Genomic DNA, 115,343 nt, shown 5'->3' with positions numbered 1-115,343 from the left:
TACCGTATGAAGCTGCTTGGCGCAACAGTGGTACCGGTCACGGCAGGATCGAAAACCCTGAAGGACGCGCTTAACGAAGCCATGCGTGACTGGGTCAGCCACATTGATAATACCTATTATATCATCGGCACCGTAGCCGGCCCGCATCCTTATCCTCAGATCGTCAGAGATTTTCAATCCGTCATTGGCCGTGAGGCCCGTGAGCAATGTCTGGCAAAAACGGGCAGTCTGCCGGACGCGCTGGTCGCCTGCGTGGGTGGCGGCTCAAATGCGATTGGTCTGTTCCATCCTTTTTTACAGGACGAGGGTGTAGCCATTTATGGTGTAGAAGCCGGCGGTAAAGGTCTGGAAACCGGTCAGCACTCTGCTTCGCTGCTGGCAGGCAAACCAGGCGTACTGCATGGCAACCGCACTTATCTGCTCTGCGACGAATATGGCCAGATCACTGACACACACTCTATTTCTGCGGGTCTCGACTACCCGGGTGTTGGCCCTGAGCATGCCTGGTTGAAGGACAGCGGAAGAGCCACTTATGTCGCCATCAACGATGATGAGGCCCTGGATGCTTTCTTCAGGCTGACGCGGGTGGAGGGCATTATCCCGGCGCTGGAATCGAGCCATGCCATTGCCTATGCGCTGAAACTGGCCAAAACCATGAAGCCAGAACAGCGGATTATTGTGAATTTGTCCGGTCGGGGTGATAAAGACATGCACACCGTGGCCCAGGCCTGTGGATCCTTTTCCGGAGACTCGTATGAACCGAATCGATAAAACCCTGGCTGCGCTGCAGCGCAGTGGTAAAAAAATGCTGAGTCCGTATATCACCGCTGGCGATCCGTCACCGGACTACACCGTCGGATTAATGCACGCACTGGTGCAGGCCGGCGCTGATGTATTGGAGCTGGGCATTCCCTTTTCCGATCCCATGGCCGAAGGCCCTGTTATTCAGGCTGCCATGGAGCGTTCGCTTGCCCATAAGGTGCATTGTGATGATGTGTTTGCCATGGTTGAGCGCTTTCGCGAACAGGATATGGAAACACCCATTATTCTGATGGGCTACGTGAATCCTGTCGAAACCTACGGTTATGAGTGTTTTGCCAGGCGCGCGGCAGAGGCTGGCGTGGATGGCACCATTATGGTAGACATGCCGCCCGAGGAAAGTGCAGATGTTAAACCCATCTGGGATGCGCATGGTCTGTACTCTATCTACCTTTGCTCACCAACCACAACACCCGAACGAATGAAGCTTATTAATCAGTACGGCAAAGGCTACCTTTATTATGTTTCTCTGAAAGGGGTGACGGGTTCGAACGACCTTGATCCCGGCGCAGTGGAAGCAGAATACCAACAGCGCAAAAATCAGTGTAAGCTGCCCTTGATGCTGGGATTTGGAATTAAAACACCCGCCATGGCGGCCAGTGTAACGCGGTTTGCCGATGGCGTGATCGTTGGCGCCGCGCTGGTGTCCGCCATCTTCAAGGCTCACGAAACAAAACAAGATATGTATCAGGCTGCAGACTCTCTGATAAGAGGCATGCGTCTGGCAATTGACAATGGATAAGATTATGACCGAAACCAGTGAAAAAAGAGCGCATTTTATCAGACAGTTAATCACAGACGAGCTGGCCTCCGGCAAGCACAAATCAGTGATTACCCGTTTTCCGCCTGAGCCGAATGGCTATCTGCATGTAGGGCATGCCAAATCGATCTGTCTGAACTTTGGTCTGGCCAATGAGTTTAAAGGGCAATGTCTGTTGCGCTTTGATGACACCAATCCAACGAAGGAAGAAGAAGAGTACGTCAACGCCATCATCGACGACGTGCGCTGGCTTGGTTTTGAATGGTCGGCCATGACCCACTCATCTGATTATTATCAGGAGCTGTATGATTTCGCTGTGCTGCTGATCAAAAACGGTAAAGCCTACGTTGACAGCCTGAGTATGGAAGAAATCCGTGCGCACAGAGGCACCCTGCAGGAGCCGGGTCGCGACAGCCCATACCGGAATCGCTCCATTGAGGAAAATCTGGATTTATTTGCCCGCATGAAGGCTGGCGAATTTCCTGATGGCACGCACGTGTTACGTGCGCGCATTGACATGCAGTCGGGCAACGTCAATATGCGTGATCCCGTGCTGTATCGTATTCGTCACGCGCACCATCAGCGCACCGGCGACGCCTGGTGTATCTATCCGATGTATGACTACGCACATCCTGTATCCGATGCGCTGGAGCACATCACCCATTCGCTGTGTACCCTTGAGTTTCAGGATCATCGACCTCTGTACGACTGGTTCATTGAACACCTGCCTTTGCCGGCAAAGCCTGTGCAGACTGAGTTTGCACGTCTGAATCTGTCGCACACCATCACCAGCAAGCGCAAGCTGCGCGAGCTGGTAGAAAAAGGCGTAGTCACTGGCTGGGACGATCCGCGTCTGCCCACCCTGCGTGGTATGCGTCAACGCGGGTATCCACCTGCCGCTATTCGTGAATTTTGCGAGCAGATTGGCATATCACGCAGCGATTCGGTCATTGACATGAGTATTTTTGAAGCCTGCGTTCGTGATGAGCTGAATAAAAGCGCCAAACGTGCCCTGTGCGTGATGGAGCCGTTGAAGCTGGTTATTGAAAATTACCCTGAGGATCAGATAGAAAACCTTAGCGTGTCCTTCAACCAGCAGGATCCAGACGCGCCTCTGCGTACTATGCCCTTTGCACGGGAAATCTACATCGAGCAAAGCGATTTTATGGAAGAGCCGGTTAAAGGCTATTTTCGTCTGGCACCTGGCACGGAAGTGCGACTGCGTCATGCCTACGTTATTCGTTGTACATCTGTTATTCATGATGAAAATGGCAGGGTAAAGGAGCTGCGCTGCAGCTATGACCCCGAGACCCTCGGTAAAAACCCGGTTGATCGCAAGGTCAAGGGCGTGATTCACTGGGTAGCGGCCAATCAGGCCATACCCATGACAATTTATCAGTATGACCGCCTGTTTAACGATGCCAACCCGGGTCGCGAGGAAGATTTTTTACAGTTTTTGAATCACGAATCCATGTCGATTCAGCAGGCGTTCTGCGAGCCTGCCCTGGCTACACAGCCTCTGCATGAGGTGTTCCAGTTTGAACGCCTGGGTTACTATTGTGTGAATCAGCGCGAAAACGACAGGGTTACGGTGTTTCATCGTATTGTTGGCTTAAAGGATACCTGGGCTAAAATCAGTTAAGAGGCGAACATGCTGCAAATTTATAATTCACTGACGCGAAACAAAGAAGAATTCAAACCGCTCGTACCAGGTAAAATCAGCCTGTATGCCTGTGGTATCACCGTTTACGATCGTTGTCATCTCGGGCATGCGCGTTCCATGGTGGCTTTTGATGTCATCGTTCGATTTCTGCGTAGTCAGGCCTGGGATGTAACCTTCGTGCGTAATATCACCGACATCGACGACAAAATCATTACCCGTGCACACGAGCGGGGCATTTCGATCGAGGAGCTGACAAGCCACTATATTCAGACCATGGACGACGACGCGCGCGCGCTGAATCTGGTCAAGCCTGATATAGAGCCTCGCGCCACCACGCACATACCGCATATTATCAAGCTGATTACGCGCCTGCTGGACAAGCAGGTTGCCTACGTCAGTGACAATGGCGATGTCTGTTTTGAAGTCAGTAAGTTTCAGGACTATGGCAAACTATCCAACCGTGATCTGGACAGCCTCGTTGCCGGCTCGCGTGTTGAGGTGGTGCGCGAAAAGCGATCCCCGCTCGATTTTGTTCTGTGGAAGCGGGCGAAACCAGGCGAGCCAAGCTGGCCTTCGCCCTGGGGTGAAGGACGTCCCGGCTGGCATATCGAATGCTCTGCCATGGCCATGCACGAGCTGGGAGAGCATTTTGATATTCACGGCGGTGGTCTGGATCTGCTTTTTCCTCATCATGAAAATGAAATCGCGCAGAGTGAGGCGGCTACAGGAAGCTGTTTTGCCAATTATTGGATGCACGTAGGTCTGCTGCAGATAAACGGCGAGAAAATGGCCAAATCAACAGGCAATTTTTTCACCATAGATGACGTACTGCAGCAGCATCAGGCCGAAGTGGTGCGCTACTTCCTGCTGAGCAGTCATTATCGCAGCCCGCTGAATTATTCAGAAGAAAACTTTAACAATGCTCACAAGGCATTGACCCGTCTTTACCAGTCAATCAAAGACATCGACTGCTCCGCCGATCAATCACTGGATGAGCACTGGGTAAGCCAGTTTAACGACGCCATGAACGATGACTTCAACACACCGGTAGCCTTATCCGTTTTGTTCCAGCTGAGTCATGAGCTGAATAAGACACGCTCACCGAAGCTGGCTAATACCCTGAAACAGTTATCCGGCATCCTTGGGATACTGGAGCAGGCTCCAGCCGATTTTCTGCAGGGCGGTGTACAGGACAGTAAAAAAGAAGCTATCGAGCGGCTTATCGCAGAGCGGCTGAGCGCGCGGGCTGATAAGCAATGGAGTCGGGCTGACGAGATTCGTCAGGAGCTCTTGACCATGGGGGTCGAGCTGGAAGATACGGCTCAGGGTACAACCTGGCGCCTGCGAGCCGAGTAGCCATGGCTAATCCGTTATCGTCTTACTATCTGCAGCAAATGGGTATCGATGTCTGGGTAGAAAGACAAAGCGCCAGGGAAAAGGAGCTGGCTCATTTAAATCAGAGTACGGCCCTGTCTACCTGCGGGAATCCAGACGCCCAGCTGATGGTTATTGCCCGAAAGCCCATTTTTGATAAGGCTGCCTTGCTGTTATCGCGAATGCTGCAGAGCATTGGTTTTGATGAGCCGGATGTGTTTATTGCCTCGTCCGATAATCCGGAGCTGCTGGCGCGACAGATTGATCTGACTGCTCCCCGCGCTGTATTGAATCTAGCGGGTGTTGAGCTGGATACGTCCTCGTTTGCAGGTACCTGTGTGACCTGTCTGCACCCGGAACATCTGCTTCAACATCCTAAGGATAAAAAAGCGGCGTTTATGAATTTACAAAAGCTCAAGGCTCTGGCCAGGCATGAAGTCTGAACCGGGATTCAGTCTGGTTGAGCTTTTGATTTGCCTGCTCCTGCTGTCTGCTCTGGCCGTGGCGAGTGTTTCATTCGGTCATATCTGGCAAAGAAATCACCTGCAGGTTTTATCCAGTGAACTTCAGGCGGCCCTGCACTACGCTCGCAACAGCGCCATCATGACTGCCCATTCCGTGTTGCTGGTTCCTTCCGGCAAGCCTGCGGACTGGTCAACAGGAATGCTTCTTTGTCTGGATAACCCCGCACACCAGTGTCTGGATGAACAAGCCGTTCTGCACCAGTGGGCATGGGGAAAAACGGGAATAACGGTGCGTTGGCAGGGATTTTCTTCACCAGATTACCTTGTTTTTTCGCCGCAGCCTGCTCACGCACGGGCCAGCGGAAGTTTTCATCTGATAAGCCAGGGGGGCGAGCAGCGAACGATTACGCTTAACCGTATTGGGCGTATTAAAACTGAGAATAACCTATAATCAAAACAAAACAGGATGAATGGGACTGACATGATGTTAACTCACTCGGCGCGCAGACGCATGGGTTTTACCCTGATAGAATTTTTAATCACCATGACGATCGCGGCTGTTTTTCTTGCAGTAGCCGTACCATCCTATTTCGCCATGATTCAGAATAATCGTGTGGTCACGTTCACCAACAGCCTGTCGGCTGCCTTCAGCTATGCCCGGATAGAGGCCATCAGGCGAGGTGTGCGCGTTTCGGTCTGCTCAGCAGCCAGCAGTGCATTAACAGGCTGCGGCACCGCGGCGCAATGGACACAGGGCTGGATCGTATTTGTTGATGCAGATAATAACAATCAGGTTGATACTACAAACAACCTTGTCAAAATCAACGAAGCCGCGCCGACGAATGTGAATATAACGGCCAGCAGTGGTCTGGTCAGCTTTGATGGCTCGGGATTCACCAGTACAGGTACGTTCACCATGACAATTACCGCTGCGGCCTGCACAGGCAATAATGCACGTACGCTGACCTTGTCATCGAGTGGTCGCCTGAGTATTGTCAGAACGGCGTGCTAGTCAGCCTGTCCGGTCTATACAGGAAGACAGATCCTGACCCGAAATCCGCCGCCGGGCAGATTACTCGCCACAATCTCACCCTGATGCAAATGAATCGCCTTTTCAGCAATCGACAATCCCAGCCCATACCCGCCAGTTTTTTTCTCACGTGAAGGATCAACACGATAAAAAGGATTAAAAATAGTTGTCAGCTGGTCCTCAGGTACGCCAGGGCCTTCGTCTTCAATATCAATATTGAGGCGAGAGTGCTCCATATCAGAACTGATGCTAAGGCGCACGGGCTTATCAGGCGGGGAGTAACGCAAGGCATTGCGGACGATGTTTTCTATTGCCCGGTGAATCAATCGTTTATCAGCAAAGACAGGTCTGGCCTGAGTTGGTACCATGGTGACGTGAGGGCTTTCCGTTCCCGATTCGAAATTGGCATCCTCGCAGATATGAAGCAGGAGCTCCGTCAGATCGAAGCTGGTTTTGTTTAATTCGTCTGCTGATTTATCCAGACGCGCAAATTCAAGAATTTCCCCAATCAGTGTATTTAAACGCAGGCATTCGGTTTCCATGCGGTTAAACTCTGTTTCAGCCAGCTTATCTGCCTTCTTGCGTCCCAGCTCCAGAGCGATGTGCAGACGGGCAAGCGGGGAGCGCAGCTCATGAGAAATGTCCTGCAGCAAACGCTCTTTTGAGTGAACCAGCGCCTCCAGCTGCTCGGCCATGCGGTCAAATTCACTGCTCAGATCCGCAATTTCATCGCGGTTATGGCCTTTAAAGGATCCCACCCGCGTGTTCAGTTTTCCGGTAGCGATGGATCTGGCCGCCAGTCTCAGGGAACGCAGGGGCTTGGTCAGGTAGATGGACAGCAGATAACAAATCAAACCACTGATGACGATGGCGATGGTCAACCGGATGGTCAGCCCCGCCCAGGGAATGATAACAAAGTGAGACAGGGGTTTTTCACTGACCGCGGCCAGACGATAGGCTTTGCCGCTGGTGGACAGTATTTCGTGACTGACAACGAGGTTGCCAAACTTCAGCATGCCTACGTCCAGCTCCTCACTGGCAAGGTCAGCCGCAATGCGTTTGACTTCGGTCGGAGCTGGGTGATTACTGATGATTTCACCCGTGCTGCACAGCAGAAACAAGGTCATTTTCTTTGCTTCGCCGGTCTGTTCCAGCCATCTTTTCAATGCGTCGTGCTGTCCGGATTCGAAGGTAGCCACGGCCGCATTGGCATAGCTGTCCATAAATACCTGCTCACGCACCGGGATGGATGATTTCTGCGCTATTTCACTGGTTACCCAGGCGGTGGTAAAGATAATCAGGATAGTAGCCAGCCAGAAGGACAGGAAAATCTTCCAGTACAGGCTACGCATCAATCATGTATCCAAAGCCCCTCACGGTTTTGACCAGCGGTTCACCGTGCTGATTATTACCCAGTTTGTTACGCAGATTGCTGATATGTACGTCAATACTGCGGTCGTAGGCTGTGTATTTTCGTCCCAGTGCGTATTCGGTCAGTTCTTCTTTGGAGTAGGCCTGACCAGGCGATTTAATCAGCATTTCGAGAATATTGAATTCGGCATTGGTCAGATCCATGGCCTTGCCGTTTTGCATGGCGATGCGCTTGGAGCAATCCACCAGGATGTTGTGATGTTCAATGACAGGGCGCTGGGCCGGAATTTTCTGCGTGCGTCTTAAAATGGCGCGTAGACGGGCTACCAGCTCGCGTGGATTGCAGGGCTTGGGCAGGTAATCATCAGCGCCAATTTCCAGACCGACAATCCGGTCGATGTCGTCACCACGGGCGGTCAGCATCAGCACCGGTGTCTGTAAATGTTCGCGGATGGCCTTCAGCACTTCAAAGCCATTCAGCCTGGGCAGCATCACATCGAGCACAATGGCGTCAAATACCTGATTCAGTGCTTTTTTGACAGCGCTTTCACCATCGTGAGCGCAGACCACAACAAAACCTTCTGGTTCGAGGTATTGCGTCAGCAGCTCGGTCAGTTCGGTGTCGTCATCTACAATCAGAATACTGTGGTTCATGGCATCACGTCCCTCTGTCGCGTTTGTCTATACAGCTTAACAGCTTTATGCGCCTGGCATCAGCGTTTATGATTTTAAATTCAAATCCGTTAATCGTGATTACCTCGCCACGTTTTGGTAAATATCCAAAGCCGGCCATCACGATCCCGCCGATGGTGTCGTAGTTGTCGTCAGAAAACGAGGCGTTCAGCTGCTCGTTAAATTCTTCAATAGGGGTATGAGATTTTACAATGTAATGCGAATCAAGATGTTCCTTGATGTAGGCCTCTTCATCGACGTCAAACTCATCTTCAATGTCGCCAATGATCTGTTCAATGATATCTTCGATGGTCACAAATCCGCTGACAGCGCCGTATTCGTCAACTACCAGCGCCATGTGGTTGCGGTTGCTGCGAAACTCGCTGAGCAGTAAATCCAGGCGCTTGCTTTCGGGTACGAACGTGGCAGAGCGCACGATGTCGTCCAGATCAAAGTCATCATCGCGGGCGTCCTGAAAACGCAGCAGATCCTTGGCGTGCAGGATGCCTATCACTTCATCCTTGTTGTTACCGGTCACCGGAAAACGTGAATGACCAGAAGCACTGACCGTTTCAATGACCTGGGCGAGACTGTCATTGACCGAGAGACAGGTCATTTGATTTTTAGGCAGCATGATGTCGCGAACCCGCATTTGCGCAAACTGAATCACGCCTTCAATCATGCCCAGCGTTTCGGAATCAATCAGTGAGCGGGACTGGGCATCCCGTAGCAATGTAATCAGTTCCTCTCTATTCTGTGGTTCCACATGCAGGAAATGTTTCAGGCTCGAAAACCAGGACGAGCCGCCATCGTCGTCTTTACTCACGGTGATTGTCCTCTTGTTGCCAGGGATTGGGGAAGCCGAAGTGGGTCATCAAACGGGTTTCCATGGTCTGCATGTTGGTAATGTCAGGTTCTTCATAATGATCATAGCCAAGCAAATGCAGGGTGCCATGGATGATGATATGGGCCCAGTGCGCATTCAGGGGAATCTGCTGCTCCACCGACTCCGTTGCCAGCACCTCTGGACAAACGATGATATCCCCAAGAAAGGCATGGTCAAGACTGATATGTTCAGGCAGACTGCTCGGGAAGGCCAGCACGTTGGTTGGTCCGTCTTTTTTTCGATAGGTTTTATTCAGCTCGCTGATCTCGTCGCTGTTAACCAGACGCAGCGTCAGTTCGCGTTCGCTGCCGTGTTCATCAAGGACGGCGCTTATCCAGGCACTGAGGTCAGACTCCGATACGGGCGGTGGATTATTACAGGCTATCTGTATATCAATCACATGCTTCATTTGCTCCTCCTGTCCGTGCTCGGGCTGTCGTAGCAATCAACAATCTGCGTGATAAGTGGATGGCGAACCACTTCACGGCTGGTGAAGCTGTGGATGCTGATGCGGTCGAGGCTGGCCAGGATTTTGATGGCGTGCTCAAGGCCGGACTGCGTGCCTCTGGGCAAATCAACCTGGGTCATGTCACCGGTAACAACCACTTTGGAGCCAAAACCCATACGGGTCAGGAACATTTTCATTTGTGGCACGCTGGTGTTTTGCGCTTCATCGAGAATAATGAACGCTTCATTCAGTGTTCGACCGCGCATAAAGGCTAGAGGAAGGATTTCTATCACATCGCTTTGAATCAGTTTTTGTGCTTCTTTAAACCCAACCATTTCATAGAGCGCATCGTAGATTGGCCGCAGGTAAGGGAGCACTTTTTCCACTAGGTCTCCCGGAAGAAAGCCAAGCTTTTCTCCTGCCTCCACCGCAGGTCTGACAAAGACCAGACGCTGTACTTCGCCTTTTTCAAAACATTCCAGAGCCTTGGTAACGGCGAGGTAGGTTTTGCCGGTTCCGGCCGGGCCAACGGCGAACACGATGTCTTTCTCGTCGATGCTTTTTAAATAGTCGGCCTGCCTGCTGTTTCGAGCCTGGATGGTTTTACGGGTTAATTTAATCGGAGACATAAATACTTGATTTTCCTCGATGGGACACTGTGTTGAACATGATTTATATGTGTAAAGGATAGTCGATATTCTGGTTGTTTGGCAAGTTTGTGATGGTCATACTGCCTTGCTTGCGCCTGGCCGCAAAGTCCCGGATTACGGCTTTGCCTAATCCGGGCTAAGGTTCCGGGAAACACCGGAATCAATGTACCGTATTTTTGCCGGTCTGTATCTTTTCCACCTGATTCAACAGGTCATCCATCTGATTCTCAAGACCCGGCAAGGCTTTCATCAGGCGATCTGCGGCTAAATCTGCACTGTGCTCATTGGCCATGATAATCTCCGTTATCGCTGCCAGAAAGCAGTTGCCGCCCATGGCCTTTGATTTCATCAGCCACTGATTCGCCATAGCCGTATTTTTGCGCAGAGCATAAACCAGCGCCATACCAGCCAGTGCTTCCGCCTGCTCAGGATCAGCAGCCATAGCCTGCTGGTATGAATGTTCAGCATCATCCACGTCATTCTGAAACAGCTGACACCAGGCCAGGCTGATCCAGCAATCATAGGCCTGCGGCCATAAGGTTGTCGTCTGCTTAAAGGCAAATGCGGCATTGCTCATGTTCAGATTCTGCATTTCAGCCATACCCAGCGCAAACCACAGACGGCATTCACCAGGTCGTTCATCCAGCATGTCATTAATTTCGCGAACCCCGGCTTCATTTTTCAATACACTCAGTAACAGATTCACCAGGCGGCCTTCGTAATGGCGAGGGTTGGCTTCAAGGCATTTACGGCTGAAGAGTTCTGCCTCATCCATATTATTCTCATCAAAACTCATCAGCGCGAGCAGACCACAGACATCCGCGTGCGACGCATCGCGTCGGAATAAGTCTTCCAGTAGTAAACGGGCTTCATAAGGTCGTTTCAGACAATGGTAAAGCCTCGCTTTTAAGAAGTCCGATTCGTAAAGATTGCTGTTGTTACCCAGACTTTCCAGCAGGGCAAGCGCTGATTCATGCTCCTGATTAAGGAACAGACAAAAAGCCAGCTGATAACGGCTTATGGGGGTATCCTCTTCAGACAGGGCGTTGGTCAGTGCTTCTTTAGCAAGCAGAATATTACCCGCATCCAGGTACAACAGCCCCTGCTCGGTCCAGAAGTCCTTGCCGGCCTGTATTTTGGCACGGGTAAGATACAGCTGGGCCTGTTCTGGTTTGGACAACTGGCGATAGCACAGGCTGATATTTTTGAGCAGAGTCGGGTTGTTTTCGTCCTGAGCCAGAAACTGAAGGTAACGCTGAAGTTTTGCCTCAATCTCAATAAGTGTCATACTTAGTCCTCTTAATGAAAGCTGGTTACCAGTGCCTGTACAACCAGGTCGAAACCATCTATCAGTACAAATAATAAAATTTTTATGGGCAGCGAAATGGTCATGGGTGGCATCATCATCATACCCATGGTCATTAAAATACCCGATACTATCAAATCTACGAGCAAAAAGGGTAGAAAAATCATAAACCCAATCTGAAAGGCCGTTTGCAGTTCGCTGAGTAAAAAGGCCGGCATCAGCTGATAAAATCTGACGTCATCAGCGCGGCTGGGCAGCGGCTCTCTGGCCAGCTGCAATACCAGTTGCAGATCCTTTTCCCGCGTCTGCTTCAGCATAAACTGGCGAAGAGGACCGGCGGCACGCTCAAGGGCCTGTTCACTGCCCATGGTTTTAGCCTGCAACGGTTGCCAGGCTTCAGTGTAGATCTGTTTTGCCACCGGCATCATGGTAAACAGGGTAAGGAAAAGGGCAAGGCTTATGAGCACCGTGTTGGGCGGAGTCTGCTGTAATCCCAGCGCATTCCGCAACATCGACAAAACCACCACAATGCGCGTAAACGACGTAAGCATGATGAGAATACCAGGTGCCAGGCTCAATACTGTTAATAAGGCAAAGGCCTGCAAAGCAGGGGAGACATTGTTCTCGTCAAACTGAATCGCTCCGAACAGGCTGTTATCTGCGGCGAGACTGACGCCTGCAGAGAACAGTAATACGAGCGCAACAATCCCTCTAGTCGTGTTCATTGTGCGGTCCGCCTGTCAGTGGGTAAAGCGTCAGTGCCTGCTGGTTGTCTGCCAGCAAAAACTGTTGATTGTGATAGTTCAGGACGTAAATCACCGTTTTATTGCCCAGGTATTTTTTCTCCACTACCTGGCAGGCGGATTTGCCTGATGCCACGGGTTTCATTTTCCTGGCAATCACGACGGCGCCTATTATCAGCAGCAGCAAGACCACGACGTAGTTCATCCAGCTGATTTTTGGCGCCAGGTTCTGTTTGAACAGCAGCTGATCGCCGGCCATGGCCATGCCGCTTAACGCGGTTATGAAACAGGCAGAAAACCAGCGCTTCATGAGCAAAGTCCGGTAATCTGAATGGCAAATCTGTCATCACAGGTCATCAGATCGCCATGCGCGATAACCTGATCGTTCAGCAGAATTTCAACCGGCTCGCTGCTGCTCTGCTCCAGAGACAGGGTCTGACCCAGCTTCAATTGACGCAGAGCGGCAACAGTAAGGCTCAGAGTGCCGATGCGCACCATGCAGTTTACCGGAACCGAGCCAATCAGGCCGAGGCTGTTTTCGCATGCCAGGTTGTCAGCGCGACGATCAGGCTGTTCCGCAAGGGCTATTTTTTTTACAGTAATAGTCATAATGAACTCTCAATTTGAATGGTTTTGGAAATGCCATCTGCTCCAGCCCGGACAAGACAAATGCCCTGGTTCTGGCAGACAAGCGACAAAGGTTTGTCAAGTGGATGATCGGTACTCAGCACATCGCCAACCTGCAGGTTCAGCAGATCGTCGAGGGACAGGCTCATCGGCAGCAGTTCAACCTGGCAGCTTACTGACAGAGACTGCAATGCGTCGTCCAGAACACCCAGGCGAGGCTTTTTGCCAGCCCTGACCGACAAGGCACTCAAAACCCATTGCGGGTGCAGATACAGTTCGATGCGGTACTGCCCGGTTGACAACACGAGGCACAGCGATGCCGAACCCTTGTAAAACCAGTCTGCCGGTTCTACTGAATACTGTGGTGCAGGCAGCACCGGTGTTTCCAGCAGCTCCCCTATAAGCTTTATAAACAAACCATGACTGATTCGTTCAAAGGACGAGGAGACATCGGCAAACAGACTGTATTTCACGGCACTTAAGTCCGTGTTTATCATCAGCGCCAGCGGGTAGTGACTGGTGTCGCAGATTGCCTGCATGGCAGTAGAGCCCAGAGGCGTAACAGGGCTGCGCTGCAGGTCACTGGATAAGGGAAACAGCGCGTGCTCTTTGTTCCAGTTTTGCAGGCGGGCGGCAAGCCGCTCCTGTAGACAGGCGATTTCCTGATCGTTGATCAGGCGGAAAGGTTTGAACGCGGTTATCATTTTTTCTCGATCTCTTCCAGTAGTTGTTTATCAATGTCCATGATTTGCGAACAGGCCTGAAACATTCGCTGCAGCACCACGATATTGGCGAATTCGGTGGTGGAATCGACGTTGGCGGCTTCCAGTTTTTTTGTCTGTATGGCACCCAGACCCTGTTTATTGGGTCGACTGATAAACTGTCCATGATCGTGGCGGGCACGAAACAGGCCATCTGGTGTGCGTACGAGGGTATGAGCCAGATCATCAAAACCGGCCAGAGCCACATGCAGGCCTTCGATGCTCTGGCCGTTGTCGTAGCTGTAGGAAATCAGCCCGTTGTCATCAAAAGATGCGCCAATTTGTCTACCGACAGCGTAGCCGTCTTGTTTTTTGACTTCTATTTTTGAGCTGGAATGATCGATTTGAGAATATTCGTAGAGCCGAACGGATGAAGACGCGTCATCACCTTTGTCTGAAAATTTCAGTTTTATTTTTTGAGTTCCGTTCAGGGTAATAGTGACGGCGCTTTCATACACACTCGTTGAGTTGGTATATGATTCAAATTTTATGCTTTCCTCACTAAAATTCACAGGGCTCCCTTCCTTACAGGAAGCTGATTTGAGCACCCAGCGCAACCCCTTTTGATTAGGTGGCGGGATGCCCGCGCCAAGGTCTAAATCTTCTGCCTTAAACTCCAGGGTGATGGTTTTAGCCTTTCCCGACTCATCATATACGGTGACGTCAAAGCTGACGGGCATATATTTGTCTTTATCGTGTTGTTGGCTGGCATCTAATTCCTTTAGAATAAACTCTCCTTTCAACTCTATCAGACCGCTTGCCTTGCCAGCACTGATTTTCGGCCCAGACTGGCTGATCGGCGCCAGTTCACCCTGTTTGTTATACCCCTGTACCAGGCCACCACTGTGTCTGTCTATCATCCAGCCATCGTCATTGAAACCAAACTCTCCCGAGCGGGTATACAGGTATTCGCCGTTTTTCATCTTCACCACAAAGAAGCCGTTGCCAATAATCGCCAGGTCTGAGGGGCTGGCTGAATCCAGATAGCTGCCAGTGGAAAAATTTGTGCTTTGACCGCCCACGTAAACACCAGAACCAAGGCCGTTCTGACCATTGCCGTTACCCAGCGATGAATAGAAAACATCGTTGCGTTTGTAGCCAGCGGTATGCATATTGGCTATGTTATTCGAGGTGTTTTGCAGGCCATAGCTGGCGGCCATCATGCCGCTTAAACTCGTGTAATAGGTTGAACTCATATTCCTTTCCTTATAGTGATGCTTCAATAATGTCATCCAGCTTCCGGGTGATGGACTGACCTTTCGACGCCAGAATCAGTTTGGCGCCGCCTTCGCCGGCAAAGGACACGCCCTTAACCTCGAATGGTTCGCTGCTGTCTGCGAATTTTACGTGTTTTCCCAGGAGCATCAGGCTTTGATTGCCTATGGTTGTTCCCAGCAGGCGACCGATATACTCGGTGCTCTGCTGTGCCTCCTGCAGGGCGGTGAACTGCGCCATCTGGGCCATAAACTCACGGTTGTCTATGGGTTTTAAGGGATCCTGATAGGTCAGTTCCTGCATGAACAGTTTCATGTAGTCTGTCTGGCTGACGCCGGAAACGGCTTCGCTCATTGTGTTACTCCATTAATGATTAATCGGGTCAGGGTGTATCCTTTATGTCTTATCCATTGAAGAATCTGTTTTTTCAGCTCCCGGACTTCGTTTGGTCTTAGCTCTCTGGTGTTTAAACTCAATTCGACCTGTCTATCGTCCACAAACAGTTGATGTGATGAATGAGGGTTGCGGCTTACTGTGCCAGCACCCGGAGTGTGAGCTGCCTGAGCTTCGCCCGACGCCCGCTCCGGAGGGCTGTTGGCAAAAGAAAGTGCGATGCCGGTGTTATCTTTAAGCATCTGCAGTAAAGACTGGCGATCGCTGCTGGATAATGGCTGTCGTGGCAGGCAGGAATAGTCAGCCTGATATGCCGATACCATCCTGAGCCTGCCAGCGCTCTGTTCCTGCCCGGATAAATCAGGCTCTTCCGACGAAGGTTGTCGAACGGGCTGTCCGGGGCTCACTGGCTGGCTTACTGAAGCGGGGCGGGCATCAAATCGCAGAGCCGATTGCTGCAGCTGCTCCTGGTGCCGCCTGTAATAGTCATCCCCTGAGCTTCCCTGATGTTTGACGGTCAGCCACGCTGCAAATAAATCCGGTCCAGTGGCCTGCTGCGGGTTTTGTTCTGTGAAAGATAATGGGCTGGACTCGATCTTCATCCCGGCTCACCCCGTAACAGACACCATTCGTCTGCGCGATTCTGTTCGGCATTAAGGCGGCTTTGCCTTGCCTTAGCGCTTTGTTTTTCCTGATAGGTTTCCAGCAGGTGTAACTCCATATTCAAACGACGTATTTTTTCTGTTATCTGCCTGTGATGCACCTGCCGTTCCTCTATCTGACTTTGCAGGCGGGCCTGTTGCGGCTGTTGATTCATCATAAAATTCAGGCGGGCCATCTCCTGCTCAGGTAACAGGCGGGCGGGCTGGGCGCAGGCCTGTTCTGTTCGTGCGCGCGAATCGTTCAACTGCAGCTGAAGCGCTTTTTTCTCCGTGACGAGCTGTTCAAGCCGTTGCTGCTCTCCGCTGATCTGCCATTGTATTTTCGTCATTAACGCGCGGATGGTTTTGCTCATTGCATAATCTCCCGTACACGCGCCAGCAGCTCATCCCTTGACTGGCTTTCGCTTATGGATTGTCTTAAGACCTGGTTCAAGGCATCGATGCGCTGCACGGCAAAGTCGAGTCTGGGATTTTGACCGGATTTCCAGGCCCCCAGTTCAATTAAATCCCTGTTTTGCCGGTACAGGCTCAGCAGAGCCATCAATTCCCGCATCAGTTCCTGCTCGTCTGCGCTCACCAGCTGATTCGACAAACGCGACACGCTCTGCAGCACGTCGATGGCCGGATAATGCCCCCGTTGTGCCAGTTCGCGTGTCAGAATAATATGACCATCCAGCAGCGAGCGCATGGTGTCGGCTATGGGTTCGTTGAAGTCGTCTCCTTCGACCAGCACGGTATACAAGGCGGTGATACTGCCTTTGCCGCTAAAGTTGCCCGCACGTTCGACAAGCCCGGGCAGCAGAGAAAACACCGAGGGGGTGTAGCCGCGTGCGGTTGGCGGTTCGCCTACACTGAGGCCGATTTCCCGCTGTGCCATGGCAAAGCGGGTAACCGAGTCCATAAACAACATGACGTCCTTTCCCTGGCTGCAGAAATATTCGGCAATGGCCGTAGCGGTATAGGCTGCCTGTCTGCGCATCAGAGCAAAGTCATCGCTGCAGGCCACAACCACAATGGATTTTTTCAACGTGTCAGCATCGAGGTGGTTATGAATAAAATCCTGCACTTCGCGGCCACGTTCGCCAATCAGTGCAATGACGTTGATGTCGCTGTTCATATGACGGGTCATCATGCCCAGGAGAACCGATTTTCCGACGCCGCTGCCGGCAAACAGACCGACACGCTGTCCCTTGCCAATGGGCAGCAGGCAGTCAATGGCGTGAATTCCGGTAGACAGGCGCTCATCGATACGCTGCCGACTCAGGGGATTGCATTTGCCGCTGTGCAGACTGACGCGTGCCTGCGTTGTTATTCGACCGAGATCATCCAGAGGATTTCCAGTCGCATCAATAATTCTGCCGCACAGCTGTTCCCCAACGGACACACTCATTCCGCGACCAGTAGCGCGCACTTTAAAACCCGCGCTGACAGGTTTTGAGGCCATGGGCATTAAAAAAACCTGACCTTTGTTAAAGCCTGTTACCTCAGCCTGCATGACGATCTGATTCTGTGTGTTTAATATCTCACACAGCTCGCCAATAAATGCCTGCGGCGGACCACTGGCTGTGAGCCTGAGACCGATGCTTTGTTCAATGCTGCCAAGTCGCTCAACGACCTGCAATGTGTCAGCCCAGCTCATCGTGACGCTCCCCGTTTTTAATGCGCAGCAGTACCTGCTTTAAATTATCAATCTGACGCTCCAGACCTGCGTCAAATAAGCCATGCTCGCTTTTGATAAGACAGCCGCCCAGGTGCAGACTGTCATCGCTGACGATTTTCAGATTTTTACATCCCTGTAAATCAAGGTTTAGTTCCCCTTGTTTTAAGGCCTGTATGTCATCGGGATGCAGAGATAACTCCAGATTGTGTCTGCTGTTAAGCAGCTGGATGCTTTGTTCAATTCGCCGGCTCAGACTGTCTGGATCCTGTTGCTGATGAATAAACAGGGGTTGCACAATGCTGAATACGATGTCCGCGATTTCACTGGCCATTTGCTTCCGGTTATCACAGACAGCCTGAGGAATACTGGCTAAGAGGGCATGCAGGCGGGTGATGTGCTCCGCCATTTCCCGGCGGGCCTGTTCCTGTCCCTGAATGAATCCCTGTTGACGATATTTTTCCAGAAGAGCCGAATGATCGTCTTCGCCTGAAACGCTGGCTTCTTGGGTATCGTTCACGGGAATGGGATGCGATTGCCCCAGATAATGTATCGCGTCACTGATATGAACCTGTTTTAAGATCTCAGCCATGAGGGTGCTCCAGCAAATGCTCAAAGGGCAGTTGTTGCCTCCACTCTTCAAACACGGCTTTTTTGACCGGCTCCTTGATGTCGGGTACCAGCGCATCGAGAGCCTGGCGAATCGCGCCATCCTGATCGTTGTTCTGCAGCAATTGCGATTGCCACGGGAACGCACCCTGATCGAGCACGATGGCGGCGAACAGCGGTGCTTCCAGTAACAAGGTCTGTGCGAAGGCTGGCAGCGTGTGTTCCTGAGCCACTGGAGCCGTGGTCTTTGGAACAGGCAGTGTTTTAAATCGCTGCGCCTCATTCAGCCATGCCATACCCTGATGCGATTGCAGCTGCGCATGTTGCTCGGCTGACAACTGATTGAGAATCCAGCGCTGATCGCTCTTTGGCAGGCGGGCAATTTGCAGCAAAAGCCGTTTTAAATCGTTAAACATGTTCAATCAGCCATTGGTTTAATTCAATTAACAGTTGCTGCCGGCGTTTCAGGCGGGCGCGTCGATTCATGGCATAGGCCACCGGGAGGAGCAGAAAAACAGGCAGTCCCAGATGAAAGAGGGGCGTCATTTGTTTCTCAGATTGTGGCGGATTGACACCGGCTGTCGGTACAAAATCATCTGTCGGCCTGACGATTAAGGCTTCCAGGCTGATGCTGTCGCCACGCTGTTCGTTAAAGCCAACCACCGATTTGACCAGGCGCTCAATCTGTTGCCGGGTTGCCTCATCGGTATTTCTGGGCAGCACAACACTGATGGTTAAACGCTCAATGCTGCCGCTGGCCTTGATAAATCTTTCCTTTTCATGGCCCAGTTCATACGTTTTTTCACGCGTCACATCCTGCCTGACTGGGTTTTTATCGTTCTTACTGGTGCTCGAATGCTGGGTTTCCTTTTCGTGCGTGATCAGCCCGGTTTGCTGAGGTTGTTCACGTTCACGCTGCAATTCGTCGTAATTGAGCGAAGCATCGATTTTAACCAGCACATCACCCTCGGGAAAAACCCGATTGAGCATTGGCATGACCTTGTCCGTAAGATAACGCTCCACGCGTTTTTTAGCGGCAAAATGAGCACTGCTGCTGTCGTCCTCGCTGGTTGTCAGGCCGTTACCGTTTTGATCGACAATCACAATGTTGGCCAGCGGCAGATTGGCTACACTGGCGCTGATTAACTGCTGGATGCTTTTAATTTGCTGCGGACCAAGAGGATGCTTCAGGTGCAGGGTAACCGCGACACGTGGCTGATTGCTTTCCTGTTGAAACAGATGCGTCTCGGGAATCACCAGCTGAACACGCGCCTGCCTGACTTCATCCAGACTGTTGATGGTTCGTTCCAGCTCACCCTGCAGCGCACGCTGATAGTTTATTTTCTGCGAAAAATCTGTCATGCCAAAATCGGTTTTGTCGAACAGCTCAAAGCCGATGCTGTTATTTAATGAAAGATCATGCCCCATCAACATGATGCGTGTTTTATCGACCTGTGCCTTGTTGACCAGAATGTCGCGCCCCTGATTACGCAGCTGGTAGGGAATGCCGGCTTCGTCGAGGCGGCTGATGATTTGACTGGCGTCACGGCTGTCCAGCTGGTTGAACAATACCCCGTAATCAGGAGACAAGACCCACCAGACCGACAGAAGACTCATGACCGCTATCATCAGCAGACCACTGAGCAGACTTATTTTACGATTCCTGCTTTGTTGTCGGAACCAGTCAAGACCTGAGTGCAGATACATCATGTTAAATTTGCTCCTTTAAGATGTCCTGGTAAGCAGACATCAGGCGATTACGAACCTGTTCCAGAAACTGAAAAGACAGCTTTGCCTCTTCCATGGTCAGCATGCTTTGGTGCAGACTGACGGCCTGGCCGCTGGCCAGTTGCTCCAGGCTGTGATCGGCAGTCAGCAGTTTCGTGTTGGTGTCTGCGATCGCATCACTCAGCCAGGACGTAAACGAAGGAGCCGTTTTCTCTGTCCGGTTCACAGGCAGAAACGGAGCATTCAGATCGAGTGTTGTGATGGGTTCAATCGTCATCGTTCTTCTCCAATGCTCAGGCTTTGTAAATACAGACTGTGTGCGGTGTTGATGAGCTTAATGCTGGCTTCGTAGGCACGGGAAGCCCGCAGCAGGGTGGTCATTTCATCCAGCGTGCTGATTCCAGGGTAAGTTACATAACCACGTTTGTCTGCGGCGGGGTGACCTGGCTGCCAGACCTTGCTGGGCGGCAGATTTTGCGCCACCAGCTCAGCCGAGGGCAGGCTGTCGCTGGGATTATCCAGCCATGCATCGAAAGGTTTTGCTGTGGCCAGTACCTGCATCGGCTGATAGCCGCTGCCATCGACGCTGAGCACGGTGTGCTGGTTGGCTATGTTGTTGGCCACGGTATCGACACGCAGCTTTTCAATGCTCATTGCGCGTGAGGCAATGGCATAAATCCTGTCGTAACTCATGATGCGTTGTTTCCCTGTACAGCCAGTTTCATGATGGCCAGTCTGTGATTTAATCCCTTGATCAGGGCCCGGAACTGCGTGGCATTTTTGACACTCAGAGCCATTTGCTCATCGATAGATGAATCAAGCCCGCTCAGCTCATAAAAGGGACGAACGTCACTGATCGATGCGCTATTCAACTGCTCTTCAAAATTAACCTGTATGCTCTGATATCCAGGCGTACTGGCGTTGGCGATGTTGTTGGTAATCGCCGTTTGCCGCATCAGCGCGGCGTCCAGCGCGCGACTGACCAACTCTATGCACTTGTCTTGACTCATGTTTTTATCCTCACTGAATAACCAGATCCGCATGCAGGGCTCCGGCGCGTTTTAAACTTTCCAGAATCGCAATCATGTCTCGCGTAGAGGTACGCATTTTGCTCAAGGCGGCCATCAGATCTTCGATGCTGGAGCCTTCCTTCAGGCGCAGCATATTAGCGTCCGGTTCTTTTACGGTCAGGCTGGTGACGGGGGTGGTCACTGTTCGTACCTGCCGGCTTACATCTCGAACCAGCGTCGGTTGTGATACGTTGTAGCTGTTGGCAATGGTAATCTGCAGGTTGCCGTGTGAAATAGTGACTGCGTCAATTTTGACGTCGGCTCCGGCAACCACTACCCCGGTGCGTTCGTTGACAACCACGGTGGGCAGACTGTCGGTGGTAATCGTCACATTTTCCAGATCGCTGATGAAGCGTATAAAATGCTGCCTTGCTTCGCGGGGCGGATGAACCTCGATATCCTGAGCGCTGCGCGCCATGGCCACGCTGGGGCCAAAACGTTTGTTCAGAGCCTGCTCGACATGATCGGCTGTTGTGTAATCCGGGCGGTTTAAAATGACATGCAAATCACCGGTTTTTTCGATGACGTCGTTATAGAGCGTTTTTTCAACCACGGCACCATCCGGGATGATTCCAGCTGTTGGGTGATTTTTCTGTACCACATTGCCAAACGAATCGTATTTGAAGCCACCAATGGAAAGCGGCCCCTGAGCCAGCGCGTAGATATGGTTATCCGGGCCTTTCAATGGCGTCGCCAGCAGGGTGCCACCGAGCAGACTTTTGGCGTCACCGAGAGAGGCCACGTTAATATCCAGTTTGTCGCCCTGATGAGCGTGAGCGGGCAGGCTGGTGGTGATGATGACTGTCGCTGAGTTACGGCTGTTCACGTCGTTTGGGCTGACATTGATGCCAAACCCCTGCAGCAGATTGGATATTGACTGGGTGGTATCCTTGCTGCGCCTCGAATCTCCCGATCCAGCCAGGCCAATTACCAGACCATAGCCCGTGAGTGGGTTTTCCTGCAGACCTGACAGGCGGGCAATCGATTTCAGACGTACCGCCGGATGAGCGGCAGACGAGAGCAGACTGGTCAGCAGAGCAAGTATCAGAACGTATGTTTTTGGTTGATTCATCAGAGCAGCCCCATAAATGACAGAACCTTGTAGATGTAATTACGGCGCTGGGAGTTAGACACCGAACCATCACCGGTGTAGGTAATCTGGGCATCGGCAATACGCGTAGAAAGCACCGTATTCTGCGGGCTGATGTCTTCCTGACGAACCAGACCACCCAGCGTAATGCTTTGCAGCTCGCCATTGATTTGAATCATTTGCCGGCCTTCAATCAGGTAAGTACCATTCGGCAGAATATCCTTGACGCGCACGGTTAACGACGCCTTGATTCGGCCATTGCGGCCGGTTTTGGCGTTAACCTGACCCTTGCCATGCAGACCAAAACCCACTTCGTGCTGGTCTTTATTGTAATTGACGCTCAGGGTGGTTTTGATGTCTTTGCTGGAGGCCAGATCCGCGCCTGTCTGCGCATTGGACGTTTCCACCACAATGACGGTCAGTACATCACCGGGTAAATACGCGCGGCGGTCTGCAATCAGGGGATGGTAGATTATTTCGTCGAATAGATTGATACTCCATGCCACTGGACTGAGCAGAATCCAGGCTGCCAGTATCGGGATGACTTTTCTCATGCGATCACCTCCGCCTGCCCGTCACCCATGACCTCCACAAGAAAGCGCTGGTGAGTCTGTGGGATTTTTACCTTGATGCGCTGTCCGCGGCAGCCATCCATCAACGCGATAGCCTCCATGGAAAGATTAATGCGGTTTTGCAGCACATGGATGCGTACTCGCTGCCCCGCAAGCACCTGTGAAACACATTTATTGACGCGTATGGATTTTTTGCCTGCCCAGACAATATCCACCGGGCCAAGTGTGTCTGTCATCCAGGCCACGATACGATCCTGGCTCAGGTATTCGCCCGGAGCGGGATGACTCTTTAAAGGCAGAGCAGACCAGTCCGCCCTGTTGGGTTTCATCAGCAGCAGATCACCTAAACGACTGGCGTCTGGGGTGATATGCGATTGGAAACGCAAAACTGTAGCTGCAGGGCATACGCTGCTCATCATCAGCAGAGCTGGCAGCAGAATGTTAATCACGTAGTTCATTGGTCAGCTTTTCCAGTTCATCCGCAATCTGTACGGCCTTGGCGTTTAATTGGTATACACGCTGTGCCATAGTGAGCTGCATCAGCGAGCTCACCATGTCTACGTTGGATCCTTCGATTTGTTTCTGCAGCAGCTCGCCCATGCCACTGCTGCCAGGACTATCAATCATGGCCTCCCCGGCCTGGTCAGTGCTGCTGTATATTCCGGCTCCCAGAGGGTTCAGTTCGTCCGGATTGATAAATCTGGCCAGCTTGATGGTGCCGAGCAGCTGCGGTTCGGTATCATCCGCCATCACAACCGATACATCGCCATTCTTATCTATCGTAATGTCGAGAAAGTCCTCCGGAATCTGGATGTTGTCGGCCAGGCGAAGTCCGTCGCTGGTAGCCAGATAGTGCTCGCTGTCAAGGCTCAGGCTGGAATTGCGCGAGTACAGCAGGTTGCCGTCGTTGTTCATCACCTGAAAAAAACCTTTGCCGTTAATAGCTACGTCGCTCCACAGGCTGCCGGGTTTCAACGGTCCGGTACTAAAATCCTTTGAGCTGCTGTGCACCGACGTACCCAGGCCGATTTTAGCGCTGGCCTGATTAGCAAACAGTGGATTGCTGCCGTCGAGGTTCTGGTACAAAACGTCCTCAAAGCGCAATCGTGCCGCTTTGTAGTTATTGGTGTTTAAATTAGCCAGGTCATTAGCGATACGGTCGATATAAAATTCTTCCGATTTCAAACCGCTGGCGGCAATGGCAAGCGCGTCAGACATTTCCTTCTCCTAACTGATTGATAGCGGTCGACATCAGATTATCAGCGGTACGCATGACGCGTTGTGCTGCTTCAAAATGACGGGAGGTTTTTACCATGTCCATCATTTCATCGATGGATTTCACATTGGACTGCTCCAGCGAGCCTTGAATAACCCGGGTCTCGATACCGGCTGAAAGCGGTGCTTCTGTGCTGTAATACAGGCCTTCTCCCTGATATGAGAGTTGATCCGGATGCTCGAAACTGACGATCTTCAGCTGGTCTGTTTTTTGATTGTCGATGATCAGGTTGCCACTGGAATCGATTTTATAGCTGTTGTCATCCACATGAATCGGCCCGCTTTTGCCAAGCAGACGTGCGTTGCTGGCTGTCACCAGCTCGCCTTGACTGTTGACATGAAAATCACCGCGACGCGTGTAAAACACACCTTCATCGGTTTGAACTTCGAAATAACCATCGCCTGTCAGTGCGAGCTCGGCAGGGTTTTCACTGGCTGACAGAACGCCCTGAGTATGTTGAGTGGACAGGTGCATTTGCTGACTGACCGTGGCCATTTGTGCCTGGATCTGATCATCAAAGCTGCCGACATCCAGCAGTTCGCGTTTATAGCCGGGTGTCTGCATGTTGCTGACATTCTGACTGATGGATTGCAGGCGCAGCTGATCCTGAAGCATGGCAACCTGACTGGCGGTGATGGCATCTAACATGTCTATTCCTTATTAACGACGGCATACGATTCAACGTGGATATTGATTGGAATTTCGTTCATTCCCAGTACCGTTAACTGAGGAATGACACGCTGCGTCAGCTGCCTGATTTGCCGTCTTAACAACGACGGGCACAGCAACACAGGGCGGATTCTTTCGCTTATCATTTTTTCTACCTGATTAGCCAGTGAGTGGATAAAGCCCTCCGTCAATCCCGGTTCCAGTGCAAACTGGTTATTGCTCAGGCTCTGACTCAGCTTTTGCTCCAGCGCGCCAGCCAGCGTCAGGACGGGCAGGGTGTTCTGGCTGGAGAGGAGTTTCTGACAAATGGGGGTCGCCAGACGTGCGCGAACCAGTTCCGTGAGCTGAACGGGATCCGTCACCATTTTTCCATGCTCCAGCAGCGTTTCCAGAATGATGGACAAATAACGGATGGATACTCTTTCCTGCAGCAGATTCTGCAAAATCCGCTGTACATGCCCAAAGGGCAATAAAACAGGAATCAGCTCATCATGCAGATTACGAACTGCAGGCTGACTCAACAGAGTTTCGGTTTCGTTACGGCTCAACAGATCCGCCAGATTATCCTGCACGACCTGGTTAAGGTGGTTGGCCAGTATTTTGACCGGTTCACGCAGCGTAAAGCCGGCGTTTGACAGTGACAGACTCTGCTCACGAGCGACCCAGCGGGCAGGAAGGCCGTAAACAGGTTCCGGCATGTCCACGCCTGGTGCTATCACGTTGTCCTGATGCGCAACCTGAGTTCCTGCGATGGCCAGTATTTTATCCATGTGAAGCTGGCTGACCCCCTGTTCATTTCCCTGGATCACAATGGCATAAAACGGGTATTTCAATTTTGCTTCTGCACGCAGCTTCACCTCAGGAATAACGAAGCCTGAATCGAAGGCAATGTTTTCACGCATCTGCTGAATACAGAGCAGAATCTCTGCTTCATGCGCAGACAGTTCATGATATAAATCCGGGTTTAACTGAATTTCAACAGGGTAAATGCGAATCTGCTCGTACAGGGATTCCTCGCTGCGATCGGGGGTGGCTTCGTCCTGTTTTTTGGTACGCAGCGCATACCACGCGGCTGTTGCAAACAGAGACAGAACCAACAGGACAGGCATTGCCGGAATGCCTTTCAGGAACAGCAGGGCCAGCAGACACAGACAGACCATGAGCAGACTTTTGGGGTAGGAGCTGACCTGTTTCGCTACTTCGTTGCCCAGTTGCGCATCCGTAGCGGCACGGGTCACGATAATACCGGTTGCCATGGCAATCGTCAGTGCTGGAATCTGAGTGATCAGCCCATCGCCCACCGTCAACAGAGAGTAGGTATGCAGTGATTCGCTCAGGCTCATCCCTTTTTGTGCCATGCCAATGGCAAAGCCACCAATCAGATCCACCAAAACAATCAGGATCCCGGCTATGGCATCACCCTTAACGAATTTACTGGCACCATCCATGGCGCCGTAAAAATTAGCCTCTTTTTCTATCTGCGAGCGCCTCAGCCTTGCTTCGTCCTGCGACACCAGCCCCATATTCAAATCGGCATCAATGCTCATTTGTTTACCGGGCATACTGTCTAATGTGAAACGTGCAGCGACCTCAGCAACCCTTTGGGCACCATTGGTGACAACTACGTATTGAACAATAATCAGGATCAAAAATACGACCAGGCCCATGACGTAATTATCATGAATGACGTACTGACCTATCGCGCCAATCACCTGACCGGCATGAGCGTCCGATAAAATCAAACGGGTGGCCGACACATTCAGGGCGAGGCGGAAGAGGGTGGATATCAGCAATAAAGCAGGAAATGTTGAAAAATCCAAAGGCTTGTCGGTATAAAAGGCCAGCAGCAGAATCGTAAGCGCCCAGCTGAAATTGGCAATCAACAGCAGATCCAGAACAGCGGACGGAATCGGTACGAATAAAATCAGCAGAATGCCTGCGGCAAACCCGGTCATGACGAGTTCACTGCTGTTATGTAAGAGACTTTTTGTCAACATCAGACGGCCGCCCTGCTGCGATACAGCTCTCGAAATATTTGTGCTGCGACCGGGAAATGCTCGCGCTCAATCCATTTGTTCAAATCACAGGTGGCAAACAAGGCCCGTGCGAACACTTTGTTTTCTATCAGAGGCACCTGATGCCGGGCAGCCAGTTTTTTTACCTGAATCACCATGTCGCCCTGGGCTTTGCATACGACTTTAGGTGCCGGCATGATGCTGCGATCATATTTCAGAGCAATAGCCAGATGAGTGGGATTGGTGATGACAACATCGGCCGTTTTGACCTGTTCCAGAGAAGCGCTTTTTTGACGCAGCTGTTGCTGCAGCTGTTTGATTTTGGCCTTGATTTTCGGATCGCCTTCACGCTGGCGGTATTCGTCTTTCAACTCCTGTTTGCTCATGCGCTGATCTTTGGCAAATTTCCAGCGTGTATAAAGCTTGTCAATCACCGACAGGGCCAGAAGCAGGGATAGTAACTGCAGCAGTATTTTCGCCACTAACGCCATGATCCGGGCCGGAATCTGTGTTGGATTGTTGTTTATAAGATGTATCAGTCCTGGGATTTCGTACCGCATGCTCAGCATCAGTAACAGCGTTACCAACCCGAGCTTCAGGCTGCTTTTTCCCGCCTCAAACAAGGATTTGACAGAAAACAGTCGTTTGAATCCCTTGCTGATATCCAGTCGTTTAAAATCAGGTGCCAGGGCTTTGGTTGACCAGACAAAGCCTGTCTGTGCGGTAGTTGACAGCACAATGGCCAGAATACCGGCCAGAGCAAATGGCAGCCAGAGTGTAATCAGTCTTGACGCGAGCATTTGCTGCAGCTTAACGATGCTGCTTACACCAAAACGGATTTGGGAGCTCGTCAGAAGCAGATGTTTTATCAGTGCCTTCAACTCCGCTAGAATGGACGGCCACAGCGCCATCGTTATCAGAAGAAGTACCATTAATAATATACAGGTATTTAATTCTGTGCTTTTACTGACCTGTCCCTGTTCTTTTGCCTTGTGCAGTTTATGCGGAGTCGCCTTTTCCGTTTTTTCGCTCATCTCATCACCTTATCCAGCAATTCAGCATGTGACTGAAATAATTTGTCCATAAATGGATTGATATAATTCAACAGTAAAGTGAACATAAAAAAACCGAGCATAATCTTGATGGGCAGGGTTAAAAAATAGGTACTGACCTGTGGCATGTTTCTTGTAATCATGGCTCCAGAAAGGTCTACAATCAGCAGGCTGAAGATGATGGGTCCTGCCAGCATCAGGGAAAAAGAAAACATCAGAGAAAATTGTTGAAAAATGGGTGATAAGTGCTCAAATATAAGTGGTTTGCCAGGCGGAATAGCTGAAAAGGAAAACACGATGCCCTGCATCAGTCTGTGATGCCCGTTCAGTGCAAAAAAGAACAGTACAGACAACATCATCAACAGGCGCCCACTCAGAGGATCGTGCGAGTCATCCGTGGGGTTCAATACGGCCAGAGCGTTCATGCCCATCTGCGTATCAATTAATTGTCCGGCAATCTGAAAAACGGCAAAACAGGCATACAGACCGAGGGTCAGAATCAGGCCGTTACAAAACTCACTTAATCCGCTTAAACCCAGTGATACATTATCAGCGCTGATCGCCGGCATCGATACATTGCCAGCTATAAACAGACTGAGCATCAATACCAGCAACAGCCTGGCATGAACGGGCAGCACGCGAAACGCCTCAACAGGAGAGAACAGAACAACCGTTCCCAGGCGTATGGCGATCATGAATATTTTGGTCATAGGGAAGACAGACACGCTAATCATCCTGTTACCCTCGGGATGTCGCTGATGGTGTGCCTTGCGAAGTCAACCAGCGCGTGCAGCATCCATTCTCCACAGAGCATCAGCATTAATACAACGACTAAAATTTTGGGTGCGATACTGAGCGTTGAATCCTGAATCTGCGTAGCGACCTGTAAAATGGAAACCAAAAGCCCACACAGGAGGGATGCGATAATGACAGGGGATGAAATGAGCAGGGCGTTCCAGAACAATTGTTTGGATAAATATACAGCGATGTCATCAGACATGATTCCTTTTCCTTTTCCATTGTCCTGCTTTTTCAGGCAGGTTCCAGCGAGCGTATGGCCATCTTCGCGAATTGGTTTCCGTGATAATTTTTCGCTACGACCGAAGCGGATTAAAGCAAATTAAAATGCGTCAGGCAAGCGAAATTTTAAGTATAAAAAATATTTTTTTTATTGCATTTCAGATCTTGACTCGTGAATTTCTCTTAATTACTATCGCTGTCGAAAATCTCGTAAAGTTAATGGAAATCAAGGATGTACTTTAAATGGAAACCAAACGTTGTCACATTAAAAAATTTCCCTATATCGGTAGCGCATCAGCAGGTACCTTCGACCTGTATGTTCCAGATTTCAAAATTATTGAGCAATTTTACGCGAGCGGGAACCGGCTCCCTTATACCTCTGTTTAGGGAGAAGGGCTGGGGATGAGGGGCATCTCATCAGCCAACCCCGGTATAAAAAAAACAAAAATCCAACCAGCACTAACAAAGGACGAGGACAGCATGACACAGATATTCACCGGAAGCGGACTGGGAGCCCTGGGCTCATCGATTGGCCAGCTGGGCAGCTTTGGCCCCAAGGGTAGTGCGGCGCTGGGTCAGGGCGGGGCCTCGGTTTCGGTGAATGCGGCGAATGGCAACCTGGTTCTGGGGCAGGCAGACGGGTTTCTGGCTGACAGTGGCATGGGCCTTGATTTGTTCCAGAGCTATAACGCTCAGGGCGGCGACGGCCGCTGGCGCTTTAATCTGGATACGCGCCTGCAGGTGCCGGCGAGGGCCAATGTGCCGGGTTCGGTGGTCAGCCGCGTGGACGAAGACGGTCATGTCAGTGGCTTCCACTATGATGAAAGGCAGGGCGCGTATCTTGCAGACGACGGTGGGCTCGCGCGCCTTGTCTATGCCGATGGCAGCTGGACATACCAGAACGGCAGCGCCGGGACGTACCAGGTCTACGACGCTGCGGGACTTTTGCAATACATCCGTGACCGCGACGGCCATGCCTTTAGTCTGAACTATGAGCAGGGAAGACTGTCTTCGATAGTGGACGCCAGCGGCAGACAGAACATCACCTGGGTGTTCCGCGACGGCCTGCTGCGGGAGGTGGTGACCCGCAGTGACGGTGAAATCGTCCACCGGCTGCGCTACGAGTATGATGCGGCGGGCCGTGTCAGCCGGGCAATGCGTGAGCTCGGAAATGGCCAGAGTTATTGGATACGCTACGGCTACGCGGGCTCCAGCAGCCTGATTACGGACATTGAGCAGTCAGACGGCAGCAGCCTGCACATCGACTACGATGAAGAGGGCCGGGTAAGGCGGCTGACTGATGGCGCGGGCTGTATCACCAGCTGGCGCTACGAGCGCGGGTGCACCATCATCAGTAACGGCGCTGGCGACAGCTGGACGTATTTTTACGATGAACAGAACCGCCTGACTGGTATTGATGGACCAGAAGGCTACCGTATCCGCTACGAATACGAAGGCCTGTATCTCTGCTCGGTGGTGGAGGGCAGCCAGCGCTGGCGCTTTACCTGGAGTGATTCGGGCGACTGCCTGTCGATTGAATACCCCGATGGGGCGCTTATCCGCCGCTGCTACGACCAGGAACACCGTCTCTTGAGCGAAACCCGCAGCCATGTACCGGACGAACAGCATCAGACAGTGCGGACTGAAACCCGGCGCTTCGTCTACGACGAGCGCGGGCATCTGCGCTTTGAGATACAGGCCGATGGCGTGGTCAGTGAGTACCGCTACAACGCGGAGGGGCTGTGCGTGTCGAAGCGCATCTGGCTTAAGAGCGTTTACGACATCCTGTCGCTGCCGGATGAGCAAAGCCCAAGTCTCGAGCAGCTGACTCTCTGGACGACGTGCCAGAACCCACAGGCCATCCAGTTGACGGAGTACTGCTACGACTGGCGCGGTGAATTGACTGAGGAGCGCCGCTACACGGCCATTGACGCCGAAGGCGGCGGAATAGAGACCACGGATACGCAAATCACGCGCTGCCGTTATGATGCCGCCGGGCGTCTTATTGAAAAATCGACGCCCGGTTCAGGTGGGCTTAACAGCACCTGGTATACTTATGATGACCTCGGCCGCCTCATCCTTGTGATGGACAGCCAGGGACACACCCAGAGCATCGAATACGACGACGCACATCAGCGCATCATCAAAACAGACGCCCACGGCGTGCAGCGCATCGAGCTCTATGACCGGCGCGGCCTGCTTCTGTCGGTGCATACGCTCACCGATGAGCATGACTTTGGCACAGTGAGCTACTGTTACGATGACAGCGGACGCCTGACGGCTGAAACCGGAGTGGATGGCCGAACGGCCCTGGTGTTCTACGACCGCCTCGGACGCATAAAGGCACGGATCAATGCCGCCGGCGAAGTCACGGAATATCGCTACGACCTCAACGGCCACGTCATCCAGACACACCAGCTGGCCACCCACCTGAATACCCGCGCCATCAATCTTGAGGCGCTGCCGGACTGGTCTGCCATCCGCCCAGCGTACAGCACACAGGACCGCATCACTCAGGTGATATACAACGAATACCAGCAAATCGCCTTTGAAATCGACGCCAGCGGCGCAGTCACCGCCTGGGAGTACGACGGGCAGAACCGCGTGGCAGCAAAACGCGTTTACGCAGAGCGCCTGGAGGATTACGAAGCCGGTACCCTTCTCAGCGCCGACGACATCAGTCTTAAGCCGGGCAACGACGATCGCATCATCCGCTATTACTACGATGCCTGCGGTCGCCTGCAGGGCGAAATAAACGGCGAGGGTGCAGTCACCGAATACCAGTACGACGCGCGCGGTCTTCTGACACAGACCCGGCGACTTTATCAGCGCGCCCGTAAGGATTTGAACGGGGACTGGTCGCACGACGTTCCGTGTGGCGATTCAGGGGACCTTATCAGCCTGAGCCTGTACAACGCCGCCGGTCTTAAAACAGCCGACCTTGATGCTCAGGGCTTTCTTACCGAATACTGCTACGATGCCGCCGGGCTGCTCGTTGAGCGAATCGCCTTTGAGACGGCCGTGCAGTATCCGCTGCAGGAGCCTTTGTCTCTGGGCGAGATCCGCCCGCACAGCGGGGGTAACGACCGCCGTACGCTCTACCGCTACAATGACCTGCATCAACTCATAGAGGAAGAAACACAAAGTGGCCTTAAAACCAGCTATACCTGGAACGACCAGGGGCTGCTCAGCAGCAAAACCAGGACTGACACACGCCAGCAGAAGCAGCGCGCTGAACGCTACCGCTACGATGCACTCGGCCGCCTCATTCAAAGCCTTAACGCGGAAGGCGTGGCACTCCTTGCCGAAACAGACGCATCAGACTCAGGTCTGACAGAAGCTGTCTGGCGCAATTACAGCATACGCTTCGAGTATGACCTGGCTGGCCGCCTGCTGCAGAAAACCAGTCCTGGTCAGGAGTACGAGCGCTACTACTACGGCGAAGACGGTCTGCTCCTCTACACCCTGAACGCCGCCGGCGGCATCACCGAGACCCGCCATAACGCCTTTCAGCAGCCAGAGACCCGTATTCGCTACCACGCGGTCTGGAAGGGTACAGATATACCTTCCCTTGACGCGTTGCGGGATTTTCTTGAAACAGCCGCCGACCCTGCCCACGATGAGGTCAGCCACTATGAATACAACGAACTCGGTCTGCTCATCAGTAAACGCGAGGGCACAGCGGGGCTTATCACTCTCGATTACAATGCCTTTGCTGAAGTAGCGGTGAAAAAAAGCTGGCATGACGGGCATGTCTCGCTGACCACCGAATACCAGTACGATCATCAGGGCCTGCTGCTCGGTGAGAGCCGTGAGGACGACGGCCATATCCACCAGACTCAGAGCTTTGCATACGATGCTTTCGGCCGTCTGAAAACGGCTACCGATGCCCGGAACGGCGTCACCAGCTACCAGACAAACCGGCGCGGGGAGGTGACCCTTATCGAAGACCCCCTCCAGCAGCGGACATCCACTCGCTACGACGCTTTTGGCCGTGTGCTCAGCATCGAGAAAGAGGGTAATACCGAGCGCTACAGCTACGATGACCAGAAGGGTACACTCACCCTGAAGCGGCAGAACGGGGCAACCATCGTCACGGAATTCAATGCTTTCGGCGATAAAATCAGCCTGACAGATGCACTCGGTAATATTCACCTCTGGCATTACGACGAGCAGGGACGGCTCATTCAGGTCTCAGGCCCCGAGGGCAGCCGCACAGACTACCACTACGACCGCAGTGGTCATCTTCTGACGGAGAAAGACGCCAGTGGGCGCCTGATTCGCTACGACTACGACGCAGCAGGTCGGATACTGAGCCAGCGCATCGACCCCGATGGTCTTAATCTGACCAGCCTTTTCACCTACGACGGCATCGGTCGTCAGCTCAGTGTGAGCCTTGGCGGGCGGCTCACCCAATACGAGTACGATGCACGGGGGCTGCTGATATCGCAGTGTATCGACCCGCAGGGTTTAAACCTTGTTACCGACTATGAATACAGCGACCAGGGCCTGCTCATCCGCGAAACAAGACATAACCCGGGTGGTGTCGACCAGGTGCAGACTCACACATGGGATGCGCTGGCCCGCCGCCTGTCAACAACGGTCGACCCGGACGGCTTAAACCTCGTCACCCGCTTCGAGTACGATGAGAGCGATAACCTGACGGGAAAAGTTAACGCCCTTGGTCAGCGCACGCAGTACCTCTATGACGCGGGCAACCGTCTCAGCTACAGCATTGATCCGATGGGCGGGGTGGTGTCCCACCGCTACGACCGGACCGGCAACGAACTGCAGCGTGTGAGTCATGCCCGCAGACTGCCGCCGGGTAACTACACTGATGAAGCGGCTGTTACCGGCGTCCTCGAGCCTGACGCCGCTGATCAGTATCAGTTTTACACCTACGATGGGCAGGGGCGTCTCATTCTGTCCTACGACAGCCTCGGATACGTTACCCGCTGCAGCTACGATCTGTCAGGCAATCTGCTGGAGAAAAGAGCCTTTGCGGTACCCTGTTCGCTGGATGCCTTAAAGCAGGGAGAGCATCCCGTGCCAAAAGACAGCACGCTCTCCCGCAGCACGCGCTACGCCTGGGATGGTCTTGCGCGCCTGCGCTACCAAATCAGCCCCGATGGCGCGTTGAGCGAATTCGTCTACGATAAGGCTGGTCGTGTGATTCAGGAAATACGTTATGCCACCCGGCTGAAAGAGGGCGCCATGAAGGACGATTATTCTTCAGCGAATATCGATGCCTGCAAAACCCGTCATTCCGATGATCAGATTACGCGCTTTGCCTTTGACCACGCTGGTCGCCTTAGCGGACGCGTCAGTGCGGAGGGCGTGGTCAGCGCATTCCGCTACGATGCCGCCGGCCAGCTGCTGGAAAAAACCGAGCATGCCCAGCTTCTGACCCGCGAGGAGCGGGAGCGGGATGATTTTATGGCGGCTGTGCGGGTCAGCGGCAACGACCGCCACACTCAGTCTCTGTTCGACGCCGCCGGGCGTGAACTGTACCGCATCAGCCCCGGTGGCTCGGTGGTCGAGCGTCGCTACGACGCGGTGGGCAATGTACTGTCGGAGATAAGCCATGCCCGCCTCGTCAAAGTGAAACCCTACGACCTCGGTGAGCTCAGAACCGCACTTGGTACCGCCAGCCCGTCTGATCGCTTAAGCGTCTTTGCCTACGATGCGGCCGGGCGTCTCCAGCTGAAGACCGACGCCATGAACCATGAGACCCGCTACGATTACGATGACAATGGTAACGTGCTCACCAGGCAGGAGGCCAATGGCGCCTGCTGGACCTATGTGTATGATGCCTGCGACCGCCTTATCGAAACCAGTACGCCACAGACGACCTTCAGCGTCTATCGCAACGGCCGCTATGAGGACGAAACGCGCGCCATCATCAATAAAAATGAATACGATGCCTTCGGCAATCTGACGGCGGAGATCAAGGACGTCGGCGGTCTCAATCAGTGTACAAGCTACGTCTACGACCATAACAACCGCAAAACCGCAATTCTGTATCCTGAGCGTGCCGTCAGCACGGCCGGCAGTACCAGCACAGGTGCGCGCGAGGAATCCCTGCGGAAGCCGGTCGAATACCTGAGCTACAACGCCTTTGGTGAGCTGACGGCACGCTGCGACCCGGCCGGAAACATCAGACGCTGGGTCTATGACCAGGCCGGGCAAGTGTCCCGCTCGCTGGATGCCCGCCAGGCACTGACCTCATACGAGTACGACGCCTTTGGCAATCTGAAACGCAAAACACTGGCCGCCACGCCACTCGACCTCTCGTCAGAATCCTTTGACGGCGAGCTCCTGCAAAACAGTCAGCCCAGCGATCATGACCGCCATGAAGACTACGTTTATGATCACGATAACCGCCTCATCGAGCTGAAAAAGGACAGCGTATTAAGCTACGATGCCAGAACCCAGACCTATGAGCGTGGCCGCCCGGCCAGCGTGTATCGTTACAACGCCTTTGGTGAGCTCATTTCCAGCAGCACGCGCATCAATAGCCGCGAATTCGCCGTAACACGCTATGGATACAATCACGATGGCCTGCAGACCTCCTGTCAGGACGCGGAAGGGTACCTGACGACCAAAAGCTACGACGCCTTTCGTCAGTTGAGTGGCGAGATACAATACGCCCTGCGGGCAAAACCATTCAGTGGCAGTGCATTCGTGCCCACCCCATCAAATGAGGATCGGCGCATCAGCTGCCAGTACGACGCCCTTGGCCGCCTTATCAGTAAAACCCAGCATCAGGTGCGCCATCAGCGTCTGAGTCAAAACGGCACTAAGTATGAGGACGTCACCGCCGATCTTAAAACTACCTGGCAATACGATGCCATGGGCAACCTTATAAAAACCACCGACCCGCTGGGGCACAGTACGCTGTCGTATTACAATGCCATAGGTCTCCTGACAGCTGGCATCGGCGCTGAAACACAGGCAGGCCGTGCCGCAACCACCTACCGCTTTGACGCCCTGGGCAACCTTGTTGAAAGCCATCGCCATGCCAACGGCGCCCGGAACGCGAACGAGGACGGATATCAGCTTAGCGCCGCATCCGCAGCTGACATCGTGCAGCTGAACCTCTACGATGCCTGCGGCCAGCTCATCGAGCAGCGCGACGGCACTGGTGCGGCCGTCTTCTTCAGCTACGACATCCAGGGCAACATCGCCCGTCGCTGGCAAATCCTGACCCGCCCCGACCAGAGCCACATCGTTCAGGACAAACGCTACCATTACGACGCCGAAAACCAGCTCATTCAGACGGCAACCTTCAAAGCCGGGGGGCAGGCAGCCACCGAGGATGCCCGCTACAACGTCTTTGGCGAAGTCGTTGCAAAAGGCATCAATGGACACTTCAGCACCCACATCGATTACGACCGGGCAGGGCGCGTCTGGCGCTCCAATACCGAGGGTTATTACCGCATCTTTGTCTATGACCTCAACAACAACCTGACTCAGGTGGTTATGTCTACGAATGTCTGGGATGAAACCCATCATGATATGGGCGTTGATCTCTCAGAGAGCAGTTATGAGCAGGCGATTAACTACAATCAGGACGTCTGGCGCTATCAACTGCAGCGTCAGGACTATGAATACGATGCGCTGGGGCATCTTCTGGTCCAAAGCAAGGATGGCAGCAGCAGCTTACTTGATAAACAGAACGGAAGGCTGGTTGATCGCGCCCGCCAGGTACAGGTGGTTGATCGCTGGGGCAACGTGATCGCGCATACCAATGCCAATCACTATACCACTTACTATGAATACAACGCACTTGATCAGGTAATCAGACAGATTATGCCAGAAGTTCGCGTGGTGGACGAACACGGTATTGCTAAACAGGTAAAACCTGTGCTGCGATACGCATACGATGCCCTGGGGCGTTTAATCGCCGCTACAGATGCCAATGGACATAATCGTACCAAAGTGCTGGATGCCGAAGGACGCGTGATCGAGGAAATCGATGCGCTGGGCGGGCGTCGTTACAAACAATACAATTTACTCGATCAAATGAGCAGCAGTCGTAATGAAAACGGCGCAGTCACATTATATACCTACGACAAGGCCAGCCGCCTCATCTCAATCAGCACCAATAACAGCTGGAAGGGCTATGTCTATGATGAGGCTGGTCAGCTCATTGAGCAGCACATTCAGGATGGAGGTTCTGTCAAAAATTTCTACGATACTCAGGGTAATCTGGTGCAGCGGATACAGTCCGGTATCTCAAGCCGCTATGAATATGATGATGCAGGCCACAAAACGGCTCAGTACGATGCCAAAGGTAACAGTCAGCACTGGTATTATGATGAATATGGGCACCTTGTCCGGCATCAGGATATGGGCGGGCGTGAAACCATTTACGAATACAATCGAAACGGTTTGATATTAAAGCAACACTCCGATCATGGGAAAAACATCTCCTGGCTCTATTACAGCGATGGACAGGTGCAGGAGTATCGAGATCTGGCGCAGGAAGAGGTTGTTGATTTTACCTACGATGCCGAAGGTCAGGTCTTGAGCAAAGACAGTTCACGCAAGGATTTCTGGATACTGGAAACCGATCATTACCAATACGATGCGCTCGGTCGTCTGGTTCAGATAAGACGTCGCAACCCAGAGGACAGCAGCCACAGTGCGCCCGATCTGGATCACGCCCTCTTATCCATTGATTACGAATACGATGCGGCAGGTAATATCCGCGACACCCGCGTCATGACTCATTACGGTGCCTATGAGCGCAAGACGCACGAAGACTACTTCCTGTACGATGCCAATAATCGTCTGCGTATCAACAAAGGTCAGTTAATCAACGGTACGATACAGATAACGACCGGCCAGGGCAGCGAGATCGAGTACGACGGAGCCGGGAATATTATCTCATCCGCAACCTGGAAGGCTGGGAGCAGGCAGGAGTACCAATATGAGTACAACGAGGACAATCTGCTGACGGGCATTAAAAAAAATCATCGCGACCTGCAGAAAAAGTATTATGACAAGGCCGGTAATGTCGTGGACGAATATGATTACGACACCAGGGGCAATAAATCGCAGCATAACCAGATGATTTACGAAGCCGGACGCCTGGTCGCCAGCATAGGCAGAGGTGCTGATGAAGATAAGAACCTAAGCCGCAACGATTATGCGTACGATGAAGCAGGCAACCTCATCTCACTGACTACCCGAGTGTTTGATCAGGGAAAAAGCAAAGGCTACATACAGACACATCGATACGAGTATGCGCTCTGGGACAGCTACCAGCAGTCGCGGGATGACGCGACGCTTGAGATTGAAGGCAAGCCCGACATCACCGGCAGCAACCTGCGCTCCTACGATGTGAACGGTCAGCTGAGCGAGGCATCGGATACGGCCGTTGGAGAAACGGGTCTCAAGACAGCTCATTACCTTAACAGCAGCCTCGATGGTCTGCGCGCACGCCAGGATCTGAACGGGCAGACAAGCTATCTGAATGTGGCCGGAAAAACCATAGGCGATCTGCATTTTGACTCAGGCGGCAATACCGTACTGGATGTATACAGTGGTTTCACTCCAACGGGCACAGCAAAATTCGCATTTGAATCTGGCAGAAAATTGTCAGAATCGGTTGATAAATATTCTGAAGCGGTAAACAGCGGCCCGCTGGACGGCATACTTCCCAATATCCCACAGGATAACCTTGGCACCTGGACCCTGCAGGTCGGCGATACGCTCGAAAGCATTGCCATGCAGGTTTATGGTGATTCCAGTCTGTGGTATCTGATAGCAGACGCCAACGGCATAACCGATCGCAACGCCCAGGCAGGCGAAAAAGGCGGCCAGCTGCATGCCGGCCAACAAATCACCATACCCCCGGCAGCCAGCAACCAGCATCACGACAGCAGCACACAAATCAAGCTGTCGAGTAACGATCTGATGGGCAATCTCACGGCTACGGTACTGTTTCCCCTGTCACCACCGGTTAAGACAAAGCGGTCACCCTGGAAAATACTGGGCATGGTGGCAATTGCGGCACTGGTGGCCTTTGCAACCTACATGACCGCAGGCGTCATGGGCGTTCTGGCAGGGGGCGGCAATCTCAGTTCAGTTGGCCTTGGTACCATCATGTCCATGGGGCAATCTGTTCTGGCAGGAGTATCAGGAACCATAGCCAACACAGCAATGTCAGCCGCCGCATCCTTTGCTTCAGGTTTTGTCGGCAGCGCCATAGGCCAGGGGGTAGCCAACCTGGCAAAGCTGCAAAAAGGCTTCGATTTTACTGGCGCTCTCCTCGCCGGCGTGGGAGCGGCTGTGGCATCCGCCGGTTTGAATAAATTTATAACGGGTAACTCTATGTATAAAAATTTGGCAGAAAAAACAAAAAATATCGCATGGTTTAATATGGGAAGCGCCACCTCCACAATGGAACAAGGCATCGTAAGCCAAGGCCTCAACACCGCCTTCCACCGCCAGAACCATATAGACTGGAAGGACATTGGCATCAGCGCCGTAACCGCCGGCGTTGTGGGAGGAAAAGTAGGAGAGGGATACAGTAAAAGAGTAAACAGCATATTCAAAGACTACGCCCCTACCGTAGACCATGAGCTAAGAGCACTGGCTGAAGGCGCAACCGCGGCGATGATAAATGGTGGTCATTTTAATGCTACTGAAGTTTTGATAAATAATATTGGCCCCGCACTGACTGATAATTTTATTAATAACAGCACTCAGGAGTATCATGAGCGTCTTGTCGAGGCTGAGGCGGTGAAAGAGGTAAAACAGGAGATTGAGCTTTTAGGAATCGATGAGTTGGTTGATGGGGCGCTAAAAAATGCCAGACAAGAGGCTACAAAAAATTACGAATATTATGGTTCGGATCTTATTAGTAACGTTGGAGATTATCTCTATGGAGAGACATACGAAGCTGGAATTGGGCAAGGGCCATTGTCAAAAAAAATGATAGCTGGGGGAAAACAAAACAAAATCGAAACAACATTCCATGGCACGGAATTACTGGGTGTCGCCGGTATAGAAGCTTATCCTGATCCTTATTTATTTGGGCCGGGGCAGGGAATGTATTCGTTTGGAGCATTAACAGAAATAAAAATACCTTTTCGAATTAAATCAAGCTCCGTAAATCTAGACAGAGACCGTTTCAGCTTGATTCAAAAGCAGATATTTGGCGAGGAAGGAGGTGTTAGTAATCATCCAAATGACTTAGGTGGATTTACTAATAGAGGAATTACTTTTGATACATTTAAAAAATTTGCGGAATCAGACTTGGGGGTCAAGCCAACATTATCAAATTTAAGAAACTTAACTATCGAACAAGCGACGATCATTTATAAAAATCGGTATTGGGATCCTTTGTGCGGAGATGAGATAGAGTCCTTAAGTGTGACTCATGTGTTTTATGATTTTCATGTAAACTCAGGTCAGGCTGTAAGGCTGATGCAGGAAGCAGTGAACCAATTGGGTGGGAGTTTGATTGTAGATAATAAAATGGGTCCAAAGACAATCAGCGAAATTAATAAAATTGATCCACGAAGATTGCATGAGCTCTATAAGGAAAAAAGAATTAACTTTTATATGGATTTGGTAAAAATAAAACCAAGTCAGAAGGTATTCGAGGAGGGCTGGATTAAGCGTGTCAATAAAATTAAATATAGGAGCAATGATGAGTGGCGATAGGAATTTTTTTGGGGTTTAGCTATTGTTTTTACTTTTTACACCATCAAGATAAAAGCCATATAATTTTTCTGGTACATTGTGTTGGGGTAATGATAGTTAGATAAGTGCTTTTTCATTAGTAATCAAAAAAATATCGAATTCATACACAGGAGGATATCTATCGGTTACTTCAAAAATTTTTTTATCGATGATAATTAAAATTCTTTCCGTTTTCCATTTGATAGAAAAAGAAAATGTTGTCGTAAATGTGAAAGTAGAATGAGCAGAAATAACTGCTCTAGTGAGGCTTGAAATTAAAGATAATGCTAAATAAATTTTGACGGCCTTTAAACAGCCTGATGAAGATTTTAGAATCCCAAAAAAGACGACACTTTTAAAGTAGAAATAAAATTACCTGATGCTAATTAGGCAATATCGAACAATATCAGAATAGGAGACTTCTGTGCATAAAAGAAAAAAAAATTTTTATGAGCTGGTAAAAATAAAATTTATAATTTTCACTACGGCTGGGTTACTATTTCATACCGTTGAAGGAGTTGCAGGAAACTATAATAGGTGTATCTCCAAAGCAGTTACCACAGCCGATACCAGAAACTGTATTGAGGTAGAGAATAAGGTTGCCGATAAGCAATTAAATGAATCTTATATAAATCTTTTAAAATTACTATCACTATCAGGACAAAAAAAACTTAAATATTCGGAGCGAGCATGGTTAAAATTCAGAGATGCAGAGTGTAAGTTTTCAGGCCACTCAATGGAAGGGGGAACAGGTGAGTATATTTTGATAAGGAGGTGTTATCTTACAATGACAGAAGAGCGGATTATACAACTTAATAAAGAGTTGGATTTTTATAAAAAATATCCAACAGTATAAGTCATGATATGATATGATATGATAGGGATAGGGATTTTGAGGCCTGTATCATTTCTGAAAATGAAGGTGCTTACTAGGACCCAGCGTTCTTGATGCTTCGCAAGAAATAAAGTCAGCAAGCGTAGGTCGGGCGCATCGCCCGACATTCCAATTTACATCAAAAACACTTAAAGTGAATAATCGTGGCTTCAATCGCGGAGTGGCAAAGATGTTTCGCATATCAAAAGGTCAAGTTTAATACTTCAATATATTCAAGAAGCAATCAATGAGTTCAAATAAATGTGTATAAAACAGGTGCGACTTTAGTACGCAGACAGAACAGGGAGAGGTCGTACGAAGCGCTTTACTTGCGCTTGCTAATTTAAACGAACCATGTGTATTATATCCCCAATTTTATACCTCGATATGAATCATTCGAAACTTATACATGAAAAAAATCGCGTTGTTGGATCTTGGTGGAACTATCTCAAGCTGCGCTCTACAAAATACATCTGAGTTTTATAATCAACCTGGTTATTCAATAAATTCATTTGTTAATGACTTTGATTTTTCAGAAGAAATTGCAATTACCTATATGTATTTTTGCAATAAAATAAGTCACGAGCTAAATGCCACAGATCTGTTGTCTCTCGGAAATAGAATTCAGGATATCGTAGATACACCAGATATATTTGGAGTAGTTGTTTCCATGGGGACCAATGCACTGGAAGATGTCGCGTATTTTATTGGACTGGTTGTCAATACCCGGAAAAATATAGTTTTTACAGGTTCCCATTTTCCTCAAAATAGCCTCGCATTTGATGGTAAAAAAAATTTATTCAATGCGTTGGTGGTTGCAAAATCGGACGCTAATCCGGGTATGGGAGTCGTTATTACATTCAATGATACTGTTGTGTCGTCAAGATGGGCAACAAAGAGCAAGCCAGGTATTCCTAATGATTTTTCCTTTGATGGATTTGGTATATTAGGATATGTAGTTGGCGGTAATTTTCATCAAAAAATGCTACCTCTCTACAGACATACATTCAATAGTGAGTTTGCCATTAGAACAATAACCGCGCTTCCTGAAGTTATAATTTTTTATGCACATATTAGCGCTAATTGTGATTATATAAACTATGTAATTGATAATGAAAAATGTGATGGCATCGTAAGTGCAGGATATGGAAAAGGATATCAGACTAAAGAAATAAGCAATCTATTGTCCAAAGCGGCATCAAGAGGGATTAAAGTTGTTCGTTGCGCCAGAACAGGGCAATCGGTAACAAATATTGATGGGCAATATGATGATAGGTATGGCTTTATCGTAGCACCATTTTTTTCTCCTCATAAAGCCAGTCTACTTTTATCTGTTTGTTTGAGTAAGGAATTAACGAACACTGATGTCCAAAATATATTTAAGGAGTACTAAATAGTGCGTTTTTGTCAAAAAATATAATCTTTATTAATTTTGCTAAAAATATAAAAAAATAGTTGCAGGAATTTAAAAATAAGAGAGCGTTCATTTAACTGTGTCAGCTCAGTAACGGCCCATTTTTTTGTAGTCAATGATATTAGTTGTTAACTAACTGTTTTCACAAGAAATTAACCAGACGATGCTGAATCAGAATATTGATCAGCTCCGGCCTGTCTTGACAACTCGTTTTGATTTTTAGCGATTCTATATGCGTCTCAACTGTCGGTGGAGAAATATGTAAGTGGTCGGATATCATTCGATTTGTTTTACCCTGCGCTACTAAACGGGCGCATTCATACTCTCTTTTCGTGAGATAGACTTCGCGGTCTTCAATATGTAAATATAATTTTTTTGGAGTGAGGCTGCTAATGATATTGTTAAGTATTCTGGAGTCTGCATCTTTTTTCTCAACTATTTCGCTGGTTGTTTTCCACGCTTTTATTAATGGACTTTTGCAGGCACTTTGAATTTGAATTCGCGCTGTGTTTGTAAAGTACAAGCAAAACCTCTCAAAAATTTCAATATTATTAAGATAAAAACCTATTGCTCCATAATTATTACTCTCTGAATAAAAATGAAAGTATTATACATAGTCTGCTGTACGATTAACAATTGAAAATTCATTGCCAATATTAAATAATTACTTCTGAGTGTGAAGTTGCTCTTGCAAAGATTTTTTGCCGGTGATTGGATGCTTTCAACCCAGCTTTCAATTAGCAGGTATCGATCATTTTCTGGTATTAGATTTGGTGTATAAATTCTATTTTTAGCTCTTATATAAGTAATTTTTTCCAAATGATCTGGGTGATTAGAGAGTCCCGCGCGTGATCCATCTGGATAAACCCTCGAGTATTCAAAAATTTTTACGGGTGTATGCAAAAACAACGGGGCGCAGATTTGATTTACCTTGGAGTAGTAATTAATCGAGCTGTGATTTTTTAAAAACAAATTTTTTTTCATGACCCAATTCTGAGCATTTAATTAACATATCAGGATGTTGATGCTACTACCATGTATATGGTCAATCAAGGTCAAGATATATTCTAGCGCACAAAGAGTTTAATTAGAGTAAAAATAGGTCCGTTAATTATACCATGCTAAAAAAATCCGTGTGATGCACGGATAAAAATAGATATACGATACGTATAATTCATTTTTCTGACTTTGTAACTAAATTATTTAAGGGGTGTTAGATGGGCTGTGCTATATCTTTTTCAGATTTACAACTATATGTGGATTTTTTTGTTGAGGAAAGTAACCAAAAAATTTTGATTGAAATTTTATTGCAGCATAGCTCGATGAGTATCGAAAAACTTGCTGGAGATATTGGTGTTTCAGAGGGTAAAGTTAAGGATGTTTGCAACAACAAGGATTTTCTCTCTGGTTATCATGTAGATAATCTATCACAGATTTTTTTAAGATTTTTTGGTGAAAAGTTTTTTAGAAAATTTTCTATTGTTCGAAATTTTATAAACAATCGTTTCTAGAAAAATATATAATAGTTAAACTTCATGACTTGTGTCTCCGATACTAAAAGGGACGTTATGTGAAGTGGTTGCCTTTAGCTTCCCTGCTGTTCCGTGTTAAGAAAGATATTTTATGAACAAATTGATAGGGTGCTTATCATTTTCAACGCCTTTTAAAGGCGTAGATTAGGTTTGTTTATTCCCTGTCTTATTTATTTTTTAATTTAAGTTTTATATAACAATTTAACAACATCTATATATTCTGTTATGGGTGCTTTGATGGTTGCGGTTATTTATCTAGTTTCGCTTGTGCTGAAATCACCATCTGAAATTATAATAAAAAAACAACATAATCTGAGGGATTTTGATGCTAATGCATTGAGAATATTTAGGCTGGGATTCATCTTTATCCTTGCTTCATACATAATTGTAATAGACTGATTTATAATAATTATATGGAATGATTTTATCATTGGTTAAAAATATAATTGAAATTAAATTTTTATTTTGTTAAATTCCCCACAAATTTCGGCATTTAAATAAATTAAAAAAAATCAATGTCTTCATTTAAAAAACGCACAATTGAGCACCCATATTTATACATTGTTTCTTTTACCCAAAATCGAGATCTTCCTTGTCTTGTTTTTGTTCATGGTGGACCCGGGCTTAATTGTGGCGTTCTTGAATACATGATTGAACAAGATGGTATTTTTGATGCCCTCGAGTATGACATCATTTTATATGATCAGCGTGGTTGTGGTCGCTCCAGATTTACGATCGAGACAGTACGCCACATAGATAATCTATGTGACTTACAGATTATCTGTGAGCTCGTTATCAGTAAAGAAAACTACGATATAGCTGGACTTATCGGTCATAGCTATGGTGCGAAATTAGTATATGACTATCTTCATAACCGTTCACACAACAATATTCCTGGTATTTTTATTTCTACCGCTTCTTCCATCTCAGTACCAAGGATCAATAACCTCCTTCTTGATCTCATGTATTTAAAAACAGTTGACGTAGATCAATATCAAGAAATTATAAATAATTTTGATGAGCATGATTATGATAATATATGGAATATAACTGTCAGACTGGAATCTATATTTATAACGAATCCTTACCGAGCTTTATTGTACTGGGCAAACCTTGAGATAAAAGACAGAGCGCAGAAAATACAAAATAATATTGGTTTGTCTAGAAATGAAAACATTTTTATCAGCGTGCGAGAAGACCTGTACTCCATATCAAAAAACTATTCGGTGGATATTGATCAAATTACTGACGTTGATTGCTTATGGATAAATGGATTTCATGATTATATTGTCAATCGTGCAGGAAATACATTGCCTCTGAATACAGATATTATGACTTTTTATAAATCATCTCATTATCCTCATATAGAAGAGCCCGAACGATTTATTCAAGAGATTAACAATTTTATTAAAAATATCAGGAATTAGCATGGAAATTTTAAAAAGGGTAGCCGTTGTGACAGGGGCCAGTCGCGGAGTTGGTCGCTGCGTTGCCGAAGAGCTTGCTAAAGCGGGGTATTTTGTAATTTTGATTGCACGAAACTAATTTTTATTAGAACAGGTAAGTCAGAAAATTCTTGATCATGGCGGTGAATCTGTTTATTACCCAATTGATGTGTCTGATTCTAAGGAAATGGCTGAGTATGGTGTGAAAGTAACAAACATCTGCCCTTCCATGATTGCAACTGAAATGGCAAGAGGGCGCAAGTTTAAATTAGATGAAATGATCCAGCTGGAGGACATAGTTAAAACCGTGTTATATCTATTAAGCCTAAGCAAAAATGCACTGCCTGCAGAAGTAATGATTAGTTGTGTGCCTTTGGTTACAAAGATAACAGAATTAACTGCTGGCATGTACTTAGATGATTGAGCAATTTATAACTTATATTTTTTTAATTTAAACCAGATTGATTCAATATATTGAATTTTACAATGAAATAGTTTTTCTCGTTGAATAACCGAGGCTATAGGGAGGTATCCTACCCAAGGTAAAAGCAAATAATTGATGATGAGTTTTATCTGACTTATTTTGGTTGATTTTATATGATCTCAAGCTTGAGCAAAAATGGTTTTAACTTTACAATCGCGATCATTTGATGATCGCCTCGTCTTTTTAAGATGCATTTACTGAGAATAAATAACCTATGGCAGAATATAACTGGGGCATATTAGCTCTTCTTTCTTATAACCTGCTCACGGCAGCAAAAGGGGTCTTTCTTGGGGCGTTTTTACAAAAAATTCCACCATTTCTTGTTTTAAGTGTGTGCTTTGGGCTTGTAACAATATTTTTTACTATATTCAATAGAATAAAGAATAAATCATCAAACACCACATTTGCGCTTCCGATACTTAAAAAGAACTGGCGTGTAGTTATTGGTTTAAATGTATCTGCCGTTCTTGGCTGGGGAAGTTATTTTTTTGCGCTAAAATTGATAGAGCCTGCTATTGTTGTGTCGTTTACCCAAGGCGCAGGACCTGTGATTACAGCACTGTACTATTTATTTTGGTGTAAGGATCATCGAACGACGAAAATCGAATGGTATACACACGCTGCAACATCTGTAATTTTAGGTTTTTTGGTTCTGATTTCCTATCTTGGCTTGTCTGCTGTCGGTTCCATTTCAGCCAGGACCGTACTTATTGGTACACTTGCTGCGATCACCTGTGGCATCACGAACGTCATGAATACTGTTCTCACCAAAACGCTGAGCGACGAAGGATTAAAACCTCGACAGATCATACCAGCAAGATTTTATCTGCTTATTATTACCGGCGCGTTTTTTACGTCGGGTAGTATGTGGCATTCACTGGTCCAGATAGAAGTTATTTCGTCAATTGCTATGATTGCGATGTTTGGTGTTGCTCTTCCCGTTTTACTGGTACAGGTTGGGATACAGAAAACAAATCCTGTCTCGACAGCTCTGACGATGGCTGCACTACCCATTTTTATGTTGGCATGTCAGTTTTTTGATAACCGTTTAACAGCATCTATATATTCTGTTATGGGTGCTTTTATGGTTGCAGTTATTTATATGGTTTCGCTTGTGCTTAAGTCTTCACCACAATTTAAAATTAAAAAATCAAACTATTCTGAGGCGTTGTAATCTTTATGCGCCTCCGGCGCTCTATGTGTTCGAAAAAGACTTGATTTAGGATTTTCCTTGTTGTCTCGCGCTTCTTTTTTTTATCTTTTCTGGGGTGTATTTAAATATCTTTTGATGTATAGTTATTTTAGATCATAAAGAAATACTTCATATCATAATCTATTCCAACAAAAAAACCAGTCAACAGAATCAAAAAAACTCTCCCAAAATGAGTTTTTTCAATATCATTAAAGAAAAATTTAACCAAAGATAGCGTTTCTTATCAGAATCATTAGCTGGCTCGTGTCTGATTGAATTGCTATTTATTGGTTTATCCCTTCAAATCCATGGGATGATAATGTTGAATTAATTTTTCTTTATAAAAGTCAGCATTAATTTTTCATCTCTATGTGAGGCCTTTGTGGATAAGGCTCAAGATTAATTATATTTTGAAATTGTAATTATCTAACAGTGAGTTACGTAATTGTCTGGTGTGTTGCCGTTCAAGATATGATTCAGTAATTTTTCAGATTTGAGAAATTGAATTTAATTTTTACTTGACAGGAAATTAAAGAGTTTTTAGCATACGCCAGTATATGAATAATATACAGTCATGAAGTTATTTGGTTATCTGTCAGCGAGATTATTAACTGTTTCGACAAAAAAAAATCGGTTGTAACTCATTCGTTAGATAAGGTGTAAGGAAAGCAAATTTTTTTTCTTCACTATATTGTCTATATGCTTAGCATAATGTAGTCAATCTAACTCATAAAAATCTCAAAATTTTTCTCATGTCCATGGAAGAACGTCTTTTGTTAGATTTTATTTACAATGACTCTTTATTCGTGGACGTTCCTTCCAGAACTTTTTCTGGAGGTATTACAGTTTTTGTAATAAATAGAAAAAATTATATGGATATTCGAAATATATTTATTATTGCAGTAAGGTTTATAGTTTGTGCTTAACGCCATTCTATATGACTGCTTATCATTGTTCAATGCAGACTGAATTTATAGCAATTAAAATGGGTAAAATAGAGAGCATTGAAGTTGAAAATTTGAGGAAAGAGGTTGATTTTATTGGGTGGGTAAAGGATTAATCACTGGTAATTTGGAAGGAGATTTTACAGTTGATATAAAGGTATGAATAAATGAAAAAAGTGATAGCGGTATCAATGTTAGCAATGGCTATGAACAGTCATGCTTTAAACTTAATTTCAGAAGTTGAGGCTAATAGATTTAAAAATATGTCTAGCAGTGAAATTAAGCCAGAACTATACAATAAATTGATCGCATTTTGTGATAAAACATCATCCAGTATTGAATCTTGCCTACAGAAAATAAAGAGCCAAACAACAGATAAGAATGTAATTCAGTCTGATATGAAATATAGCAGTTGCTGCTGGAATGTTTCTAATCAATTTGGTGATTATATGTTTTATCAAGGCAATTCTTATTGTATTCCTGCGTGTCATTGAAAGTAGTATGAAAAGAGCGGCTAATAACGTCGTTTCTAGCAACATTGGGCGCTTAGCTCAATGTTGTATTTAACTTTTTACTCAGGCGTTTTGACAATTCAGTTCTCTATGCCCCGTGACTCGTTCGCGGAGTCCAAGTGTGCAATAAGATTCCAGGAATCGCTCAATACTGTCTAGATATCGCACATAAAGCGCGGTACGCGGGCTGATGGAGAGCAATTGTCAACAGACCTCAGAAAAATAAAAAAAGCATGGCACATTATCCGACAATGAAAATTACAAAGTATACAGTCGATCAAAATACATCTTTTAAGTCAGTTATGATGAACCGAGAAGCATTGCTTCAAACCTGACCATGTAAAAAATCTTTCATCTATCAAGTTTAATAAAAGCTGCAAGTGCAATAATCAAATACATCTTTCAATTCATTATTGAACAGAATAAAATGAGCCACCTTAATCCTGCCTACCGAATCTTCGATGCCTAATTTACATAAACTGATAAATACTGATCCTGATGCGTTCATGTCGGCTCTGGCAAATGAGTCTGATCCTTTTAGTCATGACCTGGCGATGAAGCTGGATGAACATGATCCTTTGGCTGATTTGCACAGGAAATTTTCATCTGGTGACATAAAGCCGTTTGCTGGCCATTCTCTTGGGCCGGTGTTCTGGCCGGCTGTTCGTGAGTATGGGCGTATTAATAAACTGCAGGCAAGTAAGCTGCACGATGGTCATTTTGAAAAAACTCGTGCCATTAGTGGTAACTGGTTTGATTGTGATATTGATCCCGATGCTGTCAGTGCCATGCAGCCCATGCTGGGCTTTGCTGATTCCTCTGAATTTATCTACACACAGGAAGGATTGTCTGCCAATCTTGGGCGTCTGTTGTCGACATTTTATATGCCATCTAAAGCCGATTGGGAGAGTGGTAAAACAGGTATCTGCTATCTGAGCAATGAGTTTTTTTCGGATCAGGCTATTATTCACTCAGTCTTAAAAAGAGGTATCCTGACGGCAGCTGGGTTTGACCTGTTCGCAGGCGGCAGGCGTCCTCCGGAGGTTGATGAGCTGTGTTTTAAAATTCAGGCTGATGCGCGCGGATTGTATAGTGAAGACTTCATTATTGAGTATGTTAAAACTCATGCACGAAACATCCAGATTTTGCATTTGTCTGATATTGTATTCAGCACCGGCCAGCGTCTGGATATAAAACGAATCCTGGATGAATTAAGTGAGATATTGCAGCAGCATAAAATTATTGTCGGGCTCGATTTGGCTCATACGGTCGGCAACCGGCCTATTGATTTGAAAAGCCTGCCTGTTACCTATGCCGTATGCTGCGGTTATAAATATTTAACTGGCTCGGCTGGCAGTGGTGGTGGTTTTTACGTAGATAAAGAGATTGATCTGGAAACATATGCGCCCATACAGGGATGGAAGGCGGCACGTTCCAGTGAGGTTTTTCAGGTTATTGACGGTTATAACCCCGATATCATGATGCAGCGTGGTGCTGTTGCGTTTCGATGCAGCAATCCCTCACCTGTTGCTATAGCTCCAGCACAGCAATATATGCAAACCATGCACGCCATTGGCTGGGACAAATTGATGGCACGCTCAGAATCACTGACGCGCTATCTGCTGGCTTTGCTGGAAAAGGTTCTAGGCGACAAAATAGAATTCATTACGCCTTTGGACGCCAGTCGTCGTGGGGCTATGCTGGTTTTTCGCATTAAAAATCTTCAGAATATTCACGCTTTTGAAGTGTTGCTGAAAGCAGACCACTCGCCGGTTAAATTCGAGGTGGATACCCGTCCTCCCAATAATATCCGTGTCACAGCCCATTATGGCTATACCCGGTTTGTCGATATTCATAGTCTGGTAACACGCCTCGAGCAGGTTATCAATCAACGATTGATGGCTGAACAGCAAGAGCGCCTGTCGGGTTCGGCAATGCATGGATTGTTTGGACAAAGTAAATCGGCTTCATCTGACGCATCCGCTCTGCCAGTGCGTCTGCAGGCGAGGCTATAGAGCGTTGCCGGTTATCACTGGGTTGATGACCGGCATATGGCTTTCGTTCTGTGGTTGACAAATCACCTCACCAGCGTGCTGATTTTATCGCATAAATAACCCGCCATTAACGTCAATGGTTTCACCGGTGATAAAATCATTTTCAATTAATAGTTTAATTGCCGAAGTTATATGTCTGGGTTCACCTATCATACTCAGAGGCGTCATGGCGGCTATGCTTTTTAATTCTTCCTCTGATGTTAATCCATGATGAAAAGGGGTGTTAATATAGCCCGGAGCGATAGCATTTACGCGGATTTTTGGGGCAAGTTCATGAGCCAGGCCTCGCGTGAAGGAGTCAATGGCTGCTTTCGCTGCGGCATAAACGGTGGCAGTTGGTGCGCCGGTACGCATAGAGACAGATGTGATATTTACGATACATGGTGACATGCTTCTGTGAAGTAAGGGGATGCATAATGAAGTCAGATACATGGTCGAGAAGGCATTCAGATGAAAAATTTTTTCCAGTAAAGGCCAGGTTATTTCCGATGCACTGTGTCTTTCATCCAGCCCACCTGCGTTGTTGATCAAAATATCAAGCTTCCCAAACTGATTTTCAATGAAGGATGCAAGTTGTTGACACCCTTCTTCAGACGCTAAATCAGCCTTGATGAGATAGGGGATTCCTCCGTTTTTCTCAACATCGGCGGCGACTTCTTCTGCGCTGTCCCTCGATGAAAAATATTGAATAATGATTTGGTTATCCTGAGACAGGTCTGTTGCAGTCAGGGCACCTATCCCTGTGCTTGATCCTGTAATCAATATGACCTTATTCATGCTATCTCCTGTATTGAGGTATCTGTTGCATTATCTGATGGGATTATTGCGGACATCGATTGTGTCGATGTCCATTTATTACCTTAAATTTTTTACTTCACGCTGGAAAGCCAGTCAGTAATAGCCCTGGCTGTTTGCTCGACAACCCTTATCAGCTGGAGATAAAGCTCGTTTTGGAGGTGCGAATAGCCCGCTTTCTGGTAGCGTTCAAGGTATTGGCAGGCATATTTCATGCGTGTGGTTCCACAATACAGTGCGCTGCTCTTCATTTTGTGGGCTGTTTTTTCTACGGCCTTCCAGTCTTGCTCCGCATAGGCGTTTTTAATGGCCTGCAGATCTCTTGGCAGATCGTCGTGCAGAAGAATCGTCACAAGTTCTTTCATGGTTTCAATTGAGCCGAGCGTTTCCAGACCAGCATATACATCAAGTAAGGGGTATTGGTCGATTTTAAACAGCTTATCGTCAGTATTAAGGAGGTCACTTGCGGATAACTCCCCATCGGATAACGGCTGTTTTCGTTTAGGCAATATGTAATGCTTAAGAATATCCTGCAGGGTACGCAGGTTAATGGGTTTGGTTACTATCTGGTTCATTCCAGCTTTTAATGACTCTTTTTTTGTGGCGCTGACAGCATGAGCGGTTAATCCAATAATAAACGTCGGCTTTCTTCCAGAGCGACTTTCCATTTCACGAATAGAGGTGGCCAGTTCATTACCGGATATGCCCGGCAAACCAATATCTGACAGGATAAGATCAAACTCATGGGCTTGAATGAGCTCCAGAGCCTGTTCGCCGGTGCTTGCCGATAAATACTGGCAATCGGCTTGTTTAACAATCGATTCTACCACCTTTAGCGCAATCGGATTATCTTCTACTAAAAGAACGACAGGAGGAGAGCATTCTATTGAATGTGTATTGAGAGTATACGTGTCTTTATCTTTTTCATCATCAAAATGATACGTATGATGAACTGGTGAGTCCTGTGATTCCGCTTCAATCGTTTTGCCGGCAACGTTGACCGGTATACTGACCTTGAATGTCGTCCCTTTGCCTACCTGGCTTTCAAGACTGATATTTCCCTGTAGTACGGCAATATATTCCTGAACGATATGCAAACCTACACCGTAGCCGGTGTAATGACCTTTATAGGATGGATCACCACGGTAGAATCGCTCGAATACCTTGTGCTGATTTTCCTTGGCGATACCGGGTCCCGTATCGCTTACCAGTAACTCAAGTTGACCGCTTTCAGGATTGATATGTTTGTATTGAACTTTTATCCCAACCTGGCCCTTATCTGTAAATTTTATTGCATTACCCAGAAGGTTTAGCAAAACCCGATGAAGCTTTACCGGATCGGTAATAATAAATTCAGGGACATTACTATCTACATCCAGAGTCAGCTCGAGGTGCTTTAATTTAATGGTTGGCAGCTCCAGATCGGCAATATTTCGCAGGAGCTGATTGATATTAACGGATTCAAGATTAACGGAGCCTTCCTGATTTTTCCCCAGCGATACGATATCCAGAACACTGTTAAGTAATGCGAGCAGCTGTTCGCCACTGACATTTACCCAATGAGCATGCTCCTTTTCCTCTTGTTTCTGAACCTCCTGCTCTAAGAGAGCTGAGATACCAATGATTCCTGTTAAAGGAGTGCGGATATCATGGCTCATGTTAGCCAGAAACTGATCTTTAGCCAGGTTGGCTGATTCCGCCGCTTCCTTGGCTGTTATCAGATCAGCTTCCATTTTTTTACGCTCAGTAATGTCTATGGATGTACCGACAATGCCGATAATTGTTCCGTTTTCATCACGTAAAGGGGCCTTAATTGCCGTAAAATATTTTATTTCGCCTGTTGAGATGTCTTGAATCGTCTCTTCCTGAGAAAGGACCTTTCCTGTTCTCATCACCTCATCATTGTGGCGCTTAATATACTCGGCCATGTCAGGTGGATATAATTCAAAAAGATTTTTTCCCACATAGGCCTCAGCCAACAAGGCTCCTGTAGCCTTAAAAACGGCTTCATTCCCACCTAAAAGAATGCTGTTGGCATCTTCCCAGTAAATTGGGGCAGGCAGGATTGGGGCGACAATTTCAAGAAGTTCAAGTATGCTGGCTTTTTTTGTCACGTACAAGCTCCCGCTGTATATAGTTAATTACCATTTCGCTGGTTATAGGAAACCATTCAAAGCCTAATTGTTTCAAAATGGCATCTGTACGATCCTGAAAAATACGAATAGCAGTTGAAAAGCCGTGCCATTCATTTAACCACCGACGATGCAGCAGAAAACGCTCGATTGGAATTTGATACACCGGGTTATCTACATTGTCGATTATATTCGTAATAAACTCGTTTGTCGTCACCATCCTGACCTTGAAGGCGGCTTCTTCCGTGAGAATTCCACCCAGGTTGCATAATACAGGATTCGCTACGTGGTAAATGTTATTTGTCAGCTCTTCTTTATCAAACAGCTTCACAATGGCTTCTGCCGTTAAATCTGCCGGAGACACTTCTTCCAGGCCAGTTTCCGGGGAGACTTGTCCTAAATTGATCAAACACTTAAGTCGGGTAAAAAAGCCATTGTCTTCAATATTTTCCTGCGCGCGACAGTTGCTCGAAATAAAAGCCAGGTTCCCTATGCGATAAATATTACTGTTTACCCCTTTTTTTCTGTATTTCATTACAATTTTTTCACCCTCATATTTCGTTTTTACATAAACATTCGAGCGTCCTTCCAGGTTATCACCCGCATCATCCTCAGTAAAAATATACTGGTCGCTGTTGTGAACGTAACCCTCATTCAGCACGGAAAGGGTAGATATATAATGAAAATTTTTCATTCTGGTTAATTTGGACAATTCTAACAGGTTGATAGTGGCCTGCACATTTGCCGAATAAAACCGTTCGTAGTCACCATAATGTTTTGTGAGAGCAGCGGAATGTATCACGCTGTCAACCTGCTCCAGCAGCATTTGATAATCTTCTTTTGACAGACCCAGGTCCTTTTGTTCAATATCGGCTGCGTAAACAAACAGGCGCGTATTGCGAACATGATTCAGGCTCTGATCAAAGTAAAATTTAAACTTGTAATTGATTCTTGTAAACGCCTCTTCATGAGACTCGGCGCGTACCAGCAGGAACAAACTATACTCCGTCGATGTTAAGAGCGTGTTGAGAAGGTTACAGCCCAGAAAACCGGTAGCGCCCGTGAGGAGGACATTAGCAACAGGCAATGGCCTGCAATTGATAACACATTGATTTACTGAAGAGAAATAGCTGTCTAATTTATCTTTAAACCGCTCTGGAATATCTGGGGTATTTTTTCTGGCTTGATAGTCTAATCGGATTTTTTCCAAATTATTCTTTAAGTTGTCTTTAATAAAGGGAATACTGCTCGCAATTTTTTTAGGTGTTTTCAGATTAAAGATATCGGCGACATTAATGTTAAAATTAGCCTGTAAGCTTGATACCAGGCTTATCGCCATAATGGAGCTTCCCCCCGATTTAAAAAAATCATCGAGGATACCCACTCGCTCAACGGCCAGTATTTTAGCAAATGCCTTGCAGACCAGTTCCTCTTTCTCATTTGCTGGAGGCACATAGTTGTCATTTTGAGTGAAGACTGGAACAGGAAGCGCCTGCCTGTCCAGCTTGCCATTTGGTGTTACAGGTAAGTGGGTTAAATGAACCAGCACGCCTGGGTGCATGTAGTCTGGTAAATGTGCTGCCAAAAAGTCCTGAATCATTGTTTCTGGAATTTTTTCGTCGGCAACATAGTAGCCTGCCAGAAACTGGCTGCTGGTATGACCGTCTTTTGCATCAATCTGTTTTTTCACCATTACCACAGATTGCTTAATTCCCGGGTAGCTCGATAATACCGATTCTATTTCCGCAAGCTCGATGCGATAGCCTCTCAGTTTGACCTGATGATCATTACGTCCCAGATATTCAAGGTTTCCGTCAGGAGTCCATCGAACCAGGTCGCCTGTTTTATAAAGACGAAAATTAATGCTTTGGATTTTTTCTTCTTCTGTCTGAAAGGGATTATCAATAAATCGCTCAGCTGTTAAGGTACTCTGATTCAAATAACCTTGAGCTACGCCGGCACCACCTATATACAATTCGCCAACGACGCCTATTGGTTGTGGAAGCATTTGTTTGTTTAACACGTAGGCGCTCGTGTTGGCTATAGGCTTTCCTATGAGATTCACTTCACCGTCTTTAAGCTGAAGACCCGTTGCATAAATTGATGTCTCGGTTGGGCCATAATAGTTAAACAGTCTGGTTTTATGTGACCAATAAAGCGCCGTTTCTCTATCGCAGGGCTCTCCTGCGTAAATAATTCCAGCCAGGGACGGGTATTTGATGCGGGGCAGGTTAGCGAGTAAAACGGGTGGTAAATAGCTGTAATTGATTTGATTATCGTTAATGTATTTCCCGGTTAAAATGACATCCTGTCTGAGTGTATTACTTAAGACATGCAACTCATCGCCCTGCAGCAAGGGTACAAAAAACTCCGAAACAGACACATCAAATGCATAGCTGGTAAAGGCCGTGATTTTTAGGGGGCGGCCCGTGTCCTCATCAGGTCTTCGGTAAACGCCTGCCATGGCATGCAGGGTGTTAACCACGCTTTTATGCTCAATCAGTACGCCCTTGGGTCTACCTGTCGTACCGCTTGTATAAATCACGTAAGCAAGATTTCCACTGGTACCGGCGGTTACGATGTCGGATTTATCTAAAGCTGTCAGTTCTTTCTGCAGTTTTTTACTGTCAATGGCCATGACGCTGATATTTTTTCGATTTGCAGCTTCATGAAAATCAGCTGATCCAGACAAATGCTCAAGCTTATCCTGATGGGTTTCATTGATAAGAATTATTTTTGCCTGGGTGTCCTCCAGAATATACTCTATCCGCTCCCTGGGGTAACTGAGATCAAGGGGGACATAAGCTCCCCCAGCTTTTAACACCGCTAGAATTGCAATGACTGTGTATTCATTTCTATCCAGTAACAATGCGATCAGGTCGTCGGGTTTAACCTGATGGTGAAGGGTTAGATAATGGGTAAGCTGATTCGCTTTTTCATTGAGCTCCGTGTAGGTTAATCTAACATCCTCAAATACAAGCGCCATATTATCGGGCGTCCTTTCTACCTGCTCCTCAAATAAATCTATAAGCGTTTTGTCTTTTGGGAACGGTTGAAACGTCTCGTTAAAACCGTATAAAACCTGCTGACGCTCCGTGGCAAATGTTAAATCCATGTGCAACAGGGGTTGAGCAGGCGCATCTAATAGTTTATTTACGAAATTAAAAAAGCGGGATAATAAGGACGACGTCACCGTTTCTGGAAAGATTCCAGATAAAATATCACAGCTAAAGCTAAGGCCATTCTCATAGCTTCTGTATTTGATACTGATGTTAGCATTGGCAATCTGAGCGTATCCTTTGCCTTTAATCGGGGTCCCTTCCAGTACAAGATCGTTTGGTTTTGCATGGTTTGAGCAGGCAAAATTTGATAGAAGACCTATGTTGGGGCTAAGACTTATTCTTAGCCTTGCAAGATGCTTGAAAAAATCCAGATTATTAATGCAAGACTGCATCAGACTGATATAGGTGTCTTCCTGTCTAAGAATTAATGGAAAAGTAAGAGTATTTATAAAGCAGCCGGAAATAGATTTGTCCTTACGAATATTAACGGGATAATTAATAAGGGTTTTATCCTGATCACCAAGCTTCGCAACAAACACACCCCAGGCCAGTAATAATAAATTAAAAATACTGATATGTTGCTGCCGGGAAGTCTCCAGCAGTTTATCTGAGATAAATGCGGGCAGTACTCCGGTATAATGTTCGATTCTGGCTTTTGATTTTGTGTCAAAATAGTCCATTCCATCAGCAATGTCATTAATTGTTTGAATGTATTCGGCAAGGCCCTCAAGGCTGCTTTTGTCCTGAAGCTGCGGCTCCATTGCTACTCTTGATATATAGGTTTCAGCTTTTTCCTGCGTGATTTTTTTACCCGCCAGTAATTGATTTAAATCAGAAATAAACTGTTCCAGGCTCATGCCATCCATCAAAATATGATGAATATTAAACAGAATAAGATAATTATCCGTGTCAGAGTTTTTGATTACATTTACCCTGATGCATGATTTCTTATCAATTTCATGTGGTTCACTAATCAGCGCTTTTTCAAGATTATCAATATCAGAGTCAGCAGCGTTAAAATAATGTATTTCAGCAGGAAGGCTACCATGGATTTGAGCTGTAACCTTTTGATGTTCGACCGTAAATGTCTGCCTGAGACAGGCCTGTGATCGGATGAGCTCCTGAAGGGCGTCAAGCAAGAGGGATACACTGGCTTCCCCTTTGAGCTGATAGGAAAAGCATAGGTTGTAGGAATCGGTATGCCCATCTGATTGATGAGCAAAATAGAAAGGCAACACACTGTTATGTACATCATATTTTTTCATAACACTGCTCCTCGTCCATGAAAGCAAGGATACAAATAATCAGCACTATAGGCCTTTCTATGACAGAAAACCGGGTTGCGACTGTCTGGATTAGCTGTCGATTGGGGAAGGTTCCAAAATCAACATGCCTATGCGTATTATGCTTCCAATGCACGCGTTTGTTATTTACTACCGAATCGGTCTGTTCTTCAGTAGTCCTGCTGTAATTGGAAATACAATAAACATTATTTGTCAGCATAGGTAACCTGCTTATAAGGCTTGTTATGATTATAGTTGAATCTTTAAGCTATGTTAGATTCCTCGAAATCAGTAAAACACATGTATGCGTTATCCGACGAGAGAACACCCAGGAAAGATATGTCTGACGATAAGAAATATCTTCTTTCATCAAAAAAATACATTGCAGATAAAGGCAGCGGATTATGCCAGTAAATTTGCATGGTTACAGCCAGAAAAATTCATATTTCAGTTGTCAATCAGGCATTGAAATGTAACATTTTTGCTAAAGTGACAGGTTGAAAAAACAAGTCATAAAGATTGTTGGCAAGTATAGCTGCTTATGATTGCATTTTTCAATAACAGTGTTGCAAACATTCGTTCAATGTTTATGGCCAAAACCTGAAATTAATTCATTTAGTTGCGATACAGGCCCTGTTTATCAATATAGTTTTTAACGGATTCTGGAAGATGAGTTTTTACGTTCGTACGGTTACGAACAGCAGTGGACGAAATATCGTGTTGGCCGGCATTGAAGAAACAGATAAGGCCATGAGGCATGGTTTTTAATTCCCGAGCGTTATTGGTCAGATGCCCGGCAGGCAAACCATGTAGGGATGCGTCGGGCCTGGCATGTCCCGGACGCTCGATTACCAGTAAATTTGCAAGCATTAAAATCCGCTGCCAGTTGTGCCACCTGGGGAGGCTGGCAAAGCTGTCGGCGCCCATCAGGAAGTTAATGGAAACCTTTGCTCCCATCTGCCTGCGGTAGTCTTCGAGGGTGTCGACGGTGTAGGATGGTGTGTTGCGCTGCAGTTCGCGTTCGTCGATTTCAAACGGGTATTGGGGATGTTCGTTGAGGGCCAGCCTTAACATGGTCACACGCTGTTCCGCGCTGGCCTTGGCCTTATTTTTCAGCACGGGAATTTTGCAGGGCAGAAAAATTACGCGCTCAAACTGAAAGTGGTCCTGGACCGCTATAGCTACCTTGATATGCCCGTTGTGTACCGGGTCAAAGGTACCGCCAAATATCAGTATACTATGCAGGGCAGCCAATTTGTTTTCCAGAGCACAGGGTTAGTGCAATTAGCTCGAAATTATTCCATACCTGTCGGTTGTGGCCCGTTTTTATATCAGAATCCAATTTATTGCAAAGTCGTAGCAGGTTGGTCAGTGTGGCTGGCTGGCAGCGTCCTGCGGCCTTTAGATACAATCCTTGCCGGCTGGACCATATTTTTAATTGTGTTGCCTTGTCGCGCAGAGTACCAGGCTGGCCTGCAAAGGGCTGTAGCTGCATGAGCAGGCGTGTTTCCTGAGTCAACAGCCATAGAACAAGGGTGGCTTCGGTTTTATTAGCGGCAGCCTGCCTTAGCAGCAGAAGTGTCTTAACGCTGTCACCTGTCAGGCAGGCATCGGCAAGCTCATAGAGTGAATATTCGCACTGATTAATAAGCTGCTCTTTTACCGTTTCGGCAGTCAAGGCGGTACCAGGTTCGATAAGAATCGCCAGCTTATCCAATAGCTGAGAGCAGGCCAGCAGATTCCCTTCGTTGTACTGTTGAATCAGGGCGGGGATGCCGGGATCGACCTGAGCGCCCATTGCGTTTAATCGCGAGCTTATCCATTGTCTTATCTCAGTGGGAGAGGGCGTTCCAATTGACATGACGTGTACGGAATCATGACTGGCCAGATTGCTGACTTGCTTAACGGGCAGATCTGGGGCGCGTATCAGAATCAGGCAACGTGAATTCGGGGACTTCAGGTAATGTTCCAGCATCGCCTTTCCACTGGCATCCAGTGTCTTCTTGTCAAAACGTACATCCAGCAGCACCGTGTTGGAAAAAAGCGAGTAACTGTTTGCCTCTTCTGCCACGCGCTGCCAGTCACTGGCGTTATGGATGTGAATAATGCTCTGCTCTACGTCAGCACCGGACTGCTGTGACCAGGTTTTCTTGATTAATACAGCCAGATTATCCAGTTGCAGGGGTTCCTGGCCAATCAATAGAAACACTGATGGCAGGGTCTTATTAAGACGCAGGTTAAAGCCGTTTTGCTTGATTAACATAATGTTTCAACGACCCAGTCGGCTGATGATTTGCATGACAGCATCCTCGCGCATGTCACGGGTAATCATGCTTTCTTCTGAGTCGGAGCCCAGTATACGATTGTTATTAACCGTCAGCTGGCGTGTTACTGCAATCAGGCGGGATGAAACAATCGGCGCTGCCTTGCGTTTAACAAGCGAATAAACCACGCTATACAATAGCTGATACTGGCGCGGCGTGGTACTGGCACTGACGCTGGTGATTTTTTGCTGCAGGCTGTCCTGCTCAATAATCAGGATGTAGTCAGCACGGGCGGGATCAGGGTTGATGCGGATCTTATAGGCTCTTAGTTGCTCTTTTAACAGAGGCACCAGATCTTTATGTCCGTTTTGTACAACAATTGCTATATTATTTAGCCATGGAGGTATATCAGCCATGCCGCGCAGCCTGAAACCACAGCTGCTGAGCAACAGGGCGATTGTCGCAACAATGAAATAACGCCAGATCGCCCGTTTAAACATTTATTTAATAACCAGGTTAATCAGACCCCGGTGAGCAACGACTATCGATTTCACGATGTCTTTGCCCTCAATAAAGGCATGAGCCTGTGTTTTTGCCAGCTCAATCAACTGCTCTTCAGGTGTATCCACAGCGGCAGTGAACTGCGCGCGCAGTTTTCCGTTGACCTGAACGACATAATCCTGCTCATCGCTTTTAAGCGCGCTTTTATCGACCTTTGGCCATTTGGCATCGATAATGGCCTTATCGTAACCCAATTGTATCCAGAGGTGATGACAGATATGCGGCGTTATCGGCGCAAGCAGTCGGAGGAGGATGCTCATGCCAGCGTTCAGTGCGTAGGCTTCTGCCTCCGTCTCGACAGGATGAGCTGACAGTTCGTTAAACAGCTTCATGCATCCGGAAACGACGGTATTGAACTGGTGTCGCTCATAATCCAGATTGGCCTGAGCCAGAATCTGATTGACATTGTATCGAGCTTTTTTCAATCGTGAGTCAGCCTGTTGCCAATCGATATGACCGTTTCCGTCGGCAATAGCTTCATTGGTATTGCGCAGCAGTTCCTGATTCTGATACGCGAAGGCCCACAGTCGCTTGAGGAAGCGGTGCGCACCCTCTACGGCAGAGTCCGACCATTCCAGTGATTGTTCTGGTGGGGCTGCAAACATGGTAAACAACCTCGCCGTATCGGCGCCATAGGTATCAATCAGGTGATTAGGATCGACAATATTGCCCAGGGATTTAGACATCTTATGGCCATCCTTCAAGACCATGCCCTGCGTTAACAGCGCCTTGAAAGGTTCATCTGAATTGACCAGTCCTTCGTCACGCATCAGTTTATGGAAAAAGCGTGCATAGAGAAGGTGCATGACAGCGTGTTCGATACCGCCAATGTATTGATCAACCGGCGTCCAGTACTTGGCGCGATCATCGAGCATGGCGTTATCCTGACCCTTACAGGCAAAACGGGCATAGTACCAGGAGGATTCAAAGAAGGTATCGAAGGTATCGGTTTCGCGCGTAGCGTCCTGTCCACATTTAGGGCAGGCAACATGGGTAAATTCAGGGCAGTTGGCCAAAGGAGATCCGCTGCCGGTTAACTCGACATTTTCGGGCAGTGTAACGGGTAAATCCTGTTCCGGTACCGGAACGATACCGCATTCTTCGCAGTGAATCATGGGGATAGGAGTTCCCCAATAGCGTTGACGCGATACGCCCCAATCCCGCAGACGATAATTAATCGTGGTTTTACCCAGCTCATTGGCTTCGAGATATTCGGCAATACGATGAGCCGCCTCTGTCGACGGCAGACCATCAAATTCCCCGGATGCCATGAGCGTACCTTCTGCTGTGTAAGCAGATTTTGAAAAGTCATGTATACCGCTTGCTGGCTCGATAACCTGTATGACGGGAAGCTGATATTTGCTGGCAAACTCCCAGTCGCGCTGATCGTGTGCGGGAACTGCCATAACAGCACCAGAACCGTACTGCATCAAGACAAAATTGGCCACCCAGATTGGGATGTGTTTGCCTGTCACTGGGTGAGCAGCAGTAAATCCGGTATCAATGCCACGTTTTTCCATGGTAGCCATATCGGCTTCAGCCATGCGAACACCCTGACAGCTGTCCAGGAATGCCTGAACCTCGGGACGCTGACGGGCGGCCTCTTTGGCTATGGGATGATCCGGCGCAACAGCCAGATAGGTTGCTCCCATTAATGTGTCTGGGCGCGTGGTGTAGATTTTTAAGCGCTTGGGTAATTCATTAACCTTAAAAAATATTTCGGAGCCTTCTGAACGACCGATCCAGTTGCGCTGCATTTGCTTAACCCGCGCAGGCCACTCGGTGAGCGTATCCAGATCGCGCAGCAACTCATCCGCATAGGCGGTGATTTTAACAAACCATTGAGAAATCTCACGGCGTTCGACAAGGGCACCAGAGCGCCAGCCGCGGCCATCAACTACCTGTTCGTTGGCCAGTACGGTTTGATCAACCGGATCCCAGTTAACAACCGCATTTTTTTTATAAACCAGCCCCTTTTCGAAGAGTCGAATAAAAAACCACTGTTCCCAGCGATAGTAATCCGCGTCACAGGTTGCAAACTCACGTTTCCAGTCGTAGGCATTGCCGAGACGCATGAACTGTTCTTTCATGGACGCGATGTTCTTTTTAGTCCATTCGGCTGGAGGTATGCCATGTTTAATGGCCGCATTTTCCGCCGGCAGACCAAACGCATCCCAGCCAATGGGCTGAAGTACGTTTTTACCAAGCGCACGCTGATAGCGGGCTATCACATCGCCGATGGTATAGTTACGGACATGCCCCATGTGCAGGGTGCCGCTGGGATAGGGGAACATGGAAAGACAATAGAATTTTTCTTTATTCAGGTCTTCAGTGACATTGAAACATTGTTTTTTGTGCCAGTACTGCTGGGCCTGTTCTTCAATTTCTTGCGGTTTATAACTGGTGTCCATAGATTTAGAACTTTTCTCAATAAGGTTGGTAAGGATAACGTCTCTTGCTGTTTGCAGCAATAGGCGCGTCGCGGTCTTTTTCTGTCAGCAGTCGGTAAATCAGCGCACAGGCCATGATCAATAAGGAAAATATCATTATGGGCAGATCACCGTATAAAACCCAGGGCGTCGTGCCAGTGGAGGGGTGGATTTCTGATTTCAGCAGGCCGTCACGGAAGGCGGGCAGTGATGACTGAATAAGCCCCTGAGTATTGATAATAGAGGATAGACCATCATTGTTGGCAACGACCTGATAACGGGCACTTGCCATCGAGAGAACCTGAGCCATTTGCAACTGCTGGTAGGGCGCAAGCGAACGACCGAACCAGCCGTCATCACTGATGGATACGATCCACTCCGCTCTGGGCAGCTGTTTGCGCAACAACTCACCATAGCCTATTTCGTAGCAAATCAGAGAGGCGACCGGATGACGATGGACTGTGACCATTTTTTGATTGCCATGACCGTGTTTGATATTGGCTTCCGGCAGGCCCAGCCAGCTGCTGGCGATTAAAAAGGGTTTCGGTATGTATTCTCCGAAGGGAACCAGATGTTGCTTGATGTAGACGCCTTTAGCCTTGCCAATGCCGATAAGCGAGTTGAAGTAGTAGTCTTCGCTGCTGGGCGTTGGTTGTGGAATACCCAGCAGAATCGCGCTGCCGGCCTGTCTGGCTTCCTGATCCAGATTGCTCAGAAAATCATTGACGTAGCTCGGAGGTAACGGAATCGCCGATTCTGGCAGAACAATCAAATCAAGGCCCAGCAGTTTTTCCACATCGCGTTGGTAACGTTCCAGTAATTGCCAGAAGAGAGTTTCGTCCCATTTGTCCCGCATGGACATGTTGGCCTGGACAACTCCAATCGATATGGCTTTTGTATTTTTTGTTGCCCATTTTACCGGTTTCAGTGCCAGTGGTGCTAAAATCAGCAGCACAAAAGCAATCAGATACAGGGATTTTTGAGGATTTTGATTGTGGCGGGCAGACGTTGCCAGCAGACAGGCTGCCAGGCAGGCAACAAAGCTGGCACCATAAACACCGAGCAGAGGGATCAGGTATCTGATGGGTGAATCAAATTGTCCATAGCCAGTCAGCAGCCACGGAAAGCCCGTAAGAAAACTGGCGCGCGTATACTCACTTAACACCCACAACGCACTGAATACAAAACATGAATATACAGTACCAGGCTTTGTAGTCAGGCTCTTAAAGCACAAGGCTGACAGGGCTGGAAACAAGGCAAGATAAAGTATAAACAGCAAGGTAATAAGTGACGCCACGCTGCCATGCAGATGCCCGTAATCATGAATACTGACATATATCCACGAAACACCGAGACCAAAAAAGCCCAGACCAAACAGAAGACCGGATAAAAAAGGTGATTCATCCTTTTGAGCACTGAGATGATAATAGAATAAAGCCAGGCCGAGGATGGCCATGCCGGGTAAATGGAACGGAGCAAAACCCAGCGGCAATAACAGTCCGAAGAAAAAAAAGCGCAGCGGACGAAGTCCTGTCGTTTTTTTCAAAAAGTGATTGTATTGAGTTTTGAAAATTGAGTGGATCATTAAAGCTGAAAATTGAAAAATGTTTCTTACGATAAAGTACGTCAGCTGAAAGGTCAAGAAATGGACTGTTATTGGTGAAAGGCGCAGACTCTGCCGATTGGTTTAATAATGAAGCAGATTAAGTAAGCGCCATCAGGCCAAGGGTCGACATGAATATCAGGAACATTGTGATGAATATTCATTGGATCTGTTCTTTATTGGTGGCGCATGTATTGTTTTAGATCATTCGGCCGCTAAATATATTGTAATCCCTGCTCTAGAACTCCTGTTTCATTGATAAGTGCATAGATGGACGGGTGCTGAGTTCATTAAAATAACGTGCAATATGCGACCACTCCTGGATGTTGATGTTAAAATAGCGGCACCACAACAGCATGACAAAGAGATACGCATCCGGAAGCATGAAATGGTCGCCTGCCAGAAATTGGCTGTGCTCGAGGTGGTTATTCACATAGCTTAATTTCTTTTTTACAGCAGGAATAAAAATCTCATCTTTGACGTTCTGAGGCAATGCCGGGTTGAACATCACGCCTATGCCTTTATGTAATTCTGTGGTAATGAAATTAAGCCATTCCAGTACGTAATATCGCTCAAAATGTCCAACTGCGGGAAGCAGGTTATCGGCATGATGAGTATCAGCCAGATATTGCAGAATAACCGTGTTTTCAGTCAGCATATGGCCATTATCCAGTTGCAGTGCCGGAACGTAGCCTTTTGAGTTAATGGTGAGAAAATCCTTACCGCTTTCAGTCGTTTTATTCTGTAAATTAACCGACTCGTACTCGCAATCCAGTCCGAGTTCATTAATCACAATACGGCAAACCATGGAACAGGCACCTTTGGCATAAAACAGCTTCATCATTGCTCCTTAATTGTTAAATTCCTTAAATCATAACGGACAGACCTGCGCCTATGTAGTGCTCGAACCCGCCCGGATAGCCGCTTAGATGCTGCGAACCACTAAAATCAAGCGCCACGTTTGGTCTGATTAAGTATAAAATTCCGACATCGGCATTAAATCCCGAACCTTCTCCATAGCCCGTTTTGCTTTGGCCATAGACCTCCGCATACACACTGCTTTTGTCATTCAGGGACCAGGTTAGCACCAGATCCGGGTTAAGGCTGTAAAATCGCTGTCCGCCATCCAGACGCGATTCGGTGATGCTGCTGCCCCCAGCCATCAAGGTCAGATTCAGGCGACTGTTGATATTGTAGCTGATGATGGCGTTAAAGGCCTCGCCGATGTGTTTGTTACCAAAAGCGGCGCTGCCATCCGGTAAATTGACCAGACCCTCAATGGTGACAAGCCAGGTGTTGTTGTACCACAACTGATGCTTTAAGCCTCCGCTTGTCTGTGTAAATCCTGCGGTTGGGGCTATGGACTGTTGAATGTAGTTGGGTGCCAGAAGAAAAATTTCGCTGTTGTGGGGCAGGCCAAAGCGAAACTCTGCTGATGGGTAATTCTGCTGATTACCTGAGGGGTCACGCAGCGTCTGGTTTTGATAACCCATCTCAAATTCAAAGCGCCCGGCAGGAACGGAGCAGGCGCTGTCGGCATTATTGGGCCTGTCGACAATATTCAGCAGCTGACCGGGGCCGTGGCATGGATTTTCCATGGCCAGAGCAGGGTGAGCATTCATCAGTGAAAGGAGCAGTATCGTGCTGCGTCTCATAGCGTCACATGGTAATATGGTTATAAATGAAGACGTTATCATAGTCTGCCCTTCGGGTCACGCAATGACAGCGCTGCTCGTCTTTTTCATGTATACTACTGCTTTTTCCATTTGGTTTTGATAGGTAGGTGTCGTCCACGCGCAGGCGGGGACGACACATGTCAATACCAGGCGGAATATTCGCTTTCATATCGGGTATATCTTTTTTTTCGGAGTTTTATGATTGATTTGCACAGCCACAGCAACTATTCGGATGGCCTGTTGTCGCCGCAGGAGTTGCTGAACAAGGCAACTGAAGCCGGGTTGACGATGCTGGCATTAACCGATCACGATACGGTGGATGGTCTGCAGGCCCTGCAGCAGGCTGACAATCCAGGAGGCATCCGGTTGATCAACGGCATCGAAATCAGCACGCGCTGGAAAAAAAGCGATATCCACGTTCTGGGTCTTGGTATTGATCCTGATAACCAGGTCCTGACGGATTTGCTGCTCGCACAAAATGAGAGCCGCAGAAACCGCGCCATGTTAATTGCTGAAAAAATGCAGATGCTGGGCGTTGACGATGCCTACAGTAAAGCCTGTGAGCTTGCGGGTCATGATCGCATCGGTCGTCCTCATCTTGCGCAAATCATTGTTAACGAGGGCAAGGCGCGCGATATGCAGGCTGCATTCAAACGATTTCTTGGGCGAGGGAAACCAGCTTACATAGCAACCGCCTGGGCTACTTTTGATGACGCCGTGCAGGCTATTCATGCCGCTGGTGGTCTGGCTGTTCTGGCGCATCCACTGAAATACAAACTCACCCGCACCAAATTATATGAACTTATCAGCGATTTTAAACTGGCTGCAGGTGATGGACTGGAAGTGGTCTCGGGAGATACCACCGCAACAGAGGCGCAGGAGCTTTCGGGCCTGTGTATGCGCTACCAGTTGTTGTCATCTACGGGCTCTGATTATCATGGTGGTGTTTTATCGCGTGTTTTTCTTGGACGACAGCGACAACTCCCGCTAAACTGTACGCCTGTTTGGCATCAATGGAACTATTGACAGGGGACTTTAATGAGTCAGTTTTTTGCTATTCACCCAGATAATCCGCAGGCCAGGCTGCTGCGACAGGCGGCGGCGATTATTGAGGAGGGTGGTTTGATTGTTTACCCAACCGATTCCGGGTACGCGTTTGGCTGCAGGCTGGGTAACAAGTCTGCACTGGAACGTATTCGAATGTTGAGGCAACTGGACAAAAATCATAACATGACCCTGGTCTGTCGTGATTTGTCTCAGCTGGGAACCTATGCACGGGTGTCCAATCCTATTTTTCGTCTGTTAAAGGCATTTACGCCTGGCGCGTATACCTTTATCTTGAATGCAACGCACGAAGTGCCACGCCTGATGCTGCATCCTAAGCGAAAAACTCTGGGATTGCGTGTCCCAGAAAACAACATCACTCTGGCCTTGCTGGAGTGTCTTGACACGCCCCTGATGAGTACTACCCTGATATTGCCGGGCGCCGATGCGCCGCTCAGCCAGCCTGAGGCTATCAAGGATTTACTGGGAACAAGAATTGACTTGATCATCGACGGTGGAGACTGTGGTCACGAGCCAACAACCGTTGTGGATTTAACCGGTGATTTGCCACTGGTAATACGAGAAGGGAAGGGCGATCCTGAGCCCTTTAGATAACAGCTGCAGAGGATTTAGATGTCTGGATTATTTGGTTCCAATAAACGGGTTGTATCGGGAATGCGTGCGAGCGGTCGCCTGCATCTCGGACATTATCATGGTGTGTTAAAAAACTGGCTGAACCTGCAACACCAGTATGACTGTTATTTTTTTGCGGCCGACTGGCATGGCCTGACGACGCGCTATGATGAGCCGGGTGTCATTGAAAACATACTCTGGGATATGATTGTTGACTGGCTGGCCTGTGGTGTTAACCCCGGCTTATCCAAGGTATTTATCCAATCCTGGGTTCCCGAGCATGCTGAGCTGCATTTGCTCTTATCCATGATAACCCCGCTTGGCTGGCTGGAACGGGTTCCGACCTACAAGGATCAACAGGAAAAACTGCAGCATAAGGATTTATCAACCTATGGTTTTCTGGGGTATCCACTGCTGCAAAGTGCCGATGTGTTGCTTTATAAGGCAGAGCTGGTACCCGTTGGAGAAGATCAGGTAGCACACGTTGAGCTGATTCGTGAGGTTGCCCGCCGTTTTAATCATATTTATGGGCGTGAGCCAAATTTTGAAGCCCTGGCCCATGACGCCGTTAAAAAAATGGGTAAGAAAAACGGCAAATTATACAGCGAGCTTCGCCGTGCCTTCCAGCAGGACGGTAATCATGAATCGTTAAATACAGCCAGGGCCCTGATTCTCAATCAGCATAACCTGTCGATTGGCGATAAGGAGAGATTGCTGGGCTTTCTGGATGGATCTGGCAAAATCATATTGCCCGAACCGCAACCCCTGCTGACGGAAACGTCAAAAATGCCGGGAACAGACGGGCAGAAAATGTCTAAGTCTTATCATAACACCATTTCTCTGCGTGAAGAGTCGGCTCAGGTCGAAAAGAAAATTCTGACCATGCCTACCGATCCCGCCCGGATTAAACGTACGGATCCAGGCGATCCGGATAAATGCCCTGTCTGGCAGCTGCACAAAATCTACTCGGATAACGAGGTTAAGGACTGGGTACAGACCGGATGCCGGACAGCAGGTATTGGTTGCATTGACTGCAAACGCCCTGTCATTGACGCAATCAATAAGGAGCTGGCTCCTATTCAGGCGTCCATCAAAGAATATGAGTCAGATTTGCCGTCGGTGAAACGTCTGGTCAGTGACGGCAGCGAGGCCGCTCGGGAAGAGGCTCATAAAACCCTGAAAGAAGTACGCGAAGTCATGGGGCTGGACTACTAATGTCTGCTGCGGCATCTGAGTTGCCTGTACTGGCAATTGTCAGCGGTCAGGCAGTCACCGAAACACCGGCTGATTTGTTTATTCCGCCAGATGCCCTGAGAGTGCTGCTGGAGTCGTTTTCAGGTCCACTGGATTTGCTCCTGTACCTGATTCGTCGACAGAATATAGACATTCTTGATATTCCAGTGGCGCACATTACCCGCCAGTATATGCAGTACATTCAGGTTATGGAAGAAAACCGGCATGAACTGGCTGCTGACTACCTTGTCATGGCGGCCATGCTGGCGGAAATCAAGTCGCGACTGCTGTTACCGGTCAGCCGCGAGCAGGATGAAGAATCCGATGAAGATCCGCGCATGGTGCTGGTACGCAAGCTGCAGATTTATGAGCAGTTTAAACAGGCGGCAGAAACACTGGATACCCTGCCTCGCTGTGAGCGTGATCTGTTTCGTATCGTGCTTGAGGCGCAGGGGCTGCAGACAATTATCCGTCCGCCCGATGTTGCTCTGCAGGCTCTCAGCGATGTCATGTGTGATATTCTGACTCGACAGGGTCATGAGGTTAATCATCAGATTACGCGCGAGCCCTTGTCGGTTCGCGAGCGTATGGGCATCATCCTTGAGCGTCTGCAGTCGGGTGAAACCGTCACGATGACAGCCTTGTTACAAATAGAGGAGGGTCGAATGGGATTGGCCGTAACCTTTTTAGCGATTCTGGAGCTGGCCAGGCAGTCTTTATTGCTGCTGACCCAGACCAGTCCTTATGCTCCAGTTTACCTGCAGGCTATTCAACATGGATGAAACCGACCTGAAATACCTGCTGGAAGCCTTGCTGATGAGTTCGGACAGCCCTCTGTCCATAGAGCAGCTGTCCAGCGTATTTGATGAATGGCAAAAACCGGAGCGTGCCGCCATTTTGCGCGCGCTCGATGCGCTGGCCTCCGATTACCAGCAGCGGGCCATTGAGTTAAAATGCGTAGCCAGCGGTTATTGCATACAGACCAGGGAAAAATTTGGCGTCTGGATAAGCCGTTTACAGGCAGATAAGCCCGGAAAATACTCTCGGGCTCTGCTGGAAACCCTGGCCATTATTGCCTATCGCCAGCCTGTGACACGTGCTGATATAGAGGATATCCGTGGTGTAAGTGTCAGCAGTCCGATGCTGAAAACCTTGATGGAGCGCGACTGGATTAAAATTGCCGGTCATCGTGACGTACCGGGAAAGCCGGCTGTCTATGTGACAACAAAAGCATTTCTGGACTATTTTAATTTAAGCAGTATTGAACAATTACCTCCCTTACCAGACAACATGGACAGTAATCCGGTAATTTCTGAAAACCTTGTTGAAGAGTGTGTTAGCTAATGAGTAAAGAACGCTTGCAAAAAATACTGAGCCAGGCAGGACTCGGATCACGACGTGAGATGGAGCGATGGATTGAGCAGGGCCTGGTGGCCGTAAATGGCAATCCGGCCAAAGTAGGGGATAGTGCCGGCCCTGACGATCGCATTTTTGTAAAGGGCAAACTGATTGCCAACCCCTTACGCAGCAAAAATAAAACACGGGTATTGATATATCACAAACCTGTGGGAGAAATTTCCAGTCGTCATGATCCAAAGCATGATAGAACTGTTTTTGATGCGCTGCCACATCTCAGGCAGGGGCGCTGGATTCAGGTCGGCAGGCTCGATATTAATACGTCAGGATTATTGTTGTTCACTAACAACGGCGAACTGGCCAATCAGCTGATGCATCCAAAATATGAAATGGAGCGTGAGTATGCTGCCAGAGTACGTGGTCAGGTGAGTGATGAGATCATTAAAAAGCTGCTGAAGGGTGTGGAGCTGGACGATGGTCCGGCGCAATTCAAACGCATTGATTTTAAAGGTGGGGAAGGCGTAAACAGCTGGTATCATGTGGTGCTGACGGAAGGACGCAATCGAGAAGTGCGTCGATTATGGCAGTCGCAGGGAATTGAAGTGAGCCGCCTGATACGTGTCCGTTACGGTAACGTAACCATGCCGCGCTTTCTGACACGTGGTCAGTGTTACGAAATGACCAGTAAGGAAGTAGAGGCCTTATGGCCAGCAGCCGAGGCGAAGTAGCCCTTGAGCTATGGCTTCAGATTTTTACAGAATGCTCCTTTCTCCCTGTTTTTAGGGAGAAGGGAGCGGGGATGAGGGTTGGCCTGGCTGAAAACAGGCGAGCCATAACCCCTTCCAATCACCTGTGGTCTCGTTTCCAGCTTTCACGGGTTAATTCAGAGTCTTGTGACAGGTAATCCGCGAACTTTTCACGTTCCCTGGGAGATGAAAACAGCAACTGACCTCGTGCCAGAGCCAGCATTAAACTGCTGGTTTTTCGCTGCAGGGCGTTATTCTCATCTGATGCCTTCTTCACAACCGGTAAAGAATGCGCTTCAGCCTCCATTTCTTTCCTGATGCGCGCTAAGTCATTCCTGCTCAGTTTTTCCTGTACTAACCACGTGGTCAGACTGTGCTCGAACCGGTCCAGTCCGGTATTAATTCTCCTCTTGAGCTCCCCCAGCTTATCTAGAATATGCATCGATGCTGTGAAGGTATTTTTGGTGCATTGAGTTAATTCGTATTCAAGTTCTGAAATAAAGACGGCTTTCTCATATTCTTCATTGTATGGCTCTAGATATGGCTCCTGGTACGGCTCCTGGTACGGCTCCTGGTACGGCTCTTCGCGCGGAGTCAGCAGGTCTGGCGTTTGGGTGCTCGTGCTGGCAACAGGCGCAGGCTGCGGAACAAGAGTATCTATATGCATGCCAACCCTGAGTTTTTCTGCCATATCGACTTTCATCCGCGTGACAAGGCTTGCGGGTAGTTGAGACTTCACGTTGTCTATCACCGAATGGAATTGAGTTATGGCCGTGTAACAGAGCTCCAGGCGTTGTTTTTCATTATAATTATTTATTGTCATGTGGTTGTTAGCCCTTAACACTCCCCGCTCCAGTTGAGAGTTGAATTGCGCTATCAGCAATCCTCGATCAATCTGTACATATAGTTTTTTTATGAACAGTCCATCACTGGCATGAGAGTAATTGTCAAACAAAACGTGACGGGGTTCCGTTGTCGAAAGCAGGGGTAGTCCAGTTACCCTCTCAACCATCATCCAGATTGTGTCGTGGATTCGTTGGTAAGCCTGAGTTCTAAATGCAGCTTCTTCGTCTTGATCTTCAAGGTTATATGCCCTCAAATCATCATCAACCGCTGCGGTTTTAAGCTGTAGCATCTTTTTGACCTCGGAGATAATATGCTCCTTCTCCGTTGTTGTTAATGCAGCCCGTTCGGAGCTGTTGATTGTCTGGTCGGCAATTGGACCAACTGCCGCGATCGCTTCAGATACATATTCATTGCTACTGCTCATAAAGACACTCCTGTTTGTCTACAAAAAATAAACATCTCATCGCGTTTTTGTCTAAATATTCAATTAAAATAGAGGCATACTTTCAATAGGTTAGCCAATATAGACAAAAAATAGCTCCTTTCCACGTGAGTATACGAAGAGCCGACAATAATTCCCAGCATTTTTTACTGAACAGCGACATGGCTGTTTTTCTGCATTTTTAAAAGAATGACAAATCATCTGGCATACCCGATAATTGCTCATGATCCAAACATTGCTGAGCATCATGAATGAAATTGTTTAAGCACCTGTATCTGCAAGTCCTCATTGGCATTCTAATCGGTGTGGCGCTGGGGTATTGTCTACCGGATGCGGCTGTGCAGTTCAAACCTTTATCCGATTTGTTCATCAAGCTTATTAAAATGCTGATAGCCCCAATCATATTTTTGTCCCTGGTATCCGGTATCGCGGGCGTAGGCAATATACGGGCCCTCGGTACGGTTGGCAGTGCTGCCATGATCTATTTTCTGATTATGACCGTGTTCGCCCTGCTTATCGGCCTGATCGTCGCGAATCTGTTCACCCCTGGGGCTGGTCTGAACATCGATCCGGCCACGCTCGATATCGAGGCTGCCAGGCACTATATTGGCGCTCAGCATAAGGCATCAAACGCGGTTGAGTTTATTCTAAACATCGTGCCAGATACCTTTGTGAGTGCCTTTGTGGACGGCGAAATTCTACAGGTACTGCTGGTTGCTCTGCTGTTTTCTGCCGCATTGATACTGCTGGGAGACGATGGCGCGCCGGTAGTGAAAGGCATTAATCGTCTGGCGGCCGTTTTTTTCAACATCATTCATCTGGTCATGCGTCTCGCGCCGCTGGCTGCATTTGCGGCCATGGCTTTCAGTATCGGTAAATACGGTCTTGAGCCAATCGTTAACATGATGACACTCTTGCTTTGTTTCTATGGAACCTGCCTGATCTTCATCACGGTGATTCTGGGCAGTGTATTAACGTGGTATTGCAGAATCAATGTGTTCCAGCTCCTGCGTTATCTTAAAACCGAGTTGTTTATTGTTCTTGGCACCTCTTCATCAGAGACCGTATTGCCCAATCTGATGGAAAAGCTGAACCGCCTGGGTTGTGACCAATCTGTTGTTGGTCTCGTTTTGCCTGTTGGTTACTCATTCAATCTGGATGGGACAGCGATTTATTTAACCATGGCCGCCATGTTTATTGCTCAGGCAACCAATATAGATCTGTCTGTATGGCAGCAATTGTCTCTCCTCGGCATCATGATTCTCAGCTCAAAGGGGGCAGCGGGTGTTGCTGGCAGTGGGTTTATTGTGCTGGCCAGTTCGCTGGCTGCAACAGGCCAGGTTCCCGTGGCCGGAATTGTGCTGATTCTGGGGATCGATCGCTTTATGTCGGAAGGGCGCGCGGTCACCAACATGCTTGGCAACAGCATTTCTACCATCATCATATCCGCCTGGCGGGGCGCATTTGACCGGGAAAAGGCGCAGCGTGTTCTGGCCCTCCACTCGAATGTTGGCTCATAAATTGCTTTTAATTCACTGAGGCTGTTTCATCGTCTTATAACGATAACATACCGAGCGAAGGATCATCATGTCCAGATTACTAACAATAGCTTTGTTTCTGTCTGCATCGCTGGCAACAGCACAGACACGCGAAATTGCCATAACCATCGATGATTTGCCTTTGGTTGCTTCACAGATGAACACGCCCGGCAATCAACAGCGGGCCACGGAGCGTTTTGATAAAATCGTTCAAACCCTGGTTGATAACAATGTTCCGGCTACGGGTTTTGTCATCGCCGGTGCCATCGAAAAAGGGCAGTGGGCTTTTCTTGAGAAATTCCATGATGCTGGTTTTGTAATTGGTAATCATACCTACTCGCACTACAACCTTAACCGTATGAGTGCGGATAAATACATTGCCGACATTGACCGCGCCGACAAAAAACTGGAGCCATTGTTCTCCGGGACGAAGTACTTCAGATACCCTTATCTGGCGGAAGGAAACAAAGACAGTAAGCAAAAGGTGCTGGACTACCTGGCTGAACATAATTATGTGATTGCGCCGGTAACCATCGACAGCCAGGATTTCCGTTTTAATGAGCGTCTGTACAAAGTGCCGTTCCGTACGCGCGGTGACTACGTTCAAAAGCTCAAGCCTCAATATTTGAGTTACATCTGGAAACAAACGCTCAATGCCGAAAAACGAGCTCGCGGAAATTCCGGGCGGCAGATTTTGTTGATTCATGCCAACGTACTCAATAGTTATCTGCTGGGTGATATCATCGAAATGTACCGTAAAAATGGTTACACTTTTATTACACTTGCTGAAGCACTCGAAAATCCAGCCCCGGAGATTTTGCTGACACCTGCCGAGAATAAGGGCGTTGAAAGCGAACAGGCCGGGACTGCCGATTTTGAACTGATGCGCTTCATCAGCGACGCCAGATAATTCAGAAAAAAATAATCAGGGCCTGTTGACACTTCACCCGGTCACCGGGTCCTGATCCATTCTTTGCAGAAACTCCTGCAGATGTGCTTTTCCGGATTCAGCCGACAGATACGCTTTCAATTTCTCAATTTCCTGCTGGTACTCCATCTGTGACAACACGCCGCGAATCAAATCAAAACGCAGGTAAACACAATATGTGTTTAATACGTCCGTTTCGCAATAATTACGAATGGCGTCCAGATGTCCGGCCTGGTATTCGTCCCATACTTTCGCACCGCTCATGCCCATTTTCCCCGGGAAGCCCAGCATATGAGCGATTTCATCGAGTGGAGCAAAGGCTTTGTTCTGATAGGCTGCGATAACGTCCATTAAATCCAGATGACGATAATGGAACCGATTGAGGTAATTATTCCATCGAAAAGCCTGCTGATTTTCCCCTGATTCCCAGTACGTAGGAGCTGAAACGCCATGTAACAGAGAGCGATAATGCAGGACGGGCAAATCAAAGCCGCCGCCGTTCCAGCTGACCAGAGTAGGTGTATACTTTTCAATGCCAGAATAAAAGCGGGTAATCAGTTCTTTTTCATCCGACTGCTCATCGCCCAGAGACCAGACCTTTACCTGCTTTCCCTGACTCAGCACCAGCGAAATCGCGGCAATTTTTTGCAGGTAATGCGGTAAAAAATCATTGCCGGTTTTGGCGCGCCGCAAAGCAAACATGGCCGCTGCCGTATCGGCATCCGATAAGCCATCCAAATCATAAAGCCGACGTCCTGTTTCAACGTCTGGAATTGTTTCAATATCAAAAACCAGAATATTCATCAACCAGTTCCCCAGGGGCTGTTGATAATTCAACACCCTATCTCTACGTACTGCGCTTTATGCGCGGTATCCACTCAGTTTGCACATATATTATGGCAATAATTGTAGTAGGTTGGGCCTCGGCCCAACATGAAATTGGCACCCAGGCTAATTGTTGGGCCAAGGCCCAACCTACTGCTGCGCATTGTTAAATCATTCGGCGCTCTAGACTCCGCAAAACACGAATATTACCACTGGAAAGCTTATTTGACGTAATAAAATAGCGAAACGGGAAAAATTGTTTTATTCTTCCAGCATATTTGCTATTAATAACATTATAATTATAAAAAAATATCGAGGCAAAATGAACTCACTTCGTTTCTCAGTGATCTGCCTTTGTGCTTTATTGGCCTCATGCGTGAGTAAGCCGCCGGCCAATGTGGATAATATATGCTATGTTTTCAAGCAGCATCCACAGTGGTATCGTGATGCACTCGATGTTCAAAAGCGGTGGCGGGTACCGGTTCCTGTGCAAATGGCGATTATTCACCAGGAGTCAAAGTTTAACGGGCGCGCCAAACCGAAACGAAAAACAATATTATGGATTATTCCATGGAAACGCCCATCATCGGCCTATGGTTACACACAGGCCCTTAATGGAACCTGGGCGATGTACAAAAAATCGGAAGGCAATATTTTTACTTCCCGCACCGATTTTTCGGATGGGGTGGATTTTATAGGCTGGTACGCCAATCAGGCGTATAAACGTGCCCATATTTCACGGAGCGATGCTTACTCCCTGTATCTCGCTTATCATGAAGGCGTTGGCGGTTATCAGCGCAAAACCTGGCAGGCTAAACCCTGGCTTGTTGGCGTCGCAAAAAAAGTAAAGGTTCGCTCGGAAATTTATGAAGCACAGTTGAATCGATGTCAGTCGAAACTCAAACACCGCTTCTGGTAAAATGAGACTATATTGAAAATGCAGGAGAGTTCATGCGATTAATGTTATTAGGTGGTCCTGGTGCCGGTAAGGGTACGCAGGCGCTGAAGCTGATTAACCATTTCAACATCCCTCAGATCTCAACGGGTGACATGCTTCGCAGCGCCATTGCGGCCGGTACGGAGCTGGGCAGAAACGCAAAGGCGGTCATGGATTCCGGCAGACTCGTGTCTGACGATATTATCATTGCCCTTGTCAAAGAGCGCCTGCAGCAAAATGATTGCAGGAATGGCTTCCTGTTTGACGGCTTTCCACGCACAATCCCTCAGGCTGATGCGCTTAAGAATGCGGGCATTAAGCTGGATCATGTCATTGAAATTGCCGTACCAGACAGTGATATTATCAAGCGAATCAGTGGTCGTCGTGTGCATGTGCCATCTGGCCGTGTTTACCACGTTGTCTTTAATCCACCGAAGCAGGATGGTCTTGATGATGTGACCGGTGAAGCCCTGGTGCAACGGGATGATGACAGTGAAGAAACAATCGTCAAACGCCTGCAGGTTTATCATCAGCAGACAGAGCCCTTGATAAAATACTATCAGGACTGGGCAAATACCCACAGCCCCCAGGCGCCGCAGTTTCATCATATCAGCGGCGTAGGTGATGTTGACTCCATCTTCTCCTCTATTATTGCTGCAGTAAGTGAGCGGGAAGTGTCATGTTAATTGATATTACCAGTGCAGAGCATCTTGAAAAGCTTCTCAACGGGCACACGCTGGTGTTTATTGATTTCTGGGCTGACTGGTGCGCTCCCTGTAAGCAGTTTGCCATGGTTTACGAGAAAATGGCCACAACAAATCCTGATGTTGTTTTTGCCAAGGTAAATATAGAGCAACATGCTGATTTAGCTGAAACCTTTCAGATTCGCTCCATTCCGCATTTGATGATTTTCAAAGAGCAGATTGGCATTTACTCTGAGGCCGGCAGTATGCCGGAATCAACGCTGAAAGAACTGCTTGAGCAGGCGATTGACGTCGATGTCAGTGAGATCCGCGCAAAAATTAAAGAATAACCTGCAGGATGGGCCGGGGACTGCATGTGTTCTATATGTTATGCCTGGCCAATCCATCCACGTAGTCTTTGAGTTTTTGCCGTTCTTCCGCATCAAAGCCAAGACCCAGCCTGGTGCGGCGCAGTAAAATATCATCACAGTCCCGCGCCCACTCTTCAGCCACGAGATAATCTACCTCCCGCTGAAACAGGCCATGTCCAAAATCAATACCCAGATCCTTCATTTGAGTGCACGACGCAATAAGGTGTTCGGTTCTGGTTCCGTATGTGCTCAGATATCGCTCCATAATGTCCGTGTCCAGCCAAAGATAGTGTTCACGGGCGTAGCTTCTGTAATCGGCGTAGCTTCCGTTTGTCCATGCCGCACCGGGTAGGGCTGTGGTGCTGGTTATGGAGTCACCCAGGCCTGGAAACAGAACGCGCAGCCTGTCAACACAATCTCTGGCCAGCTGTCTGTAGGTTGTAATTTTACCGCCATAAACGGTCACCGATGGCGCGGGATCATCCGAAAAATGAAAAACGTAGTCGCGGCTCATGGCTTGCGGAGATTTGTCTTTAGATGCCAGCAGTGGCCGTACTCCGCTCCATGTCGTTATGATATTATCGCGCGTCAGCGGCTGTTTGAAATAGCTGTTGACCAGATTCAACAGATAGTCAATTTCCTGACCTGATATGTTGATTTCGTCCGGCGATTCGGAAAACAACACGTCCGTTGTACCGATCATGGAATAGCCATGCCAGGGAATTACAAAGATCACGCGTTTATCGTCGTGTTGCAGCAGGTAGGCGTGCTCCCCTTGATACAGTCGCGGCACCACCAGATGACTGCCTTTCACGAGCGAGATATGATACTCGCTCGCAATTCCAGCCTGTCTCGCCAGGGATTCGACCCATGGCCCGGTGGCATTAATCAGACTGCGACTGCGTAGGATGCATGTTGCTCCAGACGCATCCTGGCAGTGTAAATGCCATATTCCATCGATCACCTGGGCGGACAGTACCTTGGTCTGAGGTCGTATACTGGCGCCATAGTGTCTTGCCTGCAATGCATTGCTAATGGTAAGCCGGGCATCGTCTGCGCAGCAGTCGTAATAGATAAAGCCTTTGTTTAACTCCTCTTTCAGGGGGCTAAAACAAAGAGAATCCTTCTCTCTGTTAATGTGTCGGCTGTGTGGCAGGGTGTTACGGCGGCTTAAATGATCATAAATAAACAGACCAGCGCGGATTAAGAGCGTTGGCCGCAGAGAACGCTTGAGTGGCAGTACAAAAGGGCGGGGGAAAACAAGATATGGTGCCTGTTCCATTAAAATCTGGCGTTCGTTTAAGGCCTTTTTAACCAGTGAGAAGTTAAACATCTCAAGATATCTCAAACCACCATGAATTAATTTCGTGCTGCTGGAGGATGTTTTCGAAGCCAGATCATCCATTTCCAGCAAAACGACAGACAAGCCTCTCATGGACGCGTCAGCCGCGATTCCGCAGCCGTTAATACCGCCGCCAATGACGGCGACATCAAAACACTTGTCCATGCTTGTGTCTCCTGAAAAACAGTATAAAATCAAATATTAATAGCATAGTCAGGAATGGGAAACAATGAAATATCTGCTTGCAATTGATGAAGGCACCAGCAGTACCCGGGCCATGTTATATCAAACGGATGGAACCTTGCTTTCCATGTGTCAGGAGTCTCTGGCACAAAGCTACCCGCGACCAGGCTGGGTGGAACAATCACCTGATGAGATTTGGCAGAAAACACTGACGGTAATCAAGGCTGTTACGGCATCGGTTGATCCAAAACAGGTGCTGGCCTGTGGCATCACCAATCAGCGTGAAACGACGGTTCTCTGGAACAGACAGACAGGACAGTGCCTGTACTCAGCGATTGTCTGGCAGGACAGGCGTACTGAGGAGTACTGCCACAGTCTGCATGATGTCAGGGACACAATTCGTCAAAAAACAGGACTCCTGCCCGACGCCTATTTCTCCGCCAGCAAGCTACACTGGCTATTGGATAATATTCCAGAAGCCCGCAGCCTCGCAGAAAAAAACCAGCTCGCCTTTGGTACCATTGACAGCTTTCTTCTGTGGCGCCTGACCCGTGGCCAGGTTCATGCTACCGATGTAACTAATGCCTCCCGCACGCTGTTGTTTGATATTGTTAATCGTTGCTGGGATAACGATCTCCTGTCTTTGTTCAATATACCGCGCTCTATATTACCCGATGTGCGGGCCTGCGATGCCGAATTTGGTTTCATTGACAGTGAATATCTCGGTTCACCGATACCCATTACCGGTATTGCCGGTGATCAGCAGGCCGCGCTGGCAGGGCAGCATTGTTTTGATCCTGGCATGGTAAAAGCCACGTATGGTACCGGCGGTTTCCTGCTGATGAACACAGGCAGTCAGCCTGTATTATCTAAAAATGGTCTGCTCACGACCATAGCCTGCCAGGTGCAGAACGAAGTGACGTATGGTCTTGAGGGTAGCCTCTACCACGCCGGCTCGACCATCAAATGGCTGCGCGACACCATGAAGCTGCTCAGCAGCGCCGCAGAAACAGAATCCATGGCCGTTAGCCTTCCCAGTAACGAAGGGGTGTATTTTGTGCCCTCATTCACGGGTCTTGGTGCACCATACTGGCTCGAAAATACCGGGGCCATGATCATGGGGTTGTCACGCCAGAGCAGTCCGGCTCATTTTGCCCGTGCGGCACTCGAAAGTGTGTGTTATCAAACGCGCGATGTGCTGAGATGCATGAAGGAAGACAGCAATATTCAGACGCCCTCTCTGCGGGTTGATGGAGGAATGACCAGCAATCACTGGATGCTTCAGTTTCTGGCTACCCAATGTCAGTTGACGGTACAAAAACCATTTAACATTGAAACAACAGGCCTTGGCGCCGCCATGCTGGCAGCTCTCGGTTGCGGCGAAATATCGTCTCTGAAAGGTGCTGATTTTGGCTGGCAATGCGACAAAGAACTGAACCCGATTCCAGACGAAGGGAGGCGTGATAAGGATTACGAGGGATGGGTAAAAGCGCTCCGGATGTTAAAAGCCGGGTAGCCAGAGCGAAGGCATTTATCAGTTCGCAGTCAGCAGATTGGGCCAAGACCCAACCTGCTGGTTCGTGACGATACTGCCTAGGGAACATCTCTTAATGTTTTACCGGTGTACAATTGACGTGGACGACCGATTTTAGATTTGTTCGATACCATTTCCATCCAATGCGACATCCAGCCAACGGTTCTCGCCAGTGCAAAAACCACGGTGTACATGTTAGTTGGTATGCCAATGGCACTGAGAGTCAAACCAGAATAAAAATCGACGTTTGGATACAGTTTCTTGTCGATAAAGTATTCGTCTTCAAGGGCTATTCTCTCAAGCTCCATCGCCAGCTTGAATAAAGGCGAATCCAGAGCGCCTACCGCCTTCAGTACTTTATGGCAGGTTTCGCGCATGACTTTGGCGCGTGGATCATAGCTCTTGTATACTCGATGACCAAAGCCCATCAGTCGGAATGGATCGTCCTTATCCTTGGCGCGCTTGATATATTGATTAATGTTTTTAACATCACCAATTTCCTTCAGCATATTCAGGCAGGCTTCGTTGGCACCACCATGCGCAGGTCCCCACAGAGCGCCGATTCCCGCCGAGATACAGGCGAAGGGATTGGCACCGGTTGAGCCGGCCAGACGAACGGTGGATGTAGAAGCATTCTGCTCGTGATCGGCGTGCAGGGTAAAAATAGTATCCATGGCATCGATAATCACCTGGGGCTGTTCAATGTCAGCCGATGGGATTCCGAACATCATATGCAGGAAATTTTCAGCATAAGACATGCGGTTCTGTGGATACATGTAGGGTTGGCCGATTGAGTATTTATAACTCATGCCCGCCATGGTAGGCATCTTGGCAATCAGTCGGATCGCTGAAATGTAACGATCTTTTTGATTGTTCAGATCCATGCTGTCATGGTAAAACGCGGATAAGGCTCCAACGATACCCACCATAATCGCCATGGGATGCGCGTCACGACGAAAGCCGTTCAGGAAGTTATACATTTGCTGATGAACCATGGTGTGGTTATTAATCAGATCAACAAAGCTCTCCTTTTCGCCCGGCTCAGGCAGTTCGCCATTCATCAACAGATAGCACACATCGAGAAAGTCTTTTTTCTCTGCCAGCTGTTCGATAGGGTAGCCCCGATAGAGCAATATACCTTCGTCACCATCGATGAAGGTGATTTTAGATTCACAGGACGCCGTTGACACAAACCCTGGGTCAAATGTAAATAGATTCAGTTTACTCAGGTCGTTGATATCTATCACATCGTTGCCCAGCGTTGGGCGATAAACAGGGAGCTCTACCGGTTCGTGGCCTTCCATACTGAGGTATGCTACTTTATTTGTCATCTCGTCTCCTGGTAAAACAGGTCATTGTTAGTTAATGGCAATGTTAACTACACGCCAGAACACCGTCAATTCAATACAAAACAAGTTTACAGTATGAGCCATTTTTTTCATTTTTAACAGGAAAATTTTGATGTCTGACGTACGGCTGTCATGGGTTTAGGGATGCTGCGCACCAATTGTTCGATTCTTTGATGGAGTTCACCTGACAACGATTCAATTAACCCAGTCGTTGTGATATGCTTTGAGCATTCTATTTACCTTAATAGTAGTATAAGGACGCCACGGCATCATGGTTCATTCTGCGAAAGAAGTCATACCTGTAAATATTGAAGATGAATTAAAACAATCGTATCTTGATTACGCCATGAGCGTAATCGTTGGTCGGGCCCTGCCTGATGTTCGCGATGGATTGAAACCTGTACACCGGCGTGTTTTATTCGCGATGAGCGAACTTGGCAACGACTGGAATAAGGCCTATAAAAAATCCGCGAGGGTAGTCGGGGACGTCATCGGTAAATACCATCCACACGGTGACACCGCTGTTTACGATACCATCGTCCGTATGGCCCAGCCTTTTTCCATGCGCTATATGCTGGTTGATGGCCAGGGTAACTTTGGTTCCGTTGATGGTGACCGTGCTGCCGCGATGCGTTATACCGAAATACGCATGTCAAGACTGGCTCACTCTCTGCTGGCGGATCTGGACAAGGAAACGGTTGACTTCAGTCCGAACTACGACGAAACAGAATTTGCTCCAGTCGTGATGCCCTCGCGCGTTCCCAATCTCCTGGTTAACGGCTCGTCTGGTATCGCGGTTGGTATGGCTACGAACATTCCTCCGCACAACCTGACGGAAGTAATCAACGGCTGCCTCGCTCTGATTGGCAATCCTGAGCTTAGCATTGATGAGTTGATGGATTACATTCCTGCACCTGACTTCCCCACAGCCGCCATCATCAACGGCCGTGGCGGTATTATTCAGGCCTATCGTACCGGTCGCGGCCGTCTGGTTATTCGTGCAAGAACCGAAATTGAAACGGACAGTCAATCCGGTCGTCAGGCAATTATCATTCATGAACTGCCATACCAGGTGAACAAGGCCAGGCTGGTTGAAAAAATTGCCGAACTGGTGCGCGACAAGAAAATCGATGGTATCTCCGGTTTACGCGATGAGTCTGACAAGCAGGGTATGCGTGTCGTTATTGAGCTTAAGCGTGGTGAAGTAGCCGACGTGGTGCTGAATAATCTCTATGCTCATACACAAATGCAGAATGTTTTTGGTATCAACATGGTGGCGCTGGTCGACGGACAGCCTATGACGCTGAACCTGAAACAGATTCTTGAATTTTTCATCAAACACCGCCGGGAAGTGGTTACGAGACGTACCATATTCGAACTGCGCAAGGCGCGAGAGCGGGCTCATCTTCTCGAAGGGCTTGGAATTGCTCTGGCGAATATCGATGAAATGATTGCACTTATCAAGCAATCCGCTACCCCCGCCGAAGCGAAAGATGCTCTGCTGGGCCGTTCCTGGAAAGCCGGCCTGGTTCATGCCATGCTGGCCAGTGCTGGCAGCAATGCGTCCCGTCCCGATGATCTGCCGGCAGAGTTTGGCCTGAACGATGGCGAGTACCGTTTATCTCCCAACCAGGCACAGGCGATACTCGAACTTCGTCTGCATCGTTTAACAGCGCTGGAACAAGACAAAATCATCAATGAATTCGAACAGCTCCTCACGCTTATTAAAGAGCTGCTGCATATTCTCTCCTCACCAGAGCGTCTGATGGAAGTTATCCATGAAGAACTGGTCGAAATAAAAAATCAGTTCGGCGATGCACGTCGTACCGAAATTATTGCGTCCCAGGAAGATCTGACCATTGAAGATCTGATCACCGAAGAGGACGTGGTTGTGACCTTGTCACATCAGGGGTATGTTAAATATCAACCTGTTACAGCCTACCAGTCTCAACGCCGAGGCGGTAAGGGCAAGTCAGCCACCAATGTCAAGGATGAGGATTTTATTGAGCGTCTGGTGATTGCCAACACGCACGATACCCTGCTGTGCTTCTCCAACCACGGGAAAATGTACTGGCTTAAAACCTATCAGTTACCGTTGGCCAGCCGTATTTCACGAGGCAAGCCCATCGTCAATATCCTGCCCCTTGCAGCGGATGAAGCCATCAATGCCATTCTGCCGGTCCGCGATTATCAGGAAGGTTATTTCGTCTTCATGGCCACCAAGTTCGGCACGGTGAAAAAAGTTCCGCTGGAAGCCTTCAGCCGACCACGATCCAACGGTATTATCGCTGTTGCTCTGGATGATAACGATCGCCTGGTTGGTGTAGACATCACCGATGGCAGCAAACACATCATGTTGTTTACCGATGCGGGTAAAGTGGTTCGCTTTGATGAAAGCAATGTGCGTTCAACCGGACGTACCGCCCGTGGTGTCCGTGGAATCCGTCTGGGTGACGATCAGTCGGTCATCTCGCTGGTCGTAGCCAAACCGGAAGGTACTATCCTGACGGCAACCGAAAATGGTTACGGTAAGCGAACCAATATTGACGAATACCGTATTTCAGGGCGGGGTGGCCAGGGGGTTATTTCCATTCAGGTTACGGAACGAAACGGCAAGGTCGTACGCGCGGTTCAGGTCGTCGATGGCGATGAGGCCATGCTGATTACAGATAAAGGAACGCTGGTACGCTTCCGCGTAGATGAGTTGTCTATTATTGGACGTAACACTCAGGGTGTGCGTTTGATTAACGTGAGTGCCGGCGAGCTGGTTGTTGGCATGCAGCGTATTGAAGATCTGGGTGAAGGACAGGAAACGGACGAACTCGCGGGAGACGAGGATGCCACGGATGAGTAGACCGTATAACTTTGGTGCGGGTCCGGCCATGCTGCCGGACGAGCTGTTGCTGGAAGCTCAGAGCGAACTGCTGGACTGGCAGGGTAGTGGCATGTCGATTATGGAGATTGGCCACCGCACTAAAGAATACGCACAGTTAATGAAAGACTGTGAGGATCTGCTGCGTACGCTGCTGACCATACCCGACAACTACCGCATATTATTTCTAGGCTCACCAGCCCGCCAGCATTTTTCCATGGTTCCCATGAATCTTCTTGCAAAGGACAGGAAGGGAGCCTACATCGTGAGCGGGCTCTGGTCTGCCATGGCGCTCGACGAAGGCAGCCGTCTGCGCGACACCTATTGTATCGCTTCCAGCGAACATAGTGGTTTTCGTGACCTTCCAGACATGACCGGGCTTAGCTTTGAGGAAAACACAGACTACCTCTATTATACCCCCAACGAAACGGTCAACGGCGTGCGCTGCCCGAAGCCCGCCCATGGCAATATACCTCTCGTTGCCGATATGACGTCCTGCCTGTTAACAGAAACAATCAACGTAAACGATTATGGATTGATATTTGCCGGGGCTCAGAAAAATATTGCCAACTCTGGCCTCAGTCTGGTTATTGTCCGTGATGATGTAATAGCCCGACTTCCAGAGCAGACCTTACCCAAAACACTGGATTATCGAATTCAGGTCAGCAACAACTCCCTGTATGCCACACCGCCTACATTTAATTGTTACCTTGCATACAAAATGTTTCAATGGATTCAAAGGCAAGGCGGGGTGAAGGCACTGGAGACCATCAATCAGGAAAAGGCTTCCCGGTTATACAGCTTTATTGATGCGTCAACCTTCTATTCGGCTCCGGTAGCACCGAAAGCACGCTCGCTGGTCAATGTCTGTTTTTCTCTCAAAGACAGTTCGCTTGATTCGCTCTTCCTTGAACAGGCCAGGGCCCGGGGACTGCTGGCATTGCAGGGACACCGAGAGGTTGGTGGCATGCGGGCCAGTATGTATAATTCAATGCCTATCGAGGGCGTCGATAGCCTGATAGCGTTTATGGATGATTTTGCCAGACAACAGACCGTATCAAGGAGCAGATGATGAGCTTATCCTGTTTTGTCAGTGACCCGGTAACGCAACTCAGGGGCGAGATCAGCGTTCCCGGCGACAAGTCCATTTCTCATCGCTCCATTATTCTGGGCGCGATTGCCAATGGAAAAACAAGTGTCAGCGGTTTTCTCGATGGCGATGACTGCATCGCCACCATCCGGGCTTTTCGCGCGATGGGCGTAGTCATTGAGGGGCCAATCGATCAGAATGTTGTGATCCACGGTGTTGGAAAATACGGTTTGCAAAAGCCAGTTGATATTATTGACTGCGGTAACTCCGGTACCAGCATTCGCCTGCTGGCAGGTCTTTTGGCCGCGCAGTCCTTCGACAGCTCGCTGACGGGTGATCTTAGTCTGCAGATGCGCCCCATGGCGCGAGTGAGCAAGCCTTTAACGCTGATGGGCGCAGGCATTCGTACGACAGATGGCAAACCACCCATATACATAGAAGGGGGCAAATCCCTGACGGGCATACGCTATGAAATGCCCGAAGCCAGTGCCCAGGTTAAATCCTGTCTTTTACTGGCCGGGCTTTATTCCAAAGGCACTACAACGATTGTTGAGCCGGGCATAACCCGCGATCACACCGAGCGCATGCTGAAAGCCTTTTCCTACCCGGTTACGGTCCATGGTAATGAAATCTCACTCAATTCCGATGGTGAATGCCAGGGTACAGAGATCAAGGTTCCAGGTGATATTTCATCAGCCGCTTTTTTTATCGTTGCTGCCACACTGGTGCCTGGCTCGGAGTTGTTGATTCGAAATGTGGGGATTAACCCCGGCAGGACGGGCGTTATTCAGATTCTTGATAAAATGGGCGCGAACATCCGTTTGCTCAATGAGCGGATCTACGGAGACGAGCCTGTAGCGGATTTGCTGGTACAGTCATCGCCTTTAACAGGTATCGATATACCGGCCTCTCTTGTTCCACTGGCCATTGATGAGTTTCCAATCATCTTTATTGCTGCTGCCTGCGCCCATGGAACAACCCGCCTGCGAAATGCGAAGGAACTGCGTGGTAAGGAGAGCGATCGCATTGCCGCCATGACCGATGGCCTGCAGCGACTGGGTATCACCTGCAAGGCTCATGAGGATGGCATTGACATTGAAGGTGGTTCCTTGCAGGGCGGAGTGGTACACAGTTATCATGATCATCGCATTGCCATGGCTTTTTCAATCGCCGGGGCCGTTGCAAAACGCCCGGTTACCATTAAGGATTGCATAAACGTAAGCACGTCTTTTCCATCCTTTGTTCAAACAGCCAATGCTGCCGGGATGCAGCTTGGTGACTACACAGATTAAGGAACAGGTTTTTATGAATAAAAAATTAAGTGTCCCTGTTATTACGCTTGACGGACCAAGTGGAACAGGGAAGGGAACCCTCTGTCACATGCTGGCAAACCATCTGAACTGGCATGTCCTCGACAGTGGCTGTCTATATCGCGTACTGGCCTATGCGGCCCGTCAGAAATCCATCCCTTTTGATAATACAGATGCGATGGTGAATCTGGCAATCAATCTGAAATTGAATTTTGAAACCGATCCTCATCTGAACAGTAAGGTCTTGCTGGATGGTAAAAATGTCTTTGACATGATTCGCAGCGAAGAGTGTGGTCAGGATGCGTCAAAAATAGCTGTTGTACCGGAAATAAGGGAAGCTTTACTGGCTCGTCAGCGTGCCTTTGCCCAGCCGCCCGGTCTGGTCACAGACGGCCGGGATATGGGCACCGTGGTGTTCCCTGATGCTGTTCTCAAGATATATTTGTTCGCATCCGCAGAGATTCGTGCCGAACGGCGTTATTTACAGTTGAAAGAAAAGGGAATTAATGTTAGCCTCGCCCAAGTTGTTGATGAATTGACTCAACGGGACGCGCGCGATACAGCACGTTTGCATGCACCGCTCAAACCGGCCGAAGATTCTGTTTTTGTTGACACAACTGGATTAACAATTGTACAAGCTTTTAATGATGTACTAAAATTGATAAATGAGCGAGGCATTTCTTCGTCAAACTCCACGTTTACGAATCATTGCTGCTAGCTTGTTTTGCAGGGGGGAGGCATGGTTTGGATATCATGCTTCTGTTTATTTACTAATAGAGTTTAATCACATGTCTGAAAGTTTCAAAGAATTATTCGAGCAAAGCATCATTGGTGCCCAGTTCTATCCCGGCGCAATTATTTCCGCAAAGGTTATCGGTATTGACGATGACTACGTTACCCTTAATGCTGGCTTGAAATCAGAAGGCATCGTTGCCATTGAAGAATTTCATGACAAGAGCGGTAACCTGGAAATTAATCTTGGCGACACGGTCGAAGTTGCTCTCGACTCCGTTGAAGATGGTCACGGTGAAACCCTGCTGTCTCGCGAAAAAGCCAAGCGTCAGGAAGCATGGCGTAAACTGTCCAAATCTCATGAAAACAATGAGACTGTTACTGGTTTGATCTCCGGTAAGGTTAAGGGCGGCTTTACGGTTGAAATTGGAACCATTCGTGCCTTTTTGCCCGGTTCTCTGGTTGACGTCAGACCTGTCCGCGATCCTTCATACCTCGAAGGAAAAGAGCTGGAATTCAAGGTTATTAAAATGGACCTGAAGCGCAACAACATTGTTGTTTCACGTCGTGCTGTTGTTGAAGAAGAAAGCAGTGCTGATAGACAGGCTCTGTTGGATTCACTGCATGATGGCCAGGTTCTCAATGGTATCGTCAAGAACCTCACGGATTACGGTGCGTTTATCGACCTTGGTGGTATTGACGGTCTGTTGCACATCACTGACATTTCCTGGAAACGCGTCAAGCACCCAGGCGAGCTGCTGACTGTAGGTCAGGATGTTAAAGTCAAGGTATTGAGTTTTGATAGCGAGCGTAATCGCGTATCACTCGGTATGAAACAGCTGGGCAATGATCCATGGGTTGACCTGGTCGATCGTTACCCAATTGGTAAGAAGATGCAGGGCAAAGTGACCAACATCACTGACTACGGCTGCTTCGTTGAAATCGAAGAAGGCGTTGAAGGTCTGGTTCACATGTCTGAAATGGACTGGACAAACAAGAACGTTCACCCAGGAAAAGTCGTTTCCATGGGCGATCTGGTTGATGTCATGGTTCTGGAAATTGACGAAGAAAGACGTCGTATTTCTCTGGGTATGAAGCAGTGCGTTGGCAATCCATGGCACCAGTTCTCCCAGACCCACAGCAAAGGGCAAAAAGTCAGCGGTAAGATCCGTTCTATCACAGACTTTGGTATTTTCATTGGTCTGGATGGTGAAATTGACGGTCTGGTTCACCTGTCTGATATTTCCTGGACAATTCCTGGCGAAGAGGCAGTTAAACAGTTCAAGAAAGGTCAGGAACTGGAATCGGTTATTCTTGCCATTGATGCTGAAAGAGAGCGAATCTCTCTTGGCCTGAAACAGCTGGAAGGCGATAGCTTCGCAACCTTTACTGAAGACTTCACAAAAGGTGCTCTGGTACGTGGTAAGGTCATTGCTGTTGAACCTAAAATGGTTACCGTTGATCTTGGTCAGGACGTTGTTGGTACGATCCGCGCCAATGAACTGTCTGAAGACAAGGTTGACGATGCGACTACCATGTTCAAGGAAGGCGACGAAGTTGAAGCCAAAATCATCAATGTTGACAAGAAAAACCGCAGCATTGCTCTGTCAGTAAAAGCAAAAGATGCTCAGGAACAAGCTGAAGTTATCAAAAAGTACTCACGCAGTGGGGAAAATGTTGGTGCTACAACGCTGGGTGACTTGTTGAAAGAAAAAATGGCAAGCAAAGACAGCGAGTAATGTCCTTGTATCTAAAAAAAAGCGTAGTTAATCTACGCTTTTTTTTTATCTTGAATAGGAGAAGTAGCCATGCGTATCCTGATGATTATTTTTTATCTGGTGTTAATCCTCGCTGGTGTGAGCTTCGCGGCTCTTAACGCCGGCTCTGTGCAGATCAATCTGTACGTCAGCACCGTGAGTATGCCAATTGCGGTTTTAATGACCATTATGCTGGGTATCGGTCTGCTCCTGGGACTGTTATTATTCGTATGGCGATACTGGCGCTTGAAGGTTGATTACATGAAATTGAAAAATCAATTGAAATTAAGTGAAAAAGAGGTTAAAAATCTTCGTGACATACCATTAAAAAATCAACATTAACAGACTGGATAATCTTGATCTGATATTTCGTCTTGTTAGGAGCTTAAGACCATGATTACTCTATGGCCACTATTATTACCTGCAGCTGCCTGGTCAGGCTGGTGGGTTGCCAGGCGTAATTACGCGGGGAAAAATATAAAACAGGATAATCGCCTGTCACGCGAATACGTTGTGGGTCTTAATTATCTTCTGAATGAACAAGCCGATAAAGCGGTCGATATTTTCATCAAGCTTCTGGACGTGGACAGCGAAACAGTCGAAACGCATCTGGCTCTCGGCAGCCTGTTTCGCAGGCGCGGAGAAGTTGATCGCGCCATACGTATTCATCAAAATCTGATTGCAAGACCTCAGTTGAGTCTGATAGATCGTAAAGAAGCCCTGATGGCATTGGGACAGGATTACATGAGTGCCGGAGTGTTTGATCGGGCCGAACGTATTTTTCTTGAAGTTGTTGAACTGGGTGGGAGTCGTGATACTCGCAGCCTTTACGGCCTGCTTGCCATTTATCAGCAGGAAAAAGCCTGGGAAAAGGCTCTCGATGTGATTAAGAAGATTGAAGTCTCGTCTGGACAGAGCATGCATACCCAGGCCGCACATTATTATTGTGAAATTGCCGAGTCAGCCATGAAGGCCAACGCATTCGACAAAGCACAGAATGCCACCCGACAGGCTTTAACCATTGACAGAGACTCGGTTCGAGCCAGTTTAATGCAGGCCTCGCTTGATATCATGCAGGGGCGTTACAAACAGGCAATTCGAGCGCTGCGCCGCGTTCCACAGCAGGATCCTGAGTTCATCAGTGAGATAATCGATCCTCTGCTGGCCTGTCACCGCGAAATTGACCAGATGGATGAGTGCGTCAGCTTTTTACAGCAGACCCTGGAAGAACATCCACGGGCTTCAACCATCTTCGCGATTGCAGATTATTTCAAGCGTGAAAAAAGTATGGATGTCGCAGTAGATTTCGTATCTGAAAAGCTGGGAACCTACCCATCCATTCGTGGTATCAACCGCCTGATCTTCTGGCATTTGGAAACGGCTCAGGGGAAGGTTCGTAACAAACTGGAAATGCTGTATCATATCACCAGCAAGTTTCTTGATAACAAGCCGGTTTACCGCTGTGGACACTGTGGCTTTGGCGGTAAACATTTACATTGGCATTGCCCAAGTTGTAAACAGTGGGGTAGAATGAAGCCAGTTCATGGCCTGGAAGGTGATTAGCCCGCCACTCTGGTCCAGCAAATGCCCGGTGTGTACCAGACAACAGGGCACTGACAATTATTTTTTTCGAGGAAAACATGCAATTTATTGATCTGAAAGCACAATACAAGTTAATTGAGTCAAACATTCTAAGCCGCATCCAGACTGTGCTTGATCACGGTCAATACATCATGGGTCCCGAAGTGGCTGCGCTGGAAAAAGAGCTGGCTGAATTCGTTGGTGTCCGCCATGCAATTGTTAATTCCAGTGGTACTGACGCGCTGCTCATGGCACTTATGGCTCTGGATATTGGCCCAGGCGATGAAGTCATAACCAGCCCCTTCAGTTTTTTTGCAACCGCGGAAGTAATTGCTCTGTGCCGGGCTACGCCGGTTTTTGTTGATATCGATCCGAAAACCTATAATATGGATCCGGCCAGACTGGAAGCCGCCATCACCTCAAAAACAAAGGCCATCATGCCTGTCAGCCTGTATGGTCAATGTGCTGATATGACAGGTATCAATGCGATTGCAGAAAAATATGGCATTCCCGTTATTGAAGATGCCGCTCAGAGCTTTGGCGCCACTCACAAGGGTAGCTATTCCTGCGCCCTGGCAACCATTGGCTGTACCAGCTTTTTCCCATCCAAGCCACTGGGTGGCTACGGTGATTCAGGTGCCTGCTTTACGAATGATGACAAACTGGCTGAGAGACTGATTGAAATTCGTATTCATGGTCAGAATGCGCGTTACTGTCACCGTCGCATTGGTATTAACGGACGTATGGACACCATTCAGGCCGCCATTTTAATAGAAAAAATGAAACTGTTCCCTAACGAAATCACATTGCGTCAAGAAGTAGCTCAGCGCTATACCGATATGCTGGGCAGCCTGGTAAGAACCCCGATTATTGAGCAGGGTAATACCAGTGTTTTCGCCCAATACACGATTGAAGTGTCTGATCGCGAGGACTTCCAGAAGCGTTTGCAGGCCCAGGGTATTCCAACCGCGGTACATTATCCTGTTGCCATGCATCAGCAGGAAGCACTCGCTTATCTGAATTACAAAAGCGGTGATTTTCCTCTGTCGGAACGCGCCAGCCAGCGCGTGGTGAGTCTGCCAATGCACCCTTACATCAGCGTTGCGGAACAGCAGCAGGTGGTCAATGCGGTTAAAGCCTGCCATGAGGCCATCGCCTGATATGACGTCCAGACTGATCATTGCGCTTGATTTTAACCATGAGACAGATGCTTTGCGTTTGGTAGAGCAACTGGATCCACGGCGTTGTGCACTTAAAATCGGCAGCGAAATGTTCACCCTGTTTGGCCGTGACTTTGTTCGTAAGCTGGTAGGGCAGGGCTTTTCTGTTTTTCTCGATTTAAAATTTCACGACATTCCCAATACAGTGGCTCAATCCTGTATTGCTGCCGCGGATCTGGGTGTCTGGATGATGAACGTGCATGCCAGTGGTGGCGCGAACATGATGAGCGCAGCCCGTAAGGCTCTCGACTCGTTCGGAAACGAACGCCCTCTGTTAATAGCCGTTACCGTGTTAACGAGCATGAGCGCCGCGGAACTGCCTCAACTGGGCGTAAACGGCTCTTTAGAGCACCAGGTCGAGCGTTTGACACGTCTGGCACATGAATCGGGTCTGGATGGCGTTGTGTGTTCTGCGCACGAAGTGCCTGCGGTTAAGGCCTTGTGTGGCTCATCGTTTTTAACCGTTACGCCGGGCATACGTTTGCCAGGTGACCGGCTCGATGACCAGTCCCGCGTTGTTACGCCTGAGCAGGCCGTTCGCCTGGGTAGTGACTGCCTCGTTGTCGGTCGACCCATTACCCGCGCCGCTCAGGCGAGGCCGGTTGTTGAGGTGATTTTGCAATCAATGCTACTTAAGTAAGTCTGGCATGGATCTGATAACCTCTGCTCAGATCCCTACGCCCCGCGACTCGTTCGCGGGGTCCAGGTTTGCAATAAGATTCAGGGAATTGCTCAATATTGTCTGGATACCGCGCATAAAGCGCGGTACGCAGGCTGATGGAGAGCAATTGTCAACAGACCCTCCTGTTTCCACCACTCGTTCGCACAATCCTGTAAATCCAGCAGACACCGAGAAACAAGCAACATTGACCCGTTTATAATTCAACCATAGCGTAAAAAACTATTTCGTCCGCTATTCATTTCCTCTCGTTTCTATGTTAGTTATGAATTAACCACATGATGTGTTTGCAGTGAATTTCATAATGGGAGACGGATATGCCCGGAAATGACGTGCTGATTGAGTTGTTACAACAAGATGGCTTATCGCATCCTAACAGCGACTTATTAAAAAAATACCTGCTTTGTATTCATCATGGCCGGTTTCTCGTAAACGGCTCCTCGCCCAGCCAGAATTTTTCTCTGGGGGACTATTTACTTGACAACGAACGTGTTGTTTTGGATTTTACTCATTTGAGCGATATGGGAAAAGAGACCTTTTTTGACTGGTTTCTCAATGCCCACAGGGCCGATGCCCGTCGTGCTTTCCTGAGTGGCGTAAAAACGACGGATTATCGCGGCTACACAGCAGAAGTTGCCTTGAGCTGGTGGGGAAGGATAACCAACTTTCTCTTTTATAAAAAACGCTCATGGCAGTGGAGTCTTTCCCCTTTAAACCTGTTGCCTAATGCCCAGCTTGGGATTGATTACCAGCTGAACGGGATAGAATTATGCGAAGGCAGACGTGGCTTGCTGGTTGGATTAAACCAGCTGGGTGTAGTAGAGCAGCCCGGGAAATATCAGGACCCCGCGTGCGCCCAGGACGGCTCACTTCGTAATACGAAACGCCTTTTTCTCAAAGATTCCCTTGTGACGAAGCTGACTGGAATCACTCTGGAGAACGTAAATTACGAAAAAATTGTGAATCAACCTCATCCCTTTGCCATACCCATAAGCAATCCCAGGGATTACTATCAGTCTATGCAGGAGTATCGACATACTCAGCGGCTGGTAATACCTGCTGCCTGGTATAAGCGTTTATGGAGATGGCTGGTATCATGGTTTTTGCCTCCAAGGCAACGCGCCGAAGCAGAAGCAGTTCCACCGGACGACTATACTTTGCTCGATTCCGATGAAAAAGTCCGTATTTACCAGGGGCAGTCGCGAGGAGACATTCTTGTTATGGAGGAATGTCCTGAGCTGGACAGTCTGGTTTTATCGGGTGGTGGTGCTAAAATTTTTGGTCATGTCGGGGCCTACAGCGAATTTGAAAAGGCAGGAATTCAGCCTGTGCGCTTCGCGGGAAGCTCGGCAGGCGCCATCATGTCTCTTTTGTGTTATCTTGGTTATGAAACCAGAGAAATCGTGCGTTTCTTCCAGCGTTTTCGCGAAGACAATCTTGTTTTTTATAATATCGATCGCTCAGGATTATCCGATACCCGCGCGGTAAAGGCTGCTCTCGATTATATGATTGTGAGGAAAGTAAGCGAAATTATTGTTCGTCATAATTTGCTCAATACGGATGAAGGACTGTCTTTTGTTGAATCACAGCTTTATCACAAGGGTAAAATTACCTTTGAATCGTTGAAGCGGCTTAAGCAGTTTTGCAGGGACTCTGATCTCGAATGTGAGATAAAGGATCATTTGATTGTCACCGCCACCAACGTCAGCACCCAGAGAACGCGATATTTTTCCAGCGATCTGACACCTGAAGTAGAAGTCAGCTATGCCGTAACCCTTTCAGCCAGCTTTCCCGTTTTATTCAAGCCGACTATTTTCCAGGGGGAACTGCACAACGATGGCGGAATAATGAATAATCTGCCGACGAATGCGTTTCCGGATGATCATTCAACCTTTCTGGAGTCGGAGTATGGTAACTGCCTCAGTCTGGTTGCTTTTCAATTTGATAATGGGCCTGAAGGGGGGATTTTACGTACGCTGCTGAAAGGGCGTGTTTATCGGGAAAATTTCCTGCTCAACATGATATATGGCTGGCTGACCGGTGTGCGTGACCCGGTCAGCGCCTGGGAGCAGGATCGGCTGAAGCTGCTGCAGCACGGGGCGCAAACGGTTTTGATTCCTATTGGCAACGTCAGTGCTACGCAGTTTAATGTTGATACAAATACGCAGAGTTTTCTGGCTGATCAGGGCAGGCGCGCGGCTAAACGTTACATCAATGCCCGTTATTGCAGAAGCAAGGAGACCGGCAATGCCTTTCAGGATGAGATCATGCACGCTCGCTTTCTCTGCCTTGAGGATGCATTGCATTACGCCTGTTATCGCCGAAATGAGAAATGGTTCCGACGCCTCGCTGCTATTGCAATGGATCAGGGGGGAGCCAGTGAAAAAATTGATCTATTGTGGGAAGAGCATTTTGCTCACCGTTCAATTGGAGTCGCTGCGGATGAAGATAATGACGATGACGATGACATAGAACAGGTCAGAGGGCGTGATGTGGCACAACGCAACACCTTGTTTTCCTGCCCGCTCTCAGTGTATTACGGTGAGGCGGATATGGCGATCAGGATGCGCTTATTCGAGGCTTTATATCCTGTTTTTCTACATGTTCCCTATGGTTTTTTTAGTAATTCGAGGGATATCAAATGGTTTAAGTCCGCGCGCCATTCCCTTTCTCTGAAGGATCCCTTCATCTGCCTTAATAGTTTAAACGAGATAAAAGGAGAGGTGCATGTGCTGTTTGCCATGCTGGTGAATCTGATCAGGATTTTGCAGAAGAAAGATACGGATAGCGATGCCTGTTGTGATCGCCTGAAAACAATGGCTGATCTGCTAAGCCAGGGCTGTACGATTGGGGACAGACGCTTTTATGGTCATTGGGCGTTACTGGACTGGCAATATGACAAAATTCTTAATGAGCTGACAAATAATAATATTTCGCTGGCAGCCAGGTTATGTGATAGATACCGACTGAATAAGGAGCCCCCCGAATACTGGATTCCAGTTGTCGAGCAGCCAGAGATAATCACGTCAGACGATGACGATGCCAGTGAGAGTTATTCGCCCCGAATGAGCAGTCGGTAGGAGGGGGATGGAGCGAGAGCAGCGCGCCCGCTGGTTGTAAAGAAACACAACGGCCCGAGCACGCCTTAAGGTTTGAATTTAATTTGGTCTTCATGTATAATCATGCGCCACTAAAACCTGTTTTTACGGGGCAAAACAACATGAGCGCATCAAATACCTCTATCAAACACAAACTACAACAAGAAGCATTATGGCGGCTAATTAATTCAGACCAGTTTAACGCCTTATTTTTCGAAAAATTCACCATCATACCTCAGCTCGCTGGTAATGAATGGGCAATCAGAGAATGCAGCTATCCGGGGTATGTTGAACTGTTCAGACGAGCAGATTCACATGAGGTATGCAGTCGATTAACCATCGCTGAGATCAAGAAAATATTATGTGGAAAAGGATTATGTTTTTTCGAAGAAAATCCAAACCTTTTGGAACTGATTGTACCTGAAAGAGCACAACAGATTTTAATGGAGCTGCCTCCTGCCCAGCCCCCTTTTTCAAGCGAAACCTATAGCGAGGATAAACCTGGATTCGCAAGGTTTGAAAGGATTGTTTCCCGCTCGGAACAAGGACTCGATGCTTTCAGAAGCGATTTTTTTCTAGACCCTGAACAAGTTAAACGAAGAAACGAAGAAAGACTTCGTAAATTTGCCGAAGCTGTCGGCTTGACGGATATGAAATTTTTGTAACTCATTGAGAGCGCTCAGTAAACCAAACCTATTCAGCGGCCAAAATGGATTCAAATTATGTTTCGAGTGACGTTTTCCTTTATATCTTTCAGCTCATCAACCAGTTTTTTAGATTCTGTTTTCACCCTGAAAAAAGTGGGGGTCTGGTTAAGCGCGTAACTGACCAGATTAGCGATACCGAGAGTCCCCACGGAAACAGCCGCGCAGGCCAGCCTGGCGAAAAACTGTTTCCACCCGCGATGTTTTGCCAGCGTGCTTTCTGTTGCCTTTATCGCATTGTTAACACAGCGGTTAAATGCTGATTTATCTGGTATCAGTTCATCAAGTGCATAGTTTATTTCGTTTTTCAAATGAGTTGCTGCTGCAGAGGCCCTTATGTATGCTATTCTTTGTGAAGAGTCAGCTGGGTATTTACCTGCTTCGGTATTCAATCTCTCTATTTTCGTTTGCATATCTCGCAACAGTGGTGAGAAAATGGCTCTGGCCCTGTGCTTGATAATTAATGGAAGCTTACAATAAATCGCATTCAGTTGCTCCACAGATGTGTCCTTATTAACACGCCCAGCCTGAATTTCAGACAGCAATCTGTGTGCAAATTGTTCTCCAATATCTACTCTTGCCAACAATCCCTGAAAATTGAGAAGTGATGACAAAAAATACTGGATATCGCCGGACTCATTGGCTGATCTCAGCAATGTGTTAATACCATCATACAGTGACAGATCTGGTGACTCTTTTGACAGTTGAGTCAATTTGTTACGTAATACCTCGGAGCGTAGCTCACCGCGGGTTGCGTTTCGATCGGAAAAATCGAGCCCGAGGCCATTGTTTTTGTTTGTTATGCGGAATTTGGGTTCATCAAAGCATTCAAACACAATCTCGTCAAGCCTGGTTGTGCGCAGGAATGCAAGATCCTCGGCGTTCAGCTTTTCATTGCAACCCATATCAAACAGTACATCAACACTGTTTTCCACTGACGAGTTGGCAGTCTCCAATGTAGAGTGCAGAGCTGACTTAAGATAAAGAGGATCGATACGGGGTGTATATGACATGTTTATCCTCCTCATTTCTGCTGGAAATTCTTTCAATAACTTTAATATACACCCCAAACATTAAGAAAATATTACCACATTTGATTATTAATAGATCAATATCCAGCGAACAGCGCTTTTACTGTCTCAAGGCTGTCTTTGTAAGTCTATCCGCCACCCGCACTTTGGTGTAGGATAACTCGTCGTTTTACAAAGGAGATGGATGATATGTACAACGTTATGGTTACAGGTGCAGGAAAAATAGGGAGTTTAATCGCGTGTCTGCTGGCAGACAGCGCAGGATATCAGATCCATCTGGCTGATCTGGAGTTTTCGGGTACAGACGTGACACGTCTGTTGCAGGAGTTTCCGCAAATTAAAACCGTTGGTCTGGACGTGACCGATGAAGAAGCCACGCTGGCTTATTTTCAAAAAAATCAAATTGTTGCTGTTATATCAAGCCTGCCTTACTTTCTTAATCCTCACGTAGCACGTGTGGCAAGGCGCGCCAATGCCCATTACTTTGATCTGACGGAAGACACCGCAGTCACCGAAACCGTTAAAAATATAGCACAGGGCGCAGAAACTGCGTTCGTACCACAGTGCGGGCTGGCGCCTGGGTTTATCAGCATTGCCGCTAACAGCCTGATGCAGGAGTTTGATCAATGCATTAATGCCAGACTGCGCGTGGGTGCCTTACCGCAGCGGGCGAACAATGCGCTGCATTATTCTCTCACCTGGTCAACCGATGGCGTTATTAACGAATACGGCAATCCCTGTTATGGCATTGAAGGTGGTAAGCCCGTGGTGTTGAAGCCATTGGAAGGGCGTGAATCCATTCAGATTGACGGCTGTGAATACGAAGCATTTAACACCTCGGGCGGCCTTGGCAGTCTGGGAGAACTTTACCTTGGTAAAGTGCAGAGCATGAACTATAAAACCATGCGCTATCCCGGCCACTGTGAAAAAATGCGTCTGTTGATGAATGATCTGAAGCTGAACGAAGACAGGGATACTCTCAAGCGTATTCTTGAGCGCGCCATTCCTAAAACCTATCAGGATATCGTCATCGTATACGTGACGGTTGAAGGCATGAAAAACGGCGAGTTAACCGAAAAAAGCTACGTTAAAAAAATATGGCCCGCTGTCATCCGCGGCCTGGAGTGGTCTGCCATCCAGGTCAGTACTGCGTCAGGTATCTGTGCGGTTGTGGATTTGGTTTTGGGGCAGGCAAATGAATATAAGGGGCTGATCCTGCAGGAAAATTTCCGCCTCGCCGATGTAATGGCAAATCGTTTTGGACAATGTTACGCATAGGAGACTGGTATGGATTTTTTGAAACACCTCGCTGTTTCGCCGATAAATGCAGGCGCTTTCAGCGGTCATGACTGGCAAAGCCATACCGGGGCGCATCGATTATCATCCTTCAGCCCGGCTACTGGTGAGCTGATTGCCGAAGTCGCCACCTGTTCTATGGACGATTATCAAACGGTTATGCAACGCGCAGAACAGGCCGCTCAGGCCTGGAAACAATACCCCGCACCGAAGCGTGGTGAAGTGATTCGCCTGATTGGTCAGGTACTGCGCGATAACAAAGACTGGCTGGGCAGCCTGGTTTCGCTGGAGATGGGTAAGTCGAAACAGGAGGGCGATGGCGAAGTTCAGGAAATGATTGATATCGCTGATTTTGCTGTTGGACAATCGCGCATGCTGTATGGAAATACCATGCATTCGGAGCGTCCTCTGCACCGCATGTATGAGCAATGGCATCCCTATGGAATTGTCGGCGTTATATCTGCCTTTAATTTTCCCGTTGCGGTCTGGTCGTGGAATGCCTTTATTGCCGCTGTTTGCGGTAACGTCACTATCTGGAAACCCTCCGCCAAGACGCCGCTCTGCGCCATAGCTGTGCACCACTTATGCAGCAGGGTGTTGAAGGAAACAAACAGCCCCGACATTTTTTCTCTGATTATTCCGCAATCGCATGATGTGGTTGAGGCCATGGTGAATGACCCGCGTATTCCCCTGATTTCGTTTACCGGCTCAACGGCTGTGGGCAGACAGGTGGCTGCAAAAGTAGCGGCCCGCCTCGGTAACAGCATCCTTGAGCTAGGTGGAAACAATGCTATTATTCTGGATGAAACAGCGGATTTAAACCTTGCCATTCCGGGGATTGTATTCGGAGCGGTAGGTACAGCAGGACAGCGCTGCACAACAACACGACGTTTGTTTGTGCAAAAATCCCGCTACGAGGATGTGCTCAAGCGTTTACGTCATGCCTTTGAGCAGGTCACAATCGGTGATCCGCTGGACAGTAAAAATCTGATGGGACCATTGATAGATCAACAGGCCGTTGACCAGTTCAGTGCGGCCATTGCCCGGATTCGTAAAGCTGGCGGCCAGATTGTGTTTGGCGGGGAAGTTCTGAATCGTCCTGGTTCCTATGTTCAGCCAACTCTGGTCTGCGATGTGGAAAATCACTGGGATATTGTTCAGGAAGAAACCTTCGCACCAATCCTGTACGTAATGCCTTACGACACACTGGAAGAGGCCATCGCCCTGCAGAACGGTGTGCCCCAGGGGTTATCTTCCTCCCTTTTCACGCAAAATCTGAAACACGCTGAACGCTTTTTAAGTGCGCTGGGCAGCGACTGTGGTATTGCCAACATCAATATTGGCACCTCAGGCGCCGAGATAGGCGGCGCGTTTGGAGGTGAAAAAGACACGGGTGGCGGGCGCGAGTCTGGCTCCGACTCATGGAAGGCTTATATGCGTCGCCAGACCAATACCATTAACTGGGGCGATACCCTGCCACTGGCACAGGGAATTCGTTTTGATTTGTGATGGCATTTCTCTGCTATTATTATTTATCTTACACTGAATAAGGACTGGAATTATGTCTGAGCCATTTCATATCAAAAAAGTAGCCGTGCTTGGAGCCGGCGTTATGGGTGCTCAAATAGCGGCGCATTGTGTGAATGCGGGTATCGAAACGCTGTTATACGATATGGCAGGGAAAGCAGGCGCTAATGCTCTGGTTGATAAAGCGATTGTTAATCTGACAAAGCTTAAGCCCAGCCCTCTGGCCACCACAAAAACAGCAACATTTCTGCAGGCAAAAAACTACGATGACAATCTGGCTGACCTGCACGATTGTGATCTGGTTATTGAGGCTATTGCAGAGCGCCTCGACTGGAAAGAGAGCCTCTACCAGCGTATCGCGCCCCATTTGAATAAACGGGCTATTCTGGTCAGTAATACCTCCGGCCTGAGCATAAACTCACTGGCTTCGGTATTACCCGAGTCTCTGCACAGCCGTTTCTGCGGCGTGCACTTTTTTAATCCACCACGCTACATGCACCTGGCTGAGCTGATCCCGGCCAAGGCTACCTCAAAAGATCTGTTAAACCATCTGGAAACCTGGTTGACCAGTAATCTGGGTAAAGGGGTGGTTGTAGCAAAGGACACACCAAATTTTATCGCCAATCGTATCGGTGTGTTTTCCCTGTTAATGACCATTCATCACGCGGAAGCCTTCAATCTGGGCCTCGATGAAGTGGATGCGCTCACTGGTAGCCTGCTGAACAGGCCGAAGTCCGCAACCTTCCGAACCATGGATGTGGTAGGGCTGGATACCATGGAGCATGTGGTACAGACCATGCAGGATCAATTGCCCAAAGACCCATGGCATGCCTGGTTTAAACTGCCAGTCTGGCTGGGTAAATTAATTTCAGAGGGGCATCTTGGCCAGAAAACTGGTCAGGGCATTTACCGCAAACCCGGAAAGGTGATTGAGGTTCTTGATTATGCTACGGGTGAATATCGTGCCTCCAGCCCAGCGGTCAGTGCAGAAGTGCAGTCTATCATGGCGGAGAAGGATATTGGTCAGCGCGTATCGCGCCTCCTGGCCTCTACCGACAGACAGGCACAGTTTCTGGCTGCCTGTTTCCGTGATCTGTTTCATTATTGTGCCTTTCATCTGGAAGATATTGCGGCCAATGTGCGCGATGTTGACCTGGCCATGCGCTGGGGCTTTGGCTGGCAGCAGGGACCTTTCGAGACCTGGCAGGCCTTTGGTGTGGATCGCATGCTGGTTGAGATTCGTAAACACGAGTCTGTTGCTGGTTTGCCGGGCTGGCTAAACGATAATACTCAGTTTTATACGCGCGAAGGTGCCTATGCGCCAGCGTCTAAAAGCTACATGCCGGGCAGTAATCTGCCGGTATATCGCCGTCAGATCAGCCCATCGAAAACTGTTCTGGTTGAAAACAAAGGGATTAGCCTGACCCACTTAGAAGACGATATTGCTGTCCTGTCGTTTAAGAGCAAGGCCAATACTATTGGTCAGGAGGTCCTGGATGGCCTGCAGATGGCCATGGATGCCGCCGAAAAATCCTGCCGAGGTGTGATTATTTATCAGAATAATCCGGATAATTTCAGTTCTGGCGCCGATCTGCGCTCGGTCATGGGCTTGATTCAAGATAAGAACATGGCAGGTGTCGATGCCATGATAACGGCGTTCCAGAATACGGTAATGCGCATCAAATATTCGCCCATTCCTGTGGTTGCCGCTCTGCGTGGGCGTGCGCTTGGCGGCGGCTGCGAACTGCTTCTTCATTGCGATGCTGCGGTTGCTGCGTTTGAGTCCTACCCAGGACTGGTTGAAGTGGGGGTAGGATTGATTCCTGCTGGCGGTGGTTGCAAGGAAATGGCACTGCGTGCTGCTCATCATGCCGGGCAGGCAGACCTGATGACCTTTATTCAGCCACTGTTTGAACAAATTGCTACAGCGGCCGTATCAGCCAGTGCACCCGATGCTGTGCTGCGTCATTACCTGCGCCCAACCGATACCTGGGTCATGAACAGTGATGAAGTGTTGTATGTCGCCCTGTCGAAAATCAAATACCTGCTGGATGCCAATTACAGCGCACCTTTACGCCACAGTTTCAAGGCTGCCGGACGCGAGGGGCATGCCAGGTTGCTGGCTGGTTTATCCAACTGGCTGGCTGGTGGATTTATTTCACAACACGATTATGACATTGCCAGCAAAATTGGACATGTGATCTGTGGTGGTGACGTGAATCAGGGGACCATGGTGGATGAAGCCTGGCTGCTGAAGCTGGAAAGAGAGGCCTTTGTTGCTCTGGCTGAAACACCCTTAACTCAGGCGCGAATTGCTCATTTACTTGAAACCGGCAAGCCATTGCGCAACTAAACGGGGAAAACCTATCATGACTAATGTATATATTGTTGATGTATTGCGTACCCCGGTTGGTAAAGCGCCACGGGGTGTGTTCCGTCATACGCTGCCAGATGATCTTCTGGCTCACTGTATTCGCTCCCTGACCGAGCGAAACAGCTCCGTCAACTGGGCTGATGTGGGTGACGTAGTAGTTGGCTGTGCAATGCCTGAAGCAGAGCAGGGCATGAACGTGGCCCGGATTGGAACGCTCATGGGCGGTCTGCCGGATTCTGTTCCCGCCATGACCATCAACCGTTTTTGTTCATCAGGCGTACAGAGTATTGCTACGGCAGCCGCAACCATAGCGCATGGCGATATGTCGCTGGCATTGGCGGGCGGTGTGGAAAGCATGTCCATGGTGCCATTGGGTGGGAACAAGTACACAGCCAATCCATCCTGGTTTGACAACGAAAATGTCGCGATTGCCTACGGCATGGGTATCACCGCTGAAAATGTTGCCAAACGCTGGAATGTGACTCGTGAAGAGCAGGATGAGTTTGCTGCTCAGAGCCATCAGCGCGCCATCGCCGCACAGAAAAGAGGTGATTTTGATGCGGAAATTGTGCCGGTTGAAATTGATGTCCGCCATCTTGATCTGCACTCGTCGACACTGGACGTGCGCAACCGTCTGATTACACAGGACGAAGGCCCGAGAGAAGATACATCCTATGAGGTTATTTCCCGCTTACGCCCCGTCTTTGCGGCTCGTGGAACAGTAACGGCTGGAAACAGCTCACAAACCAGTGATGGTGCGGGTATTGCCTTGCTGGCCAGTGAGGAAAGTCTGTCACGCTTTCAACTGAAACCCATGGGACGTCTCGTCAGTTACGCAGTCGCCGGTGTGGCGCCTGATGTGATGGGAATTGGCCCCGTCAGTGCGATTCCGCTGGCTTTGAAACGTGCCGGCTTGACTCTGGATCAAATTGACTGGATTGAACTGAACGAAGCCTTTGCTGCTCAGGCGCTTGCGGTTATTAAAACGCTTGATCTGCCTCGCGATAAGGTTAACCCTTTGGGCGGTGCGATTGCTCTGGGGCATCCACTGGGTGCGACAGGTACGATTCGTACGGCAACCCTGCTGCATGGTTTGCGTCGCACCAAGGGTCGCTATGGCATGGTAACGATGTGTATTGGTACGGGTATGGGTGCCGCGGCTATTTTTGAAGCCTTGTATTAGTGAGGCTCCCGGATTACGGCTTCGCCTAATCCGGGCTACAGTAAGGTGCGCTTTTCAACATGTAGCCCGGATTAGGCGAAGCCGTAATCCGGGGTGTTGTCGTTATGCATGAGTCCTGCTAAAAACGCTCCGCACAGGCGTTTTTCCAGTCTGCTTTATACGACTTTGGAACATTATCCGTGAGCAATTGACCAGGTTCCAGATACTCATAGATCTCGCGCAGGTTTTTCACCTGTGTTTCGCCCACGCGGCGCATCAGGTATTCTGGCTTCAGATCGCTGGGGTTGTTTAAACCCATGGCGCCGACGATTTCAAGGAAGCTTTTGATGGTGTTTTTATGAAAATTCGCTACGCGGTGCTGTTTTTCGTCAACCACCAGCCCCAGCTGCAGCCTTGGATCCTGCGTGGCAACACCCGTTGGGCAGGTATTAGCATTACACTGCTTTGACTGAATGCAGCCAACGGCCATCATCATGGCGCGGGCTGAGCCACAGATGTCGGCGCCAAGGGCAATGTTACAAACCATGTTAAAACCTGTGGCTACCTTGCCATTGCCGATCAGGCGGATGTGTTGGCGTACATTGATACCAACCAGGGCGTTATGAACAAAAACCAGTGCTGATTCCAGCGGCGTGCCCACGTGGTTGGCAAATTCAAGGGGCGCGGCGCCCGTGCCGCCTTCGGCCCCGTCAACCGTGATAAAATCGGGCAGGATACCGGTTTCGAGCATGGCTTTGCAGATTCCCAGAAACTCGTCTCGCCGGCCAAGGCACAGTTTAAAGCCAACTGGCTTGCCACCTGACAGGGTTCGCAATTGCCTGACGAACTCTAATAAGCCAATCGGTGTGCTGAACGCGGAATGTGCCGGGGGAGAAAGAACATCAAAACCCATTTTAACCTTACGCACCGCCGCAATTTCAGGCGTGAGTTTGGCGGCGGGCAGAATGCCGCCATGCGAGGGCTTGGCACCCTGCGACAGTTTGATTTCAATCATTTTTACTTCGTCTCGACAGGCTTCCTGGCGGAACATGTCAGGCTCAAACATTCCCTGATCATCACGGCAGCCGAAATACGCTGTACCAATTTGAAATATAATATCGCCACCCTGTAAATGAAAAGGGCTGATGCCGCCTTCACCCGTATTGTGAGCAAAGCCGCCGGCTTTTGCCCCTTTATTCAAAGCCATTAAGGCATTGGGCGACAGCGCGCCATAGCTCATGGCGCTGATATTAAGACGCGAGGCATTATAGGGTTTGCTGCAGTCCGGACCACCGACCATAATGCGGGGATCAACTTCGGTCATGTGTTTCGGAGCCATGGAGTGAAGCACCCAGGTATAACCCACTTTGAGGATATCCTTTTCGGTGCCAAAAGGAACGGTGTCACGTACGTTTTTAGCGCGCTCATACACTATCGTGCGCGTTTCCCGGTTAAAAGGGCGCTCGTCTTCGTCATTGGCGATGAAATACTGCTGAACTTCCGGGCGAAAGAACTCCAGAATATAACGCATATGGCCGAGGACGGGAAAGTTGCGCAGCAGACTGTGCTTTTTCTGGAGCAGATCGTAAATCCACAGCAGAATCAGTGGGATCAATATCATCAAAAACCAGTCTGTATTGTCGATCATGACCAAAATCATAAACAGACTTAACAGTACCAGACCTAATCCCAGATACCACTGACGCCGCATAATAAGTCCTTTAAATTTTCATCATGGCTGCAATAGCGATACAGCCCTTTCCGCCATGCAGGCCCACCGCTGTGGAAACTGGCTCAATAAACACGGGCTCCTGCTTTAATTCCTTTTCTGTCGTGTCGCTGTATTCCCTTGCCTTTTCTTTGATACCCGCATGAATGATGCAGTAACGATCCAGACTTAGCCCGTCGTGCTCCTGAAGATGCTGCACCAGCGTGATCAGTTTGTTCATGGCTCCGCGCTCGCTGAACGCCTGTGAACACAACACGGCTTTACCTGCCTGGTCAAAAGAGAAAATGGGTTTTATATGCGAAAATCGGGCAACACCGCCGGCGAGTTTGCTGATTCGTCCGGAGCGCACCAGAGAATCCACGTCGTTTACCATGGCATAAAAGAAAATCTTACCTTTTTGTTCTTCAAGTGTTGCCTTTATCTCATCAATCTTCATGCCCTGTTCAATCAGCTCGGCTGCCTTGATAACCAGCAGTCCTTGCGCGCCGGAACTGAGGCAGGAGTTGATAACATGAACATTATCGATAGTCTGAGCTATGCTGGCGAAGGCATTGTGTATGCCGCTTAATACCTGTGACAGGCTGATGACCAGCACATGATCATAGTGAGAGGATAACTGGCGTATCTTGTTCTCGATCAACTGCCGGGCTGGAAAAGACGTGCGTGGGTAATCTTTTAATGAGGCCAGCGTATTATAAAACTCATCCGGGTCGAAGCAGTTTCTATCCAGGAAGTGATGACCATCCAGATGCACATTCAACGGGATCTGATGAATCTGAAACTGATCACGTAACGACAGTGGGATATCTGCCCCCGAATCGGTTACCAGCGCAATCGATTGCTTACGCTCGTGTATGGATTCGAACTGACGCTGCATGTCGTCAATTTTTGGATAATTGATGGTTCCATGATTCATCAGGGATTTGAATACGTCGGACGGGTTGTTCGTGTGTAAATGAAAGCGACAAAGGCGTGAGTTGGCAGTCAGTACCACGCTGTCGCCAAATCGGCTTAACTCTTCGGTGAGCGCCTTTTTATCAATCTGACTTGAAGTCAATAAGGCTTCGGTACAATAACGATGACTGGGGCGGCATTCGATCAAGTGCGCCTCATGATGTTCCGTATCTAAATCTGGCTGTCCTTCCGTTTCAGGCAGTGCGCCGGGATTGATCAGGAATTCTGCAAATCCTTCGGTGAAGTGGAAAAAACCAAGTGCGCCGGCATCCACGGCCTCTTCGTCATCCTGCGCGCTGATAGGGCGTGAAGTGGACTCCACGGCCTCGTTCAGCAGCGGCCTGACGTTATTCAGCAATTGCTGAAAGCATTCGTGTTTATCAGACAGACTATCAATACTGACAGCCCAGGCATCGATGACGGTCAGGATGGTTCCTTCGACCGGATTGGAAATACTGGCGCGGACACCCTCGGCAGCTGATTTCAGCAGACCGGAAAAATCCTGAATGGTGATGTGTTCATCTGGCAGCCTGTCGTGAATCAGCGCGTTGAAAAACTGAGAAAAAATCATGCCGGAATTTCCATGCGCGCCCATGATACTGGCATCGGCAATCGATTGCAGAGTCGAGGAAACCGAGGGATGGGGCTTGGAATAACTAATGATTGCCGTTGCGGTGGCCGCCATGTTATCACCGGTATCGCCGTCGGCTACCGGGAAAAAATTAATGGCATTCAGAGCATTCTTTTTTGTAACAACATGATGACAACCTTGTAAAATTGCTCCATGTAAGATACTGTAATCAATAGTTTTTATTGGCATGGTTCTAAAGAGTTAAATTTAACATAACTTTAAGCATACACGTAAACTTGACAGGTCGCCTACTATGTTTCATTTAAAATTATTTTTTCTGTGCCTTTTTGTGTTTTTTTTCCTCGATATGCTCTGGCTTGGGTTAATTGCAAAAAATATGTATCAGACTGCCTATGCACCCTGGCTGCGTTTAACAGATGGTCAGTTGCAGCCAGTCTGGTGGGCTGCGTCACTGGTTTATCTGCTGCTTGCCCTGGCTGTGGTTGTTTTTGTCCTGCCCATGGCTGATTATGGAATCGGTCACTCCTTGTTCTACGGAGCGCTATTTGGCCTGATAACGTATGGTGTATACGATATGACGACGTACTCCATATTCAAAGACTGGCCATTATCCGTCACACTGATCGATTGGGTCTGGGGTGTGGTGCTTTGCTCATCAACAGCCACGATAGCAGCCTGGTTTTCGCAATTTTTTGATTAAATTTGATTTCTACGGTGAATGTCCTACGCTTTTACATAAGAGATTATGTAAGGAGTTTGCATGCGTTCACTTATTTTGGCAGCCTGCCTGGCCGCAAACGTAGCCTTTGCGGACGAAATTGTTGGCTTTTCAGCGTATGAAAACGGTGATTACAGCACCGCATTCCCTCATTTATCTCAAGCCGCCAATGCTGGTAACGATGATGCCATGTATCTGCTGGGACGAATGTTCCAATACGGATACGGGGTCAATCAGGATGATGTGAAGGCTGGTGAATGGTACCGAAAGGCGGCAGACAAAAACAACGCTCTGGCGCAGCTGAGTCTCGGTTACCTGTATGACTCTGGTAAAGGATTTAAACAGAATTATGAGCAGGCTTTTGCCTGGTACATGAAAGCCGCATTACAGGGCAATGAAATTGCTCAGCGCAATATCGGTTTGATGTATGCCACTGGGGATGGTGTAAAGGCTGATGACAAAAAAGCCTTTGAGTGGTTCACCAAATCTGCCGAGAAAGGATACGCCAAATCGCAGGTGAATCTGGCCTATCAGTACATGGTTGGCAGCGGCACAGATAAAAATGTGGAAAAAGCAATGTACTGGTATAAACAGGCTGCTGAGCAGGGCGATGCCAAAGGCGAATACAGCCTCGGGCTTCTTTATACCGGTGATTATGGCCTGCCGCCTAATCAAAAAGAGGCAACTTACTGGCTGTCTAAGGCTGCCAATCAGGGGCATCGTAATGCTCAGGCCTATCTCGCTTATCAATACATGAACGGTCTTGGCATCGAAGCCTCGCCAGAAAAAGCGGCCTACTGGTATCAGCAATCAGCGGAACTGGGACAGGACCAGGCTCAGATGGAGCTGGGGCAGATGCTTCTGACTGGAGCAGGGATTGAAAAAGACTATGAACAGGCGGCTTTCTGGTTTGCCAAATCTGCCGCTCAGGGTAACGCAGCGGCCCAGGCGAAGCTGGGGTATATGTATAGTGCTGGTCTTGGCGTGCCAAAAGACAAGGTCAAGGCATACGCCTGGTTGAAAATGGCCTCAGACAACAAAAACGAGCAGGCCGCTCATGAGCTGGAACGGCTGACACCTTCGCTGACTGAGGATGAAAAAAAGAGAGGCGATACCTTGTTTAGCGAGCTTAAAAGCAAGGGTCCCGTGCCGGAAGGGCACGATTACGAGAATTAAGAGTGAATATCAGGAGTGAGTTAGAGGGTGGGTACGTAGCTTTCGCTCCTTTATCCACCCTGAAGATCTGATATCGCACTTATGCGGCTTTATGTGCAATCATCCTGTTAATATAGGCAATCGCGAGAGCTGAGACCAGCAGCGTTAAATGAATAACCACCTGCCACATGACATTATAAAAACCCAGTTTGGTTGGGTCGATAAATGTTCGTAACAAATGAATGGATGAAATACCAATCAGAGCTACGGCCAGTTTTATTTTCATAGCTCCCGCGTCCAGATGATCCAGCCATTCTGGCTGGTCCGGATGTGACTTCAGATCGAGCCGCGATACGAAGGTTTCGTATCCTCCCATCACAACCATGATCAGCAGATTGGCTATCATGACTACGTCGATAAGATCCAGCACGCCCAGCATGATGTGATTATCATCAAACCCATTAAGGTGCATGATGAGTTCGAATAATTCATGAATAAAGCGGTAAACATAGGCTGCCAGTATGGCAATCAGACCTATGTAAAGAGGCGCCTGCAGCCAGCGACTGACAAAAATCAGTCGACTTAATAAAAGTTTGAGTGGATTCATAATGCCCGTTAAATGCTGTTGGTTTGCGGCATTATACGGTCAAGCCCAGGCCTTGCCAACAAGCAGAATAATCCTGCTGTCGGGAGGCGTGTGCCATGGCTGCCTCGCTGACCTGCCACACTTCGTTGGTTTCAAACATAAAGGCCAGTGTGTTGTCGTAACGTCCGGGCGTCAGCTCTTCGTTCACCGTTGTATGGTAAGTCTCTGTGTCTGGGCCATGTGGTACCATATTGTTATGTATACTGATACCTCCTGGCGTAAATCCTTCTTTCTTGGCATCGTATTGTCCGGTAATCAAACCCATCAGCTCGCTCATGATATTACGATGAAAATAGGGCGGCCTGAAGGTGTTTTCAGCAACCATCCATCGTGGCGGAAAAATAACGAAGTCAAGATTGGCTATACCAGGTACAGCACTTTCTGAGCTAAGTACGGTAAAAATAGACGGATCCGGATGATCAAAACTCACGGTGTTAATGGTATTAAACAAGGACAGATCGTAAGAGCAGGGGGCGTAATTACCATGCCAGGCCAATACATTTAAGGGCGTGGCAGGGCGCTGGCTGACCCACAACCGTCCCTGGTACTTGCAAAACAGGCTGACAGGATGGTTTCCCTCTTCATAAGAGGCATTGGGGTAAACAAAATGGCGGGGATTAGCCAGTCCATTGGCGCCAATCAATCCCAGGGTAGGCAGTTTCAAGGGCTGGCCTGCGTTTTCACAGAGATAGCCACAGGCCCGCGGCGTGTTGAGTTCTACCTTGAAAACCACGCCACGCGGAATAATGGCAATTTGACCGGCGGCAATGCTCAGGCGGCCAAACTCCGTAAACAGAGTTATTTCGCCTTCATAGGGAACAAACAGCATTTCTCCGTCGCTGTTACTCATATAACGCTCGGTCATGCTCTTGTTGCACTGATAGATCCACGTGCTCAGCTGTGACGTGGAGGCAACATGAAACAAGCCATCTATAAAATCCAGCGATTGCACTGGAGCAGGTAAAGGTGACCAGCGCAGGGGATTGGGGGACTGCAGACCGGCAGACTTAAGCGGGAAGCCGTTGTCATACAGCTGATAATCGCCATGCACCACTGATGGAGTCTTACGATAGAGCCAGCTGCGAAGATTGAGATGCCGTTCACGCGTGAAGGCACTGCCACTCAGTTGTTCGGCGACCAGATTGAGCGGGCATTTCTGAGGTGAGTTCTGGTTTTGTGGCAAAGCGCCCGCTACGGCTTCCGATTGATGGTAGTTGCCAAATCCTGTCAAAAGCACGATCGATCTCCTTTTTTGGGGCGTTGCCTGTGTTTGTCCGTTTTTTTTAGACGCACGACAAGGTATAATTAACTCAATTTATTCTATTAGCTGTCGGAAATCAAAGACTAGTTTCATTTCCGGGCATTCCTCGTGAGGTAATAACATGGCAGGTCACAGTAAGTGGGCAAACATCAAGTTTCGTAAGGGTGTTCAAGACGCCAAACGCGGTAAAATTTTCACCAAACTCATTCGTGAAATCACCGTTTCAGCCCGGATGGGCGGTGGTGAGGAATCAACCAACCCCCGTTTGCGCGATGCAGTGACGAAAGCCCTGAAAGCGAACATGAAACGCGATACCATCGATAATGCCATCAAACGTGGAGCCGGCGGCCTCGATGGCGCCAACATGATTCATATGCGCTACGAAGGCTATGGACCAGGCGGTATAGCCATACTTGTTGACTGCCTGTCCGATAACAAGAACCGCACCGTGTCGGAAGTACGTCATGCCTTCACCAAACATGGCGGCAACCTCGGTACAGACGGTTCCGTTGCCTATCTGTTCAATCATCAGGGCGAAATTTTACTGGCCGCAGGCCAGGCTGCCGATGCGGCCATTGAGCTTGCGATAGAAGCGGGTGCTGATGACGTGTCAGAAGAAGATGGTCAGGTGGAAATTATCACACCCGTTGATGGCTATCACGCGGTTCTTAATGCCGTTCAAAAAGCCGGCTTTGAAGTTGAGCAGTCTCAGCTGGCCATGCGCGCGCAGCTGATGGTTGAAATCGACAACGAATCGGCAGAATCACTGGTGAAACTTATCGACATGCTCGAAGATCTGGATGATGTCCAGGAAGTCTACAGTAACGCCCGTTTCCCGGAATCCATGTTTGAATCGATGGATTGATGACCATTATCCTTGGGATTGATCCGGGATCGCGTATCACCGGCTATGGCATTATTCGCGAGCAGCAGCGCCGGCTGTATTATCTTGACAGCGGCTGCATTCGAACAGCAGACGGTGAGTTATCCGAACGCCTGCTGGAAATATACAATGGTATCTGCCATTTGATGGATGCGTATTCTCCTGACGAAGTGGCCATTGAAGAAGTGTTCATGCATCAGAATGCCAGTTCGGCATTAAAGCTTGGCCATGCACGCGGTGTGGCGATGGTTGCGGCCGCCTCGCATCGTGTCAAAGTCAGTGAGTATGCCGCAAGGGAAGTGAAGCAGGCTATTGTAGGTTATGGTGCTGCCGAAAAATCTCAGGTAAAACAGATGGTCATGAATCTGCTGATGCTGAACGCGGCACCACAAAGTGATGCGGCCGATGCACTGGCGATAGCCATTTGCCATAGTCACCGGCGTAATGGCCTGCAATTAAGGAGACGTGCTCGATGATAGGATGGTTACGGGGAAGACCCATTGATAAACACCAGCCAGGACGGCTTGTGCTGGATGTGAACGGCGTAGGCTATGATGTAGAAACGTCTCTGCAGACGTTTTTTCAACTGGACAGCCATCCGGATATGGTTGGTTTGCACATTCATACGGTAGTCAGAGAAGACGCGCTGTTACTGTATGGTTTCCTTGATAAACAGGAGCGGGCGCTGTTCCGCGCACTGATTAAGGTAAACGGTGTAGGCCCCAAAGTGGCCATGGCTATTTTGTCCAGCATCACCCCAACTGAATTCGTACAAAGCATTGTCCAGCAAAATACGCTGCTTTTAACCAAATTACCCGGTATTGGCAAGAAAACAGCGGAACGTCTGGTTATTGAAATGAAAGACAGCATTCAAAATCTTGTTTCCTGCGATTCTGTGCCTGATGCCATAGCCGTGGCGCCACTGGCACGTGATCAGAGCGAGGCCATCAGCGCACTGGAGGCTCTGGGATATAAAGCACAGGAAGCAACGAAGGTTATCAGGAAAATAGATGATGGTAACAAGAGCTGCGAGCAGTTGATTCGTCAGGCATTACAGATTCTCGCGGGTCTGTAAAACAAACACAAGGAACGTGACCATGAGAGCTATATTTGCTGCTGTGCTGTTTTTCCTGCTTCCTGTAGCCAGTGGAGCAGAGCAGACCGATCAGATCGACGTCAAACCCGCTGAAACGGCCTTCATTATCCGCCTGCCTTCAAACATAACGACAGGTTACAAATGGATCATTACAAAATACGATAACACACTCATCAGCCTGACATCCGAGCGCTACGAAAAGCCAGACAGCCGACTCATGGGCGCGGGTGGTTTCGATGTGTTCTCATTTCAATTAATTAAAGATGTACCCAGGCCGACATCAACCTCCGTAACTTTAAGCTACAGGCGACCCTGGGAAAAAGAGGACCTGTATGTGAAAACGGTCGTTGTTAATTTTCAAAAAATGCCCTGAGTCGAATGATTAAACAAGGAACGTTATGAACAGCACAAGTCAGGCTCACCATATCAACGCGCTTCCGGAGGATATGCAGGGTAACGGCAGTATAGGGCGCTACTGGTTTTTAACCGGCTCGGATGAGCGTGCCCGGCTTATCAGTGAGCGTTTCCAGCAGGTACGAGTCAATAAGCATCCCAGACAGCACAACATTTATCTAGGGACGTTGCCTGGGCCTGACGGAGAATTGATCGACGTTGCTTCGGTATCGTTGGGCATGGGTGGTCCCAGCGCCGATATCATCATCAACGAACTGCTTTTACTTGGCGCCCGGCGGCTGCTGCGAGTAGGAACAGCAGCTTCCTTACAGGCCCCTCGAATCAAGACGGGAGATCTGGTTATTGCCAGTGCCGCAGTACGAGACGACAAAGCCTCCTGGGACTATATTTATCGGGAGTATCCGGCGGTTGCCTCTCTTGACTATCTTGGCGCCATACAGCAAAGCCTGCAGGAAAAAAAATCCGCTCATATTGGCATAGTCCATTCTAAAAGTTCATTGTTTGCGCGTGAGTTTGATTATTCGTTAGTAGACGAGCATCACCAGTATATGCGGAGCATGACAGCTGCCGGTGTTCTGGCAACTGAAATGGAATGCGCTCAATTGTTTATTCTTGCCTCACTTGCAAGTGCACGTAATCCAGAAAAGGGCGTTTCCGCAGGTGCTGTGCTGGCGATTATCGGTGATAACCTGACTCCATTTTCTGAGGATAAGTCGCTGATTGAGAATACGATTAATAACGCTATTGAGCTAAGCCTCGCCAGTACGCTTCGGCTGGCAAAAACAGAAAGGCAATGATATGGATATTAATTTTCTCTGTACGGGACAAAACTCCGGTCGGTCATTCCCGCGCAGGCGGGCCCTTCCAATTAGGCTTAAGTTTTGCTTGACACTCTAAGCCCCCTACGTACCGCGGCT

The 115,343-nt window shown here is 48.4% G+C and carries 102 protein-coding genes (1 of these 102 running past the window's edge); 51 read left to right on the top strand and 51 right to left on the bottom strand.

Annotation, left to right across the window (positions count from 1 at the left end; translation table 11 throughout):
* The 7 genes in view from trpB to ACQUTA_RS05665 are tightly spaced (at most 30 nt apart) and all read left to right on the top strand, a layout consistent with a single transcriptional unit that may run on beyond the window.
* On the top strand, positions 1–771 hold the 3' portion of the coding sequence (gene trpB, locus ACQUTA_RS05695) for a tryptophan synthase subunit beta (RefSeq protein WP_444987251.1). Its footprint begins 453 nt before the window's first position; 771 of the gene's 1,224 nt are visible here — the last part of the coding sequence; its start codon lies beyond the left edge, outside the window; the stop codon is at positions 769–771.
* Positions 755–1,561 (top strand): tryptophan synthase subunit alpha, encoded by an 807-nt coding sequence (gene trpA, locus ACQUTA_RS05690; RefSeq protein WP_444987250.1) that lies wholly within the window; start codon positions 755–757, stop codon positions 1,559–1,561. The genes trpB and trpA overlap by 17 nt, the downstream gene beginning before the upstream one ends.
* A 4-nt stretch (positions 1,562–1,565) precedes the next feature.
* Positions 1,566–3,221 carry a glutamine--tRNA ligase/YqeY domain fusion protein gene (locus ACQUTA_RS05685; protein WP_444987249.1) on the top strand — a complete coding sequence of 552 codons (1,656 nt, stop codon included), beginning with the start codon at positions 1,566–1,568 and terminating at the stop codon, positions 3,219–3,221.
* Between the two features lie 9 nt (positions 3,222–3,230).
* Positions 3,231–4,598 carry a cysteine--tRNA ligase gene (cysS, locus tag ACQUTA_RS05680; RefSeq protein WP_444987248.1) on the top strand — a complete coding sequence of 456 codons (1,368 nt, stop codon included), beginning with the start codon at positions 3,231–3,233 and terminating at the stop codon, positions 4,596–4,598.
* 2 nt (positions 4,599–4,600) lie between these two features.
* Positions 4,601–5,059: a DNA polymerase III subunit psi gene (locus ACQUTA_RS05675; RefSeq protein ID WP_444987247.1), complete on the top strand. Its 459-nt coding sequence runs from the start codon at positions 4,601–4,603 to the stop codon at positions 5,057–5,059.
* Positions 5,049–5,531, top strand: coding sequence for a GspH/FimT family protein (locus tag ACQUTA_RS05670; RefSeq protein WP_444987246.1), 483 nt, complete (start codon positions 5,049–5,051; stop codon positions 5,529–5,531). Before ACQUTA_RS05675 ends, ACQUTA_RS05670 begins: the two co-directional genes overlap by 11 nt.
* Positions 5,532–5,561: 30 nt before the next feature.
* Entirely contained in the window at positions 5,562–6,092 is a 531-nt protein-coding gene (locus ACQUTA_RS05665; protein ID WP_444987245.1) for a GspH/FimT family pseudopilin, read from the top strand.
* Between the two features lie 14 nt (positions 6,093–6,106).
* Here the strand turns inward: ACQUTA_RS05665 and cpxA are convergent, their stop codons facing one another.
* The 30 genes from cpxA to fliQ all read right to left on the bottom strand — a co-directional run bounded on the left by cpxA (position 6,107) and on the right by fliQ (position 28,582).
* Positions 6,107–7,462, bottom strand: coding sequence for a two-component system sensor histidine kinase CpxA (cpxA, locus tag ACQUTA_RS05660; protein ID WP_444987265.1), 1,356 nt, complete (start codon positions 7,460–7,462; stop codon positions 6,107–6,109).
* Positions 7,455–8,135 carry a two-component system response regulator CpxR gene (gene cpxR / locus ACQUTA_RS05655; RefSeq protein ID WP_444987244.1) on the bottom strand — a complete coding sequence of 227 codons (681 nt, stop codon included), beginning with the start codon at positions 8,133–8,135 and terminating at the stop codon, positions 7,455–7,457. Before cpxR ends, cpxA begins: the two co-directional genes overlap by 8 nt.
* Before the next feature lie 4 nt (positions 8,136–8,139).
* A complete protein-coding gene (locus ACQUTA_RS05650; protein ID WP_444987243.1) occupies positions 8,140–8,979 on the bottom strand; it encodes a CorC family transporter in 840 nt (279 codons plus the stop codon).
* On the bottom strand, positions 8,972–9,448 hold the full coding sequence (ybeY, locus tag ACQUTA_RS05645; RefSeq protein ID WP_444987242.1) for an rRNA maturation RNase YbeY: 477 nt from the start codon (positions 9,446–9,448) through the stop codon (positions 8,972–8,974). The genes ACQUTA_RS05650 and ybeY overlap by 8 nt, the downstream gene beginning before the upstream one ends.
* Entirely contained in the window at positions 9,445–10,116 is a 672-nt protein-coding gene (locus ACQUTA_RS05640) for a PhoH family protein (RefSeq protein ID WP_444987241.1), read from the bottom strand. The genes ybeY and ACQUTA_RS05640 overlap by 4 nt, the downstream gene beginning before the upstream one ends.
* A 181-nt stretch (positions 10,117–10,297) precedes the next feature.
* Positions 10,298–11,425, bottom strand: a complete 1,128-nt coding sequence (locus ACQUTA_RS05635) for a tetratricopeptide repeat protein (RefSeq protein WP_444987240.1) — start codon at positions 11,423–11,425, stop codon at positions 10,298–10,300.
* An 11-nt stretch (positions 11,426–11,436) separates the two neighbouring features.
* A complete protein-coding gene (gene fliP, locus ACQUTA_RS05630) occupies positions 11,437–12,168 on the bottom strand; it encodes a flagellar type III secretion system pore protein FliP (protein WP_444987239.1) in 732 nt (243 codons plus the stop codon).
* Positions 12,155–12,496, bottom strand: coding sequence for a hypothetical protein (locus ACQUTA_RS05625; protein WP_444987238.1), 342 nt, complete (start codon positions 12,494–12,496; stop codon positions 12,155–12,157). The genes fliP and ACQUTA_RS05625 overlap by 14 nt, the downstream gene beginning before the upstream one ends.
* On the bottom strand, positions 12,493–12,795 hold the full coding sequence (locus ACQUTA_RS05620; RefSeq protein WP_444987237.1) for a FliM/FliN family flagellar motor switch protein: 303 nt from the start codon (positions 12,793–12,795) through the stop codon (positions 12,493–12,495). The genes ACQUTA_RS05625 and ACQUTA_RS05620 overlap by 4 nt, the downstream gene beginning before the upstream one ends.
* A complete protein-coding gene (locus ACQUTA_RS05615) occupies positions 12,792–13,517 on the bottom strand; it encodes a FliM/FliN family flagellar motor switch protein (protein WP_444987235.1) in 726 nt (241 codons plus the stop codon). The genes ACQUTA_RS05620 and ACQUTA_RS05615 overlap by 4 nt, the downstream gene beginning before the upstream one ends.
* Positions 13,514–14,770 carry a flagellar hook-basal body complex protein gene (locus ACQUTA_RS05610; RefSeq protein ID WP_444987234.1) on the bottom strand — a complete coding sequence of 419 codons (1,257 nt, stop codon included), beginning with the start codon at positions 14,768–14,770 and terminating at the stop codon, positions 13,514–13,516. Before ACQUTA_RS05610 ends, ACQUTA_RS05615 begins: the two co-directional genes overlap by 4 nt.
* Positions 14,771–14,780: 10 nt before the next feature.
* Positions 14,781–15,143, bottom strand: coding sequence for a flagellar hook assembly protein FlgD (locus ACQUTA_RS05605; protein WP_444987233.1), 363 nt, complete (start codon positions 15,141–15,143; stop codon positions 14,781–14,783).
* Entirely contained in the window at positions 15,140–15,784 is a 645-nt protein-coding gene (locus ACQUTA_RS05600) for a hypothetical protein (RefSeq protein WP_444987232.1), read from the bottom strand. Before ACQUTA_RS05600 ends, ACQUTA_RS05605 begins: the two co-directional genes overlap by 4 nt.
* The gene (locus tag ACQUTA_RS05595) at positions 15,781–16,197 is read right to left on the bottom strand and encodes a hypothetical protein (protein ID WP_444987231.1); all 417 of its coding nucleotides are present in this window, start codon (positions 16,195–16,197) and stop codon (positions 15,781–15,783) included. The genes ACQUTA_RS05600 and ACQUTA_RS05595 overlap by 4 nt, the downstream gene beginning before the upstream one ends.
* A complete protein-coding gene (locus tag ACQUTA_RS05590) occupies positions 16,194–17,483 on the bottom strand; it encodes a FliI/YscN family ATPase (RefSeq protein ID WP_444987230.1) in 1,290 nt (429 codons plus the stop codon). The genes ACQUTA_RS05595 and ACQUTA_RS05590 overlap by 4 nt, the downstream gene beginning before the upstream one ends.
* Positions 17,470–18,093, bottom strand: a complete 624-nt coding sequence (locus ACQUTA_RS05585) for a FliH/SctL family protein (protein ID WP_444987229.1) — start codon at positions 18,091–18,093, stop codon at positions 17,470–17,472. Before ACQUTA_RS05585 ends, ACQUTA_RS05590 begins: the two co-directional genes overlap by 14 nt.
* Entirely contained in the window at positions 18,086–18,526 is a 441-nt protein-coding gene (locus ACQUTA_RS05580; RefSeq protein ID WP_444987228.1) for a hypothetical protein, read from the bottom strand. The genes ACQUTA_RS05585 and ACQUTA_RS05580 overlap by 8 nt, the downstream gene beginning before the upstream one ends.
* Positions 18,519–19,820 (bottom strand): flagellar basal-body MS-ring/collar protein FliF, encoded by a 1,302-nt coding sequence (fliF, locus tag ACQUTA_RS05575; RefSeq protein ID WP_444987227.1) that lies wholly within the window; start codon positions 19,818–19,820, stop codon positions 18,519–18,521. The genes ACQUTA_RS05580 and fliF overlap by 8 nt, the downstream gene beginning before the upstream one ends.
* Position 19,821: 1 nt before the next feature.
* Positions 19,822–20,115 carry a flagellar hook-basal body complex protein FliE gene (gene fliE / locus ACQUTA_RS05570; RefSeq protein WP_444987226.1) on the bottom strand — a complete coding sequence of 98 codons (294 nt, stop codon included), beginning with the start codon at positions 20,113–20,115 and terminating at the stop codon, positions 19,822–19,824.
* Positions 20,112–20,531: a flagellar basal body rod protein FlgC gene (locus ACQUTA_RS05565; RefSeq protein ID WP_444987225.1), complete on the bottom strand. Its 420-nt coding sequence runs from the start codon at positions 20,529–20,531 to the stop codon at positions 20,112–20,114. The genes fliE and ACQUTA_RS05565 overlap by 4 nt, the downstream gene beginning before the upstream one ends.
* Entirely contained in the window at positions 20,528–20,848 is a 321-nt protein-coding gene (locus ACQUTA_RS05560; RefSeq protein WP_444987224.1) for a flagellar basal body rod protein FlgB, read from the bottom strand. The genes ACQUTA_RS05565 and ACQUTA_RS05560 overlap by 4 nt, the downstream gene beginning before the upstream one ends.
* Before the next feature lie 10 nt (positions 20,849–20,858).
* A complete protein-coding gene (locus ACQUTA_RS05555) occupies positions 20,859–21,980 on the bottom strand; it encodes a flagellar basal body P-ring protein FlgI (protein WP_444987223.1) in 1,122 nt (373 codons plus the stop codon).
* Positions 21,980–22,552 carry a flagellar basal body L-ring protein FlgH gene (locus ACQUTA_RS05550; RefSeq protein ID WP_444987222.1) on the bottom strand — a complete coding sequence of 191 codons (573 nt, stop codon included), beginning with the start codon at positions 22,550–22,552 and terminating at the stop codon, positions 21,980–21,982. Before ACQUTA_RS05550 ends, ACQUTA_RS05555 begins: the two co-directional genes overlap by 1 nt.
* Positions 22,549–23,028: a flagella basal body P-ring formation protein FlgA gene (locus ACQUTA_RS05545; RefSeq protein ID WP_444987221.1), complete on the bottom strand. Its 480-nt coding sequence runs from the start codon at positions 23,026–23,028 to the stop codon at positions 22,549–22,551. The genes ACQUTA_RS05550 and ACQUTA_RS05545 overlap by 4 nt, the downstream gene beginning before the upstream one ends.
* The gene (locus ACQUTA_RS05540) at positions 23,012–23,788 is read right to left on the bottom strand and encodes a flagellar hook-basal body protein (RefSeq protein ID WP_444987220.1); all 777 of its coding nucleotides are present in this window, start codon (positions 23,786–23,788) and stop codon (positions 23,012–23,014) included. The genes ACQUTA_RS05545 and ACQUTA_RS05540 overlap by 17 nt, the downstream gene beginning before the upstream one ends.
* Positions 23,781–24,494 carry a flagellar hook-basal body protein gene (locus tag ACQUTA_RS05535; protein WP_444987219.1) on the bottom strand — a complete coding sequence of 238 codons (714 nt, stop codon included), beginning with the start codon at positions 24,492–24,494 and terminating at the stop codon, positions 23,781–23,783. The genes ACQUTA_RS05540 and ACQUTA_RS05535 overlap by 8 nt, the downstream gene beginning before the upstream one ends.
* Before the next feature lie 2 nt (positions 24,495–24,496).
* The gene (locus tag ACQUTA_RS05530) at positions 24,497–26,512 is read right to left on the bottom strand and encodes a flagellar biosynthesis protein FlhA (RefSeq protein ID WP_444987218.1); all 2,016 of its coding nucleotides are present in this window, start codon (positions 26,510–26,512) and stop codon (positions 24,497–24,499) included.
* On the bottom strand, positions 26,512–27,564 hold the full coding sequence (locus tag ACQUTA_RS05525; RefSeq protein ID WP_444987217.1) for an EscU/YscU/HrcU family type III secretion system export apparatus switch protein: 1,053 nt from the start codon (positions 27,562–27,564) through the stop codon (positions 26,512–26,514). The genes ACQUTA_RS05530 and ACQUTA_RS05525 overlap by 1 nt, the downstream gene beginning before the upstream one ends.
* Entirely contained in the window at positions 27,561–28,307 is a 747-nt protein-coding gene (locus ACQUTA_RS05520; RefSeq protein WP_444987216.1) for a flagellar biosynthetic protein FliR, read from the bottom strand. Before ACQUTA_RS05520 ends, ACQUTA_RS05525 begins: the two co-directional genes overlap by 4 nt.
* Positions 28,308–28,312: 5 nt before the next feature.
* Positions 28,313–28,582 (bottom strand): flagellar biosynthesis protein FliQ, encoded by a 270-nt coding sequence (gene fliQ, locus ACQUTA_RS05515; protein WP_444987215.1) that lies wholly within the window; start codon positions 28,580–28,582, stop codon positions 28,313–28,315.
* A 500-nt stretch (positions 28,583–29,082) separates the two neighbouring features.
* Between fliQ and ACQUTA_RS05510 the strand changes: the two genes are divergently transcribed.
* The 3 genes from ACQUTA_RS05510 to ACQUTA_RS05500 all read left to right on the top strand — a co-directional run bounded on the left by ACQUTA_RS05510 (position 29,083) and on the right by ACQUTA_RS05500 (position 42,566).
* Complete coding sequence (locus ACQUTA_RS05510) at positions 29,083–40,281, top strand: glycosyl hydrolase 108 family protein (RefSeq protein WP_444987214.1); 11,199 nt, start codon at positions 29,083–29,085, stop codon at positions 40,279–40,281.
* A 442-nt stretch (positions 40,282–40,723) separates the two neighbouring features.
* Positions 40,724–41,155, top strand: coding sequence for a lysozyme inhibitor LprI family protein (locus ACQUTA_RS05505; protein WP_444987213.1), 432 nt, complete (start codon positions 40,724–40,726; stop codon positions 41,153–41,155).
* 427 nt (positions 41,156–41,582) lie between these two features.
* Positions 41,583–42,566, top strand: a complete 984-nt coding sequence (locus ACQUTA_RS05500) for an asparaginase domain-containing protein (RefSeq protein WP_444987212.1) — start codon at positions 41,583–41,585, stop codon at positions 42,564–42,566.
* 163 nt (positions 42,567–42,729) lie between these two features.
* Here ACQUTA_RS05500 and ACQUTA_RS05495 read toward each other — a convergent pair whose 3' ends face one another.
* Positions 42,730–43,110 carry a response regulator transcription factor gene (locus ACQUTA_RS05495; RefSeq protein WP_444987211.1) on the bottom strand — a complete coding sequence of 127 codons (381 nt, stop codon included), beginning with the start codon at positions 43,108–43,110 and terminating at the stop codon, positions 42,730–42,732.
* Positions 43,111–43,804: 694 nt separating this feature from the next.
* Between ACQUTA_RS05495 and ACQUTA_RS05490 the strand changes: the two genes are divergently transcribed.
* The 7 genes from ACQUTA_RS05490 (at position 43,805) to ACQUTA_RS05460 (ending at position 50,711) form a co-directional block, all read left to right on the top strand.
* Positions 43,805–44,098, top strand: coding sequence for a hypothetical protein (locus tag ACQUTA_RS05490; RefSeq protein WP_444987210.1), 294 nt, complete (start codon positions 43,805–43,807; stop codon positions 44,096–44,098).
* A gap of 536 nt (positions 44,099–44,634) precedes the next feature.
* Positions 44,635–45,546 (top strand): alpha/beta fold hydrolase, encoded by a 912-nt coding sequence (locus ACQUTA_RS05485; RefSeq protein ID WP_444987209.1) that lies wholly within the window; start codon positions 44,635–44,637, stop codon positions 45,544–45,546.
* Position 45,547: 1 nt separating this feature from the next.
* Positions 45,548–45,664, top strand: coding sequence for an SDR family NAD(P)-dependent oxidoreductase (locus ACQUTA_RS05480; protein WP_444987208.1), 117 nt, complete (start codon positions 45,548–45,550; stop codon positions 45,662–45,664).
* A gap of 87 nt (positions 45,665–45,751) precedes the next feature.
* A complete protein-coding gene (locus ACQUTA_RS05475; protein ID WP_444987207.1) occupies positions 45,752–45,988 on the top strand; it encodes an SDR family oxidoreductase in 237 nt (78 codons plus the stop codon).
* A gap of 274 nt (positions 45,989–46,262) precedes the next feature.
* Positions 46,263–47,222, top strand: a complete 960-nt coding sequence (locus ACQUTA_RS05470; protein ID WP_444987206.1) for a DMT family transporter — start codon at positions 46,263–46,265, stop codon at positions 47,220–47,222.
* Between the two features lie 1,129 nt (positions 47,223–48,351).
* Complete coding sequence (locus ACQUTA_RS05465) at positions 48,352–48,678, top strand: hypothetical protein (RefSeq protein ID WP_444987205.1); 327 nt, start codon at positions 48,352–48,354, stop codon at positions 48,676–48,678.
* A gap of 479 nt (positions 48,679–49,157) precedes the next feature.
* Positions 49,158–50,711, top strand: coding sequence for an aminotransferase class V-fold PLP-dependent enzyme (locus ACQUTA_RS05460; RefSeq protein ID WP_444987204.1), 1,554 nt, complete (start codon positions 49,158–49,160; stop codon positions 50,709–50,711).
* 84 nt (positions 50,712–50,795) lie between these two features.
* Here the strand turns inward: ACQUTA_RS05460 and ACQUTA_RS05455 are convergent, their stop codons facing one another.
* The 11 genes from ACQUTA_RS05455 to ACQUTA_RS05405 form a co-directional block, all read right to left on the bottom strand.
* Positions 50,796–51,527 carry an SDR family NAD(P)-dependent oxidoreductase gene (locus tag ACQUTA_RS05455; RefSeq protein ID WP_444987203.1) on the bottom strand — a complete coding sequence of 244 codons (732 nt, stop codon included), beginning with the start codon at positions 51,525–51,527 and terminating at the stop codon, positions 50,796–50,798.
* A 92-nt stretch (positions 51,528–51,619) separates the two neighbouring features.
* Positions 51,620–53,659 (bottom strand): PAS domain-containing hybrid sensor histidine kinase/response regulator, encoded by a 2,040-nt coding sequence (locus tag ACQUTA_RS05450; protein WP_444987202.1) that lies wholly within the window; start codon positions 53,657–53,659, stop codon positions 51,620–51,622.
* Positions 53,634–58,004: a non-ribosomal peptide synthetase family protein gene (locus tag ACQUTA_RS05445; protein WP_444987201.1), complete on the bottom strand. Its 4,371-nt coding sequence runs from the start codon at positions 58,002–58,004 to the stop codon at positions 53,634–53,636. The genes ACQUTA_RS05450 and ACQUTA_RS05445 overlap by 26 nt, the downstream gene beginning before the upstream one ends.
* A 633-nt stretch (positions 58,005–58,637) precedes the next feature.
* On the bottom strand, positions 58,638–59,276 hold the full coding sequence (gene nadD, locus ACQUTA_RS05440; RefSeq protein ID WP_444987200.1) for a nicotinate-nucleotide adenylyltransferase: 639 nt from the start codon (positions 59,274–59,276) through the stop codon (positions 58,638–58,640).
* Positions 59,260–60,285 carry a DNA polymerase III subunit delta gene (gene holA / locus ACQUTA_RS05435; protein WP_444987199.1) on the bottom strand — a complete coding sequence of 342 codons (1,026 nt, stop codon included), beginning with the start codon at positions 60,283–60,285 and terminating at the stop codon, positions 59,260–59,262. The genes nadD and holA overlap by 17 nt, the downstream gene beginning before the upstream one ends.
* 6 nt (positions 60,286–60,291) lie before the next feature.
* Complete coding sequence (locus ACQUTA_RS05430; protein ID WP_444987198.1) at positions 60,292–60,786, bottom strand: LPS-assembly lipoprotein LptE; 495 nt, start codon at positions 60,784–60,786, stop codon at positions 60,292–60,294.
* Positions 60,787–63,258 (bottom strand): leucine--tRNA ligase, encoded by a 2,472-nt coding sequence (gene leuS / locus ACQUTA_RS05425; RefSeq protein WP_444987197.1) that lies wholly within the window; start codon positions 63,256–63,258, stop codon positions 60,787–60,789.
* 16 nt (positions 63,259–63,274) lie between these two features.
* The gene (gene lnt, locus ACQUTA_RS05420) at positions 63,275–64,822 is read right to left on the bottom strand and encodes an apolipoprotein N-acyltransferase (RefSeq protein WP_444987196.1); all 1,548 of its coding nucleotides are present in this window, start codon (positions 64,820–64,822) and stop codon (positions 63,275–63,277) included.
* A 295-nt stretch (positions 64,823–65,117) separates the two neighbouring features.
* The gene (gene gstA / locus ACQUTA_RS05415; RefSeq protein ID WP_444987195.1) at positions 65,118–65,723 is read right to left on the bottom strand and encodes a glutathione transferase GstA; all 606 of its coding nucleotides are present in this window, start codon (positions 65,721–65,723) and stop codon (positions 65,118–65,120) included.
* Between the two features lie 22 nt (positions 65,724–65,745).
* The gene (locus ACQUTA_RS05410; protein WP_444987194.1) at positions 65,746–66,534 is read right to left on the bottom strand and encodes a transporter; all 789 of its coding nucleotides are present in this window, start codon (positions 66,532–66,534) and stop codon (positions 65,746–65,748) included.
* 4 nt (positions 66,535–66,538) lie between these two features.
* Complete coding sequence (locus tag ACQUTA_RS05405) at positions 66,539–66,724, bottom strand: hypothetical protein (RefSeq protein WP_444987193.1); 186 nt, start codon at positions 66,722–66,724, stop codon at positions 66,539–66,541.
* Between the two features lie 29 nt (positions 66,725–66,753).
* Here ACQUTA_RS05405 and ACQUTA_RS05400 point away from each other — a divergent pair, with 29 nt between their 5' ends.
* The 6 genes from ACQUTA_RS05400 to rluB are packed head-to-tail and all read left to right on the top strand — an operon-like array spanning position 66,754 to position 71,549.
* A complete protein-coding gene (locus ACQUTA_RS05400) occupies positions 66,754–67,581 on the top strand; it encodes a PHP domain-containing protein (protein WP_444987192.1) in 828 nt (275 codons plus the stop codon).
* Positions 67,582–67,593: 12 nt separating this feature from the next.
* Positions 67,594–68,214 carry an L-threonylcarbamoyladenylate synthase gene (locus ACQUTA_RS05395; RefSeq protein ID WP_444987191.1) on the top strand — a complete coding sequence of 207 codons (621 nt, stop codon included), beginning with the start codon at positions 67,594–67,596 and terminating at the stop codon, positions 68,212–68,214.
* 18 nt (positions 68,215–68,232) lie between these two features.
* The gene (locus ACQUTA_RS05390) at positions 68,233–69,447 is read left to right on the top strand and encodes a tryptophan--tRNA ligase (RefSeq protein WP_444987190.1); all 1,215 of its coding nucleotides are present in this window, start codon (positions 68,233–68,235) and stop codon (positions 69,445–69,447) included.
* Entirely contained in the window at positions 69,447–70,247 is an 801-nt protein-coding gene (locus tag ACQUTA_RS05385) for a segregation and condensation protein A (protein ID WP_444987189.1), read from the top strand. The genes ACQUTA_RS05390 and ACQUTA_RS05385 overlap by 1 nt, the downstream gene beginning before the upstream one ends.
* A complete protein-coding gene (gene scpB, locus ACQUTA_RS05380; RefSeq protein WP_444987188.1) occupies positions 70,240–70,809 on the top strand; it encodes an SMC-Scp complex subunit ScpB in 570 nt (189 codons plus the stop codon). The genes ACQUTA_RS05385 and scpB overlap by 8 nt, the downstream gene beginning before the upstream one ends.
* Entirely contained in the window at positions 70,809–71,549 is a 741-nt protein-coding gene (rluB, locus tag ACQUTA_RS05375) for a 23S rRNA pseudouridine(2605) synthase RluB (protein WP_444987187.1), read from the top strand. The genes scpB and rluB overlap by 1 nt, the downstream gene beginning before the upstream one ends.
* Before the next feature lie 118 nt (positions 71,550–71,667).
* Here rluB and ACQUTA_RS05370 read toward each other — a convergent pair whose 3' ends face one another.
* The gene (locus ACQUTA_RS05370) at positions 71,668–72,837 is read right to left on the bottom strand and encodes a hypothetical protein (RefSeq protein ID WP_444987186.1); all 1,170 of its coding nucleotides are present in this window, start codon (positions 72,835–72,837) and stop codon (positions 71,668–71,670) included.
* 269 nt (positions 72,838–73,106) lie between these two features.
* On the opposite strand from ACQUTA_RS05370, the gene dctA reads away from it, so the two are divergent.
* A complete protein-coding gene (dctA, locus tag ACQUTA_RS05365; protein ID WP_444987185.1) occupies positions 73,107–74,375 on the top strand; it encodes a C4-dicarboxylate transporter DctA in 1,269 nt (422 codons plus the stop codon).
* A 67-nt stretch (positions 74,376–74,442) separates the two neighbouring features.
* Positions 74,443–75,303 (top strand): polysaccharide deacetylase family protein, encoded by an 861-nt coding sequence (locus ACQUTA_RS05360; RefSeq protein WP_444987184.1) that lies wholly within the window; start codon positions 74,443–74,445, stop codon positions 75,301–75,303.
* 33 nt (positions 75,304–75,336) lie between these two features.
* Here the strand turns inward: ACQUTA_RS05360 and ACQUTA_RS05355 are convergent, their stop codons facing one another.
* Entirely contained in the window at positions 75,337–76,125 is a 789-nt protein-coding gene (locus ACQUTA_RS05355) for a 3'-5' exonuclease (RefSeq protein ID WP_444987183.1), read from the bottom strand.
* 343 nt (positions 76,126–76,468) lie between these two features.
* Here ACQUTA_RS05355 and ACQUTA_RS05350 point away from each other — a divergent pair, with 343 nt between their 5' ends.
* Genes ACQUTA_RS05350 through ACQUTA_RS05340 form a run of 3 tightly spaced genes read left to right on the top strand, consistent with a single transcriptional unit; the run spans position 76,469 to position 78,116 of the window.
* Positions 76,469–77,065: a transglycosylase SLT domain-containing protein gene (locus ACQUTA_RS05350; RefSeq protein WP_444987182.1), complete on the top strand. Its 597-nt coding sequence runs from the start codon at positions 76,469–76,471 to the stop codon at positions 77,063–77,065.
* Between the two features lie 32 nt (positions 77,066–77,097).
* Positions 77,098–77,769 carry an adenylate kinase gene (adk, locus tag ACQUTA_RS05345; protein WP_444987181.1) on the top strand — a complete coding sequence of 224 codons (672 nt, stop codon included), beginning with the start codon at positions 77,098–77,100 and terminating at the stop codon, positions 77,767–77,769.
* A complete protein-coding gene (locus ACQUTA_RS05340; RefSeq protein ID WP_444987180.1) occupies positions 77,763–78,116 on the top strand; it encodes a thioredoxin family protein in 354 nt (117 codons plus the stop codon). Before adk ends, ACQUTA_RS05340 begins: the two co-directional genes overlap by 7 nt.
* A gap of 31 nt (positions 78,117–78,147) precedes the next feature.
* Here the strand turns inward: ACQUTA_RS05340 and glpD are convergent, their stop codons facing one another.
* A complete protein-coding gene (gene glpD / locus ACQUTA_RS05335) occupies positions 78,148–79,644 on the bottom strand; it encodes a glycerol-3-phosphate dehydrogenase (protein WP_444987179.1) in 1,497 nt (498 codons plus the stop codon).
* Positions 79,645–79,708: 64 nt separating this feature from the next.
* Here glpD and glpK point away from each other — a divergent pair, with 64 nt between their 5' ends.
* Positions 79,709–81,178 carry a glycerol kinase GlpK gene (gene glpK, locus ACQUTA_RS05330; protein WP_444987177.1) on the top strand — a complete coding sequence of 490 codons (1,470 nt, stop codon included), beginning with the start codon at positions 79,709–79,711 and terminating at the stop codon, positions 81,176–81,178.
* 77 nt (positions 81,179–81,255) lie between these two features.
* On the opposite strand, the gene gltA is transcribed toward glpK, so the two are convergent.
* Complete coding sequence (gene gltA / locus ACQUTA_RS05325) at positions 81,256–82,527, bottom strand: citrate synthase (RefSeq protein ID WP_444987176.1); 1,272 nt, start codon at positions 82,525–82,527, stop codon at positions 81,256–81,258.
* Between the two features lie 289 nt (positions 82,528–82,816).
* Between gltA and gyrA the strand changes: the two genes are divergently transcribed.
* From gyrA to ACQUTA_RS05270, 11 genes are all read left to right on the top strand, one after another.
* Entirely contained in the window at positions 82,817–85,399 is a 2,583-nt protein-coding gene (gene gyrA / locus ACQUTA_RS05320; RefSeq protein ID WP_444987175.1) for a DNA gyrase subunit A, read from the top strand.
* Positions 85,392–86,489, top strand: a complete 1,098-nt coding sequence (gene serC / locus ACQUTA_RS05315; protein WP_444987174.1) for a 3-phosphoserine/phosphohydroxythreonine transaminase — start codon at positions 85,392–85,394, stop codon at positions 86,487–86,489. The genes gyrA and serC overlap by 8 nt, the downstream gene beginning before the upstream one ends.
* Positions 86,489–87,799 (top strand): 3-phosphoshikimate 1-carboxyvinyltransferase, encoded by a 1,311-nt coding sequence (aroA, locus tag ACQUTA_RS05310; protein WP_444987264.1) that lies wholly within the window; start codon positions 86,489–86,491, stop codon positions 87,797–87,799. Before serC ends, aroA begins: the two co-directional genes overlap by 1 nt.
* A 13-nt stretch (positions 87,800–87,812) precedes the next feature.
* Positions 87,813–88,535: a (d)CMP kinase gene (gene cmk, locus ACQUTA_RS05305; RefSeq protein WP_444987173.1), complete on the top strand. Its 723-nt coding sequence runs from the start codon at positions 87,813–87,815 to the stop codon at positions 88,533–88,535.
* A 70-nt stretch (positions 88,536–88,605) separates the two neighbouring features.
* The gene (gene rpsA, locus ACQUTA_RS05300) at positions 88,606–90,288 is read left to right on the top strand and encodes a 30S ribosomal protein S1 (protein ID WP_444987172.1); all 1,683 of its coding nucleotides are present in this window, start codon (positions 88,606–88,608) and stop codon (positions 90,286–90,288) included.
* A 69-nt stretch (positions 90,289–90,357) separates the two neighbouring features.
* Positions 90,358–90,648, top strand: coding sequence for a LapA family protein (locus ACQUTA_RS05295; RefSeq protein WP_444987171.1), 291 nt, complete (start codon positions 90,358–90,360; stop codon positions 90,646–90,648).
* A gap of 51 nt (positions 90,649–90,699) precedes the next feature.
* Positions 90,700–91,869, top strand: a complete 1,170-nt coding sequence (gene lapB, locus ACQUTA_RS05290; protein ID WP_444987170.1) for a lipopolysaccharide assembly protein LapB — start codon at positions 90,700–90,702, stop codon at positions 91,867–91,869.
* A gap of 77 nt (positions 91,870–91,946) precedes the next feature.
* The gene (locus ACQUTA_RS05285) at positions 91,947–93,047 is read left to right on the top strand and encodes a DegT/DnrJ/EryC1/StrS family aminotransferase (RefSeq protein ID WP_444987169.1); all 1,101 of its coding nucleotides are present in this window, start codon (positions 91,947–91,949) and stop codon (positions 93,045–93,047) included.
* A 1-nt stretch (position 93,048) separates the two neighbouring features.
* The gene (gene pyrF, locus ACQUTA_RS05280) at positions 93,049–93,747 is read left to right on the top strand and encodes an orotidine-5'-phosphate decarboxylase (RefSeq protein WP_444987263.1); all 699 of its coding nucleotides are present in this window, start codon (positions 93,049–93,051) and stop codon (positions 93,745–93,747) included.
* Between the two features lie 356 nt (positions 93,748–94,103).
* The gene (vpdC, locus tag ACQUTA_RS05275) at positions 94,104–96,866 is read left to right on the top strand and encodes a Dot/Icm T4SS effector VpdC (RefSeq protein WP_444987168.1); all 2,763 of its coding nucleotides are present in this window, start codon (positions 94,104–94,106) and stop codon (positions 96,864–96,866) included.
* Positions 96,867–97,006: 140 nt separating this feature from the next.
* Positions 97,007–97,549, top strand: coding sequence for a hypothetical protein (locus ACQUTA_RS05270; RefSeq protein WP_444987167.1), 543 nt, complete (start codon positions 97,007–97,009; stop codon positions 97,547–97,549).
* A 50-nt stretch (positions 97,550–97,599) separates the two neighbouring features.
* Here ACQUTA_RS05270 and ACQUTA_RS05265 read toward each other — a convergent pair whose 3' ends face one another.
* Positions 97,600–98,601, bottom strand: coding sequence for a hypothetical protein (locus tag ACQUTA_RS05265; protein ID WP_444987165.1), 1,002 nt, complete (start codon positions 98,599–98,601; stop codon positions 97,600–97,602).
* Positions 98,602–98,808: 207 nt separating this feature from the next.
* Here ACQUTA_RS05265 and ACQUTA_RS05260 point away from each other — a divergent pair, with 207 nt between their 5' ends.
* From ACQUTA_RS05260 to ACQUTA_RS05245, 4 genes are read left to right on the top strand one after another with little or no spacing between them, the layout of a single operon-like run.
* Positions 98,809–99,897: a saccharopine dehydrogenase family protein gene (locus ACQUTA_RS05260; protein WP_444987164.1), complete on the top strand. Its 1,089-nt coding sequence runs from the start codon at positions 98,809–98,811 to the stop codon at positions 99,895–99,897.
* 9 nt (positions 99,898–99,906) lie between these two features.
* Positions 99,907–101,424: an L-piperidine-6-carboxylate dehydrogenase gene (amaB, locus tag ACQUTA_RS05255; protein ID WP_444987163.1), complete on the top strand. Its 1,518-nt coding sequence runs from the start codon at positions 99,907–99,909 to the stop codon at positions 101,422–101,424.
* A 52-nt stretch (positions 101,425–101,476) separates the two neighbouring features.
* Positions 101,477–103,795 carry a 3-hydroxyacyl-CoA dehydrogenase/enoyl-CoA hydratase family protein gene (locus tag ACQUTA_RS05250; RefSeq protein WP_444987162.1) on the top strand — a complete coding sequence of 773 codons (2,319 nt, stop codon included), beginning with the start codon at positions 101,477–101,479 and terminating at the stop codon, positions 103,793–103,795.
* A 16-nt stretch (positions 103,796–103,811) separates the two neighbouring features.
* A complete protein-coding gene (locus ACQUTA_RS05245) occupies positions 103,812–104,999 on the top strand; it encodes an acetyl-CoA C-acyltransferase (protein WP_444987161.1) in 1,188 nt (395 codons plus the stop codon).
* A gap of 118 nt (positions 105,000–105,117) precedes the next feature.
* On the opposite strand, the gene ACQUTA_RS05240 is transcribed toward ACQUTA_RS05245, so the two are convergent.
* Both ACQUTA_RS05240 and ACQUTA_RS05235 read right to left on the bottom strand, forming a co-directional pair.
* Positions 105,118–106,689 carry an FMN-binding glutamate synthase family protein gene (locus ACQUTA_RS05240; protein ID WP_444987160.1) on the bottom strand — a complete coding sequence of 524 codons (1,572 nt, stop codon included), beginning with the start codon at positions 106,687–106,689 and terminating at the stop codon, positions 105,118–105,120.
* A 10-nt stretch (positions 106,690–106,699) separates the two neighbouring features.
* Entirely contained in the window at positions 106,700–108,481 is a 1,782-nt protein-coding gene (locus ACQUTA_RS05235; RefSeq protein ID WP_444987159.1) for a DegV family protein, read from the bottom strand.
* A 64-nt stretch (positions 108,482–108,545) separates the two neighbouring features.
* Between ACQUTA_RS05235 and ACQUTA_RS05230 the strand changes: the two genes are divergently transcribed.
* Entirely contained in the window at positions 108,546–108,953 is a 408-nt protein-coding gene (locus tag ACQUTA_RS05230) for a DUF2177 family protein (protein ID WP_444987158.1), read from the top strand.
* A 60-nt stretch (positions 108,954–109,013) separates the two neighbouring features.
* Entirely contained in the window at positions 109,014–110,147 is a 1,134-nt protein-coding gene (locus tag ACQUTA_RS05225; RefSeq protein ID WP_444987157.1) for a tetratricopeptide repeat protein, read from the top strand.
* A 79-nt stretch (positions 110,148–110,226) separates the two neighbouring features.
* On the opposite strand, the gene ACQUTA_RS05220 is transcribed toward ACQUTA_RS05225, so the two are convergent.
* Positions 110,227–110,733 (bottom strand): TIGR00645 family protein, encoded by a 507-nt coding sequence (locus ACQUTA_RS05220; RefSeq protein WP_444987156.1) that lies wholly within the window; start codon positions 110,731–110,733, stop codon positions 110,227–110,229.
* Between the two features lie 31 nt (positions 110,734–110,764).
* Positions 110,765–112,009 (bottom strand): homogentisate 1,2-dioxygenase, encoded by a 1,245-nt coding sequence (hmgA, locus tag ACQUTA_RS05215; RefSeq protein WP_444987155.1) that lies wholly within the window; start codon positions 112,007–112,009, stop codon positions 110,765–110,767.
* A 145-nt stretch (positions 112,010–112,154) separates the two neighbouring features.
* Between hmgA and ACQUTA_RS05210 the strand changes: the two genes are divergently transcribed.
* The 5 genes from ACQUTA_RS05210 to ACQUTA_RS05190 are packed head-to-tail and all read left to right on the top strand — an operon-like array spanning position 112,155 to position 115,223.
* On the top strand, positions 112,155–112,898 hold the full coding sequence (locus ACQUTA_RS05210) for a YebC/PmpR family DNA-binding transcriptional regulator (protein ID WP_444987154.1): 744 nt from the start codon (positions 112,155–112,157) through the stop codon (positions 112,896–112,898).
* On the top strand, positions 112,898–113,392 hold the full coding sequence (gene ruvC, locus ACQUTA_RS05205) for a crossover junction endodeoxyribonuclease RuvC (RefSeq protein ID WP_444987153.1): 495 nt from the start codon (positions 112,898–112,900) through the stop codon (positions 113,390–113,392). Before ACQUTA_RS05210 ends, ruvC begins: the two co-directional genes overlap by 1 nt.
* On the top strand, positions 113,389–113,991 hold the full coding sequence (gene ruvA, locus ACQUTA_RS05200) for a Holliday junction branch migration protein RuvA (RefSeq protein ID WP_444987152.1): 603 nt from the start codon (positions 113,389–113,391) through the stop codon (positions 113,989–113,991). Before ruvC ends, ruvA begins: the two co-directional genes overlap by 4 nt.
* Positions 113,992–114,013: 22 nt before the next feature.
* Positions 114,014–114,385 carry a protease inhibitor I42 family protein gene (locus ACQUTA_RS05195; protein WP_444987151.1) on the top strand — a complete coding sequence of 124 codons (372 nt, stop codon included), beginning with the start codon at positions 114,014–114,016 and terminating at the stop codon, positions 114,383–114,385.
* A 25-nt stretch (positions 114,386–114,410) separates the two neighbouring features.
* Positions 114,411–115,223 carry a phosphorylase family protein gene (locus ACQUTA_RS05190; protein WP_444987150.1) on the top strand — a complete coding sequence of 271 codons (813 nt, stop codon included), beginning with the start codon at positions 114,411–114,413 and terminating at the stop codon, positions 115,221–115,223.
* Positions 115,224–115,343 lie beyond the last annotated feature (120 nt).

This window comes from Legionella navarrensis, from assembly GCF_052527415.1.
Note: the sequence above shows the minus strand (reverse complement) of the source record. Positions and strands in the feature narration are given on the sequence as shown.

What these genes read in the sequence shown, in the direction of transcription:
- trpA (WP_444987250.1), top strand. Translation starts at nt 755, where the DNA reads ATGAACCGAATCGATAAAACCCTGGCTGCGCTGCAGCGCAGTGGTAAA.
- ACQUTA_RS05685 (WP_444987249.1), top strand. Translation starts at nt 1,566, where the DNA reads ATGACCGAAACCAGTGAAAAAAGAGCGCATTTTATCAGACAGTTAATC.
- cysS (WP_444987248.1), top strand. Translation starts at nt 3,231, where the DNA reads ATGCTGCAAATTTATAATTCACTGACGCGAAACAAAGAAGAATTCAAA.
- ACQUTA_RS05675 (WP_444987247.1), top strand. Translation starts at nt 4,601, where the DNA reads ATGGCTAATCCGTTATCGTCTTACTATCTGCAGCAAATGGGTATCGAT.
- ACQUTA_RS05670 (WP_444987246.1), top strand. Translation starts at nt 5,049, where the DNA reads ATGAAGTCTGAACCGGGATTCAGTCTGGTTGAGCTTTTGATTTGCCTG.
- ACQUTA_RS05665 (WP_444987245.1), top strand. Translation starts at nt 5,562, where the DNA reads ATGATGTTAACTCACTCGGCGCGCAGACGCATGGGTTTTACCCTGATA.
- cpxA (WP_444987265.1), bottom strand. Translation starts at nt 7,462, where the DNA reads ATGCGTAGCCTGTACTGGAAGATTTTCCTGTCCTTCTGGCTGGCTACT.
- cpxR (WP_444987244.1), bottom strand. Translation starts at nt 8,135, where the DNA reads ATGAACCACAGTATTCTGATTGTAGATGACGACACCGAACTGACCGAG.
- ybeY (WP_444987242.1), bottom strand. Translation starts at nt 9,448, where the DNA reads ATGAAGCATGTGATTGATATACAGATAGCCTGTAATAATCCACCGCCC.
- ACQUTA_RS05640 (WP_444987241.1), bottom strand. Translation starts at nt 10,116, where the DNA reads ATGTCTCCGATTAAATTAACCCGTAAAACCATCCAGGCTCGAAACAGC.
- ACQUTA_RS05635 (WP_444987240.1), bottom strand. Translation starts at nt 11,425, where the DNA reads ATGACACTTATTGAGATTGAGGCAAAACTTCAGCGTTACCTTCAGTTT.
- fliP (WP_444987239.1), bottom strand. Translation starts at nt 12,168, where the DNA reads ATGAACACGACTAGAGGGATTGTTGCGCTCGTATTACTGTTCTCTGCA.
- ACQUTA_RS05625 (WP_444987238.1), bottom strand. Translation starts at nt 12,496, where the DNA reads ATGAAGCGCTGGTTTTCTGCCTGTTTCATAACCGCGTTAAGCGGCATG.
- ACQUTA_RS05620 (WP_444987237.1), bottom strand. Translation starts at nt 12,795, where the DNA reads ATGACTATTACTGTAAAAAAAATAGCCCTTGCGGAACAGCCTGATCGT.
- ACQUTA_RS05615 (WP_444987235.1), bottom strand. Translation starts at nt 13,517, where the DNA reads ATGATAACCGCGTTCAAACCTTTCCGCCTGATCAACGATCAGGAAATC.
- ACQUTA_RS05610 (WP_444987234.1), bottom strand. Translation starts at nt 14,770, where the DNA reads ATGAGTTCAACCTATTACACGAGTTTAAGCGGCATGATGGCCGCCAGC.
- ACQUTA_RS05605 (WP_444987233.1), bottom strand. Translation starts at nt 15,143, where the DNA reads ATGAGCGAAGCCGTTTCCGGCGTCAGCCAGACAGACTACATGAAACTG.
- ACQUTA_RS05600 (WP_444987232.1), bottom strand. Translation starts at nt 15,784, where the DNA reads ATGAAGATCGAGTCCAGCCCATTATCTTTCACAGAACAAAACCCGCAG.
- ACQUTA_RS05595 (WP_444987231.1), bottom strand. Translation starts at nt 16,197, where the DNA reads ATGAGCAAAACCATCCGCGCGTTAATGACGAAAATACAATGGCAGATC.
- ACQUTA_RS05590 (WP_444987230.1), bottom strand. Translation starts at nt 17,483, where the DNA reads ATGAGCTGGGCTGACACATTGCAGGTCGTTGAGCGACTTGGCAGCATT.
- ACQUTA_RS05585 (WP_444987229.1), bottom strand. Translation starts at nt 18,093, where the DNA reads ATGGCTGAGATCTTAAAACAGGTTCATATCAGTGACGCGATACATTAT.
- ACQUTA_RS05580 (WP_444987228.1), bottom strand. Translation starts at nt 18,526, where the DNA reads ATGTTTAACGATTTAAAACGGCTTTTGCTGCAAATTGCCCGCCTGCCA.
- fliF (WP_444987227.1), bottom strand. Translation starts at nt 19,820, where the DNA reads ATGATGTATCTGCACTCAGGTCTTGACTGGTTCCGACAACAAAGCAGG.
- fliE (WP_444987226.1), bottom strand. Translation starts at nt 20,115, where the DNA reads ATGACGATTGAACCCATCACAACACTCGATCTGAATGCTCCGTTTCTG.
- ACQUTA_RS05565 (WP_444987225.1), bottom strand. Translation starts at nt 20,531, where the DNA reads ATGAGTTACGACAGGATTTATGCCATTGCCTCACGCGCAATGAGCATT.
- ACQUTA_RS05560 (WP_444987224.1), bottom strand. Translation starts at nt 20,848, where the DNA reads ATGAGTCAAGACAAGTGCATAGAGTTGGTCAGTCGCGCGCTGGACGCC.
- ACQUTA_RS05555 (WP_444987223.1), bottom strand. Translation starts at nt 21,980, where the DNA reads ATGAATCAACCAAAAACATACGTTCTGATACTTGCTCTGCTGACCAGT.
- ACQUTA_RS05550 (WP_444987222.1), bottom strand. Translation starts at nt 22,552, where the DNA reads ATGAGAAAAGTCATCCCGATACTGGCAGCCTGGATTCTGCTCAGTCCA.
- ACQUTA_RS05545 (WP_444987221.1), bottom strand. Translation starts at nt 23,028, where the DNA reads ATGAACTACGTGATTAACATTCTGCTGCCAGCTCTGCTGATGATGAGC.
- ACQUTA_RS05540 (WP_444987220.1), bottom strand. Translation starts at nt 23,788, where the DNA reads ATGTCTGACGCGCTTGCCATTGCCGCCAGCGGTTTGAAATCGGAAGAA.
- ACQUTA_RS05535 (WP_444987219.1), bottom strand. Translation starts at nt 24,494, where the DNA reads ATGTTAGATGCCATCACCGCCAGTCAGGTTGCCATGCTTCAGGATCAG.
- ACQUTA_RS05530 (WP_444987218.1), bottom strand. Translation starts at nt 26,512, where the DNA reads ATGTTGACAAAAAGTCTCTTACATAACAGCAGTGAACTCGTCATGACC.
- ACQUTA_RS05525 (WP_444987217.1), bottom strand. Translation starts at nt 27,564, where the DNA reads ATGAGCGAAAAAACGGAAAAGGCGACTCCGCATAAACTGCACAAGGCA.
- fliQ (WP_444987215.1), bottom strand. Translation starts at nt 28,582, where the DNA reads ATGTCTGATGACATCGCTGTATATTTATCCAAACAATTGTTCTGGAAC.
- ACQUTA_RS05510 (WP_444987214.1), top strand. Translation starts at nt 29,083, where the DNA reads ATGACACAGATATTCACCGGAAGCGGACTGGGAGCCCTGGGCTCATCG.
- ACQUTA_RS05500 (WP_444987212.1), top strand. Translation starts at nt 41,583, where the DNA reads ATGAAAAAAATCGCGTTGTTGGATCTTGGTGGAACTATCTCAAGCTGC.
- ACQUTA_RS05490 (WP_444987210.1), top strand. Translation starts at nt 43,805, where the DNA reads ATGGGCTGTGCTATATCTTTTTCAGATTTACAACTATATGTGGATTTT.
- ACQUTA_RS05485 (WP_444987209.1), top strand. Translation starts at nt 44,635, where the DNA reads ATGTCTTCATTTAAAAAACGCACAATTGAGCACCCATATTTATACATT.
- ACQUTA_RS05480 (WP_444987208.1), top strand. Translation starts at nt 45,548, where the DNA reads ATGGAAATTTTAAAAAGGGTAGCCGTTGTGACAGGGGCCAGTCGCGGA.
- ACQUTA_RS05475 (WP_444987207.1), top strand. Translation starts at nt 45,752, where the DNA reads ATGGCTGAGTATGGTGTGAAAGTAACAAACATCTGCCCTTCCATGATT.
- ACQUTA_RS05470 (WP_444987206.1), top strand. Translation starts at nt 46,263, where the DNA reads ATGGCAGAATATAACTGGGGCATATTAGCTCTTCTTTCTTATAACCTG.
- ACQUTA_RS05465 (WP_444987205.1), top strand. Translation starts at nt 48,352, where the DNA reads ATGAAAAAAGTGATAGCGGTATCAATGTTAGCAATGGCTATGAACAGT.
- ACQUTA_RS05460 (WP_444987204.1), top strand. Translation starts at nt 49,158, where the DNA reads ATGCCTAATTTACATAAACTGATAAATACTGATCCTGATGCGTTCATG.
- ACQUTA_RS05455 (WP_444987203.1), bottom strand. Translation starts at nt 51,527, where the DNA reads ATGAATAAGGTCATATTGATTACAGGATCAAGCACAGGGATAGGTGCC.
- ACQUTA_RS05445 (WP_444987201.1), bottom strand. Translation starts at nt 58,004, where the DNA reads ATGAAAAAATATGATGTACATAACAGTGTGTTGCCTTTCTATTTTGCT.
- holA (WP_444987199.1), bottom strand. Translation starts at nt 60,285, where the DNA reads ATGTTAATCAAGCAAAACGGCTTTAACCTGCGTCTTAATAAGACCCTG.
- ACQUTA_RS05430 (WP_444987198.1), bottom strand. Translation starts at nt 60,786, where the DNA reads ATGTTTAAACGGGCGATCTGGCGTTATTTCATTGTTGCGACAATCGCC.
- leuS (WP_444987197.1), bottom strand. Translation starts at nt 63,258, where the DNA reads ATGGACACCAGTTATAAACCGCAAGAAATTGAAGAACAGGCCCAGCAG.
- gstA (WP_444987195.1), bottom strand. Translation starts at nt 65,723, where the DNA reads ATGATGAAGCTGTTTTATGCCAAAGGTGCCTGTTCCATGGTTTGCCGT.
- ACQUTA_RS05410 (WP_444987194.1), bottom strand. Translation starts at nt 66,534, where the DNA reads ATGAGACGCAGCACGATACTGCTCCTTTCACTGATGAATGCTCACCCT.
- ACQUTA_RS05405 (WP_444987193.1), bottom strand. Translation starts at nt 66,724, where the DNA reads ATGAAAGCGAATATTCCGCCTGGTATTGACATGTGTCGTCCCCGCCTG.
- ACQUTA_RS05400 (WP_444987192.1), top strand. Translation starts at nt 66,754, where the DNA reads ATGATTGATTTGCACAGCCACAGCAACTATTCGGATGGCCTGTTGTCG.
- ACQUTA_RS05395 (WP_444987191.1), top strand. Translation starts at nt 67,594, where the DNA reads ATGAGTCAGTTTTTTGCTATTCACCCAGATAATCCGCAGGCCAGGCTG.
- ACQUTA_RS05390 (WP_444987190.1), top strand. Translation starts at nt 68,233, where the DNA reads ATGTCTGGATTATTTGGTTCCAATAAACGGGTTGTATCGGGAATGCGT.
- ACQUTA_RS05385 (WP_444987189.1), top strand. Translation starts at nt 69,447, where the DNA reads ATGTCTGCTGCGGCATCTGAGTTGCCTGTACTGGCAATTGTCAGCGGT.
- scpB (WP_444987188.1), top strand. Translation starts at nt 70,240, where the DNA reads ATGGATGAAACCGACCTGAAATACCTGCTGGAAGCCTTGCTGATGAGT.
- rluB (WP_444987187.1), top strand. Translation starts at nt 70,809, where the DNA reads ATGAGTAAAGAACGCTTGCAAAAAATACTGAGCCAGGCAGGACTCGGA.
- ACQUTA_RS05370 (WP_444987186.1), bottom strand. Translation starts at nt 72,837, where the DNA reads ATGAGCAGTAGCAATGAATATGTATCTGAAGCGATCGCGGCAGTTGGT.
- dctA (WP_444987185.1), top strand. Translation starts at nt 73,107, where the DNA reads ATGAAATTGTTTAAGCACCTGTATCTGCAAGTCCTCATTGGCATTCTA.
- ACQUTA_RS05360 (WP_444987184.1), top strand. Translation starts at nt 74,443, where the DNA reads ATGTCCAGATTACTAACAATAGCTTTGTTTCTGTCTGCATCGCTGGCA.
- ACQUTA_RS05355 (WP_444987183.1), bottom strand. Translation starts at nt 76,125, where the DNA reads ATGAATATTCTGGTTTTTGATATTGAAACAATTCCAGACGTTGAAACA.
- ACQUTA_RS05350 (WP_444987182.1), top strand. Translation starts at nt 76,469, where the DNA reads ATGAACTCACTTCGTTTCTCAGTGATCTGCCTTTGTGCTTTATTGGCC.
- adk (WP_444987181.1), top strand. Translation starts at nt 77,098, where the DNA reads ATGCGATTAATGTTATTAGGTGGTCCTGGTGCCGGTAAGGGTACGCAG.
- ACQUTA_RS05340 (WP_444987180.1), top strand. Translation starts at nt 77,763, where the DNA reads ATGTTAATTGATATTACCAGTGCAGAGCATCTTGAAAAGCTTCTCAAC.
- glpD (WP_444987179.1), bottom strand. Translation starts at nt 79,644, where the DNA reads ATGGACAAGTGTTTTGATGTCGCCGTCATTGGCGGCGGTATTAACGGC.
- glpK (WP_444987177.1), top strand. Translation starts at nt 79,709, where the DNA reads ATGAAATATCTGCTTGCAATTGATGAAGGCACCAGCAGTACCCGGGCC.
- gltA (WP_444987176.1), bottom strand. Translation starts at nt 82,527, where the DNA reads ATGACAAATAAAGTAGCATACCTCAGTATGGAAGGCCACGAACCGGTA.
- gyrA (WP_444987175.1), top strand. Translation starts at nt 82,817, where the DNA reads ATGGTTCATTCTGCGAAAGAAGTCATACCTGTAAATATTGAAGATGAA.
- serC (WP_444987174.1), top strand. Translation starts at nt 85,392, where the DNA reads ATGAGTAGACCGTATAACTTTGGTGCGGGTCCGGCCATGCTGCCGGAC.
- aroA (WP_444987264.1), top strand. Translation starts at nt 86,489, where the DNA reads ATGAGCTTATCCTGTTTTGTCAGTGACCCGGTAACGCAACTCAGGGGC.
- cmk (WP_444987173.1), top strand. Translation starts at nt 87,813, where the DNA reads ATGAATAAAAAATTAAGTGTCCCTGTTATTACGCTTGACGGACCAAGT.
- rpsA (WP_444987172.1), top strand. Translation starts at nt 88,606, where the DNA reads ATGTCTGAAAGTTTCAAAGAATTATTCGAGCAAAGCATCATTGGTGCC.
- ACQUTA_RS05295 (WP_444987171.1), top strand. Translation starts at nt 90,358, where the DNA reads ATGCGTATCCTGATGATTATTTTTTATCTGGTGTTAATCCTCGCTGGT.
- lapB (WP_444987170.1), top strand. Translation starts at nt 90,700, where the DNA reads ATGATTACTCTATGGCCACTATTATTACCTGCAGCTGCCTGGTCAGGC.
- ACQUTA_RS05285 (WP_444987169.1), top strand. Translation starts at nt 91,947, where the DNA reads ATGCAATTTATTGATCTGAAAGCACAATACAAGTTAATTGAGTCAAAC.
- pyrF (WP_444987263.1), top strand. Translation starts at nt 93,049, where the DNA reads ATGACGTCCAGACTGATCATTGCGCTTGATTTTAACCATGAGACAGAT.
- vpdC (WP_444987168.1), top strand. Translation starts at nt 94,104, where the DNA reads ATGCCCGGAAATGACGTGCTGATTGAGTTGTTACAACAAGATGGCTTA.
- ACQUTA_RS05270 (WP_444987167.1), top strand. Translation starts at nt 97,007, where the DNA reads ATGAGCGCATCAAATACCTCTATCAAACACAAACTACAACAAGAAGCA.
- ACQUTA_RS05265 (WP_444987165.1), bottom strand. Translation starts at nt 98,601, where the DNA reads ATGTCATATACACCCCGTATCGATCCTCTTTATCTTAAGTCAGCTCTG.
- ACQUTA_RS05260 (WP_444987164.1), top strand. Translation starts at nt 98,809, where the DNA reads ATGTACAACGTTATGGTTACAGGTGCAGGAAAAATAGGGAGTTTAATC.
- amaB (WP_444987163.1), top strand. Translation starts at nt 99,907, where the DNA reads ATGGATTTTTTGAAACACCTCGCTGTTTCGCCGATAAATGCAGGCGCT.
- ACQUTA_RS05250 (WP_444987162.1), top strand. Translation starts at nt 101,477, where the DNA reads ATGTCTGAGCCATTTCATATCAAAAAAGTAGCCGTGCTTGGAGCCGGC.
- ACQUTA_RS05245 (WP_444987161.1), top strand. Translation starts at nt 103,812, where the DNA reads ATGACTAATGTATATATTGTTGATGTATTGCGTACCCCGGTTGGTAAA.
- ACQUTA_RS05240 (WP_444987160.1), bottom strand. Translation starts at nt 106,689, where the DNA reads ATGCGGCGTCAGTGGTATCTGGGATTAGGTCTGGTACTGTTAAGTCTG.
- ACQUTA_RS05235 (WP_444987159.1), bottom strand. Translation starts at nt 108,481, where the DNA reads ATGCCAATAAAAACTATTGATTACAGTATCTTACATGGAGCAATTTTA.
- ACQUTA_RS05230 (WP_444987158.1), top strand. Translation starts at nt 108,546, where the DNA reads ATGTTTCATTTAAAATTATTTTTTCTGTGCCTTTTTGTGTTTTTTTTC.
- ACQUTA_RS05225 (WP_444987157.1), top strand. Translation starts at nt 109,014, where the DNA reads ATGCGTTCACTTATTTTGGCAGCCTGCCTGGCCGCAAACGTAGCCTTT.
- ACQUTA_RS05220 (WP_444987156.1), bottom strand. Translation starts at nt 110,733, where the DNA reads ATGAATCCACTCAAACTTTTATTAAGTCGACTGATTTTTGTCAGTCGC.
- ACQUTA_RS05210 (WP_444987154.1), top strand. Translation starts at nt 112,155, where the DNA reads ATGGCAGGTCACAGTAAGTGGGCAAACATCAAGTTTCGTAAGGGTGTT.
- ruvC (WP_444987153.1), top strand. Translation starts at nt 112,898, where the DNA reads ATGACCATTATCCTTGGGATTGATCCGGGATCGCGTATCACCGGCTAT.
- ruvA (WP_444987152.1), top strand. Translation starts at nt 113,389, where the DNA reads ATGATAGGATGGTTACGGGGAAGACCCATTGATAAACACCAGCCAGGA.
- ACQUTA_RS05195 (WP_444987151.1), top strand. Translation starts at nt 114,014, where the DNA reads ATGAGAGCTATATTTGCTGCTGTGCTGTTTTTCCTGCTTCCTGTAGCC.
- ACQUTA_RS05190 (WP_444987150.1), top strand. Translation starts at nt 114,411, where the DNA reads ATGAACAGCACAAGTCAGGCTCACCATATCAACGCGCTTCCGGAGGAT.